This is a genomic window from Paenibacillus sp. P4_A9, from assembly GCF_056402415.1.
Genome location: NZ_JBFUHL010000022.1, coordinates 1 through 86713 on the forward strand (window position 1 = coordinate 1; position 86713 = coordinate 86713).

Genomic DNA, 86713 nt, shown 5'->3' on the forward strand with positions numbered 1-86713 from the left:
GAAAAAGGAAGGGTAGATCCTGATGCAAAAAAGCGGGAAATTTGCTTGGACATGGACGATACGTGAGGAAGTTCTGGAAGAGTATGTTGAGATGCACTTGGCTCCTTGGCCAGAGATTATGGAAGAACACAGTAAAGCTGGCATTCGAGATTACTCCATTTTTCAAAATGGCGCACAATTTTTCTATGTATTCTTATGTGATGATTTAGATGCTGCTTTCGCTTATCTGGCTGAGAGCGACGCTTGTAATCGATGGAATGCCATTACGTCCAAAATGGTCGTAGGTTCATTTGATTTCCGTGAAGCAGTACCGATCACTCCGATGCGCGAGGTTTTTTATCTGAAATAATAGTATTAAGGCTGAAAGGATGACTAGAGCCAATTCTAGCATCCTTTTTTCATTTCTCCGATTAATTTCCAGAGCTGGTAGACCGTGGCTCCAAGGGAATAGAAACTCACTTGAAGTACTAGTTAGATTGGGATAGTATGAGGTGCAGAGTATTATTGAAAGGAACGTGAATATGAATAACCTCAACCTAAAGCTATTGATGAAAGCAACACGATTCCGGGTTATTCCAGTCATGATCATTCCCATCCTATTAGGTGGATTGGGCGCCATTGTGTGGAAAGATACATTTCATCCAATGCTATTTGTGCTGACCTTCGTTGGATCTATAGCAGCGCATCTATTCTCAAATATGATTAATGATTTATGGGATTTTCGAAATGGAGTCGATACGGCAGCAAAGGAAACGGCCTCTACGATTTCAACGAATTCAGGATTTCTGGCCAATGGCATTATTGCAGAACGTACGTTTAGTTTGTTAACTTGGTCCGTGTTTGCTGTTGCCCTTATTTGTGGTCTTATTTTAAGTGTAATCAGTGGTTGGCTCGTACTCATTTTCGGAGGTTTAGGTGGCTTAATTGCCTATTTCTATGTGGCACCGCCTATTAAATTTGGTTACCGCGGCAAAGGATATAGCGAGATTGCTATTTTGTTATCCTTTGGTGTTTTACCTACGCTAGGCAGTTATTATGTGCAGACCATGCAGGTGGATTATCGCCCGATATTGCTATCATTACCTATCGGCTTACTAACGACATTGATTCTATTTAATCATCATTTTCTCCATTGGCAATCGGATCAAAGTGCTGGTAAACGTACGCTAGTTGTAGTTTGGGGCGAGAAGCGAGCACTGGTGTTCTCCAAGTTCTTATTCGTATTGTCTTACGCATCATTGATTGCTTGTGTCATCATTGGTGTGTTCCCTTACTATGCCCTTCTTGCGTTACTAACAGCCGTTCCATTTTATCGGGTGTATCGTAATTTGAAGTCAGAGAATCCTTCCCCGGCCTATCTGCCATTAATGGGTGCTTCCTTAAAAGCAACAATAAGAGGCGGCATCATTATGATGCTAGCGCTGGTGGTACAAGCTATCTTTCAATCTTAAAATTCACAGATGAAGTGAGGTCATATACATGAGCAGACAATTTACAATTGGTGATTTCCACACGATCTTATCGGAAGGCGAAGTTTGGAAAATAGGCGGTTTCCCGATGCCGGATGGCTCATTCTGGGAATTCAGAGAACCGAATGCGACGATTATTGTTCGAAACGGCATATTATATGCGCGTGCGCCGCTTAGCCGCAAAAATGATTATGTACAATTTCTAGATAATGCCAAGCATATGTATTATTCCGCTAAGGATGTTGAAGTGCCTGAAGAAGGAGAAATTTCATTCGAGCTACAAATCCGTGCTCGTACGCAAAACACGGCACCGAACGATTTATACGATGGTTTCGTTTCGTTGAATTTGCTTGATTTTACAACAGGCGCAGCGCTGGATTTCTTCGCTGGGAATGATAAATACGCAAGTGTTTACGCAGTACTACCCTTCCCAGGTGTGCAAGTGCCTGAAACAGATAAAACACGCTTTTTCTGTATTTTCAAAGAGGAAACGAATTTCCAACCACGTGAATTTAATACGTATAAAATTACGTACCACCGCGGTAATGATGAAGTCATTTTCTATGTGAACGGTGAGGAAGTACGCCGTGAAAAAAACGTGCCGATCAAATTMAATCGATTCACAGTTGCATTAGGCATGATGACGGAGAAGGATTTGACGCCTCAAGGAAGTGTCTCTCTACATGGACAAACGATTATTGGCGAATGGACGCCCGTCACTGTTACAGTAACGGAATAAAACGTACGATCGAAAGAGCTCGGACTTCATTCCTGAAGTCGGGCTCTTTTTTGCACGCTCCTGCCTATGGGTGAATACACTGGAGTACTTAGCGATTAGGCTTCATAGGAGGTACGGGTATGCGGAAATATACAGTCAAACAGGACCCTCGCGATTTTCGTGATTTCACATACAGGAGTGTCAATTATATTCGGGAATCCCAATTGCCGAAGAAATTCGATTTACGCAACAAACTCTCTCCTGTTGTAAACCAAGGCTCGTTAGGTTCATGTACTTCGAATGCGATTGTGAGCGGATTGCGAGAGTATTGGCTGCGATCCGAAGATGAGAACACAACGCGGTTATCCCGACTTTTTCACTATTGGCATGAACGTGAGCTAGAGCATACGGTTAATCGTGATGCAGGGGCTACGATCCGTGATGGGTTTAAAGTGCTGCAGAAAACGGGCGTATGTCCAGAGGAAGTATGGCCATATGAGATTGCAAATTTTCGCAATACGCCGAATCATGAAGCTGAAGCTCTTGCTAGGTACTATCGTATTGATGGCTATCATCGTATTCATGATCTAGCAGGTATAAAGGCTGCACTTGCCGATGGATCACCAGTTGTTTTCGGAATTTGGATCTATGATTCGTTTGAAAGTAAGACAGCTTCCAAAACTGGGAAAATTCCGTATCCAAATCGGAAAAAGGAAAAGCTTCTAGGCGGTCATGCCTTACTTGCTGTTGGTTATAAGGATAGTAAAGTGAAGGGGCAGGGTGTCATCATTGCTCGGAACTCATGGGGTACCGCTTGGGGTGACGCAGGCTATTGCTATATTCCTTATTCCTTTTTCAAAAATAGATCGCTAACCTTTGATTACTGGACGGGTAAATAATACGGGTAAATAAATCGAAACATCCAATGAATATCAACGAAACGAGGGGCGGCTTTATGCCAAAGGAAAAGCTTAGGTTACTTATTCTTATCCTATATGTTTTGCTAATCTTGTTTCTTAGTTTGTTTTTATGAAAAAGAGAAAAACAGCCGCTGCGATCCGTCGCAGCGGCTGTTCTGTGTTTAAAAACCTTTGTATTGCGGCTCTTCATTTTCTAATTGCTGTACACGAGAGGAGACTTGATCAACGATTTGCTGGGTAGATTGGGCAGCAGTCTCATATAATTGCTTGGCCTCTTGATTCTGTGTGCTAAGGGCAAAGGTTTCAAGACTGGCCTGGGCACTTTTTAAGGATGCTAGTGTGGTTTTAACTTGTGCTGCTACTGTCATGTTGTCGTAAACACTCCTCAAATTTGATAATGGATGAGAACAGATCGATTCAATGTGCGCTCTCCGGTTTGCGATTGTTAATATGCCCGCAGTGATTGCTGTATATTTTACCAAATAAATCCAATTTAGAGTGATGATAGTTAGTGCCCGATTGGCACATAATGTAGATATTGAAAGCTGGTGAAGGAGGAGGAATGATGTGCCTGAATGGCTACTTATTGCCATTAGAGCTCTAGGTACCTTAATGTTTCTGTTTGTTTTAACGCGGATTCTAGGTAAAAAACAAATATCTCAGCTCACTTTTTTTGAATATGTTATCGGCATAACGCTTGGGGATCTGGCTGGTAACATTTCGACCGATGTCGAGGCGAATTACTATCATGGTGTTATCGCAATTTTGGTATGGGTCCTTGTGCCATTAGTACTGGAAATATTGACTTTGAAGAGCAAGACACTTCGTGTCTGGTTTGAAGGGAATGGCAGAGTTCTCATTAAAGATGGCAAAATTCTTGAGGGGAATTTGAGAAAAGAACGCTATACAGGTGATGAACTACTTGAACAGTTACGTACCAAAGGTGTATTTCGGGTGGCTGATGTGGAATTTGCGATGCTGGAGACTAGTGGTGATTTGAGTATTCTGTTGAAGAGTGAGAACCAGCCATTAACGCCAAAGCATATTGGCATGAAGTTGACCATAGAGAAACCAACGCAAGCTGTCATGATGGATGGTGTCATTCAAAATGAGCCGCTGGCTGCCGCGGGAAAAAGTAGAGGATGGCTGCAAGCGGAACTTGATAAGCTGGGTATTGCTAAGGAAAATGTATTTCTCGGTCAGGTTAACACAAATGGTGAATTAACTGTTGATCTTTATGATGATAACTTACAAGTCCCTGCACCGACCGAACGTCCTGCTTTACTCGCGTGCTTAAAGAAATGTGAAGCAGACTTGGAGCTGTTCTCACTAACGACACAAAATATAGAAGCCAAACAAATGTATGAAGCTTGTTCCATTCAGTTAACTCAAATTATTCAGCAGGTACATACGATTCTCAGAGCTTAGGTTTTGAGGGAATAGGAGTAAGTCATGCCTAACAACAAGAAGAAAAACTTAACAATGACACAGCAAGAATACCAAAAATTAGCCAAGCAGCAAGAGCCCAAAAGACCTGTGCTTAAAAATTGCGGCAGAGCCTTTCTCGTAGGGGGGACGATCTGCCTGATTGGTGAATGCTTTATGCGTATGTTCATTAATTGTTTTGGATTTACGGAGAAAACAGCGGGCAATCCAACCGTAGCTGTGATGATTATTATTTCTGTTATTTTAACCAGTCTCGGCATCTACGATAAAATCGCGCAGTGGGCAGGAGGAGGAAGCTCAGTCCCCGTTACTGGCTTTGCGAATTCGCTTTGTTCGGCGGCTATTGAGCATCGTGCGGAAGGTCTAGTGCTTGGCGTTGGTGGGAATATGTTTAAATTAGCGGGTTCAGTTATCGTTTTCGGAACTGTTGCGGCCTTCTTTGTAGGGATTGCGCATCTTATCTTCACGGGGGGTTGACGATATGCTGAAGGGACACCAAAGCTGGCTGTTTGAAAATCGGCCCGTGATTCTTTCAACGGGTACTGTTGTAGGTCCTGATGAAGGAAAAGGACCGCTCAATGAGGATTTTGATATTGTTCATGGTGATTTGACACTCGGTCAAAAAACATGGGAAAAAGCAGAGAAAGCGCTGCTGGAGGAAGCTGCGCATCACGCGCTGGCGAAAGCCGGGCTAACCGACGGCCAGATCCAATTCTATGTTGGAGGCGATCTGATGAATCAGATCATCTCCAACACTTTCGCGGCTCGGACGCTGAATATACCTTATCTGGGTATATTCGGTGCTTGCTCCACGTCGATGGAAGGACTGGCGCTAGCCGCCCAACTGGTCGATTCTGGCGCAGCCAATTATGTTATGGCTGGCACCTGCAGCCATAACTGTACGGCGGAGAAGCAGTTCCGTTATCCAACGGAATATGGTTCTCAGAAGCCGCCGACAGCACAGTACACCGTCACGGGCGCAGGGGTCGCCGTGCTTGGTAAAACCGGTGACGGCCCTGTCGTCACCGCAGCTACGATCGGTCGGATCGTGGATATGGGGATCACGGATCCTTTCAATATGGGCGCAGCTATGGCGCCGGCCGCCGTCGATACGATACAAACCCATTGCCGCGAATTGAATCGCGACCCTTCCTATTACGATCTCATCGTGACGGGGGATCTAGCAGCAGTAGGGGTCAGCATTGCGCGTGAGCTGTTCCAAAAGCACCAGTTCCCAATCGAGCAAACAACCTACAGCGATTGCGGGTTAATGATCTTTGATCGTGAAACGCAATCGGTTCAGTCAGGAGGAAGCGGTTGCGGTTGCTCGGCTACTGTTACCTACGGGCACTTGCTGAAGCGCATAGCCAAAGGGGAGCTGAAAAGAATTCTCGTTGTTGCGACAGGAGCCTTGCTTTCGCCGCTTTCTTTCCAACAAGGAGAGAGTATTCCTTGTATCGCACATGCTGTTTCCATTGAGTCTGGAGGGTTATACGTATGAGCTTTTTTTGGGCTTTTGTTGTTGGAGGGGCCATCTGTGTGCTTGGGCAACTCATGATGGATGTTGGTAAACTAACGCCAGCCCATACCATGAGCACACTTGTTGTTCTTGGTGCCATTGCGGATGGCTGCAATTTATATGAACCATTGATTGCCTTTGCTGGCGCAGGTGCGACTGTGCCCATAACGAGCTTCGGGAATGCGCTTGTTCACGGTGCTTTAGAGGAACTCCATAAGGATGGCTACATAGGCATCATAACAGGTATTTTCAAGGTGACCAGCGCGGGGATATCCGCCGCGATTATTTTCTCATTCTTGGCTGCCTTGTTTGTGAAACCCAAAGGATGAAGCTAGTGTGAGATCGATGGATGGAATAGCAAGTGTAATGGACGCCGAGTGGCGTCTTTTTCTGTTTCACGTGGTTAATTTTAACAAATAACTTTAGAGGATTTACAAGTATACGGACGAAAAACTTTCCTGTAAACTAGATTTATGTACATTTTTGTTTATTTTCTGAACCAAACAGAAGATGGAAGCATGTTCGTACAAATTGCCTTGTTAACGCATACAAGTTTTCTACGAAAACTCTAAGGAGGACCAACAAATGGAAACTGCCACTCAGCATCATGTAGAAGTACTAGCTAGGCTGAAAGCAAATTTAGAATCATGTATTCTTGGCAAAAGCGCTGAAATTGAATTGTTGCTTACTGCGATGTTGGCCGGTGGTCATGTTCTGCTTGAGGATGTCCCAGGAACAGGTAAAACAGTGCTCATTAAAGCGCTAGCGAAATCTATTAACGGGCAATTCCGCCGTATTCAATGTAACCCGGACTTATTGCCAACAGATATAACTGGCGTTTCTATATATCACCCCAAAAAAGAAGAGTTCATTTTCCGTTCTGGGCCGATTATGACCAATATTTTGCTAGTGGATGAGATCAATCGGGCTACTACGAAAACGCAATCAGCTCTTCTGGAAGCGATGGAAGAGCAGCATATTACGGTAGACGGTGACTTGCATGAACTTCCATCTCCGTTCCTGATGCTAGCGACTCAGAATCCGATCGACTTTGAAGGCACATATACATTGCCAGAGGCACAATTAGATCGATTTATGATCAAGCTGAGCTTAGGCTATCCTAGTGAAGCAGCTGAGAAAATGATGATTGCATCTCAGAGCAAAGTTCATCCGATGGAAGCACTGCACGCCATTGTGGACACCAAGCAAGTGCTTGAGATTCAGGAGCAGGTTCGCCGTGTTCACTTGGATGAAGCTGTGGCTGATTACTTAGTCACCATTTCGCGTAAAACACGGGAACATCACGCTGTTTTCCTCGGAGCGAGTCCGAGGGCTACACTTTCGTTAGTTTTAGCATCCAAAGCGTATGCTTTCATACATGGACGCGATTATGTCATCCCGGATGATATTAAATATTTAGCTCCTTTTGTACTGGGTCACCGTATGATCCTTCAAATGGAAGCACGTATGGATGGCGTCAGTATCGCTTCTGTGCTCGCGACGATTTTTGAGCAAGTACGGGTCCCGGTCAGATTGGAGAAGTGAGCCTATGAAACGACCGGTATTTAAACGATTCGGGGAGCGTCCCCGGTTTCCGGCAGCATTATGGCTACTTTTAACTTGTTTGCTGGCTAGCTTGTTCTTCATGCTATTTCAAGGTGGGAAGCTGGCCTCCATGTTATTCATTACGATGACGGTTTTAACGGTGTATTTGCTTTCAGGGAACTGGAGTGGCATTAAACGCGCGCAGGGGACTCGCAAGCTAACGAACGCAGGCTTAGAGGCTAAACTTGAGGCAGGACAATCGTTACAAATTAAGATCGGGGTACAATTGCCAGGGTATTGGCCAGTTCCTTACCTGATGATTAAAGATCAGCTTATTCGGCAGAATGGTGATGAATCTGTATTTGAAGGGTCGATCGTGCCTGATTGGAAACGTCGGGGTGAGTTCACTTACAGTACGCCGCCACTCCGCAGAGGCTATTATCGTTTCGGGGAGACAGAGTGCTTAACGGAAGATATTTTCGGCTTTTTTCAGCATAAGGGCCGAGTGGATCTGCAGCAGCCGATTACTGTGTATCCGCAAACTGTCACCATACGCGAATGGGCGCAATTTCATCAAATGCTCAAAGGGATGCAGCATCACTCTACGACGACTAGCGCACACCGTGAAACGACGCAAATTAATGGCGTTCGCGAATACATTTACGGCGATCGGCTTTCACGGATTCACTGGAATGCGACGGCTAAGACAGGCACTTGGAAGTCGAAGGAGTTCGAGCGGGAATCTTTGCCGAAAACCATTATTTTACTAGACCGAACCGCACGAGCGTACCGAGATGGCGCTGAATTTGAATTAGCTGTGTCGGTTGCAGCTTCCTTGTTCCGATACGGAACAGGGCGTGAAATGTCGCTGGGCCTCCTGTCGATCGGCAAGGAATTTACTTATTTTGAACCGAAGCACAGCCAGCATCATTACAAGGAAATTGTTAAACATCTAGTAGGTGTAGATGCGGATGGCTATCAATCGCTGAGTCAAATATTGAAGGAACGCTCACAGGATTGGCCTGCAGGCAGCTTAATTGTACTCATATCTCCGCAAAAAGGCAGCGCCATGCTGCAAATGTTTCAGCAAATGGCGCTTCTTCAAATGAAGCCCTGCCATATCTGGATTCATGGTCATACTGATCCAGCTTTTGGACCTCAGGGAGTGGAGCAAATCACTACGAATGAGGATTATATTAAAGCCATTCGCTCACAAGGCTATATGGGGTATGAGGTTAGTCAATTAACGGACTTGCCWAACCTTCTGGGAGGGGCGAAACGGTATGCCTAACACATGGTGGAGCAGACTCCTTCTAAAGGATTGGGCGTTACGAGTATCTGCAATTTTAATTGCTATCTTTCTTTATCAATTTGTGATTTGGATTATGAAAGAAGATGGTCTTTGGCTTGCTGAGACGGTCTCTTTCGTGACATGGACCTTAGTCCTTATTACGGCGACGTATTGTATACCCAAAATCACGAATGGATGGCGCGCATGTATCCAGTTCCTACTCATTATCTGGCTCCATGGCTGGGGTATGGGATATCATTGGGTAGCAGTTCATATAACAACCTGGAAAGAAGCTTTGCGCTTTATTGGCCTTAATGCGGGGCAACTAGAACCTTATATTTGGTTTAGTTTAAGCGCGTGGATCGTTTATTTGTTCGCGATGTGGTCCATTACTTCGAAATTTCGTATTGTCGTCCTTATTTTTGTTAGCATTTTATTTTTTGCCGTACGTGATTCTTTCAGTATGATTTTTCTTTGGCCTCAAGTGGCGATGATCCTGCTCTGCGGATTTCTCCTCTTAATTGTGAAACATTTTTCACAGTTGAAGAAAAAAGCGCCAGACGTATGGGAGACGATTTCCGATTATCCGTCTTCTTTCGTTGTTCCTATCCTCATTTTGGTTGGCGTGATTACTTTGGCTGGTGTTTTTGCACCAACGGTAAATCCCATTTTGACGGATCCTTATACAGCTTGGAAAGTGAGTCGYGGGGAAACGGTGCCGTTACTTGGCAAAGGGGTTAGCGTTGCTACTTCGACGGCTGACACTTCATCTGGTTATAGCCGTGATGATAGCCGACTCGGTGGTGGCTTTCGATTTGATTACACGCCGGTGATGACGATTGAATCTAGTAAACGAACCTATTTCCGCGGTGAAACGAGATCGATGTATAACGGGAAAGGTTGGGAGCTGGGGCCCACGGAAAAGAGACTGCCGATGTTTCGGGTGAATTTGAATCCGTTACCGTTGGATGCACGTTTTAATATATCGCAATTGAAAACGCAGGAAGTCACACAAAGTGTTGTGATGGATCGTGAAGAGGTGTTCCCAGTATTATTCGGGGGATTCGCCATTCAGAAAATTGTGGAGATTAATAAGGGTGAAAACCCATTCGTGCGTATCATTTGGTCACCGCGACAATCTGAGTTGCGCTTCACAGGACGAAGTAATTATCCTAAAGACTACTCGGTTGTGGTACAAGAGCCGATTCTTGAGGAAGATCTACTGCGGAAAACGACAGGTGATTACGTAAACAAACCGGAATGGGCAGAGTACTTACAAGTTCCTGCTGATTTGCCTGAGCGTGTGAAGCAACTAGCTCTTGACCTTACGAAGACAGCAACGAATCCCTATGATAAAGCGAAGCTTATCGAGAAGTATTTGTCTGAGAATTTCCCTTATACCAATACACCGGACGAAACGAAGGGGAAAAGCAAGGATTTTGTGGACCGTTTCCTATTCGAAGTCAAGCAAGGGTATTGTGATTACTACTCGACGGCAATGGCTGTACTCACGCGTTCGATTGGTTTGCCCACTCGCTGGGTGAAAGGATATTCCTCTGGATCCTCTTCGATCACCGATGAAATTCGGGAACAGGGAATATTAGGCGCGTTAGGAGCCACATTTGACACRGATGGTGCTGGTACGTATACGATTCGCAACTCCGATGCACATTCTTGGGTAGAAGTTTATTTTGATGGCTTTGGTTGGATATCCTTTGAACCTACCTCGGGCTTCACACTGCCCAATGTATTCCCAGAGGCAGCACCAGTCCCAGAAGAACCAGCAACGGATACGGAAACGAGCACATTGCCAGAAGAAACGACAGAAGCACCTAGTTTCACATGGCTTTGGTTGACACTCAGCAGTGTAGTAGTTGTAGTACTTCTTTCAGTCGCTGTATTTTTCCTAATGAGAACTGAAGCTTGGCATAACTGGCGAGCTCGCAGGAAACAGCTGCAAGTCGTGAATTTTAACCAGAAAATAATCGTTGAATTTGAAAGAATGCTCCGTGCCTGCCGTCGTAAAGGGTACACGCGACACGAGTATGAAACGGTTCGAGAAGCAACAACCAGATGGTCATCGCAGAGTAAATGGTTGAAGAAAGAGCTGGATGCGTTGATTGAATTATTTGAACGTGCGAAATATAGTCAATTAGCGGTATCTGAAGTTGAATATCAACAAGCGAACCAATTAATTCTTCGTGTCAAAGAACAAATCAAATGAACAAACGAAGCCACTCTCCAATTAAGGAGGGTGGCTTCAATATGAGAGGAGATATAATCAAATGGCGTTTATCGATTGTCATTTTCATTCAGAATCCCTTGGTGTTGCAGCTTCCATGCATGTAATATTACCTCAAGTTGCCAAAGGCCAAATCGGACTAGCTTCACATGCTTATGGGGGCAAGCACCCAACCTTGTTTTTGCTTCATGGCTTGTCTGATGATCATACAATTTGGATGCGGAGAACCTCGATTGAGCGATATGCTTCCCARCTCGGTATTGCCGTCGTTATGCCTGCGGTGAATCGGAGTTTCTATGCTGATATGGCTGCAGGGCCGAAATATTGGGAGTTTATTAGTGATGAATTACCAGCGATAGCGAGATCCTTCTTCCCATTAGCAGAGGAACGAGAGTTAAACTACGTTGCAGGTCTTTCTATGGGAGGATATGGAGCTATGAAGCTAGCGCTCTCGCAGCCGGATCGATTTGCAGCGGGCGCGAGCTTATCTGGTGCGGTAGATATTGTAGAGAGAGCGACTGCGTTTCCCAATGATTTTCAATTGATTTTTGGCGACGTATCGACGATGAAAGACAGCCCGAATGATTTGTTTTATCTTGCTGACCAGCTCGTTGCTAGTAAACAAGATAGACCGCAGCTCTATCAATGCTGTGGCACGGAAGATTTTCTGTATGAGGATAACATTCGGTTCCGGAATTATTGCCGAGCGCAAGGTTTGCAAATTACCTATGAAGAAGAGTCTGCCACACATGAATGGGGCTACTGGGATCGCAAAATTCAAAGCGTTTTAGACTGGTTGCCATTGCCATCAAGAGTCTAGTGGGAAAATATGTTCTTTTCTTTTTGCAACAAACGAGGCACTATGGTATAGTTTCACGTATATGTCAAGGAAGCAGTTGGAGGGAATTCGTTTGCTGAAAAAGCTTGTACCCAGACAGTCTGTTCATACAATTTATGATATTGATGCCAATCACCTGTGGGGATTCGGTATTCGCGGAATTATAACGGATCTAGATAATACACTTGTCGGTGCACGCGATCCACATGCGACGCCTGAGTTAATAGAATGGCTGAAACAGATGCATCAGATCGGGTTCAAAATCGTTATCGTCTCGAACAATCATCGTTTGCGAGTCGCGACTTTTGCAGATCCACTGGGCATTCCGTTTATTCACCGTGCCAAAAAACCGACGAATGCTTCCTTCCATAAAGCGATGAAGCTGCTTGGAACGAGTGCGCGACAAACCACTGTTATCGGGGATCAAATGCTGACAGATGTGCTTGGCGGCAATCGAATGGGGCTATACACGATCCTAGTTCAACCGATCTCAAGAAAAGATGAAGGTTTCTTTACCAGAATTAATCGCTTGATTGAGAGATGGGCAGTAGCAAGGATGAAGAAATAGGAGGTTTCATGAGTACAGAAACAATACAACATTGTGCGGGTTGCGGCATTGGGCTGCAAACAGAAGACAAAAGTAAGCTTGGCTTTATTCCAGAGGCTGCCTTGCAGAAGGAACCTTTGATTTGCCAACGCTGTTACCGGATTAAGCATTATAATGAATCTTCGAGCATTACCCTTCAACAGGACGACTTCCTGAAGTTATTAGGACATGTTGGTCAAACGAAGGCGTTAGTCGTGAAAATAGTGGATATTTTTGATTTTGAAGGCAGTATGATCAGCTCACTTGCCCGATTTATCGGCAATAATCCCGTTTTACTCGTTGTTAACAAAATTGATTTGCTTCCGAAAGTGACGAATGCCAACAAGATCATCAACTGGGTGCAGCGCAGAGTCAAGGAAGAGAACCTCAAGGTTGTTGATATCGTCCTTTGCAGCGCGAAGAAAAACATCGGCTTCGACCGAGTTATTTCGGCTGTACAAGAATACCGCGGCAACATGGATGTGTATGTAGTTGGCGCTACGAACGTAGGGAAATCGACGTTAATTAATCGCCTTATCAGTGATTACAGTGATTTGGAAGCCGAATTGACGACATCGCAATATCCGGGAACTACGCTCGATCTGGTCAAAATTCCGCTTGATGACGGCAAATTCATTATTGATACGCCTGGGATTGTGTACAAGCATCGACTGACTGAGGTCGTGAAGAAGCGTGATCTAACGCCGCTTATGCCAGATAAACCGCTTAAGCCGATGGTATTTCAACTTAATGAGGCACAGACGTTATTTTTTGGCGCTCTCGTTCGATTTGATTTTATCCAAGGTGAGCATCAATCCTTTACTTGTTACACGTCGAATGCGATTCAAATTCATCGCACGAAGCTGGAACGGGCGGATGATTTGTATGAAGAACACAAAGGTGTCATGCTGACACCGCCACAATTAGCTGATCTTGAAGAGCTTCCGAAGCTGGTTAAGCATCCGCTGCACATTCCGAAGGGGAAACAGATGGATGTGCTGATCTCGGGTTTAGGCTGGATTAAGGTGAATAGTCTAGCTGGTGCACAGCTCGCTGTTCATGCACCGAAGGGTATTAAAGTGATTACACGTGAGTCGTTGATTTAGGGGGCATTGGGGGATCATGGAGAAGACTCGGACGATCGACAGTCATACGGTACTATACGGAGTATTCGGGGATCCGATCAGGCATTCCCGTTCTCCGATCATGCTGAATCGCGCTTTTCAGGAAGCGGGGATTAATGGCGTTTATGCAGCTTTTCACGTTAGGCCTGAAGAACTTGGGGAAGCTGTTCGTGGAATTCGGGCGCTCGGATACCGCGGTGTGAATGTTACCATTCCACATAAAGTAGATGTGATGAATTACCTCGATGAGATCGATGAAGGGGCTATGATCGTTGGCGCAGTCAATACCATCGTGAATGAAGAGGGCAAGCTCAAAGGCTTCAACACGGATGGGATTGGTTATGTACGTTCTTTGAAGGAAGAGACGGGAATCGAGCTCAAAGGGAAACGTGTTCTACTTCTTGGTGCAGGCGGAGCAGCACGCGGTGTGGCTTATGCCTTGGCCAAAGAAGGCGTGAGCTGTATTTATATTGCGAATCGTACCAAAGCGCGTGCTATCGAGCTTGCTGCTACTATAGGCGCATTCACCGAAACCGTTGGCTTAGGGATGGATGAGTTGGGGGATATTGTTGATAATGTTGAATTTGTTCTCAACACGACGTCAGCTGGCATGCACCCTAATGTAGACGAGCTTCCTATGCCGCTTCATCTACTTCGACCGCATCACCTAGTTAGTGATCTTATTTATAATCCGCGCATCACAAGATTTCTTCGTGAAGCGGAAGCCATTGGAGCTCGCATTCATGGCGGGCTTGGCATGTTTATTTATCAAGGCGCTTATGCCTTCGAGTATTGGACGAATACACCTGCGCCGGTTGAGGCGATGAGACAGGTGGTAGAACAGTCACTAACTGAATAAGAATGAATAGAGGGACATCCATGTTAACAGGCAAACAAAAACGTCATTTACGCTCACTCGCGCACCACATTGATCCAATCTTCCAAGTTGGTAAAGGTGGCGTGAATGACCATATCATTCGTCATATCCAAGAAGCAATTGAAGTACGTGAATTAATTAAGATTACCGTTCTTAACAACAGTGGTGAAGATCGTCAAGAAGTCGGAGCTGAATTATCCGAGAAATCTGGTGCTGAGCTTGTTCAGGTTATCGGGAAGATCGTCGTGCTTTACAAAGAATCGCGTGACAATAAGAAGATTGAACTGCCGCGCTAATGAGGTGGACGTATGCTTGTCGGAATTATGGGAGGCACATTCGATCCCATTCATACCGGTCATTTAATCGCAGCTGAACGTGCGAGGGTGGAAGGGGGCTTGGACGAGGTATGGCTGATGCCTGCCAATGTCCCGCCGCATAAGCCCAATGCCCCGAAGGGAACAAGCCAGCAGCGTTGGGAGATGGTTTGCCTTGCTGCAGAAGGCAATCCTTTTTTTCGTCCTGTCGATATCGAAATTAACAAAGGCGGCGTATCCTATAGTATCGATACGATCGAACTGTTGAAATCGCAGTATCCGGACATCGCGTTCACTTATATTATTGGTGCCGATATGGTCCAGTACTTGCCGCAGTGGCATCGCATCGATGACATCGTGCGGCATATTCATTTTATTGGATTAGCCAGACCTGGTTATGAGCTGGACCTGACGCAGCTTCCCGAGCGTATACGAAATCGCGTGAAGCTGGTACCGATGCCGCTCGTTGAGATTTCATCGACAGCTATTCGGGAGCTTAGGCAGCTTAAGGATCCCGTCAGGTATCTTGTGCCAGATAAGGTAAGGCAGTTCATGGAGGTGAATCGCTTATATGAATCGTGAAGACCTTATGGCGGCTGTGAAGGAGCAAATGCCTGAACGGCGCTGGCAGCACACTCTTGGTGTGATGGAGACTAGCGTTATGCTGGCTGAACGATTTGGCGGGGATGCGGTCAAAGCGGATGTCGCAGCGATTTTGCACGATTATTGCAAGTATTGGCCCATACAGGAGCAAGCTAAGATTATTCGTGAGAATGATTTACCTCAAGACTTGTTAGCATTCGATAAGGAACTGTGGCATTCGCACGCAGGTGCTTTTATTGCGAAGACACAATTCGGTATCGACGACGAGGAGATTTTGGATGCGATCAGGTACCATACATCCGGTCGCGAACAAATGACGCAGCTCGACAAAATCGTTTGCTTGGCGGATTATATGGAACCAGGCCGTGATTTCCCAGGTGTAGAGTTTATTCGTGAACTTGCTAAGTCGAGTCTCGAACGCGCGTTGATTGCCGGCTTTGACTCCACCATCAACTTTTTGATATCCAAAGGTAAGCGCATTTATCCACTAACAATTTTGACACGGAATGATTTATTGGAACAAATCCAAATACACACCTAATGACATGGAGGATGATTGCATGAGTAAAAACCCAGAAGAAATATTAGCATTCGTTGTTGAGGCAGCGGAAGACAAAAAAGCGGCAGATATCGTTAGCTTGAACTTGCAAGGCGTATCCCCAATTGCAGATTATTTCGTTATTTGTCACGGGAATTCGGAAACACAAGTACAAGCAATCGCAGGCGAAGCTCGTAAAAAGGCGCATGAGCATGGTGTTCATATTCGAAGTTATGAAGGCATTGACACAGCACGATGGGTACTTCTTGATCTAGGGGACGTTGTTCTCCACGTTTTCCATCGTGATGATCGTCAATATTATAATATCGAAAAACTTTGGTCCGATGCTAAAGTTGTGGAGCGCGTATGAGAATGGAAGCAGGATCCCTTGTTACCCTAGAGGTAGCAAGGGAAGTTCCACCTAATGGCTTTTTCCTGAGTGATGGTTATCAGGATTTTCTGCTGCCTTATGCAGAAATCGTAGGTAGTCGAATTAGTCCGGGAGACCAAGTGGAGGTGTTCTTATTCCACGATACGCAGGATCGAATTATGGCGACCATGAAGAAACCGCTGCTGACCATGGGTCATGTTGGGCTTCTAGAGGTTGTTGATATTCATCCGCGTTTTGGCTATTTCTTAGAAATGGGACTTGGTCGTCATTTGCTTTTACCTTACCGACATGTGCCAGAACTTGAAGAGCTTCGTCCTCAAGTAGGGGATAAAGTTTTCGCTACGCTTGCACACGATCGACAGGGCCGGTTAATTGCGAAGCTCGCGCTAGAAGAAGACTTGGCTCCGCTATGTGTACGAGCTCCGTCAAGTTGGGCAAACCAATGGGTCAAAGCTCGCGTTTATCGCCCACTTCAGATGGGTACATTCGTCATATGTGAGGCGGGTGTTCTAGGTTTTGGCGTCATCGGGCTTATCATCCCGCAAGAGCGGACACGCTTGCTTCGGGTGGGTGAGTTAGTTGATGTTAGGATCGCATTTGTGCGTGAAGAAGATGGACGAGTTAACCTATCGATGAGGCTTCCGAAGGAAAAAGGACGCGATGAGGATGCAGAATGTATTCTTGAAGTGCTCCGTGAACGACCAGGGCATGCCATGCCATTTTCGGATAAGACGCAAGCGGATGTCATCAAGGATAAATTCGGTCTAAGTAAGGCAGCCTTCAAACGTGCCTTAGGCAAGCTGATGAAAGATGGGCTCATCTATCAGGAAGCAGATTGGACGTATCTGAAACAAGAGGAGACGCAAGGCTGATATGAGTTACGAGAAATTCGCCTATACGTACGATAGATTAATGAACAGCATGCCCTATGCAGATTGGCTGAGGTTCGTTAAGGAAAGCTTTGAACGCTTCGATATAAAGCCAACAACGCTTGTGGATTTAGGTTGCGGTACAGGCAATTTGTCCATTCCATTAGCTGCTGAAGGATTACAGGTGACGGGCATCGATCTATCCGAGGATATGTTGGCCGTTGCTGAGCAGAAGCATAGCGAACAACCCAGTCAGCTTCGCTGCGGGGCTATTCGTTGGATTAGGCAGGATATACGTGAATGGGAGCTTGGCGAGGAAGTTGATGTTGCCATTTCATTTTGCGATAGTCTTAACTATTTGCTAGAGGAAGATGACATCGTGGATGCTTTCCGTCAGACATTGGCTGGGCTCAAGCCAGGTGGTTTATTCCTATTCGATGTACATACTCCAGAGCAATTGTTTGCCTATGCGGAGTCTCAGCCTTTTTTTCTAAATGAAGACGATGTTGCTTACATTTGGACAAGTGAGTTAGATGAAGAACGCGTTCAGATTGAACATGATTTAACGATTTTCGTCAAAGACAGCGGCTCAGGCGAAACCTTCCGGCGTATTGATGAAACGCATGAACAAAGAGCGTATCCCCTGCAGTGGCTGGAACAGATGCTAATCGAGGTAGGCTTTCGTGAGGTACATCAAGCTTCTGACTTTACGTGGGAGCAGCCAACGGATAAGACAGAGCGAGCTTTCTTTATTGCGAAAAAATAATCCTAAAGGGATTCGCCCTCGGCTTGACAGTGCGGCATTATTTTACATATAATCAAAGCTAATCAGTTGTATGGAAAGCTTAGATGAGGAATAGTACCTTGTACAGCATCTTTCAGAGAGTCGGAGCTAGGGTGTGAGCCGGCAGATGTTAGTCTTGAGAACTCGCCTCGGAGCTAGAAGGTGAACCGCCGGAAGTGAGGGCGCTAGCTGGATCGTCTCACCCGCGTTAAGGGGCAGAGTGAACACAGGTGAAGAATACCTTGTGTTAACTAGGGTGGTACCACGGGAATTATACCTCTCGTCCCTAGCGATATCCGCTAGCGATGTGAGGTTTTTTTGTGCGTATTTGTATATATGAGCAGATAGCAACTTGAAGGAGGCATGGAGTAATGACAAAAGAACTGAAAGAAGCCAAAGAAACGAAAGAGCAACAAGGCTACAATCCGCAAGCGATCGAACCCAAATGGCAGGCTTACTGGGATGCAAAGAAAACATTTAAGGTACTGGAAAATTCGGATAAACCGAAATTTTATGCCTTGGATATGTTCCCTTATCCATCCGGAGCAGGCTTGCACGTAGGGCATCCTGAAGGCTATACGGCGACAGATATCGTTTCCCGTTTCAAACGGATGAGAGGCTTTAATGTCCTTCACCCAATGGGCTGGGACGCATTTGGACTTCCTGCAGAGCAGTATGCTTTAGATACAGGGAATGATCCGAGAGAGTTCACGAAGAAGAATATCGATACGTTCCGCCGTCAAATCAAATCACTCGGCTTCTCTTACGATTGGGATCGGGAGATTAGTACAACGGATCCGGAGTATTACAAATGGACGCAGTGGATTTTCATCCAACTGTACAATAAAGGACTTGCTTACGTTGATGAAGTGCCTGTTAACTGGTGTCCGGCTCTAGGTACTGTACTTGCGAATGAGGAAGTTATTGACGGATTAAGTGAGCGCGGTAACCATCCGGTTATTCGGAAACCGATGCGTCAGTGGATTTTGAGAATTACGGAGTATGCGGAGCGTTTGCTTGAAGATCTTGAAGAATTGGATTGGTCTGAAAGCATTAAGGATATGCAGCGCAATTGGATTGGGAAATCAACGGGAGCTGAGGTTCAGTTCGCGATTGAAGGTCATGCTGAGAAAAGCCTAACGGTTTTCACAACTCGTCCAGATACATTATTCGGAGCAACTTATTGTGTATTGGCGCCTGAGCATGAGCTTGTTCAGCAGATTACCACAGAGGCGCAAGCCGCTGAGATCAAAGAATATCAAGAGAAAGCTTCACGCAAGAGTGACTTGGAGCGTACAGATTTGGCGAAAGACAAATCCGGTGTGTTCACAGGGGCTTATGCGATCAATCCGGTTAATGACACGAAAGTGCCAATTTGGATCGCGGATTATGTGCTTGGCGGTTATGGTACGGGCGCGATTATGGCTGTTCCAGGTCACGATCAACGCGACTGGGAATTTGCCAAACAATTCGATTTGCCGATTATCGAGGTAGTTCAAGGCGGAGATGTGGAGAAAGAAGCATACGCTGGCGATGGCAAGCATGTGAATTCTGGTCCAATCGATGGTTTGAACATTGAGCAAGGGATCAGCCATATGATCGCTTGGTTGGAGCAAAATAGCAAGGGCCGCGGCAAAGTGACGTATCGCTTGAGAGATTGGCTGTTCAGCCGTCAACGTTACTGGGGTGAGCCGATTCCGATTCTTCACTTGGAAGATGGCACGATGAAGCCAGTTCCTGTGGATCAGCTGCCGTTATTGCTTCCACAAGTAGATGAAATTAAGCCATCTGGTACAGGTGAGTCACCACTTGCTAACGTATCCGAATGGGTAAATACGATTGATCCAGAAACAGGCATGAAAGCTCGCCGTGAAACGAATACGATGCCACAATGGGCGGGAAGCTGCTGGTATTACTTGCGTTTTATCGATCCGAAGAATGATCAAGCCTTCTGTTCGGATGAGCTGCAAAAGCAGTGGTTGCCTGTTGATTTGTATATTGGCGGAGCGGAGCATGCGGTTCTTCACTTGCTATATGCGCGTTTCTGGCACAAAGTGCTTTACGATCTTGGTTTTGTTCATACCAAAGAGCCATTCCATAAGCTTGTTAACCAAGGGATGATTCTTGGCGAGAACATGGAGAAAATGAGCAAATCACGCGGCAATGTTGTGAATCCAGATGACATCGTTAGCGATCAAGGTGCAGATACATTGCGCATTTATGAAATGTTCATGGGGCCGTTGGAAGCGACTAAACCATGGAATACAACGGGCGTAGATGGGATCTCCCGTTTCTTGAATCGCGTATGGAGACTGTTCATTGATGACAACGGTCAGGTTCACACGAAAATTAGCGGGGATGAAACACTTGGCAGTGATTCATTTAAACGTACGTGGCACCGTTCGATTAAGAAAATTACCGAGGATTATGATGCACTTCGCATCAATACCGCGATTAGCCAAATGATGATTTTCGTCAATGAGGCTTACAAAACAGAGCGTCTTCCTCTGGAAGCGATGAAAAATTTCGTGCAAATGCTATCCCCGATTGCTCCTCATTTAGCGGAAGAGCTTTGGGAGAAATTGGGCGGCGTGGAATCCATCACATACGAAGCGTGGCCAGCTTATGATGAAGCGTGGACCGTGGATAATGAAATCGAAATCGTTGTGCAGATCAATGGTAAAATTGTTGACCGTGTTATGATTTCCAAGGATACCGATGAAGCTGCGATGGAGAAAATGGCTTTTGAACTCGACAAAGTCAAAGAAGCGACCGCCGGAAAGGCCGTTCGCAAATTGATTGTCGTGAAGGGTAAACTAGTCAACATCGTTGTAGGTTAATCACACAAAGTTATGCATTGAGAGGGCTACTGCTGTTGTTTCAAAGGAAAGAGCAGCTCGGCCTTCTCAATGTCTTCTTCATATTTGGCATGAGTAGCACGAATAACCTGAGAGAAAACCCCGCATAGTTCTTTTTCCAAAATACGCAAGCCTTCCGCAGTAATGCCGCCAGGGACAGATACTCGTTTCTGTAAGCTGACAGGATTGAAACCTCCCGTTGTGAGCAATTTACCTGTACCTAACGTCATTTCACTGGCCAGCAATGTGGCCTCCTCAGCAGAAATACCCGTTTCTTCCACAGCAGCATCGATAAAAGCTTGAATAAAGCTAGCAAGAAAAGCAGGACCACAGCTAGATAAATCGGAGGAAATCCTCGTGTAATTTTCAGACACACGTATCGGAGTAGAGATATGCGTGAAAATATTTTCAAGCCACTCCATATCCTCAGGCTGCATGCGATTCCCATGAATACATAACGTAGCACCGCTTAGTACGTAGTTCGTGATACTTGGAATGATTTTACTTATTTTGGCTGGTAAAAGGCCTTCTAGATGCTTAATCAGGATAGGACTCGTAATGGAAATTATAAATTGAGAGGAAAGCACGTCCTCTTTGATTTCATCAATAACCTTTTTGAATTCAGATGGTTTGACACATAAGAAAATCAAATCACTTCCGCGCACGACTTCACGATTCGTTTCCGCCACTTGCAGGCCAGGATAGTTCTCCGCAAGCAGTTCAACTTTACGTAATGTTCGATTGCTAGCGATAATTTGCTCGGGATTGAATGCCCCGGAATGAATGAATGCTTCAATCAGTATACTTCCCATACTCCCAGTACCGATGAATCCAGCTTTCATCAAGTAATCCCTCCCGAAAAAATCAGTCTTTATACGAAAACCAACCTATTTACGCGGTCGCACACAATTCGTGTAGTCATTGGGACGCTTTTTCATGTATATGGTTGCCTATTCACAAATATGCTAAGAAAGAAGGTAGTCCGTGGATTTTTTTGGAAATAAAATAAAGCGACTCTTGTTGATCCTTGGGGGCATCTCGCTTTTTATTTGGGTTGTGTGGCCATTTCTCCGCGGGGGACAACCAACGATTCAAACGGCATTCATGCCGATCAATACGCAGATGGAAGCTTTACTAGTGCAAGAAGCCAATGAGAAGAAAGAGGGGAAAACGACAGTTACGCCAAAGTCGAGTTCACCTGCAACCTCAACTTCAACCCCATCCCCAACCTCGACCTCAACCTCAAACTCAATCCAAAACTCATCTAAGGCGGATTTAAAGTCTGACCAAACTCCTAATTCCTCAGGTACTCCTACATCTTCTTCCGTTGCCGCTAGCCCCGCACCTTCATCCATAAGTTCAACTTCTTCCAAAGCTGCAACCTCATCGACCGAAGCACAAAATGGACTTTTAGATTTGAACACTGCTACGTTAGAGCAATTAGATAAGCTGCCAGGTATAGGTGAAAGTAAGGCCAAGGCCATAATCGAATACCGTACCAAAAAGGGACGATTCAAACGACTTGAAGAGCTCATGGAAGTGAAAGGCATTGGTGACAAAATGTTCGAGAAGCTAAAGGAGCTATTGTTTGTGGCTCCATCCTAGCTCATCTTTTCATTTCTAGTAAAATATGAGAAAATACTAGAAATAGTTTTGGTTTCGAGAATACTAAATGAAAAAACGAGTCATCAGGAGGGAGTCAATCATCATGAGCATCCGGAAAGATTGGGATACGTATTTCCTAGATATCGCTTATATGGCCTCCACACGCTCGCGGTGTAATCGTAGACATGTTGGAGCAGTCCTTGTGCAAGGGAAAAAGCTGCTCGGTACAGCTTATAACGGCGCTCCGATGGGCGTCCCGGATTGCACGGAAGAAGGTTGTATGCTTGTTGAAGAAATCGAGCTGAAGGTTGTTGCCGATGTAGAGGAAGTCGTGCGTAAGCACCGCTGTATACGCACGATTCATGCTGAGCAGAACCTGCTGTTGTTTACCGATCGCGAGGATCGCGAGGGTTCCACAGTTTATGTGACCGATCAACCATGCTGGACTTGCGCGAATATGTTAGCTAACAGTGGAGTGACCGAGATTGTGTTCCATAGGGGGTATCCGAAGGATCACGAGAAGGTTAGCCAGTTGATGGGAGCCAGAGGAATTTTATTCCGTCAGATGACAGTCTATGAACCACCATCAGGTACGGTTTCAGAGGTAGTGAACTAAATAGCGAGTGTTGAGGGGGAAGAACCTCTCTCTAGAAGCAGCCAATAGGGTGCGCTAGGGGGAGGTTTTTTGTTTGTTTATAATGGCTGGGGACGAGCTAAAGAAGGAGCGGCACGATTGTTATGCTCGGAAAACGAGCTTAAAGAGGAGCATTATCTCATTCTCATTAAGAAGGAGTGATCACGTATCATGAAAAGACCAGTTGTTCAAGGATGCTGTCTGTGGATAAGTGGCTATGTGCTCGCTATCTATACCGAGCTCCCGTGGCTGTCCTGGATGACGAGCGCGCTTTTGCTAGCCGCGCTCGTCATCCTCTACGCGCTGCGTCTGCCTGGTCGGCAGTCGCTAGGCGCCCTGCTGCTGGTCGTAATAGCCTACGGCTATTATCAAGGAACCGACCAGCGCAACATCACTGCCCTGCCGCTGGCGCAGCAGGGGCAGATCAGCCCCAGCGGCAGCGAGGTCACGCTGCTCGGCCGTTTTGCCAGCCCTGTCACCATTGACGGTGACAGGGCTAGCTTTACTGTGGAAGCGGAGTCCGTCCGCTTGGGCGAAACCACGGCTTTCCCGCTCGGCGGGGAAAGCGTGCAGGTCTCGCTGCGCCTGATGGAGCAGGCGCAGCAAGCCGTGGCGTCGGGCTGGCGCCGAGGCGACGCCCTGACGTTAACGGGGACGCTGCGCAGCCCGTCCCCGGCCCGCAACTTCGGCGGCTTCGACTACCGCCGATATCTGCGCCTTCACCACACCCATTGGCTGCTTTCAGCCAAAGGGGTGGATCAGGCGCAGGTGCAGCCTGCGGCTGTGCGCCTTAGCGTCGTCCAGCTGCTGCGCTGGAACGACGAACTGCGGGCTGCGCTCAGCAGGCGCATGGACGTGATCTTTCCCGCGTCGCAGGCGGGATTCATGAAGAGCATGCTGATCGGGCTCACCGACGATCTGGATCCAGACCGTTTCCAGCAATTTTCGGAGCTGGGACTGACCCATATTTTAGCCATTTCTGGATTAAATATTGCCGTGTTTCTAGCTGTGTGCATCTGGATCATGCGCCGCTTCAAAGTAACGAAAGAGAGGTATCTGCTCATCTGTATGTGCCTGCTTCCGTTCTACGTTCTCGTCACAGGGGCATCCCCGTCCATTGTAAGGGCTGGGCTTATGTCGATGATTGCTTTGTACGCAGCTAGGCGTGGAGGTATGAAGGAAGTGCTTCACATACTTGCTGTAGCCGCATGGGCGATGCTTCTATGGGACCCTTACTTTTTGCTCGATGTAAGCTTCCAACTATCGTTCCTAGTCACACTGGGACTCATTCTTGGTGTACAAAGAGTTACTGACTTGCTTTCACCTTACGTGACTTCCCCGACTCTCAAAAATACCCTCGCCATCACGCTAGTCTCTCAATCCGTCTCTTTTCCGGTCTCGATTTACTATTTCAATCAATTTTCTTTGTTGTCTTGGTTGGCGAATGCCGTATTGGTTCCTGTTATCAGCATGATTGTGTTTCCGGCAGGCTTGGTTGCACTAGCACTCGGTTTGCTATATATCCCTCTAGGTCAAAGATTAGGCTCGCTGATCGCTTGGCTGAATCAATTCATATTTTGGATAACAGATCAACTCCAGCAAATTCCTCATCTCAAAATGATTTGGCCATCCCCAAGTATACCGTGGATCTATTTTTATTACGGTTTCCTGGTTCTCATTTATGTGTTCTGGCATCGCAGCTACCTGACCGTAAAGGATGAGCTTCCCATTATGTTGGACTTCGACAGCAGCAAAAGCACCAAGCAAATAAGTGTGAAACTTACCTTACTCCTTGCAATTAGCGGTTTTCTTATGCTCTTGTGGATCGGTTATTCGCCGAATCGCTTTCAACGAACAGGTCTTGTGCAATTTATTGATGTCGGTCAGGGCGATGCCATTCTGATTCGTACACCTTACGGTCGCCATATGTTAATCGATGGAGGTGGGACACTCACGTTCCGTAAACCGGGTGATGATTGGAAAATCCGCAAGGACCCTTATGAGGTGGGGCAAAAGCTGCTAGTTCCTCTCCTCAAGAAACGAGGTATACAAAGCTTAGATCTTCTCGTGCTCACCCATGAGGATGCCGACCATAGTGGCGGGTTACAAGCTGTTATTGAACAAATACCAGTGAAGCAATTTCTATTTAATGGGACTTTTAAGGAGAGCAGCAGCATGACGACCCTATTTTCTACACTCGTGCAAAAGCAAGTTCCCTTATTACCCGCGCAAGTCGAAGATTGGATCGAGATTGACCCACAGACGAGATTGCAAGTGATTTATCCGCTTGAAACGAACCAGACAATGATCGAAATCGTCAAAGAGCAGAATGCTAGATCGGTTGTCTTTTTGCTCGAAATGCAAGGTACACGTTGGCTGTTTACAGGGGATATGGAGAAAGAATCCGAAGCGGTAGTGCTTGATTATTTGCTTGACCACCCTGACTTAATAGCGAGTGATAACAAGTCATTGCGTTCCTCCTCATCCTCATCAGATCATAAAATTGATGTTCTTAAAATAGCCCACCATGGCAGCAAAACCTCGACAACACCCGATTGGTTAACCTATTGGAAGCCAGCAGTAGCCGTCATTTCTGTTGGAGTTATGAATACATACGGACATCCTTCTCCAGAAATAATGGATCATTTAGTCAAGGCGAACGTGGGGATTTTCCGCACCGATCTTATGGGTGAAGTGCAAATGGAAGTTCGAGAAGACGGGATTTTCACCCGAAAGAAGTTAGGGAACTAGAGCCTAAATTTAAAGTTTGATGCTTATTTGTAGTGGCCTTAGCTGGAGCATTTCCTTGTGGAAGTGTTCTTCTAAGACTATTTCTATGTCAATCTGGAGTTAATTTGAAACTAATTAATCTTTATTACGTCTAAAAGGTGTTATATGGCTTATTATTTGTTATTCTGATAGATGCAAGATGTACTATATTTATTCTAATAATATTGCAACCTTATGAGATGCGATTGCGTCAGTAAGATTGCAAGGGGGAGGGATCCCAGTGATAGCACCCGAACTGGTAAAATCAGCACAAGCCGGTGACCGTGATGCGCTCATTACCCTATTGCGAGAGATTGAGTCTCACGTTTATCGGACGGCTTTTTATATTTTAAATAATGAACAGGATGCGCTTGATGCTTCGCAGGAAGCACTTCTTCGGATTTATACCAAAATTAATTCCTACGAAGAAAAAGCCTTGTTCAAAACGTGGGTGCAGCGGATTGTTACGAACATCTGCATCGATAAATTTCGCAGAGCGAAACCAACGGTTTCAATGGATGAGCATGAGATGACGTTTACAGCTGATACTAATGTAGAACACGAAATATTGACGGGCTACCTAGCTCAGGATATTAGAGAAGCAATTGAGAAACTTCCCGAACACCATCGCACTGTGGTTGTTCTTCGTTATTTGCAGGACTTTTCGTATCATGAAATTGCAGAATCACTCAATTTACCACTTAATACGGTGAAGTCTTACTTATTCCGAGCTAGACACACCTTACAGTCGCTACTCCAAGATTATCAGAAAGGAGGTGTTCGGGGATGAAATGTCAAGAGGTGATGTTGTACATGCAAAGACAGCTAGATGGAGATTTAGCTCCAAAAGAGGAAGATGAGCTGCATGCTCACCTTATGCATTGTTTGGACTGCGCCCAGATGTTTGAACGTCTGCAGGCATTGTCGAACGAATTGTCCCAGCTTCCTAAGGTTACGCCGCCTTTCAGCTTGGTTGATGCCATTATGCCACAGCTGCTTGAATTGGATAAACAAACAATAACGTCTAAGTCGGACAATATGGTTAGCTTACCATCAAGGGTTTCAAGGGTAGAATCTGATGAAGAGCCTAAACGCTCAGGTTCGAGCCGTTTTAAAGAACAGTTCTCCTGGAAATTCGCAAGCGGTGTTGTTGCCGCGGGATTGATTATTGGATTCTTTGCATTTAATATGCAGAATCCTATTCTCGACAATGCGGACGGATTGATTTCTCATAGAAGTTCTGAGTCCAAAAGCGCAACTGAAAAAAGTGCTGCCACTGCTTCAGACATGAACCAATTGCAAGGAAACGATGGCAAAGCTTTAAAACAAGAAAACGCACCGTCTAACGAAGGGTTACCGAACGCTCCAATGGCAGATACATTCGTAAATGGGACAGACCAATTAAATTCGTCAGTAGGCAGTGGGGTTTTGCCGCAGTCTACCTCCAAAGTGCAGCTTGAGAAGCCAGGTGCTTACAGCGCGCCGGCCGGTGGAAGTGACTCAGGGGCTAAACAAATATCGCCATCTACTTCTGCTCCAGAGCGGCTGAGGGATATGGACGCATCCGATACAAAGATAGATATCGGAGATCAGAATTCGGAGACAATTCCCCCTGTAGCAGGCTTGAGCGTACCGCAGTCATCGCTAGAACCGAAGGCGACGGAGTCGCCTGTGAGGAAATCAGCTCCGGTTCCTACTGTAGATCCTACGAGTACAGACCGTACAAATGCGAGTCAAGGTATCCTTTCCTTATCTTCTACCTTTGATGATACGTTGCTGAAGTCTACAACAGGTGTATATGAGGCTACTGTAGAAGATGCTCATGTTGTCATTCGAAATAGCCTTACGCATGAGATTATCTATGCTTCCAAGCATGTATGGCAGGCAGATGATCAAATCAAGCTGCTGGAGTGGTCGAAGGACGACAAGTTGTTCTATGAGGTTACGAGTAAGGGAACCCTCCAAACTATTCTTATCGATGTGATTGAGAAAACGGAAGCCAATAAATAAAAGTAAGAATCGTTGCACCAAACTGGCTTTGATTGCGTAAACTATCTTAGGAAACAAGGGACAGTTCATTCATCCACACGTGCTAAGGTTTCTAGAGCCTTAAATCGGTGTTTAAATAGACTGGCAAAGGGATTGCTTCAAGGTCTTCGGACTTTGACGTAATCCCTTTGTTGTTGGTAAAATGAACGGGAGGGGTGAATGTCAGTTATGGACGCGAAAAGAGCATTAAAAGATATACAAGCAGGCCGCCCGGCACCCGTTTATTTGTGCTACGGTCCTGAGAAATATAAAATGCGCGAATTTATTCAAATTCTAACGGATTCGTTAATGGGTCCGGAAGATCGGGAATTTGCCGTGAGTAAGTTCGATTTGAGTGAAATGCCGCTTTCATCGGCACTAGATGATGCTGAAACATTACCATTTATGGTGCCAAAGAAACTGGTCATTGCTAAAAATGCATTATTTTTTACGGGTGCAAAGGAGAATACGAAGCTTGAGCACAATATGGATCGCTTGACTGCTTATTTGAAATCTCCAGCGGAGCATACGGTTGTGGTGTTCACGGTGGATGCCGATAAATTGGACGAGCGTAAGAAAATAGTAAAAGCGTTAAAGGACATGGAGGCCGCGGTGCCGTTCCTATCTTTGAGTCCTGAAGAATTGACGCAATGGGTAGCTAAACAAGCAAGTCAGCTTGGCTTTACATTCTTAGGCGGGGCTGCAGAACAGTTGATTCTGTATACGGGTGGTAATTTGCAATCGTTATCGGCAGAATTAGAGAAGATTTCCTTGTATGTGGGAGCCGGTGGTGAAGCGACGTCAGACGTCATAGATCAATTGGTCACTCGGAGCACGGAGCAGAATGTGTTTATTCTCATCGAAGATATTGTCAATGTCCGGTTGGAGCGGGCTTTTGTGATCTTGGAGGAGCTTCTTAAGCAGCGTGAAGAGCCGATCAAAATCGCTTCGCTCATTGCGAGGCAATTCCGCATCATGCTGCAGGTCAAAGAGCTTGGTAAACAAGGCTACTCCCAGCAGCAGATGGCATCTCAGATTGGTTTACATCCTTTTGCGGTCAAAGTCGCGGAGGGGCAGGCCCGGAAGTATGATGGGGAGAAGCTGAGCCGGATTATGGGCGAGCTAGCTGATCTCGATTTGCAGATGAAAACGGGGAAAATCGATAAGGTTTTAGGGTTGGAATTGTTCCTTCTTAGGCTGGCTGCCTAAGATGGGGAATGAAAAAAGACTAATTCTCCTAGGAGGATTAGTCTTTTGCTTTATGTCCGTGTATTACGCTTGAGCCGAAAGAGCGTTTAGCTTTTTAGCTAGACGGGACTTCTTGCGGTTAGCGGCATTTTTATGGATTAAACCTTTAGAAGCAGCTTTATCTAATTTCTTGGAAGCAGAAACTAGAGCTTCAGGGGTTAAAGCTGTTTCGAAAGCTTTCACAGCAGTACGCAAAGCGGACTTGTGGGAAGCGTTGCGAAGACGACGCTTTTCGCTAACTTTTACTCGTTTAATAGCGGATTTAATGTTTGGCATGAAATTCACCTCCTACTTACAAAACACGTTCAACGTTACATTTGTATGTTTGCTGACAACTTTAAGTATTCTACCACGCAATATTTCAAAATGCAAGAGCTGTCAATAGGTTTTCAGTGGTCATCATTGGGTGTTCATAAGCAGTTCATACCAACTGTGGTTCGCTTCAGCTCTCGCTCAAACCTGTTTTAGTCCGATATATCCGAACTAAACGGACGATTCCTTTCTCCAATGAACCAATAGTCAGATTCTACCGAACTATTTAGCCGTTTTTCTTGTGTGATGGTTGTTTAGGTTGATTTAGTCATGTGTTTTAGGACTATTCAAGAAATGTTTGCGCGGACAGTGAGTTTAGTTCGATAATTTCGTACTAATGGGGGATCGGGAGCAGTAACAGTAGCAGGAGTGGGATCGGGGAACTGGATCGGGCGCTGAAGTACAAGCTCATTGTTACAACAATGGCGGCGTGCGAGTCGTATCAACAAGCCAAGAATGAACCCTCGCCACGCCTTTGATTTCAGGGCGAAGCCACTTTTTCTCTTCTAAAAGCCGAATTTGTTTTCTCGCTGTATCATATCCGCATTGGAGCCCTTCCCTGACGTCTGCGAGCTTAATCGGCCTCTCCAATCGTAAGGCTAACCGCAGAATATCTCTTTCCCGGGTGCTTAAATGACTTGTAGCGGAATCGTGATCTCCGAATAAGCTTCCTATAAGCTGTTGGAGCAGCGCTTGCCAAAGACGAGGACGTTCCTGGATGTCATCCAAGCTGATCCGAACAATGATCCATCCATCGTTCACCAAGTGCATGTGGCGCACCAATTGGTTCGAGTATTGTCTTCGGTCCATCTAGTCGTAGTGAGTTCCGTATGGGTCGATTTCAAAGGCGATGCGAATGCCAGAACGGATGTATACAAAGTCGATATATCTCTTTCCGTCTGCAAAGTCAACAACCTCATATTCCGGATGCAAATAATTAAAATGCCCAAATGCGCGCCACCAAAGCTCGCGGAGAAACTCTTTCTCGGCATAGGCATGACCAGTCTTCAATTTCCTCAGAGCTTCGCCTTTCCTTTTCCTTAAATGCTTATCCAGCCAAAATGAATAGCGCCTCCCCACGTCTCAAATGAGAAGTGTGAAGGCGCATGCTTTCGCGTACTTGATATTAGATTCAGACAATATAAGACTATCATAACATCCCCAGGTCGACAAGCAGTACCCATTTTGACATTCCGTGGTATGAGTTTTCAGTGGTCTGCCATCGCTGTTCACAACGACTGATTCTCGCGCAAGCTCAGGTCTGAACCAACTTTAGTTCGATATATTCGAACTAAATGGACCATTCCTAGCTCAAAATGACAATTAGTCGGATTCCGCCGAATTAATTACCCATTTTTCTTAACTGCTGGTTGATATGGTCGATTTAGTTTGGCATTTTAGGACTATTCAAGAAAAGATGACGCGGCCAGTGAAATTAATTCAATAATTTCGGACTAATGKGGGTGCGGGAGAATGATGTGAGATGGAACGGTAAAGACTGCCCGGTCTGCAATTTCCTCAAAGCTTCCCCTTTGCATAAGGGCAGGGCTTCTGTCACACAATAAGCAAAGTCATTTCTATATTTGGAGAAAGGGGACTGTCAATGGACTTAGGCGCATTTAATACACAAACCGATCTTGCACTTGATGCAAGGGATATGGTCCACGCAGCCAATCAAGGACAGCCGATTCCTGGGATTGAACAGGAGTTTACACGGGAGAACGGCATCCGCGTTACCAAAATTAACGTCCTAAACGAAGAAGGATCCAAGGCGCTCGGCAAGATGCTTGGTCATTATATAACCATTGAAGTACCTGCATTACGAGAGAAAGACAGTCAACTCCAAGATCGTGTTGCGACAAAGCTGGCTCAGGAGTTCGAGCAGTTTTTGCGGCAAGTCGGTATTCCCAAAAATGCGAAAGCCCTTATTATTGGTCTGGGTAACGGCAATGTAACTCCCGATGCATTAGGTCCGCTTGTTGTTGAAAATATTATGGTCACCCGACATTATTTTGAGTTAGTTCCTGAAGATGTGAGCCCAGGATATCGTGCTGTGAGCGCCGTTGCTCCAGGTGTTCTAGGTACCACGGGGATTGAAAGCAGCGATATCGTGCAAGGGATTGTGGATAAGTCTAAACCCGACTTCATCATCGCCATCGATGCGCTCGCCTCCAGATCCTTGGACCGTGTGAACACGACGATTCAAATAGCGGATACGGGCATCCACCCGGGATCAGGTATTGGCAACAAACGCAAAGGCTTAACGAAGGAGCAGTTGGGTATTCCTGTTATTGCAATTGGTGTCCCGACAGTTGTATATGCCTCAACGATAGTGAATAATGCCTTTGATTTGATGCAGAAGCATTTCAGCGGTCAAACGAGCAATACGGGACAGATTTTCGGACTTCTGGACAATATCAACGAAGACGAGCGGTTGCAGCTAGTTAAAGAGGTGCTAAACCCCGTCGGACATGATCTGCTTGTCACACCGAAGGAGATTGACCAGTTTATTGAAGACATTGCTAATATCATTGCAAGCGGCTTGAATGCAGCTTTACATGACGCAGTGGATGTCGATAACGTAGCTGCTTATACGCACTAATTGCATGGAAAAGAACTGGTCCGCTTTTAAGTGGTCAGTTCTTTTTGGCGTTTGTTTTAGCATCCCGCATAATTCCGTCTCACGCTTTCCATGATTTACAGCACATACTACTTAATCCTTCTCTATGATAAAAACTTCTATCGAAGCCCTTCGTGGTTGTTTTTATCGCCAATAAGAATTTGTTCTTCCGAATCTCGGAAACTAGTGAATTCTTATGTGGTCAAAAAAATCTAGTGAAACTAGTTCTATCGTTCGGGCTCGTTTCATAGATTGAATTAAGATAGTTTAGGAGGAATCAAACTATGAAATGGACATCAGCCACATGGAATTTCAGCCAAGTTCGCAAAACCTTTCAGAGCGCCAGTTCCGTCGGGAAAACATTTATGGTACTCAGCACCTCGACCTTAGCTCTTTTCGTTCTAATTGGGCTGGGTGGTGTCCTGCAAAGCAGATTAATGACCACATCACCGGTTTCTTCTATGAAAGGTCTCGCCGCATCTGTCACGAATCAGTTTTTCATCGATATGTTGGGTATGGAAGTCCCTCATTTAAATAAGGATCAGAAGAAGTTCACTTTCTCCCAACACAATGTGTTTCACTTCGCTTTTCAAATGATGACGGATATTAATCCGAGTGATCCCAAAAGCTTAGTCGCAAGCGAAGTGCCCGGTATGGATTTGACTAAATCGACGGTATTGGTAAGAGGCAGCGACTCGAATCCGAGTGCCCCCTCTGATTTAAATCCGGGATCTAATAATTTGGAGGCAGAAGCTAGATTTCCACTTCCATCGCCATCTATAGAACCAACGCCTGCCAGCAGCACAACCCCAGCACCAAGTGCTATTGGTCAACCACCTAAGACCGCAGGAGATAATGTCGCTTTTATTTATCAAACACATAGTAATGAGTCATTTCTACCAGAACTGAAAGGCATAACAGACCCAGATAAAGCCTACAGCGATAAAGTGAATATCATCTCCGTAGGTCAGCGGCTAGCTCAGAACCTCGAGAAAGACGGCATTGGTGCTGTTCATTCCTCAACCGTGTATCCAAGCACAGTCAAAAATTTTGAATATCCGTACTCCTACAAATATTCATTAAAAACATTACAGGAAGCAATGACATCGCATCAGGATTTACAGTACTTCTTCGATATTCATCGTGATTCTGCTGTGCGCAATAAAACAACAGCAACCGTTGACGGCAAGGATGTCGCGCAGGTGTATTTTATCATCGGTGGAAAAAATCCGAACTGGAAAAAGAATGAGGAATTTGCAAGCAAAATTCATCAAGTGCTGGAAGAGAAGCACCCTGGTGTGTCAAAGGGAATTCATGCGAAAGAAGCAAGCGAGGGCAACGGATTATATAACCAAAACATTTCACCAAATAGTATTTTGATCGAAGTGGGCGGTCCTTACAATACCCTCGAGGAATGTTATCGTACGACCGATTGGCTGGCGGAAGCGATCTCGGAAGTGATTTTAAATGCGAAAAAAGTGGATGCACCGGCGGTTACGCCCAAAAAATCGTAAGAATAACGCTTAGGAGGCAATGCGATGAGGCTGAGGCACTTTTATATCAAGGTAGGCTTGTTTGGACTCCTGCTGCTGTTCTGTATTTTGTTCGGCGTCAGTCTAGCATCTAGCGGCATGGAACGCATTGAAGGTCCTCAGCCTTCCTCCAAAGCAGCGCCGCAAGCGGCACCTACCAAAGCGCCTGGCAAAGTAACCACAACTGTCGCTAAAGCAACGCCTACACCATCTGTAAAAGATGTTAAAGATACAGCTGTTAAAGCCAAACAACCTACTGAGCCCAAGACTGATCCTGCAGCCATTCATGATAATTCATTAAACCGTGTAGGGAATAAATTGGGTGAGGTATTACAGATTACAGCGCACCACGGCATTAAATTGTTTATCTCTTTGTTTGATGCTGTTTTAGGCAAAGGCTAGCTGTGCATTGCTCCGACTTCCCACAACTGCTATAATGAAAATTATTTGCATGTAGTGGGGGTTAGTCTTTAGCATGACGGACATTCGAGAAAGACAACAAAGAATTCGCAACTTTTCAATTATCGCTCATATCGATCACGGTAAATCAACACTAGCTGATCGCATACTGGAATATACAGGTGCATTGTCTTCACGTGAGATGCAAGAGCAAGTTCTCGACCAGATGGATCTGGAGCGTGAACGGGGGATAACCATCAAGCTTCAAGCGGTGAGATTAGGTTACCGCGCTGACAATGGTGTCGATTATATCCTTAATTTGATCGATACACCAGGACACGTAGACTTTACCTATGAGGTATCACGAAGCCTTGCTGCTTGTGAAGGCGCACTGTTGGTTGTAGATGCGGCTCAAGGGATTGAAGCTCAAACACTAGCGAACGTATATCTAGCACTGGAAAATAATTTAGAAATATTACCTGTTATTAATAAAATTGATTTACCAAGCGCAGACCCAGATAAAGTTAAGCAAGAGATCGAAGATGTGATCGGACTTGACGCTAGTGACGCTGTGCATGCTTCAGCTAAAGCGGGTATCGGTATTAAAGAGATCATCGAGCAGATTTGCTTGAAGGTACCAGCTCCACAAGGTAATCCTGACGCACCATTGAAGGCCTTGATTTTCGACTCCCATTACGATAGCTACAAAGGTGTAATTGTGTATGTGCGTGTCGTCGATGGTGCAATCAAAGCAGGCTCTAAGATTAAAATGATGGCGACAGGCAAAGTGTTTGAAGTCATTGAAGTGGGAGCGTTCAAACCAAGAATGTCATCTGTTCCTTCCCTTGAGGTCGGAGATGTTGGTTTTATCGTTGCCGGTATTAAAAATGTCGGAGACACCCGTGTCGGTGACACAGTAACAGAAGCGGAACGTCCTTCACCTGAAGCGTTGCCGGGTTACCGTCGGATTAATCCAATGGTATTCTGCGGATTGTATCCAATCGAAACGACTGACTACAACGATCTTCGTGAAGCGCTGCAAAAGCTTGAGCTCAATGATGCTTCCTTGCGTTTCGAGCCTGAAACCTCAACAGCGCTAGGCTTCGGCTTCCGTTGCGGATTCTTAGGACTCTTGCACATGGAAATCATTCAGGAGCGGATTGAACGTGAGTTCAACATTCCGTTAATCACAACAGCACCTAGCGTTATCTATCGGATTACATTGACCAATGGCGATGTGATCGACATCGATAATCCATCCAACTATCCGGATCCACAGCGAATTGACTACGTTGAAGAGCCTTACGTGAAAGCTTCTGTTATCGTACCCAATGATTATGTAGGTACAATCATGGAGCTGTGCCAAGGCAAACGCGGCGAATATTTGAATATGGAATACTTAGATACGAATCGCGTTACGTTGACGTACGAAATTCCGTTATCTGAGATCGTCTACGATTTCTTTGATATGTTGAAATCTCGGACAAAGGGCTATGCTTCCTTTGATTATGAAGTCAGCGGGTACAAGAAATCGAACTTGGTGAAAATGGACATCCTGCTCAACGCTGAGCAAGTCGATGCACTTTCCTTCATCGTTCACCGTGATACCGCGTATCACCGCGGCAAAATCATTTGTGATAAGCTAAAGGAGCTCATCCCGCGGCAAATGTTTGAGGTGCCGATTCAAGCGGCAATTGGACAGAAGATCGTGGCGCGTGAGACCGTTAAAGCAATGCGTAAAAACGTACTTGCCAAATGTTACGGCGGTGACATTTCGCGTAAGCGTAAATTGTTAGACAAGCAAAAAGAAGGTAAGAAACGCATGAAGCAGGTCGGCAGCGTAGAAGTGCCGCAAGAAGCGTTCATGGCTGTTCTGAAAATCGACGAATAGATGCATGGAATGAAAAGCTGGGGTGGCAGCGTACGCTGTCCCTTGGCTTTTTCTCAATTGTGACCATGGAAAGGAATACCCCTAATGTTAGTTACTTATACAACGCCTACAGCGGTGTACATTCATATCCCCTTTTGCACAAATAAATGTCATTATTGCGATTTCAACTCGTACGTGCTCAAAGGTCAGCCCGTTATGGAATATCTAGACGCGCTAGAGCGCGAAATGGAGCTTACTGTACGGAACCATCCACCACAGAAAGTGGAGACGATATTCGTCGGAGGCGGTACGCCAACTGTGTTGCTTCCAGATCAAATGGAACGCTTCTTGCGTATCGTGCGCACTTATTTCCCAGCTGACAGTGCGGAAGTCGAGTTTTCGATGGAAGCGAACCCGGGAACAACGGACGAAGATAAGCTGGCTGTAATGAAGGCTGGCGGCGTAAATCGCATAAGCTTTGGCGTGCAATCTTTTAACAATGACATCTTGGCAGCGATTGGCCGTATTCACAATACAGATGATGTGCACAGAAGCATCGCCAATGCAAAGAAGCTAGGCTTCGATAACTTATCCATCGATCTGATGTTTGGGCTTCCAAAGCAAACGGTGGATATTATGCAGGCTACTTTAGATGAGGCGCTCTCACTCGATTTACAACATTACTCCATTTACAGCTTAAAAGTAGAAGAAAACACATTGTTCCACACCTTATTTAATAAAAATCAGCTGCCGCTCCCAAGTGAAGATGAGGAAGTCGATATGTACGAGCTCATCATGAAACGATTAGAGGGAGCAGGGTATAAGCAATATGAAATCAGTAACTTTGCCAAACCTGGCCGCGAGAGCCGACATAATACGATGTATTGGCGCAATCGGTCCTATTACGGATTAGGCGCTGGTGCACATGGGTATATGAACGGACAACGTCATGTGAACGTGAAGGGCATTCAACCTTACATTGACGCAACGAAGCTTGGATTACCAATATTGGAACAATCCGAAGTCACGCCTCAGGAAGCTATGGAAGACTTTATGATGGTAGGCTTGCGACTGCTTGAGGGTGTCCGCAACAAGGATTTCATGGATCAATTTGGCATCACCATTGAATTTCAATTCGGATCTACGCTTCAGGGATGGTTGTCAAAAGGGCTGCTTGAACAAACTTCCGAAGGGTACCGATTGTCCAAACATGGCATTCTACTTGGTAATGAAGTGTTCGCTTCTTTCCTAACTTAAGACGGAACCTTTGAGCAAAAAACGCTTGTGCATTTATACGTATTGTTGTATATTTATACATGAATCCACAAGCGAAACAGCGGAAAGCCGCAGATCGCTAGCGTGGCTTTTATGCATTTTTTGCGATTGGTGGGTGGGGAAAGCGTGAATACATCAACTACAGTGTCCGTAAGAAAAGCTTCGGTGGATGATATCGATAAGCTTTATGAAATTATACAGGGGTATGCGGGGCAAGGCATCATGCTGCCGCGGAGCATGGAAATGCTTCAAGATCAAATTGATACTTTTGTTGTAGCTGAGCTTGACGGCTTATTGATTGGCTGCGGTTCGTTGACAAGGTTAGGGCCAGATCTAGTTGAGATTCGCTCACTGGGAATGACGCCTGGCTACAAAGGACAAGGAATCGGCGGTAAGCTCGTAAATTTCTTAGTTGAAGAGGCAAGAAGCCAAGGAATTATTAAAGTCATGGCACTTACTTACGAAGTTGCTTTCTTCCAAAAAAACGGCTTTACACTTGTTCCGAAGGAGATTTTTCCGGAGAAGGTTTGGAGAGACTGCATGCATTGCAAAAAACAGTATTGTTGCGACGAAATCGCCGTACTTAAACGATTGGATTGACTTGACAACAGACCTTAGGGTCTGTTATTTTTGTATTAGGATTTAGCACTCACTAAATACGAGTGCTAACGAAGGTGACGAATAGTGAGAAGTGAGGAGGAGGGGTACTCATGTTGACAGAGCGCCAACGTATGATTTTAAGTGCAATCATTGATGATTACGTTCGTTCAGCAGAGCCGGTTGGTTCGCGAAGTATTTCGAAGCGCGGGAATGTTGGGTTTAGTCCAGCAACCATACGTAACGAAATGTCTGATCTCGAAGAAATGGGCTATCTTGAGCAGCCTCATACGTCCGCAGGTCGTATTCCTTCACACAAAGGTTATCGCTATTATGTCGATCATTTGTTGAAGCACGGCTCCTTACACAGTCATGATTTGGACTCCATGAAGGGTGCCTTCGCAGAACGTATTCAAGAGATGGAAGGTGTTATTCAGCACGTTGCTGGCATGCTCTCCAGTCTTACGAATTACACGTCTATTGTGCTCGGTCCTGAGGTTTTTAGCACGACATTGAAGCATATCCAGATCATCCCGATCTCGGATACAACTGCTGTTGCGATCCTGGTGATGAATACGGGTCATGTTGAAAATAAAACGGTAACGATACCTGAAGGAATTCCGATGTCGGAAATCGAGAAGGTCGTTAATATATTGAATACAAGGCTTAAGAATGTGCCATTGGTTCAGTTTAAATCCAAGCTTTACAACGAAATTTCGAATGAATTAAGCAAATATGTGAATGGGTATCAAGAGCTTCTTGGTATGGTGGAAAGCGTACTTCAAAGTGATGAGAAGGATCGCGTTTTTCTTAGCGGGATGACGAATATGCTCACACAGCCTGAGTTTAAGGATGTGGAGAAGGTGAAGAGCATCTTTGATCTGCTGGAAGAAGCACCAACCCTGATCAAGTTATTTACTCCGTCAAATGAAGGCATTGAGATTAAAATTGGTGCTGAAAATAGTATTGAAGCGATATCGAATTGCAGTTTAATTACAGCCTCTTATTCCATAGGGGGTACGCCGCTTGGTACAATTGGTATTTTGGGACCTACCAGGATGGAATACGGTAGAGTTATCGGCTTGATGGAACACCTATCGAAGCATATGGAATTGGTCTTAGGACGTTGGTATGGCAAATGACAGGAGTCAAACCGATGCACGGTGAAGGTGAAGAACGCTACTCAACACTTGTTAATAATGCGGCCGCTGTAAGAGCGATCTGCTCAGCAGTCGAAGGAACTCTAGGACCAAAAGGGCTAGATACGATGCTTGTCGGCGGCCAAGGTGATGTCATTATTACGAATGATGGCGTCACTATTTTGGAAAAGATGGATGTTACCCATCCTGCTGCTAGGCTAATGATTCAAGTCGCTCGCAGCCAACAACGCCAGATTGGTGATGGCACTACGACGGCGACTGTACTTGCTGGTGCGATGGTGCAAGAAGGCGTCGCGCAAGTGACACGTGGCGTTCCTGTTGCGAAAGTAGTCACAGGCATGCTGCAGGGGATAGAATTAGCTGTAGCCAGCTTGCAAAGCCGAAGCCGGTCGATTGTGAGTTTGGCAGATCGCGCGTTGCAGCGTATCGCCTATACAGCTGGTCGTGAGCAGACTGACATTGCGAAGCTCATCATTCAAGCGGCCGAAGCCGTCGGTGAGGCGAAGCTGCGCGAAGAAGGCTATCGCTTCGCGGACAGCGTGCTCGCGCATGAAGAAGCGAGCAGTGAGGTTTGGACCGGCATTCTGCTAAACCAGAAGCCAATGAACCTGCATATCGAGCAGGAGCGTCGAGATGCTCGCATCCTCGTGCTGCATGATGCGTTAGAGCCTGAGGCGGTCAGCGAGGAATCGCTGGTCACCGAGGCAGGCTTCCAGCGCTACATGCAGCTGAGGGAGCTCTTCCGCAGCAGCCTCGGCTCGCTGCTGGAGCTTGGAGTCGGTCTGATCGCCTCAGACCGCGGGGTTGACCCTGAGGCGGAGCAGTTCTGCTCCGACCATGGTATTCTCGTGCTGCAGCGGCTGTCCCGCAGGGACCTGCTGCTGTTGAGCGAGCATACCGGCGCTAGGCCGGTGCGGCGCACGGCGCTGCGCAAGAGCGTGCCGGAGCTGAGCGCTGCGCTCGGTCACGCGGGCTATGCCGCGTATGACGAGCGGCTGGAGCGCGTGCGCGTGGCGCAGGGTCACGGTGAGCAACACGTGACCGTGATTGTTGGCGCCGCGACGCGCGAAGCGGCGCATGAGCGCTCGCGCATCGCGAAGGACGCTGCGTCAGCCGTTCAAGCCGCCGTTCGCGGCGGGTACTTGCCCGGCGGCGGCGCAGCGGAGATGGCCGTCGCGCATGATCTGGAGCGTGTGCGCGAGACGATGAAGGGCATGGAGGGCTTTGGTGTGGCCGCTGTCGCGGGTGCACTGCGCAAGCCATTGTCACAAATCGTAGTGAACGCAGGCTACAATCCGCTCGAGAAGGTTGAAGAGCTGAAAGCGGCCCAGCTTGCACAAGATACGGACAGCCTAGGCATCGATTGCGATACGGGGCTGATTACGGATTTCGTGGAGGCGGGGATCATGGATCCGACAGATGTGAAAATTCACGCGCTGCAAGCGGCTGGTGAAGTGGCTGCCGCGGTGCTACGTATCCATACAGTGATTAAGATGAAGCAGCCTTTTGAAGAAAACTAAAGATGGGCAAACTAAACCCAAATAAGTCGTGTATTACGTTTAGGAGGTGAAGGACAATTGAGTACTGGAGATAACAAAACAACTGCAGAACAAGACATGAATACTACATACGCAGCCGACAACGAACCAACTACAGAGCAAGCTGAGGTAGTAGAGGACGTGGAAGTTTCCGAGGACGCGAGTGCAAATAGCGAATTGGAACAGGCGCGTGTGCAAGCCGAAGAAAACTATCAGCGTTTATTACGCGTTCAAGCGGACTTCGACAACTTCCGTCGCCGTGCAAGAGCGGAGAAGGAAGATTTCGCGAAATACGCTTCGCTAAAATTGATTGAACAGCTATTACCGATTGTGGATAACTTTGATCGCGCGCTGTCTTCAAGCAAAGAGACGAAGGATTTCGATGCATTGGTAAAGGGCTTGGATATGACTTACCGCGGTATGGATCAACTATTAACTGCTGAAGGGCTTAAGCCTATCGAGGCAGTTGGTCAACCATTCAATCCTGAATTCCATCAAGCTGTTATGCAAGTGGAATCTGAGGAGCATGAAGAAGGTATCGTTGTAGAAGAATTGCAAAAAGGCTATATCCTTAAAGACAAGGTCATCCGACCTGCAATGGTTAAAGTTAGCGTATAAAGGATCTTATCTTTTTTAAATAAACTAATGACGTTCCTATGGAACATAAGGAGGATCTTTACATGAGTAAAGTTATTGGTATTGACTTAGGTACTACAAATTCTTGCGTTGCCGTTATGGAAGGCGGAGAAGCTGTTGTAATTCCAAACCCAGAGGGCAATCGCACAACCCCATCTGTTGTAGGCTTCAAAAAGGATGGCGAGCGTGTTGTTGGTGAAACAGCAAAGCGTCAAGCGATCACAAACCCAGATAAAACAATCAGCTCCATCAAGCGTCACATTGGTACGAACCACAAAGAGAACATTGATGGCAAAGACTACACGCCACAAGAAATCTCTGCAATTATCCTGCAAAAGCTGAAAGCTGATGCGGAAGCTTACCTTGGCCAAACGGTTACACAAGCCGTAATCACAGTTCCTGCTTACTTTAACGACAGCCAACGCCAAGCGACGAAGGATGCTGGTAAAATTGCTGGTCTTGAAGTTCTTCGTATCGTCAACGAGCCAACGGCTGCTGCACTTGCTTACGGTTTGGAAAAAACAGAAGACCAAACGATTCTCGTTTATGACCTTGGTGGCGGTACATTCGACGTATCCATCCTTGAGCTTGGCGACGGATTCTTTGAAGTTAAAGCAACAAGCGGCGACAACAAATTGGGTGGCGATGACTTTGACCAAGTTGTTATGGATTACCTCGTTGCCGAATTCAAAAAAGAGCAAGGCATTGACCTTTCCAAAGATAAAGCGGCAGTTCAACGTTTGAAAGATGCTGCTGAAAAAGCGAAAAAAGAACTTTCCGGTGTTTTGACAACGACAGTTTCCCTTCCGTTCATCACGGTAGCAGACGGCGTGCCTCAGCATTTGGAGTTGAACATGACTCGTGCGAAGTTCGATGAGCTTACTTCTGGACTTGTTGAAAGAACACTTGGACCAACTCGTCAAGCACTACAGGATTCCGGTTTGTCCACAAGCCAAATTGACAAAGTAGTTCTTGTTGGTGGATCCACACGTATTCCAGCGGTTGTTGAAGCAATCAAGAAATTGACTGGTAAAGATCCACACAAAGGCGTTAACCCGGATGAAGTTGTTGCTCTTGGCGCAGCTGTTCAAGCTGGTGTTTTGACTGGTGAAGTGAAAGACGTTGTTCTTCTTGACGTAACACCACTTTCCCTTGGTATCGAAACAGCAGGCGGCGTATTCACGAAAATGATCGACCGCAACACAACGATTCCAACTACGAAATCACAAGTGTACTCCACTTATGCAGATAGCCAAACTAGCGTTGAGATTCACGTTCTTCAAGGTGAGCGCTCCATGGCTAACGGCAACAAAACACTTGGCCGCTTCATGCTAGGCGACATTCCTCCAGCTCCGCGCGGCGTTCCGCAAATCGAAGTTAGCTTCGATATCGATGCGAACGGTATCGTTAACGTGTCTGCTTTGGATAAAGGAACAGGCAAAAGCCAAAAAATCACAATCACTTCCTCCAGCGGCTTGAGCGATGCGGAAGTTGAACAAATGGTTAAAGATGCGGAAGCACATGCTGAGGAAGACCGCGCACGTAAAGAGCTTGTAGAAGCTCGTAACGAAGCGGATCAATTGGTATACTCCGTTGACAAAACGATCAAAGATCTTGGCGACAAAGTTGACCAAGGCGAAATCGACAAAGCGAATGCAGCGAAAGAGAAAGTAACAGCTGCTCTAGCTGGCAACGATCTTGAAACAATCAAGAAAGCTACTGAAGAATTGACAGAAGTGATTCAACAGCTTTCTGTTAAATTATATGAGCAAGCTTCGCAAGATCAAGGTCCTGATGCGAGTAGCGGCGCAGGCGAAGCTCCAAAAGGTAGAGAAAATGTTGTTGACGCTGACTACGAAGTGGTTGACGAACCTAAAAAATAAACATATTCTAACTAAATAGAAGTTTAAAGATTTTTTTTAAACACTGTTTGTTACGCATGGAACGTAAGAGTCAAAGCCAAGAGGAGGTTCTCCGTGGCTTTGACTTTCCGTTTGTAGTCTTGAACATGGGAGTGGAACAAGTGAGTAAACGTGATTATTACGAGGTGCTAGGCCTCGGCAAGAATGCTTCACAGGATGAGATCAAGAAGGCTTACCGTAAAATGGCACGTCAATATCACCCTGACGTGAATAAAGCGGCTGACGCAGAAAATAAGTTCAAAGAAGCGAAAGACGCGTACGATGTTCTAGGTGATGATCAAAAACGTGCTCAGTATGATCAGTTCGGTCATGTAGATCCAAATCAAGGTATGGGCGGCCAAGATTTCAACGGTGGCTTCGGGGATATCTTTGATATGTTCTTTGGTGGCGGCGGCGGTGGAAATCGTCGTAATCCGAACGCACCGCAGCGCGGTAACGATCTGCAATACACGATGACAGTGGAATTCAAAGAAGCTATTTTCGGCAAAGAATTGGATATCAACATCCCGCGTACCGAAAACTGTGACGCGTGTAGTGGATCAGGTGCTAAGGCAGGTACAAAACCAGAAACATGTGGCGGCTGTCACGGCAGCGGACAACAGGAGGTTGTACAGAATACAGCGTTTGGCCGTATTGTGAACCGCCGTGTTTGTACGTCTTGTAATGGTTCAGGTAAAATCATCAAAGAAAAATGCGGAACGTGTCATGGCGCCGGAAAAGTGAAGAAAACGCGCACGATTCACATCAAGATTCCAGCAGGTGTGGATGATGGCGCTCAGCTTCGTGTTTCAGGTGAAGGAGAAGGCGGAACACGTGGAGGCCCATCTGGTGACCTTTATGTTGTGATTCGCGTGAAATCTCATGAGTTTTTCCAACGTGAAGGCAATGATGTGTACTGTGAAGTACCGTTGACTTTCATGCAGGCAGCGCTTGGTGATGAAATTGAGATTCCAACGCTTACTGAGAAAGTGAAGCTCAAAATTCCAGCTGGTACGCAAACGGATACGTACTTCCGTCTCAAAGGCAAAGGCGTTCCGCATCTCCGTGGCTTCGGTCAAGGTGATCAGCATGTGAAGGTCATCGTGATGACACCGACCAATTTGTCGGAAGATCAGAAGGATTTGCTGCGTCAGTTCGGCAAGCAAAGCGGCGAGCATACGCATGAGCAGAGTCAGTCTATTTTCGAACGTATGAAAAGAGCCTTCTTAGGCGATTAGATCTTTATCATAGCACCTCGTTTAGATGGTTGTTCGGAGACATTCCGAATACCATGTAAGCGAGGTTTTTTATTTTGACCCCTTTACACCTACTTAACAATACCTACCAAATTTACAAAAAATACATATGAAATTGACGCTCTCCAAATCTAGGACCCTTATGCTAGTAAGGTGAAATACTATTTTTGGAGGGAATACATTTGAAAAAAGCGTTAAAGCAAATGATGGGTTCAGGAATGGCAGTCTCCTTATTAGCTCTAAGTCTAACAGGTACAGTATCCGCGGCAGATTCAGTAACACCGTCAGCAGAACCGGCAGCTCCTAGCAAAAATTTGATCGTTCTCATTGGCGATGGGATGGGGCCGGCTGAAGTAACAGCTGCTCGTTATTATGCAAAGAAATTCCTCAATAAAGATCATTTGGAGCTTGATGGCGGTTATTACGTAGGCAAAGCAAGTACATATTCCCAAGCAAGTCCTTACACAACGGAGTCAGGTGCTGTAACGGATTCAGCAGCAGCAGCGACCGCTTTTTCGACAGGAAATAAAACGTACAACAACGCGATCAGTGTATCTAACGGTGATGTAGCTAAGCCTTTCGCTTCAATTATTGAAGCTGCGATGAAGCAAGGTAAAGCAACAGGTTTAGTAACAACAGACAACATTACAGGAGCAACTCCAGCGGTATGGGCAGCCCATGTTCGTCAACGCAGCAACCAGAACGCGATTGCTTCGCAATATTTGAACAGTGGCGTCAATGTTTTCTTTGGAGGCGGTAAGGTCAATTTCACAACGAAAGAAGACAAAGGGAAGCGTACCGACAAAAATATCATTCCTGATTTTCAAGCAAAAGGGTACCTAACGGCTTTTGATAAGAAAGGCTTAGATGCAATCCCTGTAACAGCAGGTAAGGCGCTTGGACTATTCGCAGATGCCGAAATTCCTTACGTACTTGACCGTACGGATACGGTTCCTAGCTTACCGCAATTATCACAAAAAGCACTCGATATTTTATCCCAAAATAAAAATGGCTTCGTCTTAATGGTAGAACAAGGCCGTATTGACCACGCTGGTCATGCCAACGATCTTCCTGCGAACATTCAAGAAATGCTAGAGCTGGATGCTACGTTCAAAACACTCGTGGATTTTGCTAAAAAAGACGGGAATACCTCCGTTGTCGTTACGGCGGATCATGAGACAGGCGGGTTGTCACTTGCAAGAGACAATGTCTATGAACTGAATGTTGATTTGTTTAACAAAGAAAAGCATTCTTATGAGTATTTGGATGGTATGTTGAAAAAGGCGCAAACGTCTAGTGACATTCGTAAAATTGTTGCTGACAACATGGGCATCACGGATCTGTCCGATGACGAAGTACAATTGATTTTGAATGGCGATGGGTCGTCCTACGGTCGTGGCGGCGGTTATAACGCGGTCGTGTCGAAGCGTCTTGCGGTTGGCTGGACGGGGCACGGTCATACGGGTGTTGACGTCGGTGTTTGGGCTTACGGTCCGATTGCTGCACTTGTAAAAGGCGATGTAGACAACACGGATATTGCTAAAAGTGGTGCAAAAGTGATTGGCGCTGATTTGACGGCGGCAACGAAAGAGTTACAAGACAAATATAGTTATCCGCTCTTTAAAGTGACACGAGATAACAAAACGTTATTCACAGCAAGATCCTTTGCGGAGTCATTGGGCATACAAGTAGCTTGGGATGAAGCCGCTCGTACAGTTACGCTTACGAAAGAAAGTCAAAAAGTTTCCATTCTTGTCTCAACTGGAGCGGTTACAGTGAATGGTGCAGTAAGCGCATGGGTTGGCAACATCGATAACGGTAAACTGTATTTGCCGCTTGAAGCCTTTAACCAACTGACCGGAAAAAGTTTCACGTGGGATGCCTTTAACGAGCGTATCGTAAAAAATTAATGATAGGAGCAGGCGGACATGGGGATCTCCTTCCCTGTGTCCTCTTTTCTTTTGGAATCGAATGGAAGCGAGGGGGGTTCGCATGATCAAACTGCAGGGAATATCGAAATCTTTCCGACTGCATGGCCAAAGCTTGCCTATCTTACAGGTAGCGGAGTGGCAGATTCAAAAAGGCGAAAGAATTGCGCTGATGGGAGCGAGCGGCTGTGGGAAAAGCACGTTATTACATCTGCTTAGCGGTGTTATAACGGCAGATACGGGCGAGATATGGGTGTCTGGTCACCCCGTTCATCTTCTCACCGAAAGTAAACGAGATCGCTTCCGTGCGGAGAATATCGGTTATATTTTTCAGGACTTCCATCTCATATCTTCGCAAACCGTTAGGCAAAACGTCGAATTGATCTTGCCTCGCACCTGGACGAAGCGGGAGAGAGCGAAGAAGCTCGATGATTGGTTCGAACGTGTAGGCTTGCAGGATCGTGGGCAGCATCTTCCTTCTCAATTATCTCGAGGTCAACAGCAAAGAGCCGCTATCGTTCGGGCGTTAATTACAAAGCCTCCACTTCTCTTAGCGGATGAGCCGACAGGCAGCTTGGATTGGGAGACGGCGAGTGAACTGATGTCATTGCTGCTTGAAATTTGCAGGGAAGAGCAATTGACCTTGCTGACGGTCACACATGATCGACATATCGCTGAGATGTTTCCAAAACGCGTATATTTGCAAGAACTGAATGATTTACTTAGGAGTGTACCGATATGAAAGTAATTTCCTTGCTCTGGAGCCAAATATGGCATCGCAAAACCTTGTCACTGTTGACAGTCTGCTCTGTGGCAATAACAGCAGCACTCGTTGTTTTCCTTCTGTTATGTAGTCAAAGTGTCGAGCAAGGAGCTCAAAAAGGCTACGGTCCCTTCGAAGTCACCATAGGTGCTAAAGGCAGCGCTTCACAGCTTGCACTTAATACCTACTACCATATTGGTGCGCCTACAGGCAATATCCCTCTTACGATTTTAGAAGATGTACATAAAAATGAGTTTATGGAGTCGGCTTACGCCATGACCACGGGAGATAATTACAATGGTTTTCCGATTATCGGTATGGAACCCGGATATTTCTTAACACGCTATGGCGCAGACAAACAAATGGCTCATGGGAAGTTGTACGGAAATTTAGGGGAGACCATCGTTGGCTCCTATGTGGCGAGCTCACTTGGTCTACATGTAGGAGACACTTTTGTTGGTGCACACGGGCTTATTAAAGGTGTGGACGAGGAGAAGGAAACTGACGACGGTAAGGGCTCAGAGGAAGCGGAACACCACCATGCCTTAACCTATACGGTAGTGGGGATATTGCCGCCATTACACACTTCGGATGATCGCGCAGTTTTTTCAACCTTAGACTATGCGTGGGCTGTTCATGCAAGTCAGCAAGATGGAGCACGAGATATTACAGCGATTGTCGTTAAACCGAAATCACTCTTGGGCGCACAGGCGATCAAAACGACGTTCGCACAATACAACAATGTGCAGGCGGTCTATACGAGCAAAGCCATTGCTGATGTGTTAAATGTCGTTGATCAAGGAACACAGGCGGTGAAGTTCGTTACCGTAATATGCATTTTGCTCGCTGCGGGATCGATTCTATTATCGCTGATTGCAGCGGTACATGAACGCAAACGCGATGTAGCATTGCTTCGTCTAATAGGGAAATCGAAGCAGTTCATTTGGTTTTCACTGATCGGGGAAGGCGTCATATTAACCTTGATTGGCTTAGTGTTGGGGCTTGTTCTCGGACATGTTGGAGGTTATGCTAGCCGAGATGCGGTTTTTGCAAATACAGGTCTACAAATACAGGCAGGGTCTTTCATACCAGGAGAGTTGCTACTTGTCGTCGTTACTTTGCTGATCGCCGTTGTGGCGTCCATTGGACCTGCGATTCAAGCATACCGAGTTGATCCCCTGCAATTATTCCGCTCTTGAGGTGACATTAGGATGACAAATAGATATAAAATATCAGGTCTGAGCTTGTTTGCCATGTTCGTTATCATTTCGGGTTGTGGTCAAAAGGAGATTGAGATGACGGGTCAGTCTTTCGGAAGTATCGAATCGAATGTGGAAGCTGTCGTATCTTCAACACCGAGCAGCAGTGGGTCCCCCATGGAGACGCCTTACCAAGCACCTATTGCAACTCCAAGCCCAAGTGTTGCTGTTCAAGAAATTGCTTCATCGTCTACTTTTGTGCCGTCACCTCCACCAGTGCCTTCCCCAGCGAAAATCGAATCCAAACCGACGGAGCCTGCCGCAACCGCAACCGCAACCGCAACCGCAACCGCAACCGCAACACCTAAATCGAAACAAACCCAACTGTCCTCTGAGATTAAATGGGCTGAGTTTTTCGATACGGTTAAGCAAGACACACCTTCCAACAAGTTTTGGGACATGAACGGGAAGACTGTCCAGATCAAAGGCTTTATGGGGGAAGTTCTCTCCTTTGATAAACATTGGTTTCTACTGATTCCGCAGCCTGGTGCAGAGTGTCCTTTCGATAATGGCGATGAGACGTACTGGAATAAGATCATGATTGTTTACGTACCTGATGCTATCAAACTGCGATACACCTCTGGTCCACTATTGATCACAGGGAAGCTAGATGTAGGGATAAAGCTTGATGAATCAGGCTATAAAACGATGTTTCGTTTATATGAGGCTTCATTTGAAAAAATAAAGGAATAAACCTAATTGAGCTATTGCATAAAATAGTGTCGGTCCGCAAATGATAAACGGGGCTTTCATTTAAGAATTCACGGTTACAGGAGGCATGGGTACATGAATCAGAAGCAAAATAACCAAAATCAGAGCAACCTGCCAGTTGCTAAGCAAGAAGACGTTGAATTTTCAGCCGAAATAGCGGATAAGGATGACTTCGAAGCTGCGCAGCGCGCGCAAGCGGCGGATGACCGACAGGAAGATCAGTAATGGGTGAAAGAGGGATTCTTGCCTATTTTCATTCCCCCGAACAAGCTGAAGGCGTTGCTTCCAAGTTGAAAGCCTTGCGAGCAGTGGATGTGCAGGTTGACCGCTTTACGAATGATATCGGCAGTGGTTTTGAGAGTGCAATGGCCGATAGTATGATAAGTCAAGATCATGAGATCGATGCGGTTGGACTAGATATTGTACTAGCAGCTGTGATCGATGAGGGGATCTATGAGCAAGCCGTCCGTGTGATTGAAACTGCAGGTGGCATGATGTAACGAAGAAGCACCTGTTCCAATGGACCTCTTGTGTAGGGTCGATGGGACAGGTGCTTTTAACTATAAAACACTTATTCAACGCTCATCAATTTGACGAGCTTATCAGGTTGGTTTGTTATGATGCTCGAAACACCAAGGGCAAGCATTCGCCTCATCGTCCTCGTGTCATTGACAGTCCAGACATACACCTCTTTATGGTGATCTTCGGCTAACCGCATGAAGTCTTCATTAACAAGCGGGTGCGCTGCAGATATAACTTCATAGTCAGAGCTTTTCATAAGCTCATCAAGTCCATCGGTCTTTTGGCCAACGATTAGGCCAGTTTTAATCGAGGAATTAAGCGCTTTCACCTCATGGAGCAGCTTGGCATCAAAGGAGGTTACGGTACACTCTTTAACAAAATCATGCGATTGAATGAGATCAACTGTTTTCTGAGCAAGTTGAACGGCGTGGCCGTTATTTTTCATTTCGATGTTCAGCTTGAGATGGCCTTTGGCGAGTGTAATCACTTCGTCTAAGGTTGGGACATGCTCATCTATGAAATCTTTGTGAAACCAACTTCCTGCACTTGCATTTTTAAGCTCATTCGAGGTGATTTCCCACATATTTTTGTTAATACCTGTCGTCCTATAGGCGTTGTCATCATGCATGAGCATAACGACACCATCTGCGGTTTCTTGAACATCCAGCTCGGCAAATCCTGCATGATCTTGGATGGCTCGATGAAAAGCAGCTAAGGTATTCTCAGGCGCGTCTTCAGAGCTTCCGCGATGTGCCGTAACCTGACTGTAGTTATCAGCAAGCATAGTAGAGGTTGTAAGGGGGGCGATCAGTGCCATTGCAAGGAAAACAGGTAGGACCATGAGTGTTTTGCGCATAAGATGTCTCCGTTCGTACAATAAATAATATGATGACTGTTTCAATGTAGCATGAACTTATTAGGAAGTTGTTAGGAATTAAAAAAATAGCGCTTACATTGATGACTTCATTTTACCCCAGAAGCGAAGTGTAGTACAATGTTCTTTGGTGAAAATAGACCAATTGGTTAGATTTACATAAGGAATAACCGACAGGAGGAGCCATACAGATGCTTTGGCAGGAATTAACTGTACATACAACAGAAGAAGCGATAGAAATGATAACCAATTTTGTTCATGAATTAGGTGCTGGGGGTGTTTCCATTGAGGAATCAGGTACCTTAAATAAAGAGAGAGATACTTCGTTTGGTCAATTATACGAAGAGCCATTTAACGATATCCCTGAGGGAAGAGCCGTGATCAAAGGTTACTTCTACCATGGTACAGACATGGAGCCTGTGCTGGCTAACTTGAAAGCATCGGTTGAACAATTGGCAGAATTTGATATTGATACGGGGAACCCAACCTTTGAAGTTGTCGAAGTCGATGATGAAGACTGGGCACATGCGTGGAAAACGTATTTCAAACCGATTCGTGTATCCGATCGCTTAACGATTAAACCGACATGGGAAGACTACACGGCATCTGAGGGTGAAATCATCCTGGAGTTAGATCCAGGCATGGCATTCGGAACGGGGACACATGCAACGACATCGCTTTGTTTGAAAACATTGGAGAAAGTAATGAAGCCTGGAGACGATGTCATTGATGTGGGAACCGGCTCAGGTATTCTTTCCATCGCAGCAGCTAAGCTTGGGGCGAAGCATGTACTTGCCGTAGATCTAGATCCCGTAGCTGTTACGAGTGCATTGGATAATACGAAGCAGAACCAACTCGAAGATAAAATTACAGTGAAACTTAGCGATCTTCTTGGCGTACTAAAAGAAAGCGAGTCCGAAGGGGACGCGGGGCTAGGTGTTACGATTCCCGTACAACTCGTAGTTGCGAATATTTTGGCTGAGGTCATTGTCATGTTCGTTGATGACGTGTACGAGGTGTTGCAGCAAGGCGGTTATTACATAACTTCAGGTATCATTACGAACAAAGAAGCGGATGTAGAAAAAGCACTGATTGCAGCTAAATTCACGATCGTAGAGAAAAACTATGATTCGAATTGGGTTGTGATCGTAGCTAGAAAGCTGTAGGTGTTGGCTCATGGGAGGCTTATTATTTTACGATTGGAGCACGCTGCCGTTTGTGATTTTGGTGCTTGTGCTCTCGTTTACGATTCACGAGTGGGCGCATGCGTATAGCGCCTATAAATTAGGAGATTCTACGGCATATCAGTTTGGCCGCGTTTCTTTGAACCCGATGGTCCATCTGGACCTATTCGGGACAATTATGCTATTGATTGCCGGCTTTGGTTGGGCGAAGCCAGTTCCAGTAAACCGTGGTAATTTCAAACGACCTCGCTTGTTTGGGATTATTGTGACCGCGGCGGGACCGCTTAGTAATTTGATTTTGGCCTTTATTACATTATTTATTTTTGCGCTATTCTCGAAATATGGATGGATAGATGGGATGTCCAAGGGCAGTGGAGATGCGATTGTTCTGTTCTTGAAGCTTATGTTGAACATTAATATTACACTATTTCTGTTTAACTTGATTCCAATTCCACCTCTTGACGGATATCGGATTATTCAAGATTTGGTAAACCTTAGATACACGGAGACGCTTCAAAAGTTTGAACAGTGGTCATCGGTGATATTCCTATTGGTCGTCTTTATCAGACCTTTGCGTCAAGTTACATTAGATCCGTATTTACGACTAGGCGATGACATAATCAACCAGTTTGCAATTGTGATAACTAGCATATTGGGCATGTAGCCTCTAACCAGACAGTTCCATATGGATTTTCAGGTTCAAACGAGGTATGATGATGTGTGGAAGTTACACGTCAGACGTAGAGTTATTTGAATGAAGTTCAAATGAACGTAGATAGAGAGGCTTTGACTATGCAACGTTATTTTTTACCGATTGAGCAGTTCCATGCTGCTACACAAACAGTCACCATTGAGGGAGACGACGCTCATCATCTGGGTCGTGTCATGCGTGCAGAGGTAGGCGATAAGGTCATCTGCAGCAATGGTGTGGACCGCGAGGTGCTCGTTCGAATCACGCAGTTAGACAAGGGATCCGTTACCGCAGAAATCGTGGAGGAGCTAGCCATGGACGCGGAAGCGGCTGTTGACGTGTGGATTGCGCAGAGCTTGCCCAAAGGCGATAAGATGGAGCTTATTATCCAAAAAGGGACCGAGATCGGGGCAGCCCGGTTTCTTCCTTTTTTATCGGAACGTACGATTGTGCAATATGATGCGAAAAAAGAAGCTAAGCGCACAGAGCGCTGGCAGAAAATCGCTAAGGAAGCAGCAGAGCAAGCCCATCGCAACCGTGTTCCGCAGATTGAAGCCGTCTACTCGTGGAAGCAACTGCTGCAACGAGCGAAGGAAGCGGATGTCGCTTGGATTTGTTATGAGAAGGAAGACGGTCAGCAGCTGAAGCCTGCCATTCAGGCAGCGTTAGCGACAGGCCAATTAGGAGCAGGTAAGAAAGTATTGATTGCGGTTGGCCCCGAAGGTGGATTCACAGAGCAAGAAATTAAGCAAGCTGAAGAGGCTGGCTTTCGCTCGGTTTCGCTGGGGAATCGCATTTTACGGACAGAGACGGCTGCAATGGTTGGTCTTACATGTCTGTTTTATGAAACCGGAGAAATGGGAGGATAAGCAAAATGGCAACGGTAGCGTTTCATACACTGGGATGTAAAGTAAACTTTTATGATACAGAGGCAATTTGGCAGCTATTCAAAAATGAGGGCTATGAACAGGTTGATTTCGAAAATACGGCTGATGTCTATGTGATTAATACATGTACGGTAACCAACACAGGGGATAAGAAAAGTCGCCAAATGATTCGTCGCGCGATTCGTCGTAATCCTGAAGCAATTGTTGCTGTAACAGGTTGTTATGCGCAAACGTCACCAGCTGAAATTATGGCAATTCCAGGTGTGGATATGGTCATTGGGACGCAGGATCGTGAGAAGATCATTCCGCTAGTAAAACAATTTGAGTCGGATCGTCAACCGATTAATGCGGTTAGAAACATCATGAAAACGCGCACTTTCGAAGAATTGGACGTGCCTGATTTTGCGGATCGTACGCGAGCATTTCTGAAAATTCAAGAAGGTTGTAACAACTTCTGTACCTTCTGCATTATTCCTTGGTCACGCGGGCTCATGCGCAGTCGTGAGCCGCTAAGTGTTATTGCGCAAGCAGAGCAGCTCGTTGCTGCTGGCTATCAGGAAATCGTACTCACAGGTATTCATACTGGTGGCTATGGTGAAGATATTGAGGACTACAGCTTAGCGAAGTTGTTGAAGGATTTGGATAAAGTCGAAGGCTTGAAGCGCATTCGGATTTCCTCCATTGAAGCTAGCCAAATTACGGATGAAGTGATTGAAGTTCTCAAATCCTCGGACAAAATGTGCCGTCATCTGCACATTCCGTTGCAAGCGGGCGATGATCAGGTGCTTGCGCGGATGCGCCGGAAATACACGACTGCTGAGTTCGCTCGTAAAATTGAGCGCCTTCACGAGATTATGCCAGATGTTGCGATCACGACGGATGTTATCGTTGGTTTCCCTGGCGAGACAGAAGAGATGTTCCGTGATGGATACAAGTTCATGGAGCAAATGAAGTTCTCCGAAATGCACGTTTTCCCTTATTCTAAGCGGACAGGTACACCTGCTGCGCGGATGGAGGATCAAGTGGATGAAGAAATCAAAAATGTGCGTGTTCACGAACTCATTGATCTTTCCGAGAAAATGCAATTGGCATATGCTCAGAAATTTATTGGGCAGGTCTTGGAAGTCATACCAGAGCGCACATACAAAGGTGCTCCTGATAGCGGTTTGTATAGTGGTTATTCCGATAACTATGTTCAGTTAGTTTTTGAAGGCTCAGAAGAAATGATCGGTCAAGTGTGCCGTGTGAAAGTAACAGAAGCTGGTGTGAATGAAAGCAAGGGGCAGCTCGTGCGCATTCTTGAAGGCGTAGTGAATTTGTAAGTAAAGAGTTAAGACAATTACTCACCTCTACTCGTGGTCGTTCCTTTTGAATGACTGCGTTAGAGGTTTTCTCGATTACATAGGAGTCAGTACGAATGGATTGTAATTACTAAATTTAGATGAGGTGCTTCGAAAATGACATTAAACGCGAAAGAAATTGCTAGCTATATCGACCATACCTTACTGAAAGCAGATGCGAGCACAGCTGCGATTCACAAATTGTGTGAGGAAGCTGCTCAACATCAATTTTTCAGTGTATGTGTGAATTCACAATTTGTAGCAACAGCTGCCAAAGCTTTGGAAGGAACGGGTGTTAAGGTTGCTGCTGTGGTTGGTTTTCCGCTTGGTGCGAGCTTGAGTGAAGTGAAAGCCTTTGAAGCAGCTAAGGCTGTAGAGAACGGTGCAGCTGAAATTGATACGGTATTGCCTATTGGTTTGCTTTTGGAAGGACAATTGGATGCGGTTCGTTCAGATATTAAGCAAGTTGTGGATTCGGTAAAAGGTAAAGCCATCGTCAAAGTGATCATGGAAACGGGTTTCCTCAATGACGAACAAAAAGCGACAGCTTGCCGTCTTTCAGAAGAAGCTGGTGCTCATTTTGTGAAGACTTCGACAGGCTTTGGTCCTGGTGGAGCAACAGTTGAAGACGTTCGTTTGATGCGCCAAAACGTATCCAGCACAATCGGCGTGAAAGCATCTGGCGGCGTACGTGATGTTGAGACGGCAATTGCGATGATTGAAGCTGGCGCGACGAGATTAGGGACGAGCTCAGGCGTAGCTATTGTGAACGGAACTCAAGGCGCTTCCACATACTAAGATAGCAGAGTGGCAAGGCGACAAGGGACCCAACGATATTGAAAATAGTTTGAGAACGGGCAATCTGTGAAGCGGCGTCGTCCGCAAGTAGTGTTGAAAGACTAACGAGCACATGGATAAAAGGGTAAAAGAGGATCGCGCCTCCCACATTCAGCAGCACATGTGACCAGGCGACGTATCGCCCGGCGCGTGAGCTGCTCATGCCGGCGATCAACGCGGTGACACAGGTGCCGACATTGGCACCAATCGTAATCGCAACCCCGAGCTCGACAGGAATGCCTCCGCCAGCGGCGAGACCCATCGCCATCGCGATGACGGCGGCGCTGCTATGCACGAGCGCGGTCACCGCTGCACCTGCGATGATTCCCCAGAGCAGGCTCGATTGCGCCTGGTGAACGAACCAGGTGAACAGACCGCGGGACTGCAGCGCAGGCCCGATGGTTTGCATGACCTCGATGCCGAGCAGCACGAGCGAGAAGCCAGCCGCCGCGAGCGAGCCGTAGCGGACGCTGCGCACCCATTGACGACCGCCGTGTGGAGCGGCGGTCTGCGGTGGTGTTGCCGCCGCGGCCGGCTGCGCGGCGGTGAGAGCGCGTGGTCCGCTTGCCTGAGGCAGCGGCCCGGCTAACCAGCTCGCCAGCCAGACGCTGGCGCTGGCGATCAGGATCGGCACGCCGATGCCACCCAAGCTGAGCCCGATCAGCTCAGTGGTGAGGCACGTGCCGATGTTCGTTCCGAGAATCACGCCTAGTGTTCTCGGGAAGGACAGGACGCCGGCGCCGACGAGGCCGATGGCGATAACCGTGATCGCGGTGCTGCTCTGGAGCGCCGCTGTTAGCACTGTGCCGGTGAGGAGACCGCGCAACGGTGTTCGGGTAAACCGCTCCAGCCACAGCTGGAGGCGGGGGCCAGCCCAGGTTTGAAGCGAGGTCTCCATGAGCTTCATCCCAAGCAGAAATAAGATAAAGCCTGTGACAACAGGCAGTATAATAGCATGAATCATGAAAGGATCTCCTTTTCGTGAGCGTACGACGTTTTCAACCAATATATGTGACCGTACAGACAAGCATGACAAGCCAGATGGTATAGGTGAACGGTTTCACGCAAAGGACGGCTAAAAAACATGGCAGTAGTATTTTTACATAAGAAACGCAAACCCCGCTTGGAGCAAGGACATCCATGGGTGTATAAGACTGAAATTGAGCGCACGGATAGTGACATTGTACCTGGACAGCTTGTTTCCGTTCAAAACCATCTCGGCAAGTATCTAGCAACGGGTTATTACAACGAAGCTTCTCAACTAACGGTACGTATTGTATCGTATAGCCCGATTGAGGCGATGACGACGGACTTTTTCGTAGAGCGTTTTACGCGTTGTTTCCTACATCGTCAGCGTTTTGTGAAAGGAGCTCAGTCATTTCGCTTGGTGTATGGGGAAGCCGATTTCTTGCCAGGATTGATTGTTGATAAATTCGAGAACACGCTTGTTGTTCAGCTTTTAACCTTGGGGATGGACCGCTGTAGAGACAATATCGTGGAAGCTCTGGTACAAGTCATGAAGCCGGCAGGGATTTATGAGCGTAGTGACGTTCCCATTCGTGAGCTGGAAGGTCTGAAACAGACGAAAGGCCTTCTATATGGAGATTGTGCGAAGCATGTTGATATCTTAGAAAATGGACTTCGTATCCGTGTTGATATTGAGGAAGGTCAGAAGACGGGTTATTTCTTCGACCAACGTGAGAATCGCGCTGCGATCGCGCCTCTGATGACAGGCTGGGGTCACCGCAGCGGCATTAATTTAACGGAAATTGAAGAGAATGGCGTAATGCAAATGCTTCCTGTAAACGCAAATGGGAAAGTAGTGACGTTCCCTCTATGGGACGGTGCCTCTGTGCTGGAATGCTTCTCTCATACAGGGAGCTTCACATTGAATGCTTGTCAATTCGGCGCGAAAAAAGTAACATGTCTCGATATTTCTGAGCATGCCATCGAAAGCGCACGTACGAATGTTGCTCTGAATGGATTCGAGGATCGTGTCGAATTCGTTGTCGCGGACGCCTTTGAGTACTTGCGTACGCAAGTGAAAGGCTTGGATGAGCGTAAGCTGCGCTCTTCGGCAGGCGCTGCAGGACAAGCTAAAGTAGACACCTCAAAGCCTGTTGGTACCGGTGGACGGACTTGGGATGTCGTTATTCTCGATCCTCCTGCCTTCGCTAAGACGAAAAGTGCAGTTGAAGGTGCTTGTCGCGGCTATAAGGATATCAATTTGCATGGTATGAAGCTAGTGAATGAAGGCGGCTATCTCGTCACAGCAAGCTGTTCCTATCATATGCATCCTGAATTGTTCCTTGAAACGATTCATGCGGCGGCTACAGATGCGGGTAAATTGCTGCGCTTGATTGAGTTCCGTGGAGCAGGGATGGACCACCCGCGCATTCTAGGCGTAGATGAAGGTCATTATTTGAAATTTGCGATTTTTGAAGTGCGAAGCAAATAAACCGTTAAAAAAGCAAAGCTAGTTAATCCGGCTTTGCTTTTTTTGTCGTGTATGAGGTTTACAAGTTGAGTTAGTCGATGAAATCAGATCCTACCTTTTCGTTTTTTGTTTTCCGTGTTATCATAATAGAATACATGTTCGTATTTTATCTTTGAAATGAATCCCTCAAAACCGCCCTCCATCATCTACCACACCGACTCATCACTAGAAATATGCTAGAATAGAAAGATAGAATACGAGAATTGCTTACGAAGCAAGCTTTCCGACGGAAAGTGTTAGGAGGCCCTGAATGTCCATTCGATTCATAATTGGTAGAGCCGGAAGCGGCAAGAGCGAACGCTGTCTGGCTGAAATGAAGCAGCAGCTTGCATCAGCGCCTGAAGGTGATCCGCTGATTTTACTCGTCCCTGAACAAGCTACTTTTCAAGCAGAACACGCGCTTGTATCGGATCCTAGTATTCGTGGGATGATCCGCGCGCAAGTACTAAGCTTTCACCGTTTAGCTTGGCGTGTGATGCAAGAAGAAGGCGGCACGGCGAGGCTTCCTATTGATGATACAGGTAAGAAACTGCTGTTAACGAGCATTTTACATAAATACAAAGATAAGCTTCGTCTATTCGGACACTCGGCTGAGCAAATGGGGTTTGTTGACCGACTTAATCAGCTTTTTACTGAAATGAAACGCTATTGTGTGACGGCTGATCAGCTTGAGACACATGAAAAAAAACGGGTTACTAACCTAGGAGAACACGGCTTACTCCGCGATAAAATGCACGATATTCAGCTGGTATATCGGCAGTTTGAGGCTGAGTTAGCAGGGCAGTATTTGGACGGCGAGGATTACTTAACGCTGCTTGCTGCGCAAGTGCCAAGCTCCGTTTATTTGCGTTCAGCTTCGGTATGGATTGATGGATTTCATGGCTTTACTCCACAAGAATTCAAGGTTCTTGGATCTCTATTTGCTGCATGTAAGCAAGTGACGATCACGTTATGTCTGGATCGCGAACTGCAGGCGGGGGATACACCGGATGAGTTGGATTTATTCCATCCCACGGCAATGACGATGGTTCGCTTGCAAGAAATGATTTGGCAGCTAGGCCTTGGTGCGGCTGAGGTTATTCAACTTGCACCAGATCGTTCGCCGCGATATGAAGATAGTCCTGCACTTGCTTATTTGGAGCAGAATTTTGATCGTCGAATTGGCGGGGGAGCGCCTAAATATAAGACTTCCTCAGGGGAAAAGATTGCCGACCAACTCGTTATTAGGGAAGCTGTTCATCGCCGTGCGGAGGTTGAAGGCGCAGTGCGTGACATGCTGCAGCTAGTTCGAGAGCATGGCGTACGGTGGCGCGAAATGGCCATTATGGTGCGGAATATGGAAGGCTATCAGGATCTGCTAAACATGGTGCTTACGGATTATGAGATTCCTCATTTTTTCGATCAGAAGCGGTCGGTACTTCATCATCCACTCGTGGAGTTCATTCGATCTGCGCTGGAGGTTATTCAGCATAATTGGCATTATGATGCGGTATTCCGTTGTATCAAAACGGATTTATTGCTGCCTCAAGATGCGACATCTCAAAGGACTGAGCTTGATAAATTAGAGAATTATGTGCTTGCATTCGGGATTCAAGGCTATAGATGGACAGATGGTAAGCCATGGACCTATCAATTTCGTGCCAATTTGGAGCAAGCGGAAGATCAGATGAATGAACAAACAGCGGAGCTTCTAGCGCTAAATACGAGCAAATCATGGGTCGTGGGCCCATTGCTTGCGCTATCTAATCGTCTTGCACAAGCGCGTACGGTTAAAGCTCAAGTTGAAGCGGTTTATGAGTTATTGGTCAGGGTTCAAGCGCCAGAGAAGCTAGAAGCATGGACACAGCAAGCAACGCTTGCTGGAAGGCCAGAAAAGGCTCGTGAACACGGTCAAATGTGGAACAGTGTGATGGATATGCTGGATCAATTGGTGGAAACCATGGGCGATGATGAACTTTCCTTGGAGCTGTTTAACGGCCTTATTGAAACAGGGATGGAAAGCATGAAGCTGGGCCTAGTGCCTCCTTCGATGGATCAATTGCTGATCGGAAGTATGGATCGAACTCGCTCAAGCGGGATTCGATATGCGTATATTTTAGGTGTAAATGACGGGGTTATACCAGCGCAGATGGCTGAAAAAGGTGTGCTGACCGAAGCGGAACGAAGTGTTCTGATGGATTCGGGATTGCCAATGGCTGATGGAAGCCGCCGGAAGCTGTTGGACGAGCAATTTATCGTCTATACCTCGTTGACTGTACCGGGCAAGCGGCTTTGGATGAGTTATCCTTTAGCTGATGAAGAAGGGAAATCGTTATTGCCTTCAGAGCTGATTAGACAGATGCGACAGCTTTTTCCAGGGACGGAAGACTCTCTACTTCTTGCAGAACCGTCAGTGGAATCGCCTGAAAGTGAGCAAGCAGCCTATCTCTCGCACCCGACACAAGCGATCTCCTATTTGGCTGTTCGCATGAAGCATTGGATGCTAGGTGGACGTATGTCAGAGCTATGGTGGGATGCGTACAATTGGTATGCGGAACAACCCGCTTGGCAGATGAAGCTGCAATCTCTCGTTCAGGCGTTGCAATATACGAACAAGGAGAAGGGGCTTACCTCCAAAACTAGCAAACTGCTATATGGTCAGCATTTACGTGCCAGTGTTTCGCGTATGGAGAAGTATGTGGCATGTCCGTTCTCTCACTTCGTTTCACATGGATTACGCTTAAAGGAGCGTCGTGTGTTTCGCTTGGATGCTCCGGATATCGGGCAATTGTTCCATGCAGCATTGAACCAATTCGTACAGAAGCTTCAGCAGGACCAGCTTGATTGGGGTTCTCTTTCGGCCGAGCAATGTATGGAAAGGTCTGCACAAGTTGTGGACGAGCTCGCACCGAGACTTCAAGGTGAAATTCTGCTGAGTTCAAGTCGCTATGCTTATATTGCTAGAAAGCTTAAGCAAGTGGTTGGCAGGGCGGCAGTCATACTCGGCGAGCATGCGAAGCATGGTCAATTTCAACCCCTGGGGCTGGAAATTGATTTTGGACCAGGCAAGGATTTGCCTTCATTAACATTTGAATTGGAAAACGGCTGTACAATGGAGATTATCGGCCGTATTGACCGAGTTGATCGCGCGGATGGAGAGCAGGGTGTGCTTCTGAGGGTTATTGACTATAAATCCAGTCAAACGGCCTTACAGCTTTCAGAGGTGTACTACGGACTTTCCCTGCAGATGCTAACGTATTTGGACGTTATTCTTACACATGCGCAGACGTGGTTAGGTGTTGAAGCAAAGCCAGCAGGCGTTCTTTATTTTCACGTGCATAACCCAATGCTCCAGCAAAAAAATGCACTGGATCCTGCCTCTGTCGAGAAAGAGCTTCGTAAACGTTATAAAATGAAGGGCTTAGTTACTGCGGATGCTGAGGTAGCCGGATTGATGGATGATGAGCTTATTCATAGCACTGGGCATTCACAGCTCATTCCTGTTGCTTTAAAAAAGGATGGAAGCTTTTACTCCACTTCATCGGTAGCGACGGACGAGCAGTGGGATACGCTCCGGAACTATGTACGTAAACAAGTGAAACAAATTGGTACGAACATTACAGATGGTCATGTTGATATTACTCCTTATCGTTTAGGTAAAAAGTCAGCTTGTCAACATTGTTCGTATACCTCGATTTGTCAAATAGATCCCTTATTTGAAGGGAATGAAATTCAAGTCTTTCGACCGCGTGCGAAGGATCAAGTATGGACTGAGCTGGCTGCGCAGGTTAGCGGGCCGTGAAGGTAGAAAGGAGCGTACAAGGTGACACAACAGCAAGAACCTAAACCTATCGGAAGTACATGGACGGATGATCAATGGGATGCTATCACCCTAAAGGGACAAAACATGTTGGTTGCCGCTGCTGCGGGCTCTGGTAAAACAGCCGTACTCGTGGAGCGGATCATTCGACGGATCTCCAATGAGTGGGAACCAATCGATGTAGACCGATTACTCGTTGCAACCTTTACGAAGGCGGCCGCTTCCGAAATGAAGCATCGGATCCGAGAGGCACTTGAGAAAGAACTGATGAAACAGCCTCACTCACAGCATTTGCGTAAGCAGCTAGCGTTAATGGGGAAAGCATCTATTACTACGCTGCATTCCTTTTGTTTAGAGGTTGTACAACGGTATTTTAGTATCATTAAATTAGACCCAGGCTTCCGCATAGCAAATGAAACGGAAGCTGATTTGCTCCGTCAAGACCTTCTTGGCGAGATGCTAGAAGAGTATTATGCTGCTAGTGATGAGAACAGCGCCTTTTGGCGCTTGGTGGACTCATTTAGCGGTGAACGTAATGATAACGCGATTATGCTGCTCATTCAGAAGCTGTATGATGTTTCCCGCAGTCATCCCTGGCCAGAGCATTGGCTAAGAGGGACGGCATCCATGTTCGGACCGCCATCTGTGCAAGTCGACCAAGTAATTGCGAATAAGGAAACGGCAATAGTTGAAGAGGCGTTGCCATATGTTGCCGCGACATCTGCGCCTGTGGATTATTCACTTTGGGAGCAAAGTCTAGTACGTGATCTTTCCCTTGAACTAGAGGGAGCACTGGATTTGCTAGGACAAGCCATCAACATCGCCGAATCACCGGGCGGACCTGCTCCGTATCTAGATAATTTACGCGATAATTTACTACTCGTTCAGAATTTATTGGAAACAACGACATATCCTTGGTCCGTATTGTATCTTGGATTCCAAACGGTTGATTTCGGTAAGCTCAAGGCCTGTAAAGGCGATGATTACGATAAAGAGATGCAAGATGAAGTCAAAGAGTTGCGAAACAAGGCTAAAGATCAGATTAACAAGTTAAAAGAAGAATTGTTCGGACGAACGCCAGAGCAGTTTCATCAAGAAATTGCCGAAATGGCTCCATTACTGCACGTCCTCGTTGATCTTATCGTTGATTTTGGAGGACGGTATCAAGCAGCTAAAGCTGCGAAGGGTTTGATTGACTTTGCCGATTTGGAGCATTACTGTTTACAAATTCTAAGTGCCCCTGGTTCCATGCCAGGTGAACTGTATCCTTCTGAAGCGGCGCAAGCGTATCGGAAACAATTTGCTGAAGTACTGCTGGATGAATATCAGGATACGAATCGCGTCCAAGAAGCGATTGTTGAGTTGATTTCAACTTCTAAGCCAGGGAATCGGTTTATGGTTGGCGACGTGAAACAAAGTATTTATCGGTTTCGACTGGCAGAGCCAGGTTTATTCTTAGAAAAATACAAAGCGTATCGATCGAACAAAGAAGTTGCATCAGATCGTGAAATGAATGGTGGAAGAATTGACTTAGCGAGAAATTTCCGCAGTCGTCTTCAAGTTGTCGACGCAGTTAACTTTATTTTCAAACAAATGATGAATGAAACTGTCGGTGAAATTGCCTACGATGATCGCGCTGAACTGGTATATGGGGCGGGTTATCCCCCTTCTGCATCTGATTGTTCTGTGGAGATGCTGCTGATTGACCGTGGTAAGGACGGGGCTGACAAAAGTGAAGCGTTCACGGAAGAATCCGATGACATTGCGGACGAAATGAACGCCGAGGGTGCTGAAAGCGGGATTGATCCCGCTTTAGAAGCAGAAGAGCTGGAAACCGCACAACTGGAAGCGCGCACGATAGCTAGTCAAATTAGGGGATTGTTAGGTGCAGGGGGTCAGGTACCGTTTCAGGTTTTTGATAAAAGAACGGGCGGTGATCGCCCAGCAACCTACAGGGATATCGTGATTTTATTACGAGCAACCCAAGCGTGGTCGCCTATTTTGATTGATGAGCTTAAAAAGCAAGGAATTCCTGCCTATGCAGAGCTCAGTACAGGATACTTCTCGGCAACAGAAGTCGAGACGATGCTTTCCTTATTGAAGGTTATTGATAATCCATATCAGGATGTACCTTTAGCAGCTGTTTTAAGATCTCCTATGGTGGGGCTGACAGCTGAAAATTTAGCGCTAATTCGAGTTGCGGATAAATCCGTACCTTTCTATGAGTCTGTGTTGCGCATGGTTCAACAACGTACACACAATGAGAACGACGAGCTCTTAATTAAATTGACGAAGTTTCTTGAACAATTGGAGCAATGGCGTAATGATGCAAGACAAGGCTCTCTTGCGGACTTAATATGGGGCATTTTTAGACAAACGGGCTACTATGATTTCGCGGGCGGTTTGCCCGGAGGTATGCAAAGGCAAGCCAATTTAAGAGCGCTATATGATAGAGCTAGACAATACGAGAGTACATCTCTACGTGGATTATTCCGCTTTTTACGCTTTATTGAGCGGATGAAAGAAAGCGGAGGCGATCTTGGAACGGCTCGTGCGCTTGGTGAACAGGAAGATGTCGTGCGTATTATGTCCATTCACAAGAGCAAGGGTTTGGAGTTTCCCGTTGTTTTTGTTGCTGGAATGGCGAAGATGTTTAATCAAAGAGATTTGAATGATGCGTTCTTATTGCATAAAGAGCTTGGCTTTGGACCACGATTTGTAGATACGACGCTGCGCGTAAGTTACCCGACTTTACCTTCACTTGCGATTAAAAAGAGGCTGAAGCTAGAGCTTCTGGCGGAAGAAATGCGCGTCCTTTATGTAGCACTCACGAGAGCACGTGAGAAATTGTACTTACTTGGTACTGTGAAGTCGTTAGACAAGCTTCTGCGTGGTTGGGGACGTCATTTATCAAGAGAGGCGTGGTATTTGCCTGATTTTGAGTTAGCTAAAGCGAAGAGCTATCTAGACTGGGTAGGACCTGCTTTGCTTCGTCATCCCGATGCTGCCTTGTGGCGTGAACGACTAGGGATTAGTGATAGTTCTTCGGATGTACGATTACTGCGTGATGCGTCTCAATGGAAACTATCGGTCATTACACCAGAAAGCTTGCAGATGCTGGATGTACTAGAAGATGCGGATGCAGCGCCAGATCACGACCGTTTCACGGCGATTCAACAACGTGAAACGGTTGCTACGTCAGGGAAATGGAAAGATGAGTTAGAGGAGCGACTGTCTTGGCAATATGATTTCCCAGATGCACCGAAGCACTTTGCTAAAACGACGGTTTCGGAATTGAAACGGTTATCTGAGGTCAACCGCATCGTAGATGAGTTCGAGTCGCCTATTCCGCTGGAGTCCAGACCAGTAACTTCGATTTGGCGTAGACCGAGATTTATGGAAGAGAAGAAGCTAACGGCAGCAGAGAAAGGGACAGTTGTTCATGCTGTTATGCAAAATATGTCTTTAGCGGGATTGCCGACGGAGGCAAGTATTCAGTCAACTCTCCAAGAGATGTTGGACAAACAAACGATGACACAAGAACAGCGCGATGTGGTTGATATTCCTGTTATTTTGAAATTCTTCGAGACGCCGGTTGGTAAACGAATGATCCAAGCTCGTAATGTGCAGCGGGAGGTTCCATTTAGTTATGGACTGCTTGCTAGTGAGGTTTATTCCGAGGCAGATCCATCCACGCTAGGCGAGACTGTGCTCATACAAGGAGTTATTGACTGTCTTTTTGAAGATGAACTGGGGCTTGTTCTCGTAGATTTTAAGACAGATGCTGTAAGAGGAAGTACGGATTCAGAGCTGCAGCTTCGCTATGAGAAGCAAATAAGTTTGTATGCTCGGGCTGTGGAACACATTTGGAAACGTCCAGTAGACGGGAAATTCCTCTATTTCTTTGATGGTGCCAAACTCGTAGAAATGTAAGATAGTTTCATAGTACAGATAGAAACCGTGCGGTGTTCAGAAAGGAGATGAGACATGCGAATTTTACACACAGCTGATTGGCATTTTGGACGAGCCTTGGAGGGACGAAGCCGGATGGAGGAGCAGATTGCTTTCATGGATGAGCTCGTGCGTATTGTGGAGGATCAAGCTATCGATCTGGTGCTGATCGCGGGAGATATTTATGACAGTGTAAACCCTCCTGCGGCTGCAGAGCAACTATTCTACGAAGGTATAGCCAGACTCGCTGATGGCGGTAAAAGGCAAGTGGCGATTATTTCAGGCAATCACGATCATCCGGATCGGCTTGCAGCTTCGGGTCCATTGGCAGCAACGCAAGGTATCACCCTAATTGGTCTACCTATTCAGGATATTCAATCCATCGGGATAGCGCGAACGGGTGAGCTTGCTCGACTCATCGCTTTGCCGTATCCTTCGGAATCTCGCTTAAAGGAACTGCTATCCGAAGTTGCTGAGGAAGAAGTGCTGCGCAGTAAATATTCGGAGCGGGTCGGAGCACTCATTCGTAAGCAGGCAGCTTCCTTCGAGCCTGGCACCGTGAATTTGATCATGAGCCATTTATATGTACTAGGCGGTCATGAAACGGAATCCGAACGGCCCATTCAAGTTGGCGGTGCGTATACCGTTGACACATCGGCTTTGACTGCAGGTGCGCAATATGTCGCGCTAGGTCACTTGCACCGTCCGCAAAATGTAAAAGCTGCTTCACCTATTCGATATAGCGGATCACCAATCGCGTATAGCTTCTCGGAAGCGGGTCAAGCCAAATCCGTCACGATACTTGATCTTGCACCAGGGCAGGTGGCTGAACCACAAGAGATATTCTTGACCTCAGGTCGTCCGCTGGTCAGCTGGAAGGCGAAGGAAGGCATTGGACAGGTGCATCAATGGTTGGATGAACAAAGGGATAGTACGGCATGGATCGATTTGGAGATCACAATGACGTCCGCTATGTCGATTGAACAAATACAATCGTTACGAAAAGCTTTCGAAGGTTTCATTCATATTCGTCCGATCTATCCGGAAATGGAAGTAGTACGTGCGGCGATGCCGAAAGCTGCTTTTTCGATGGAAGAGCATTTTACGCGCTTCTATGCGCGTCAAACAGGAGGCGCACAACCAGAGCCTGCGTTAGTTCAATTATTTATGGAGCTGCTGCAGGAGAAGGATCTAGGCGATAACGATGGTGGCGAGTAAGAGAGCGAGAATAGTAGTGCTATGTGACAGCGCGATAAGGAATTCATATTTTTCCCCAATTAGTGCTTGTGGATAACTTAGTGATGTGTATGAAAGGAGGAAAGTACAATGCGTCCAATCCAGTTACAGATGTCGGGCCTGCAAAGCTATCGGGAGCTGCAAACGATCGATTTTAGCCAGCTCGTAGATGCGGGTGTGTTTGGTATATTTGGGCCAACGGGAAGTGGGAAATCATCGATCTTAGATGCGATAACCCTCTCCTTATATGGCAAAGTAGAAAGAGCTAGCGGCGGCACGCAAGCGATTATGAATCATGCGGAGCAAACGCTGTTCGTTTCTTTTACATTTGAACTGAGCAATGCGACGAGCACAGAGCGTTATCGGGTAGAGCGGCAATTCAAGCGTGGAGCAGAGATGTCTATCAACGGTACCATTTCGCGTCTCTTACATATTCGTGATAACGAAACGATCGTGCTGGCGGATAAGGCAGGCGAAGTCAATCAACAGGTCCAGAACATTCTGGGTCTGTCGATGCAGGACTTTACGAGGGCGGTGGTACTTCCGCAAGGGAAGTTTGCTGAGTTTCTGACCCTAACAGGTAAGGATCGTAGACAAATGCTACAGCGTCTTTTCCATCTTGAAACCTACGGTGACCAATTAAGCGCAAAGGTCAGCTCTAAAGTAAAGGAAACGGACAGCGCTGTTAAACAGCTTGCTGCCGAGCAGCAAGGGTTAGGCGATGCGACTTCATCCGCATTGGAGGAAGCGAACAATAGGCTTCTTGAAACGGAACAAGAAGCGGTTCGAAGTCGACTTCATTTGGAGCAGCAGGAGAAGGTTTATGAGGTACACAAGCAGGTCTACCAATGGATAAAGGAATCGGAAGGTCTTGAGATTGAGCAGCAAAAGCATCAGGAGCAGGATGGACTTATTGCTGAAAAAGAACAGCTACTGAAGCTAGCGGAACAAGCGGAGCGGGTTATTCCGTACTTGGAGCAGCATAAGTTAGCTGCTAGAGATGTGCTATCGAGTAAAGAGCTGCTTACAACGGCAACGTCTTCTCAGGCGCTCGCGGAAACGGATTACCAGCAAGCCACACTAGCGTTTGACAAAGCTCAGCAGGAACTTGTCTCACAGGAAGGGCCGTTATTACTACGTTTGGATCAGTTAGAGCAAGCGCTTGTGATTCAAAAGGAGCTTGAACAGGTACAGTCGCAAATTCAAACGGCACAAACACAAGAACTTGAGGTAAAGTCAGCGTTATCAAGTTTGCAAGTGGAGATTTCTAAATCGAATGACACGAAGCAAAAAGCAGTGGCTAAACAAACGGAGCTGAAAGTACAATTAAAGCTGTTAGAGACGGATGCCACAAAGAGACAACTCTTGCAAAACGCTGTGCAAGATAAGAAGGGGATACTTCTTCTTCAGACACAACAGCTGGAATTGATGAAAAATAAAGATGACAAAGCAAATGTATGTAAGACTGTGGAACATGCGAGAGGTCTAATTGTGGACAAACAGGTAGTTCTCCTTGCTAAGCTAAAGGGTTGGTTTACTGCTTATGCTGCGTATAATGGGGAATTACTGAGACAAGATGGTTTGTTTACAGCTTTCTTTACAGGTGTACAAGGATGGTTGGAGGAGCAACGAAAGCTATTAAAGCATCAAGAGCGTCATGCCTTGGCTGCCTTGTTAGCTGCTGACCTGGGATTAGGTGAACAGTGTCCCGTATGTGGTGCGACGGAGCATCCAGCGCTACAAAAGAACGAAGATACCTCAATGGATACAGGTGGAACAATCAACTCTGAAGGTTTGTTACATCAAGCCGAACAGTTGTTGCAACAAGCGAAAGAACGGCAGTATGAAGGTTTACAAGTCATTCGAAGAATGGCGGATCTGCATAAGCGGGCTGCGGAATTGGCTATCCCAGATGAGGTTATGGGTAAGCAGCAGGATGATAATACGGATATACTACTCTCTCTACAAGAGGCGGCTGCAGGTCAAGAAGCAGGTAATCTTGTAGAGGTAAATAGCTTTCATGCGGATATGAGCTTGGCGGATTGGCAAAAGGAATGGAAGATGATGGAATTGACGTTCCATGTGAGTGTTTCTCAAGCAGAAGAATGCGGTAAGGTCTTTCATGATCTGCACAAAGAACATGCCCAGCTTGCCCAACAAGCTCTTATTTTAAGTACACAAGAGCAAGCGGCTGCTAGTTTGTTAGTGGAAGCGGAAGATCGATTAACTGCGTTATCGGAGGGTATTCAAAATCAAGTTGCTCAGTGGCATGTACATTATGCAGGCCTTTCATGGGATGTCGTTGACGATCAACTTCATAAGCACCTTGAGAATGAGCGGCAAGCTGATGAGCTACGCGGACGCATCGAGAAAAGTATTCCGTTTCTCGAGGAGCTGATCGTCAACATAGAGAGCCTTCAGCATGCTGCGCAAGAGCGTGATCGTACAGCCTTGCAGCTCCATGAACGGCTACAAGGACTCGCGCAGCTCGCCGCCGACAAGTCGCGGCAGCTCGCTCTGCGCGCGCCTGGCGCGGCGGTGCCGCAACTGATCGCGGAGGCGACCTCCGCGCTAGCGCTGCTGCGGCAGCTCGCGCAGCAGACCAAGCTCGCGCACGCGGCTGCGCAGCGCGAGCAGTCCCTGGCGGCGCAGCGCTACAGCGCCGCCGCCGAATCCGCTGCCGCCGCCGCGCGGCAGCTGGCGCAAACCGAGCGCGCGCTAGCCGGCGCGCTCGAGACGGGCGGCTTCGCGTCGCGCGAAGCCGCAGAGGCAGCGGCGCTGGCGCCTGAGCAGCGCCGCCAGTGGGCGCAGCTCGCGGCGGCGCACCGCGAGCGCGAGCAGGCGCTGCGCGCCCAGCTGGCGCAGCTGGCAGCGAAGCTGCAGGGCCGCGTGCTGAGCGCGGCCGAGTGGGCGCAGTCGCAGGCGCAGCTGAGCGACGCGAAGGCCGGCGCCGAGGCCGCGCTGGAGGCGCGAGCCAAGGCGGCGCTGGGCGCAAGCGAGCTCGCTGCGCGGCACTTGCGCTGGTGCGAGCTCGAGGCGCAGCGGGCTGAGCAGGCGACGCAGCTGGAGCGGCTTGGCAAGCTGCAAGCTGTGCTCAAGGCCAACGCCTTCGTCGAGTATCTCGCCGAAGAGCAGTTAATGCAGGTAAGCCGCGCGGCATCCGAGCGACTAGGTGAGTTGACACGTCGACGTTATGGCATTGAAGTCGACTCTGGTGGTGGTTTCGTCATTCGTGATGACGCGAATGGTGGGGTGAAGCGTCCGGTTGGAACCCTTTCTGGTGGGGAAACCTTCCTAACCTCGTTAGCATTAGCTTTAGCATTGTCCGCACAGATTCAGCTGAAAGGCGAATATCCGTTGGAGTTTTTCTTCCTCGATGAAGGCTTCGGTACGCTGGACCAAGAGCTGCTGGACATGGTAATTGGTGCGCTAGAAAAGCTTCACACAGATCGTCTAGCTGTAGGCGTCATCTCTCACGTACCTGAGCTTCGTGCTCGACTTGTTCGTAAATTAATTGTCCATCCCGCAGAACCGTCAGGTCGCGGGAGTCGCATTTCACTTGAAGAGCTTTGAGAATCAGGCTAATGACTTCACTCGTCATTAGCCTTTTTTTATGCCAAGTCTTAATTATAGGTAAAGGGATTAAACCGATTCGTACAAGTTGGCATAAACTGCTCCAACATGATGAAAAGGGGAATGTGCATGTCAACATTTCATGAGGCACTGAAACACAAGAATCGAATTTCGCCCGTTTTATTGAAAAGAGCGGAAGTGATGGCTGTAGGGGTCGGATATGCAGATCCTAAGAAACCGACTTTAGGCGCTAGTGTCATTGTGTACACCCATCAAAAAATTGTGCCCTCCGGGTTAAACAACCTCAAAAGTGTGGCTGCCAAATTAGGTGCATCCGTACCCGTGCGCTTTGTATCGACGAATTCCTTCAAATCGCATGTACTAACGGCTCCCAAACCAAAGGTTTATAAGGTAACGTCGTTTATAAGCAGGAATCGGCCGGTACCAGGCGGCGTAAGTATTGGTAAAACGAGTCCATTTTCCACAGGGACAGCAGGTCTCATTGTAATCAAAAATAAACAACCTTACATTTTAAGTAATAATCATGTGTTGATCAAAAACAACTCGTCTGCTTTCTCGGAAACCGTGCAGCCAGGTCCGGCAGATGGCGGAATATCGGGGACGGATCGCGTTGGAAGGGCCTTTCAATTTGTACCTTTACGCAAGGGCTCAGTTAATTTCCAAGATTCGTCAATCGCTCTCCCAACAAGGAACAGCTTGTTGAATCCTCGTTATTTACGAAGCGCTTCTGGCGTGTTGGTTACAGTACCAGGACATCTTTTAAGCTTTCCAGTCGGACTTAAAGTGTTTAAATCAGGTCGTACAACAGGGTTTGTTAGAGGAACCGTGGAGTCCAATAATGTGGATGTTCGTGTTTCTTATGGAGGCAGTCTCGGTACTTTACTGTTTCGTAATCAAACGGTGATCGTTGGAGATACGGGCCCTGTCTCACTTCCGGGTGATTCTGGTTCAGTCTGGCTCCGTTCCAGTGATCGCTATGCGGCTGCGCTTAACTTTGCTGGTCCAGAGGATGGGTTACGTTCCATTAGCAATCCTATTGGTGTAGTCATGGCCGCTTATGGTGTGCGAACTGCGGTTCCAGCGGCAGGCGGTACATTCACGGGAGGTAAGGTGAAAGGTACGGCGCCTAGCGGTAATTCTTCCTATGTTCAACCGTTGACTGAGCAGCAAAGGAAGCGTAATCGAGCGATTTTAGTGAAATCACATAAGTAATCTTAATTGGAACTACTTTACGATTTGATCAACAATTCGAGGTCATTCCCTCGTATAACGGGTCAATCGTAGCGTAGTTCCTTTAATTATGGATTCTTTGCCTTATTCCCTTCGGTTTCCTTTACTATTGTCTTCCATGCCTTAATCAACGACTAGCAATTCCCTCATTTGCCCGAATGGTCTGACCGTCGAGCGCTACCCCATATGAAATAGATGCCAGATAAGCCATCTGCTTATCCACATAGGCTGCACCTTTGGATACGATTTGATTTTTCTCAATGTAGAAGGGTTGAAATGACATTTCAATCTGCTTGTCAGCTAGCGTCAAATGGAGTAACCCTGTATCTGCTTTTGGACCTGTTACATAGTCAGGAAAGAGGAAATTGCCGATCGAATAAGCGATGGGCTTTCCTTTGTAATACTCAAAACCTTGCAACACATGCACATGACTGCCGATGATGGCATCTGCGCCTGCGTCAATCATTTGTCGAGCAAATTCTCGTTGCCATGGCTCTGGGCGATTATTCATTTCAACTCCCCAATGCAGGTAGACGAGGACATAATCTGCTCCTTCGCGTTCCCTAGCAATCGCATCGAGAACGGGCTTTCTATCATAAGCTTGAGCTATTCCAGGTTTATTCTGCCCTGCAAACCAGTCTCCCGTAGGGATAAATCGAGAGAAGGCGAGGAATTTCAATTTTTTTCCCTTAATGGTAACGCTCTTCGCTCGGTAGGCTTCTTGCGCATTTAAGCCACCACCCACATAAAGTAAGCCAGCTTTATCTAAATGGGTAAGTGTATCCAGAAATCCTTTCTGCAAGAAATCCATCGAATGATTGTTTGCAACGGAAACCATATCAAAACCAGCATGTTTAAGCCCCATTAGGGATTCTGGATTTGATTTGAAATTATAAATCTGGTTGGTATCCTTATCATTTTCCTGGGTTACTGCCGTTTCGAGATTGACGAATGAGAAATCAGCCCGTTCAATTTCGGACTGAATATGTACGAAAGGATAGTCAGGGCCGTAACGGTTGATGGCTTCTTTGACAGACCAATCAAACATAGCATCGCCGGCATATAGAATATGTAACGGCTCTTGTACTTCTTGTTTGGATAGGGTTGGTTGTACATATACGACAGACGAAGATGCTCCTGAAGTATTTATCACAAGGTTAGGATCGCTGCTAGTTGCATCAGTTGATTCTGTAACCAATTTCGTTGGAAGTGGCTGCGATCCTTGCGAAATGTTTGAGGGCTGAGTCGGTAGAGGTGCTTCTGTTTCGACAGAGACTGTTGCATTCTCAGTGCTTGGTAGTATGGCAGTCTCACAACCTGCGACTAAGAAACTAAGACAAGCAGCCATTAGGAGACCTGCTCTTGCATGATTCATAATTAAGAACCCTCTCACACTTTTTTCTATATTTTAACAATTAAAATTTGCAGAAGGCATCGAATTGTCGTGTTGAATTCATGAATTTTTGTATTATTTTGTAATAATTTCAAGGTTTTTTTTATAATTTTTTTGAATTTTTTGCTACTTTTTCATTCCCCATTACGTATCTAGTACAGGCGCAAATATTTTACTACACCATGAAGGGGAGTCTTTTTTCTTGAAAATGAATAGACGAATAGGAATTTTATCACTGGCAGTTGGTATTCTTGCAGCTGGTATCGCACAATCACCGGCACCTGCGCGTGCGGATGTCGTGTGGGATCATTGGACRCAAGCAGAGTCGCTGCAAGCATCAGGAAATTCCAAAGCAGCTGTTCCACATTGGCAATATCTGACGAATTACTACGCTGGCACTGGGGATTGGGAGAATGCGGCCCTTTTCAGTGGGAAATTAGATGCATATTTTGATGCTATCGGTGATTATGACCAAGCGATTCATTATTATGAGCAGGAAAATGAGTACTGGGTGAATGCGGGGAAGGATTGGGGCGCTGTCAAATTGCAGCGTGCTGATCAGATAAGGACGACTGTTGAATTGTATCGGGAAGAAAATAACGAGCGTATTGTCCAGCAGCTTACACAGCCTGGTGGCTCTCGCCTTGCTAAATTTGAGCCCGCATATGGTACGTATTTAGGGGTTTATTCCGAGCTGGATTCTAAGGTAGGTAATATTTTCACGAAAATGCAATCCGTATACGGTAAAAAGCATGCCATTTACTTAGCTTATTCCACTTGGGGAAAAGACTTTCCGTCATCGTACGCAAAGCGAGCGAAAGATGCAGGCGGAGCTTTACAAATTGCTTGGGAACCGCATGATGGGCTAGATCCAGTAACGGATAGCGCTTATTTGCGAAAATGGGCTAAGGAAGCGAAAGCTTCAGGAATACCAATCTTCTTACGTTTTGCAGGCGAAATGAACGGTGCTTGGGTGAAATGGCACGGGAATCCTGCGCAGTATATCGCGAAATTTAGAATGCTTCATGATGTATTTGCTGCAGAAGCGCCAAACGTGGCCATGGTGTGGAGTCCAGGGGATGTGCCGGCGAACGATATCGAGCCTTACTACCCAGGTGATGCGTATGTAGACTGGGTTGGTGTTAGCTTGTACATTGAACCTTACGAAAATGGCGATACATCCCTGCCATCTATGATTGCGACAAGCAACGTAGAAAGACTTACGAGATTGTACAACACCTACGCAGACCGTAAACCTTTGATGCTTAGTGAGACAGGCGTTCCGCATTATTCTCATTCCGCAGGTGAAGATTATACGGAGTGGGCTAAACTGAATCTACAACGATTGTATGAAATCATGCCTTACAAATACCCGAGATTGAAAGCTATTACGTATTTTAACGTGGATCAGCAAATGGATAACGCGAAGAATGATTATTCACTGTCGACTTCTTCTGAAATTCAAAGCTACTACAGACAGTTGATTGAAAATCCGTACTTGCTTTCTGAGGTAAAGGATGTAGCTAAACCGTCAGATCATGTAGGTTATGTGCCAATTGATGCAGATCATCAAGCTTTCACGAAACAAACTAGAGTCATTCCTTTTATCAAAATACCTGAGGTTTACATCGGTAAGGTAGAGTATTTATTAAATGGCAGGGTAATTGCTTCCCAAACGAGCTTGCCTTACGGGCTAGATCTCAAAGCTGGCGATGTGCCAGAAGGCTCGGTGCTACAGCTTCGCATCTCGAACAAATCCGGAGAACAGGTTGCTTTGCGAACTTTCGGTATTTCATCCCAAGTTTCTGTGAGTATCGACGGGAGCGAACAGGAATTTGAGCAAGCCCCTGTCATTGTAAATGGATCGACATTTACGCCGCTACGGGCCATTTTCGAAGCTATGGGTGCTAAAGTTGATTATGAAGCGGCTACTAGATCCGTCACTGCAACCAAAGGCAGCAAAACTGTAAAGTTGACACTTGACCAAAGCACCGTTTATGTAAACGGCAAGGCAATTCAACTGGAAGAGCCAGCCAGACTAGTGAATGGTTATACACTTGCACCTGCCAGATTCGTTGGAGAGACTTTCGGCGGCATCGTCAATTGGGATGGAGCGAGCAGAACGGTAACCATTACAACGAAATAAAATGACAAAGAAAAAGCTGTCTCCATTTCTGACCAAAAGTCAGAGAAGGGAGGCAGCTTATTCATTTTACCACATAAGAAAGTATAAGTTTTCGGATTCCGAAAACTGCTTGCTTATTGGCGATAAAACCTACCTTTAAACGCGGTCGCTCATCCTGGATGGCCTCGATAATGGTTTTCTCACATGAGCTTCATTTCCATCTGATCGATTTTCCAAACACCGTCTATTTTCTTCCATGTATAAGTGAAATGGGCATCATTGGTGCCGGACAGGATATAAACACCTGTATACCGAAGTGTGTTTGAACCTTCCATTTGTATGGCTTGATGCTGGATATCTTTCACTTCACTAAAGGGTCTGATTGGTAACAAACTGCCTCCAACGATGTGATGAATGCCGGATTGCTGGAGATTGGAGGCAGCAATTTCTTTAGCTTTATTTTCAGTAAATGCCTGCTGCAACCACTTTTGAATCTGTTCTTTTTGATCTGGACTAATCCGTTTGAGCGTAAAAGGACTTAATCCATTTCTGAATTGCTGGCTCAGTTGTTGAAACCATTCCTGCAGAAGCCCATAGTTGGATGGCGCTGTAATGTCATTCGTACTCAACTTAATTGGAACCAAAGGGTTGGCGTTAAGAGCTTGCGTCAATTCAGTTTGAGTGACTTCCGTCAGCGGCGGTGGTGTAGTCTCGATTTGGCTGATTTGCGTGACTATAGCTGTATCCGAGACACCTTCCAAAATGTCAGCATAAACGGTTTGGTACCGATGAATGGTCACGGTAACATATCCTTTAGATCCTGGCGCACCTAATTGCTTGCGAACATCTGGATTGCTAATTTGTAGAATCAGGCGTGAAGGTCTTCCTTTGAACGCGAGTGGCTGCGGCAATTGATTAGAAGATGCTTCGTCCGCTAACAAAATGATCTGGTTGCTATTATAGGTGTCCTCTTCGTAGTTAATGCTAAAAGTACCTGAGATTTGCGCCTCTCCCTCCATGATGAAGATCTTAGAGCCTTTCCCATACGTTTCCAGATGAAGATCAAGTACTTTCCACCCGCCAACCACGTCACCGATTTTGAGAAGTGCAGGGTCATACCACCGTGATGAGTTTGGTAATTTGGTCGCATTTGGTTGAATAGTTTGGTCAGGTTGCACCGTTAGACTTGGTTGTACAGTTGCTTCAGGCTGTATCGTCATTTCAGGTTGCTTAGTAACCTCTACATCTGTAGCGAGTGGGGGTGCTGGGGCAATGATCTTCACAAGAATGCTCAGAAATACAATGGCAAGCACGGTCCCTATAACTATCAGTAATTTTCTTTCTTTCGTCATACCAAAGCCCCCTACATAGTGTTCATTGTCTATAGACGATTTACGTAGGATGAAGTTGCAGGACCCGAAATATTAATTTCAATCATTTAGACAGAATAAAGAACAGCCAGCACCCCCGATTCGGAAGTGCTGGCTGTTTATAGTGATTACGTTAGTTAACGCAATACGTTATGCGTTTTGTAAAGCTTGCTGTACCTCTTGCACAATAGATAGCGCCGCGCTGCGTGCACTCGAAAATGCGCGTTCAGCAAGCTCGCCTTTACCTGTGCAACCGTCTCCGCAGAAATAGAATGGAATATTTTCAACACGAGTTGGTAAAAGTCGATTGGTCGAAATGTTTTTCACACTGGAAACCATGGCTTTCTTCGATACGCGCTTAACAGCAGTAACATCGCGCCAGCCTGGATAATGCCGATCGAAAAGGGCTTCCATTTGAGAGGTTTTATTGTCCAAATAAGCTTTACGTTCCTCATCGTTATCGAATTTATCGCTAAGGTAGGCGATACCTTGCAGCAGTTGTCCGCCTTCGGGTACTAACGTATGGTCTGTTGCGGAAACATCGCTAATGAACAGCTTATTATCCATATCGCTGATGTAACTAAAAGGTCTAGCGACGACGCGGCTCAACCCAATGTCGTAAACCATAACCTCAGTTGCCGTGTTGGACTCATACGGTGCGAGGAATGGTTCCCATGCTGTACCTTTCAGCAGTTTCACAACTTGTTGAACTGGCATAGCGAAGATCACTTTATCAAACGCCATTTCACGTGTTTTCGTTTTTAATACAAATTTACGATCCTCATAACGAAGTCCGTCCACACCTTCTTGAAGGGCGATTTCCCATTTACCGGATGTGGTCATTTTCTGTTTCAACTGATTCGTGATAACAGCCCAGCTGCCTAAGACATAGTTGACAGGTTTACTGGATAGGAACAAGTTATGGTAATACTCGCTAATGACAGCGCCAGATACGTTGCGAGCATCCTCAGGTGTAATGAAAAAGTTGGAGCAAACAAGATGCTCCCAAAGCTCTTTAACATCCTCATCGGCGTTAGATTCAGCCAAATAGTCAGCTAAGGTAGCGTAGTTTTTAATATTGTGAATATTAGCAATAATAGCAGCAATTTCCCCGACAAAGCGGACTTTTTGAATTGTGTTTAGTAAATCTGTTTTTAAAAGGTTGATGGCATCAAGAGGCGCTGTTGTTAGTTGATTATGCTTCGCGTAGACGACTTTACGTTTATCCACTTGCTTGGAGGAGAAGGAAAGTCCCAGCTCGCGTTCCATCGTAGTCAACGTATGGCGATCGATCCCATAGATTGCGTGAGCGCCGTAATTAAGCGTGAAACCAGCTTTTTCATACGTAAAAGCTCGGCCGCCGAGCTGCGGACTACGTTCAAAAAGAATACCTTCTACATGTGGGTTTTCAGATAAATAGGCGGCTGCTGTTAATCCAGCAAGGCCTCCACCGATAATAGCTATTTTCATACGTTTTTCCTCCTTGGGGACTGGTTCTACCTGCAATGATGCGTAAGATACTTCAGAACGAAGTCCTACCCAAAGCCAGGCTAAGTTGTTTTTCATCATGGAGAGTAGGTCGGCATCATCTTGATTGCACCATGTAAGAATCGTTCCGGCATACATACATACGAGCAGTTCGATCTTTTTGGGCTCCGGGAGCCAGTGCATCAAGCTTTCAGTCAGGACGTTCAATTGCTGTTGCTCTTCTAGTTTTACTGTCACATTTTGCAAGGAAAGAGCCTGCAAACTGCGAATTAGTCTAGGTGAGAACTGGATGTTCGACGCTAAGTCTAAAAATAGACGATTAATATGTCCCTCAAGTGACTGCACCTTCGAAGGTGGCTGTTTCACCCAGTCCTGAATCAATTGAATTTGTTTGCTGTATAATGCTGAAATAATGGCATCCTTACTTTTGAAATAATGATAAAAGGTTCCCTTGGATGTGCTGGTTGCTGCGATAATATCATCGACTGAGACATTCTCGTAACCTTTCTCCATGAACATGGCTAAGGCGACTTCCATCATCACATCACGCTTTTTGCGGGTCGAGGCTCTCATGAATTGACTCATCCGCTCACTCCATTCAAACGATCAGTTTACACCTATTATATGCAAAAGTAGACTTACAGTCTACAAATGAATTGACCATTGTCAATATGGACTTCAGGATTAAATAATCTAAATTATTCTTTCCCGTGTGAGTCCTATAAGTTCGGTATATACTTCACATTAGAACACCTTGAGAGGATGAATCTTGACTTGAATAAAGCTGATTTAGGATGGCATGTATTTTTTGAAAAAGCATTTGAACCGTTTCTTAACGAAGAAGGATTTGTCGCAGGCCGCGTCTCCTTAGAACATAAGCATATGTATCGCGTTCAGACGGAAGCTGGCGAAATGCTGGCTGAGGTATCTGGCAAAATGCGTCACCAAGCTCTGCGCCGAGAGGATTACCCTGCCGTAGGTGATTGGGTGGTGTTATCCCTGCGGGAAGGGGAACAGCGTGCTGTGATCCATGCTGTTCTTCCGCGTCGAAGTAAGTTTTCCCGTAAAGTGGCTGGACAAGTCACCGAAGAGCAAATAGTTGCAACCAATGTAGATACGGTATTTCTGGTAAATGCCTTGAATCAAGATTTCAATGTTCGCCGAATCGAGCGATATTTGGTTTTGGCATGGGAAAGCGGAGCTAATCCAGTTATCGTCTTAAGCAAATCCGACTTATGTGAGAATCCCCAGGAGTTAGCTGACGAAGTAGCGGCTGTTGCAATAGGCGTTCCTATTCACATTATTAGTTCGGCAGAGAATCGTGGTTTAGATGAACTTGCTGGCTATATGACTCGCGGACAAACCGTTGCGTTGCTTGGGTCTTCAGGAGTTGGGAAATCGACGATAGTGAATCGTATTTACGGCAGAGATATTTTGAATACGGGGGATATCCGATCTGGTGACGATAAAGGAAAGCATACTACAACGCACCGTGAACTGATTCTGCTGCCCGATGGCGGCATTCTAATCGATACACCAGGCATGAGAGAGCTACAACTTTGGAGTGCCTCAGAGGGGCTGAGTACGTCCTTCCAGGATATTGAGGAATTCGCCGAACAATGCTTCTTCCAAGATTGTAAGCACGAGAATGAACCGAAATGTGCGGTGAAAGCCGCGTTAGATTCAGGAGCCTTGGCCGCGGAGCGCTTCCACAATTATGTGAAATTGCAGAAGGAACTAGCGTATTTAGCTCGTAAAGAGGATAAAGGACTTCAGGCTGCTGAGAAAGCAAAATGGAAGAAGATCCATCAATCGCTCAAAAGCCAACCTCATCGCTAATTCCGATATTATTTGGATTGGATTTTTTGAAGGCTTTCCGATAAACTTATAGGCATGGATGAATTTCTAATCGGGAGGACGAATGGATCGATGAGTGATTGTATTTTTTGTAAAATCATTGCAGGGGAGCTTCCCTCTAAGAAAGTTTATGAAGATGATCAGATTCTAGCTTTTCATGATATTCAACCTGCCGCGCCGATTCATGTCCTTATTATTCCTAAGAAACACTTTGCCTCTTTAGCTGCGGGACAGACGGAAGATTGGGCTGTCGTTGGGCAAATGCAGCGCGTTGCTGCGCAAATTGCTAGAGAGCTAGAGGTAGAAGAATCCGGTTATCGTGTGATTACGAATATTGGAGCAAACGCAGGTCAAATTGTTCACCATTTGCATTATCATTTGATGGCAGGTGCTAGATTGGCACCCCTTGGTGTCCATAACTAATCTTTCCTATTAGGAAAGATTAGTTTTACGATTGACACCCTAATTACTATCACCTATAATGAGATTTGATGAACCGTTTTGTCTTAGATGGTCTGTTCGGAGGGAGGGAAAACTGTTGTCAGAAACTCGAGTTCGTAAGAACGAAACTATAGATGCTGCACTTCGTCGCTTTAAGCGTTCCATCGCTAAGGATGGCGTTCTTGCAGAAGTTAAGAAACGTAAGCATTATGACAAGCCAAGCGTTAAGCGTAAGCTTAAATCTGAGGCTGCTCGTAAAAGAAAGTTCTAGGAGGCAACATGAGCTTAAGCGATCGATTGAACGAAGATATGAAACAAGCGATGAAGAGTCAGGACAAGTTTAAGCTCTCTGTAATTCGAATGGTACGTTCTACGATTAAGAATTCTGAGATTGATCTGAAAAGACCCTTAGACGACAATGAAGTGCTTGATGTTCTAACTCGTGAGATCAAACAGCGTAAGGATTCCCTCCAAGAATTTTCCAAGGCAGGTCGTGAAGATCTAGCCGACAACCTGAGTGCGGAACTTGTTATTTTAGCTGAGTACATGCCGCAACAGCTTTCTGAGGAAGAAGTGAAAGCCATTGTACAGCAGACCATCCAGCAAATTGGTGCTTCTTCCAAAGCGGATATGGGCAAAGTGATGACGGCATTGATGCCTCAGGTTAAAGGACGCGCTGATGGTAAGATTATCAATCAGTTAGTTCAACAACTATTAGGTTAATACCAAATATGTTTTGTGAAGACCAAGTGGAGCATTCCGCTTGGTCTTTTTTCTATTTTAGGACAATTTCTCGATTTTTTAATTAATTTCCGAAACAGTTCATAAAATAATACGTACATACCTTATGATAAGGAAGTTTTTGGGGGAAGGAGTGAACGACGATGTTTCTTGATAACTTATCCGCGTTTCTGACTCATCCTGTAACAGCTACGGTTTTATTGATGGTTGGCATTATAGGCATCGTGCTTGAACTGCTTTTTTTCAGTAGTGGATTGTTGGCCTTGGCAGGGGTTGCTGGCTTTGGTTTATATTATCTTGGCTTCTATTTGGCAGGCTTTGCGAGTTTTGGTGATTTGGTTGTCTTAGGACTAGGCTTGGTTCTTCTGATTTTAGAATTAGTTGTTCCAAGCTTTGGCATTCTTAGTGTGCTAGGTGCCATTTGTCTATTTGGCGGTGTGATGATGGCGTCTTCGGATCCCAAGGAAGCCGTGTACATGTTAGTCATTGCCTTACTTGTTGCCATTGTGGTTGTCATTGCAGCGATTAGGACGTTTAAGCATCGAGGTGTATGGAACCGTTTCATTCTGAAGGAGCAGCTAACGACAAGTAAAGGCTTTACATCGAATCCTGATCGATCTTACCTAATTGGCATGTCGGGTGAAGCGATATCGCCCTTACGGCCTGCAGGTACGGCCATGATTCAAGGTGAACGTGTCGATGTTGTAACGAAAGGCAGTTTTATTTCCGCAAACCAATCCATAGTCGTTGTGGAGGTAGAAGGGGTTCGAGTCGTTGTAAAAGAAGTGGATAACCAACATAACATTTAGGAGGAAACAAAAAAATGACGATTGAACCAGGCTTATACTTGGTGCTGCTGGCAGCTATCATTATTATCGTGTTATCGATTTTACTGAGTGTCGTTCCTGTTATGCTATGGATATCGGCGTTGGCTTCCGGTGTAAGAATTAGCATCATTACCTTGATCGCGATGAGACTCCGTCGGGTTACGCCAAGTCGCATTGTGAACCCTATGATTAAGGCTACGAAAGCGGGAATAGATCTTAGTGTGAATCAACTAGAAAGTCACTATCTGGCAGGCGGTAATGTTGACCGCGTAGTAAACGCATTAATTGCTGCGCATCGTGCTAAGATACATTTGGAGTTTGAGCGCGCGGCGGCCATTGATTTGGCGGGGCGTGATGTATTGTTAGCCGTTCAAATGAGTGTAAATCCACGCGTAATCGAAACGCCTAATGTTTCGGCTGTTGCGAAGAACGGTATTGAAGTGAAAGTTATCGCTAGGGTTACGGTGCGTGCCAACATCGATCGACTCGTTGGTGGTGCCGGTGAAGAAACGATTATTGCTCGCGTCGGAGAAGGAATCGTTACAACCGTAGGTTCTAGCGAATCTCATAAGGACGTCTTAGAAAATCCGGATATGATCTCTCGGACCGTACTAGGTAAAGGCTTGGATGCTGGGACGGCATTTGAAATTCTGTCCATTGATATTGCGGATGTAGACGTAGGTAAAAATATTGGCGCACATTTGCAAACGGAGCAAGCTGAAGCTGACAAACGAATCGCGCAAGCAAAAGCCGAAGAGCGCCGCGCGATGGCCGTTGCAGCTGAGCAGGAGATGAAAGCGAGAGTTGTTGAAATGCGGGCTAAGGTTGTTGAGTCGGAATCACAGGTCCCGCTTGCCATGGCTGAAGCGCTTCGGAATGGTCAATTGGGTGTTATGGATTATATGAATCTCAAAAATATCGAATCCGATACACAAATGCGTTCTTCACTAGGTAAAATCAACGACGGAAAAACGGAGAAAGAATAAGAATATGAGGTGATCAGATGGAACAGCTTATCGTATTCTTATTTAAGAACTGGTATCTGGTCATTATCGCGTTGGCCTTCTTTTATAAATTGCAAGGCAGGCGTAAGCGAGCTGAGCAAGGCACGCCAAGATCAGGCATGCCGACCTTTGGGAATGGTCCAGGCGACGCTAGGAGGCCTGCAGAAGCGAAGAAAGTTCAGTCAGGTCATAATGCTCCCGCGGGTCGTCCGGAGCGCGTACGAGACGAATTTAACCAGTCTGGTCTAGGGAAATCAACGGCTGCTGCTCCAAAGCAGAAGGCTTCACCTTTCACTTCACAGACGCCGAAAAGTGGATCAACGGTGAGTTCAACAATATATTCTGAAGAGGTATCATCTTCAAATATATTTCCAGACCAACTGAACCGTGAACAAGTACTGCAAGGCGTTGTGTGGTCAGAGATACTAGGCCCGCCGCGCGCCAGAAAGCCGTACCGCAGATGACTAATTTTGGAACGCCCTTTTGCAAATGCGAGAGGGCTTTTTTTTATGTTCAGTTTTTCTCATAAAAACGGCTTCTGTCGCATAATTTGGTAGAAAGTCTATGCGCCTTTTCTGCATTCTTGATCTTCTAGTTAGAGGGGGTACTGCCCAGCTATGCGTCGCTTGACCCGCAAATGGAACCAATTCACGGCCAAGATCCTTGATCTTCCCCAAGATGTTGTACAGGATTTGCCGCGAATCACGATGATCGGCAACGTACAGCTATATGTAGAGAATCACCGGGGCGTACTGCATTTTTCCAGTGAAATTCTGAAGCTGGAGTTAGCGAAAGGAACGCTGGAGGTTTGCGGCCAGCAGTTGGTCATTCGGGCCATTCTTTCAGAAGAAGTGTTCATTGAAGGCATCATTGATCATGTAAAATATATGCCTTAATTTAGTAGTGCGAATTAGAACTGGAGGCTGAGTCATGAAACAATCCCTATTCATTGCCCGATTGCGTGGTTATGTACGCATACAAATTCGAGGCAAGGACTGCGAAAGGTTGATTCATCCCATGGTGGAGGGTGGCTTCTCCATTTGGGATATTCAAGCTGGCAAAGATGGGAAGCTGGAGCTGTGTATCCTCATCAAGGATTTCTTTCGACTTCGGCCGCTATTGAAGAGGACAGGCTGCAGAATGCATGTAGTGGAGCGATTCGGACTGCCTTTTTTCATGGATAAAATTGGACGAAGAAAAGTGTTGTTTGGTGGCTTGGCGGCTTTTATCATCAGTCTGTATGTGCTAACCTCTCTGGTTTGGCAAGTAACGGTGGATGGTAATGATCGCATTGAGACATCGGAGATTTTGGAGGCAGCCTCCAAGCAAGGCATTCATAAGTTCCAGTGGAAATTTAAGTTGGACAAGACGGAGGAGCTTTCTCGTGCCATTCAGCAACAGCTGCCGAGTGCAGCGTGGGTTGGGGTAGAAATCCGAGGAACACACATCACGATTAAGGTCGTTGAAGCGACGATACCAGATAGAAAACAATTAGAGGATCCTCGAAATATTGTAGCTTCCAAAAGTGCTTTAGTGACCGAAATACAATCGAAAAAAGGGCGGCCGATGGTCAAACCGAATACGTATGTACGCAAAGGGACTGTCTTGATCTCAGGCACGATTGGTGATGAGCAAAATAGTCAACTTGTTGTGGCAGATGGTAAGATTAGGGGAGTTGTCTGGTATACCTCCCGAATTGAAGCTCCGCTTACGAAACAATATAAGGCATATACAGGTGAAACTGTTCATCGAAGCTACCTCGTATTTGGGACAAGAGCGTTGCAGCTTACCGGTTACGGCAAGACTGGGTTTGAACATTCGGAGACGATACCTGATCGTAAAACACTTGCTTGGCGGTCGTTTTCACTTCCGCTTGGGTGGCTTCATGAGAAAGTGATGGAGGTTCATCTGGTGGAGGAGCCGGTGGAAGCGGCGAATGCGAAAAAGGTGGGAATTGAGCAGGCTAAAGCTAAATTATTAGCTGCTGCAGGTGAGGATGCGAGGATTGTCGGAGAAAAAATTTTGCATGAAAAAACAGAGAATGGTAAAATTTATATAGACGTTCATTTTGAGGTCGAAGAAAATATTGCCGAAGTACAACCAATTGTGACACAAGGAGAATGAGGCCTGTTGATAGAAAATGCGCAATCTGTAAAAATTACATTGAAAAATCCCGCTGAGGGATTAGCTTTATTTGGGCCGCAGGATAAATTCTTGCATGTCATTGAACGGGAAATTGATGCTCAAATCTTTACGCGCGAAGCCGAAATAACGATACAAGGCAGGGCTGCGGAAGTGAACTCACTTCAGCAGCTCTTTGAAGTTCTTTTACAGCTAATCCGCAATAATTACACGGTAACAGAACGTGATGTTCTGTATGCGGTTGAATTGGCGAAACAGATGAAGGCTGAGCAATTGCTGGATCTGTTTAAAGGCGAAATCACATCCACGCATAAAGGGAAGCCGATACGTGTCAAAACGATCGGACAGAAGAAATATGTGGATACGATCAAGAAGAAGGATATTGTCTTTGGAATTGGTCCTGCAGGGACAGGGAAGACGTATTTAGCTGTTGTTCTTGCCGTAACCCGATTGAAAGAAGGGGCTGTAAAACGGATCGTTTTGACACGACCAGCCGTAGAAGCAGGGGAAAGCCTAGGATTCCTTCCGGGGGACTTACAGGAAAAAGTTGACCCTTATTTACGCCCATTGTATGATGCTCTTAATGATGTCCTAGGGCCTGAACAAGTTGCGAAGTCACTAGAACGCGGACTCATCGAAATTGCACCATTAGCTTATATGAGAGGCCGTACGTTGGACGATTCATTTATCATCTTGGATGAAGCGCAGAACACGACTCCTGAGCAGATGAAGATGTTTCTAACGAGACTTGGCTTCGGCTCCAAAATGGTCATCACAGGCGATGTCACGCAAATTGATTTACCGCGAGGCAAGTCTTCCGGTCTGGTAGAAGCTTCACGAATTCTGAGTGGAATTGAAGAACTGGGCTTTATTCATTTTGATGAGGGAGACGTTGTACGTCATTCTCTTGTTCAGAAAATCATTGTTGCCTACAACGAAGAGTCGAATAAGTAACGAAGCTAGGTTGGATAGATAGAGAGGAATGACCTCCGTAATGAAAAATGAAGTGCAAATGAAAGGCAAATTTCATTACCGGCTGAGTGGATGGAAATACAATAAAGGCTTAAGAATACTCTTGTTTCTCATATTGGGGTTGATATTCTATGCCTCACTGTATGCAAAACTTGTACCACAAGTTTTTGATATCACACTAGGTATGAAGAGTGAGAAAACCATTTATGCGCCAGAACAGATTGAGAACGCTGTCGCGACGGAGCAAGCCAAAGAAGATGCCGCGAAGCGTGTCCAGCCTGTCTATCTGATCGTTAACCTCAAGAATGAAGTTATTAGTGATGCTATTTTTGATAAATTATCTCAGATCAATGCAGATGAAGAAGTAAAGTTTGATGATAAGGTGAGCATTTACCGACGAGTCATCCCGCAGTTGATTAGTGACATGACGAATGAGGCCATCAAAACACTGCGCAATAGTGGGCAATACAACGATTTGTTACTGGAACAAATCCAACTCGGTCTATCGGATCAGAAATATCCGCTTCCTGAGGAAGTTTATTTTAAACTGCCTCGGTTGACCAAGGAAGACCTCGCGGAGATGCGTCCTGTGACGAAAGAGATCGTTACTAAGCTCATGAATGATCAAATTATGGATGCACAGACAGCGCGAGCGAAGGTAGCAGAAGTCGTGAATACGTCTAACTTAGCGAAGAACACCTCTCGTGAGATGGTAACTGAAATTGCAAGAGCGCTGAT

Annotated in this window: 78 protein-coding genes, 1 pseudogene and 1 other annotated feature; of the genes and pseudogenes, 68 read left to right on the plus strand and 11 right to left on the minus strand. The window is 46.2% G+C overall.

Translation table 11 applies throughout. From position 1 onward, the window contains the following. Positions 1-22: 22 nt before the first annotated feature. The 4 genes from AC1DVJ_RS15745 to AC1DVJ_RS15760 all read left to right on the plus strand — a co-directional run bounded on the left by AC1DVJ_RS15745 (position 23) and on the right by AC1DVJ_RS15760 (position 3086). A complete protein-coding gene (locus AC1DVJ_RS15745) occupies positions 23-349 on the plus strand; it encodes an L-rhamnose mutarotase (RefSeq protein WP_477592185.1) in 327 nt (108 codons plus the stop codon). 199 nt (positions 350-548) lie between these two features. Next, positions 549-1451, plus strand: coding sequence for a UbiA family prenyltransferase (locus AC1DVJ_RS15750; protein WP_477592186.1), 903 nt, complete (start codon positions 549-551; stop codon positions 1449-1451). A gap of 28 nt (positions 1452-1479) precedes the next feature. Then, positions 1480-2208, plus strand: coding sequence for a DUF6081 family protein (locus tag AC1DVJ_RS15755; RefSeq protein ID WP_477592187.1), 729 nt, complete (start codon positions 1480-1482; stop codon positions 2206-2208). 119 nt (positions 2209-2327) lie between these two features. After that, positions 2328-3086, plus strand: coding sequence for a C1 family peptidase (locus AC1DVJ_RS15760; protein ID WP_477592188.1), 759 nt, complete (start codon positions 2328-2330; stop codon positions 3084-3086). Between the two features lie 182 nt (positions 3087-3268). Here AC1DVJ_RS15760 and AC1DVJ_RS15765 read toward each other — a convergent pair whose 3' ends face one another. Continuing rightward, complete coding sequence (locus AC1DVJ_RS15765; protein ID WP_310226800.1) at positions 3269-3475, minus strand: DUF1657 domain-containing protein; 207 nt, start codon at positions 3473-3475, stop codon at positions 3269-3271. A gap of 199 nt (positions 3476-3674) precedes the next feature. On the opposite strand from AC1DVJ_RS15765, the gene AC1DVJ_RS15770 reads away from it, so the two are divergent. From AC1DVJ_RS15770 to leuS, 18 genes are all read left to right on the plus strand, one after another. Further along, positions 3675-4535, plus strand: coding sequence for a DUF421 domain-containing protein (locus tag AC1DVJ_RS15770; protein WP_477592189.1), 861 nt, complete (start codon positions 3675-3677; stop codon positions 4533-4535). Between the two features lie 24 nt (positions 4536-4559). Further along, positions 4560-5030: a stage V sporulation protein AC gene (spoVAC, locus tag AC1DVJ_RS15775; protein ID WP_477592190.1), complete on the plus strand. Its 471-nt coding sequence runs from the start codon at positions 4560-4562 to the stop codon at positions 5028-5030. A 4-nt stretch (positions 5031-5034) separates the two neighbouring features. Beyond that, positions 5035-6054 (plus strand): stage V sporulation protein AD, encoded by a 1020-nt coding sequence (spoVAD, locus tag AC1DVJ_RS15780; protein ID WP_477592191.1) that lies wholly within the window; start codon positions 5035-5037, stop codon positions 6052-6054. After that, positions 6051-6401: a stage V sporulation protein AE gene (gene spoVAE / locus AC1DVJ_RS15785; protein WP_068670930.1), complete on the plus strand. Its 351-nt coding sequence runs from the start codon at positions 6051-6053 to the stop codon at positions 6399-6401. Before spoVAD ends, spoVAE begins: the two co-directional genes overlap by 4 nt. Before the next feature lie 256 nt (positions 6402-6657). Continuing rightward, positions 6658-7617, plus strand: coding sequence for an AAA family ATPase (locus tag AC1DVJ_RS15790; protein WP_477592192.1), 960 nt, complete (start codon positions 6658-6660; stop codon positions 7615-7617). 4 nt (positions 7618-7621) lie between these two features. Next, positions 7622-8908: a DUF58 domain-containing protein gene (locus AC1DVJ_RS15795; protein WP_477592193.1), complete on the plus strand. Its 1287-nt coding sequence runs from the start codon at positions 7622-7624 to the stop codon at positions 8906-8908. After that, entirely contained in the window at positions 8901-11132 is a 2232-nt protein-coding gene (locus tag AC1DVJ_RS15800) for a DUF4129 domain-containing transglutaminase family protein (RefSeq protein WP_477592194.1), read from the plus strand. Before AC1DVJ_RS15795 ends, AC1DVJ_RS15800 begins: the two co-directional genes overlap by 8 nt. Positions 11133-11193: 61 nt before the next feature. Then, the gene (locus AC1DVJ_RS15805; RefSeq protein ID WP_477592195.1) at positions 11194-11970 is read left to right on the plus strand and encodes an alpha/beta hydrolase; all 777 of its coding nucleotides are present in this window, start codon (positions 11194-11196) and stop codon (positions 11968-11970) included. A gap of 91 nt (positions 11971-12061) precedes the next feature. Beyond that, a complete protein-coding gene (locus AC1DVJ_RS15810) occupies positions 12062-12556 on the plus strand; it encodes a YqeG family HAD IIIA-type phosphatase (RefSeq protein WP_477592196.1) in 495 nt (164 codons plus the stop codon). A gap of 8 nt (positions 12557-12564) precedes the next feature. Further along, positions 12565-13680, plus strand: coding sequence for a ribosome biogenesis GTPase YqeH (yqeH, locus tag AC1DVJ_RS15815; protein ID WP_477592197.1), 1116 nt, complete (start codon positions 12565-12567; stop codon positions 13678-13680). A gap of 16 nt (positions 13681-13696) precedes the next feature. Continuing rightward, complete coding sequence (locus AC1DVJ_RS15820) at positions 13697-14557, plus strand: shikimate dehydrogenase (protein WP_477592198.1); 861 nt, start codon at positions 13697-13699, stop codon at positions 14555-14557. 20 nt (positions 14558-14577) lie between these two features. Further along, a complete protein-coding gene (gene yhbY / locus AC1DVJ_RS15825; RefSeq protein WP_477592199.1) occupies positions 14578-14871 on the plus strand; it encodes a ribosome assembly RNA-binding protein YhbY in 294 nt (97 codons plus the stop codon). A 12-nt stretch (positions 14872-14883) separates the two neighbouring features. Then, positions 14884-15471: a nicotinate-nucleotide adenylyltransferase gene (locus tag AC1DVJ_RS15830; RefSeq protein ID WP_477592200.1), complete on the plus strand. Its 588-nt coding sequence runs from the start codon at positions 14884-14886 to the stop codon at positions 15469-15471. Continuing rightward, the gene (gene yqeK, locus AC1DVJ_RS15835) at positions 15461-16033 is read left to right on the plus strand and encodes a bis(5'-nucleosyl)-tetraphosphatase (symmetrical) YqeK (RefSeq protein WP_477592201.1); all 573 of its coding nucleotides are present in this window, start codon (positions 15461-15463) and stop codon (positions 16031-16033) included. The genes AC1DVJ_RS15830 and yqeK overlap by 11 nt, the downstream gene beginning before the upstream one ends. A 19-nt stretch (positions 16034-16052) precedes the next feature. After that, the gene (gene rsfS / locus AC1DVJ_RS15840) at positions 16053-16400 is read left to right on the plus strand and encodes a ribosome silencing factor (RefSeq protein ID WP_477592202.1); all 348 of its coding nucleotides are present in this window, start codon (positions 16053-16055) and stop codon (positions 16398-16400) included. Next, positions 16397-17293: a CvfB family protein gene (locus AC1DVJ_RS15845; protein WP_477592203.1), complete on the plus strand. Its 897-nt coding sequence runs from the start codon at positions 16397-16399 to the stop codon at positions 17291-17293. The genes rsfS and AC1DVJ_RS15845 overlap by 4 nt, the downstream gene beginning before the upstream one ends. A 1-nt stretch (position 17294) precedes the next feature. Next, a complete protein-coding gene (locus tag AC1DVJ_RS15850) occupies positions 17295-18056 on the plus strand; it encodes a class I SAM-dependent DNA methyltransferase (protein WP_477592204.1) in 762 nt (253 codons plus the stop codon). Between the two features lie 71 nt (positions 18057-18127). Continuing rightward, positions 18128-18365 (plus strand) — a binding site (T-box leader). Positions 18366-18445: 80 nt separating this feature from the next. Then, positions 18446-20914 carry a leucine--tRNA ligase gene (gene leuS / locus AC1DVJ_RS15855; protein ID WP_477592205.1) on the plus strand — a complete coding sequence of 823 codons (2469 nt, stop codon included), beginning with the start codon at positions 18446-18448 and terminating at the stop codon, positions 20912-20914. A 26-nt stretch (positions 20915-20940) separates the two neighbouring features. Here the strand turns inward: leuS and comER are convergent, their stop codons facing one another. Together comER and AC1DVJ_RS15865 are read right to left on the minus strand one after the other, a co-directional pair. Beyond that, entirely contained in the window at positions 20941-21774 is an 834-nt protein-coding gene (gene comER / locus AC1DVJ_RS15860; RefSeq protein WP_477592206.1) for a late competence protein ComER, read from the minus strand. Between the two features lie 249 nt (positions 21775-22023). Then, on the minus strand, positions 22024-22305 hold the full coding sequence (locus tag AC1DVJ_RS15865) for a hypothetical protein (RefSeq protein WP_477592207.1): 282 nt from the start codon (positions 22303-22305) through the stop codon (positions 22024-22026). A 43-nt stretch (positions 22306-22348) separates the two neighbouring features. Between AC1DVJ_RS15865 and AC1DVJ_RS15870 the strand changes: the two genes are divergently transcribed. The 6 genes from AC1DVJ_RS15870 to holA all read left to right on the plus strand — a co-directional run bounded on the left by AC1DVJ_RS15870 (position 22349) and on the right by holA (position 29177). Then, positions 22349-22537 (plus strand): ComEA family DNA-binding protein, encoded by a 189-nt coding sequence (locus tag AC1DVJ_RS15870; RefSeq protein WP_477592208.1) that lies wholly within the window; start codon positions 22349-22351, stop codon positions 22535-22537. A gap of 103 nt (positions 22538-22640) precedes the next feature. Continuing rightward, positions 22641-23153, plus strand: coding sequence for a deoxycytidylate deaminase (locus AC1DVJ_RS15875; RefSeq protein ID WP_477592209.1), 513 nt, complete (start codon positions 22641-22643; stop codon positions 23151-23153). A 189-nt stretch (positions 23154-23342) separates the two neighbouring features. Then, on the plus strand, positions 23343-25922 hold the full coding sequence (locus AC1DVJ_RS15880) for a DNA internalization-related competence protein ComEC/Rec2 (RefSeq protein WP_477592210.1): 2580 nt from the start codon (positions 23343-23345) through the stop codon (positions 25920-25922). A gap of 259 nt (positions 25923-26181) precedes the next feature. Continuing rightward, positions 26182-26730: an RNA polymerase sigma factor gene (locus AC1DVJ_RS15885; protein ID WP_477592211.1), complete on the plus strand. Its 549-nt coding sequence runs from the start codon at positions 26182-26184 to the stop codon at positions 26728-26730. Next, entirely contained in the window at positions 26727-27950 is a 1224-nt protein-coding gene (locus AC1DVJ_RS15890; RefSeq protein WP_477592212.1) for an anti-sigma factor family protein, read from the plus strand. Before AC1DVJ_RS15885 ends, AC1DVJ_RS15890 begins: the two co-directional genes overlap by 4 nt. A 207-nt stretch (positions 27951-28157) precedes the next feature. Continuing rightward, complete coding sequence (gene holA / locus AC1DVJ_RS15895; RefSeq protein ID WP_477592252.1) at positions 28158-29177, plus strand: DNA polymerase III subunit delta; 1020 nt, start codon at positions 28158-28160, stop codon at positions 29175-29177. A gap of 63 nt (positions 29178-29240) precedes the next feature. Here holA and rpsT read toward each other — a convergent pair whose 3' ends face one another. The 3 genes from rpsT to AC1DVJ_RS15910 all read right to left on the minus strand — a co-directional run bounded on the left by rpsT (position 29241) and on the right by AC1DVJ_RS15910 (position 30539). After that, positions 29241-29492, minus strand: a complete 252-nt coding sequence (gene rpsT, locus AC1DVJ_RS15900; RefSeq protein WP_056609803.1) for a 30S ribosomal protein S20 — start codon at positions 29490-29492, stop codon at positions 29241-29243. 450 nt (positions 29493-29942) lie between these two features. Further along, positions 29943-30338: a hypothetical protein gene (locus AC1DVJ_RS15905; RefSeq protein ID WP_477592213.1), complete on the minus strand. Its 396-nt coding sequence runs from the start codon at positions 30336-30338 to the stop codon at positions 29943-29945. Next, on the minus strand, positions 30339-30539 hold the full coding sequence (locus tag AC1DVJ_RS15910; protein WP_477592214.1) for a hypothetical protein: 201 nt from the start codon (positions 30537-30539) through the stop codon (positions 30339-30341). It abuts the gene before it with no gap. A gap of 586 nt (positions 30540-31125) precedes the next feature. Here AC1DVJ_RS15910 and gpr point away from each other — a divergent pair. From gpr to AC1DVJ_RS15995, 17 genes are all read left to right on the plus strand, one after another. Beyond that, positions 31126-32130, plus strand: coding sequence for a GPR endopeptidase (gene gpr / locus AC1DVJ_RS15915; RefSeq protein ID WP_477592253.1), 1005 nt, complete (start codon positions 31126-31128; stop codon positions 32128-32130). Positions 32131-32432: 302 nt separating this feature from the next. After that, the gene (gene spoIIP, locus AC1DVJ_RS15920; protein ID WP_477592215.1) at positions 32433-33662 is read left to right on the plus strand and encodes a stage II sporulation protein P; all 1230 of its coding nucleotides are present in this window, start codon (positions 32433-32435) and stop codon (positions 33660-33662) included. A 24-nt stretch (positions 33663-33686) separates the two neighbouring features. Continuing rightward, positions 33687-34082 (plus strand): DUF3679 domain-containing protein, encoded by a 396-nt coding sequence (locus AC1DVJ_RS15925; protein ID WP_477592216.1) that lies wholly within the window; start codon positions 33687-33689, stop codon positions 34080-34082. A gap of 73 nt (positions 34083-34155) precedes the next feature. Then, on the plus strand, positions 34156-35970 hold the full coding sequence (gene lepA / locus AC1DVJ_RS15930; protein WP_477592217.1) for a translation elongation factor 4: 1815 nt from the start codon (positions 34156-34158) through the stop codon (positions 35968-35970). Between the two features lie 84 nt (positions 35971-36054). Next, entirely contained in the window at positions 36055-37206 is a 1152-nt protein-coding gene (gene hemW, locus AC1DVJ_RS15935) for a radical SAM family heme chaperone HemW (protein WP_477592218.1), read from the plus strand. A 111-nt stretch (positions 37207-37317) separates the two neighbouring features. Next, positions 37318-37824 carry an N-acetyltransferase gene (locus AC1DVJ_RS15940; RefSeq protein ID WP_477592219.1) on the plus strand — a complete coding sequence of 169 codons (507 nt, stop codon included), beginning with the start codon at positions 37318-37320 and terminating at the stop codon, positions 37822-37824. Between the two features lie 110 nt (positions 37825-37934). Beyond that, positions 37935-38963 carry a heat-inducible transcriptional repressor HrcA gene (gene hrcA, locus AC1DVJ_RS15945; RefSeq protein WP_477592220.1) on the plus strand — a complete coding sequence of 343 codons (1029 nt, stop codon included), beginning with the start codon at positions 37935-37937 and terminating at the stop codon, positions 38961-38963. A gap of 14 nt (positions 38964-38977) precedes the next feature. Further along, a complete protein-coding gene (locus AC1DVJ_RS15950) occupies positions 38978-40501 on the plus strand; it encodes a TCP-1/cpn60 chaperonin family protein (RefSeq protein ID WP_477592221.1) in 1524 nt (507 codons plus the stop codon). Positions 40502-40558: 57 nt separating this feature from the next. Further along, positions 40559-41137, plus strand: a complete 579-nt coding sequence (gene grpE / locus AC1DVJ_RS15955; protein WP_477592222.1) for a nucleotide exchange factor GrpE — start codon at positions 40559-40561, stop codon at positions 41135-41137. A 62-nt stretch (positions 41138-41199) separates the two neighbouring features. Continuing rightward, complete coding sequence (gene dnaK / locus AC1DVJ_RS15960; protein WP_477592223.1) at positions 41200-43038, plus strand: molecular chaperone DnaK; 1839 nt, start codon at positions 41200-41202, stop codon at positions 43036-43038. Positions 43039-43163: 125 nt separating this feature from the next. Continuing rightward, complete coding sequence (gene dnaJ, locus AC1DVJ_RS15965) at positions 43164-44294, plus strand: molecular chaperone DnaJ (RefSeq protein WP_477592254.1); 1131 nt, start codon at positions 43164-43166, stop codon at positions 44292-44294. Between the two features lie 200 nt (positions 44295-44494). Next, positions 44495-46222: an alkaline phosphatase gene (locus AC1DVJ_RS15970; RefSeq protein WP_477592224.1), complete on the plus strand. Its 1728-nt coding sequence runs from the start codon at positions 44495-44497 to the stop codon at positions 46220-46222. 82 nt (positions 46223-46304) lie between these two features. Then, positions 46305-46982 (plus strand): ABC transporter ATP-binding protein, encoded by a 678-nt coding sequence (locus AC1DVJ_RS15975; RefSeq protein WP_477592225.1) that lies wholly within the window; start codon positions 46305-46307, stop codon positions 46980-46982. Continuing rightward, entirely contained in the window at positions 46979-48202 is a 1224-nt protein-coding gene (locus AC1DVJ_RS15980) for an ABC transporter permease (protein ID WP_477592226.1), read from the plus strand. Before AC1DVJ_RS15975 ends, AC1DVJ_RS15980 begins: the two co-directional genes overlap by 4 nt. A gap of 12 nt (positions 48203-48214) precedes the next feature. Beyond that, positions 48215-48955, plus strand: coding sequence for a hypothetical protein (locus AC1DVJ_RS15985; RefSeq protein ID WP_477592227.1), 741 nt, complete (start codon positions 48215-48217; stop codon positions 48953-48955). Positions 48956-49021: 66 nt separating this feature from the next. Further along, complete coding sequence (locus AC1DVJ_RS15990; RefSeq protein WP_477592255.1) at positions 49022-49198, plus strand: YfhD family protein; 177 nt, start codon at positions 49022-49024, stop codon at positions 49196-49198. After that, the gene (locus tag AC1DVJ_RS15995; protein ID WP_477592228.1) at positions 49198-49473 is read left to right on the plus strand and encodes a hypothetical protein; all 276 of its coding nucleotides are present in this window, start codon (positions 49198-49200) and stop codon (positions 49471-49473) included. Before AC1DVJ_RS15990 ends, AC1DVJ_RS15995 begins: the two co-directional genes overlap by 1 nt. A gap of 71 nt (positions 49474-49544) precedes the next feature. On the opposite strand, the gene AC1DVJ_RS16000 is transcribed toward AC1DVJ_RS15995, so the two are convergent. After that, a complete protein-coding gene (locus AC1DVJ_RS16000; protein WP_477592229.1) occupies positions 49545-50351 on the minus strand; it encodes a glycerophosphodiester phosphodiesterase in 807 nt (268 codons plus the stop codon). Positions 50352-50560: 209 nt separating this feature from the next. Between AC1DVJ_RS16000 and prmA the strand changes: the two genes are divergently transcribed. From prmA to deoC, 5 genes are all read left to right on the plus strand, one after another. After that, on the plus strand, positions 50561-51535 hold the full coding sequence (gene prmA, locus AC1DVJ_RS16005) for a 50S ribosomal protein L11 methyltransferase (protein ID WP_477592230.1): 975 nt from the start codon (positions 50561-50563) through the stop codon (positions 51533-51535). A gap of 10 nt (positions 51536-51545) precedes the next feature. Further along, complete coding sequence (locus tag AC1DVJ_RS16010; protein WP_477592231.1) at positions 51546-52217, plus strand: site-2 protease family protein; 672 nt, start codon at positions 51546-51548, stop codon at positions 52215-52217. A 128-nt stretch (positions 52218-52345) separates the two neighbouring features. Next, entirely contained in the window at positions 52346-53113 is a 768-nt protein-coding gene (locus tag AC1DVJ_RS16015) for a 16S rRNA (uracil(1498)-N(3))-methyltransferase (protein WP_477592232.1), read from the plus strand. Positions 53114-53118: 5 nt separating this feature from the next. Then, a complete protein-coding gene (gene mtaB / locus AC1DVJ_RS16020) occupies positions 53119-54453 on the plus strand; it encodes a tRNA (N(6)-L-threonylcarbamoyladenosine(37)-C(2))-methylthiotransferase MtaB (protein WP_477592233.1) in 1335 nt (444 codons plus the stop codon). Between the two features lie 135 nt (positions 54454-54588). Continuing rightward, positions 54589-55269 carry a deoxyribose-phosphate aldolase gene (gene deoC, locus AC1DVJ_RS16025; RefSeq protein ID WP_477592234.1) on the plus strand — a complete coding sequence of 227 codons (681 nt, stop codon included), beginning with the start codon at positions 54589-54591 and terminating at the stop codon, positions 55267-55269. Here the strand turns inward: deoC and AC1DVJ_RS16030 are convergent. After that, complete coding sequence (locus tag AC1DVJ_RS16030) at positions 55232-56272, minus strand: Na/Pi cotransporter family protein (protein ID WP_477592235.1); 1041 nt, start codon at positions 56270-56272, stop codon at positions 55232-55234. The two genes, deoC and AC1DVJ_RS16030, sit on opposite strands and share 38 nt — an antisense overlap. A 120-nt stretch (positions 56273-56392) precedes the next feature. Between AC1DVJ_RS16030 and AC1DVJ_RS16035 the strand changes: the two genes are divergently transcribed. From AC1DVJ_RS16035 to AC1DVJ_RS16060, 6 genes are all read left to right on the plus strand, one after another. After that, positions 56393-57766, plus strand: coding sequence for a class I SAM-dependent rRNA methyltransferase (locus tag AC1DVJ_RS16035; protein ID WP_477592236.1), 1374 nt, complete (start codon positions 56393-56395; stop codon positions 57764-57766). 289 nt (positions 57767-58055) lie between these two features. Continuing rightward, positions 58056-61586: a helicase-exonuclease AddAB subunit AddB gene (addB, locus tag AC1DVJ_RS16040; RefSeq protein WP_477592237.1), complete on the plus strand. Its 3531-nt coding sequence runs from the start codon at positions 58056-58058 to the stop codon at positions 61584-61586. Positions 61587-61607: 21 nt separating this feature from the next. Then, positions 61608-65537, plus strand: coding sequence for a helicase-exonuclease AddAB subunit AddA (addA, locus tag AC1DVJ_RS16045; RefSeq protein ID WP_477592238.1), 3930 nt, complete (start codon positions 61608-61610; stop codon positions 65535-65537). A gap of 54 nt (positions 65538-65591) precedes the next feature. Next, the gene (locus AC1DVJ_RS16050) at positions 65592-66773 is read left to right on the plus strand and encodes an exonuclease SbcCD subunit D (RefSeq protein ID WP_477592239.1); all 1182 of its coding nucleotides are present in this window, start codon (positions 65592-65594) and stop codon (positions 66771-66773) included. Between the two features lie 108 nt (positions 66774-66881). After that, the gene (locus tag AC1DVJ_RS16055; protein ID WP_477592240.1) at positions 66882-70364 is read left to right on the plus strand and encodes an AAA family ATPase; all 3483 of its coding nucleotides are present in this window, start codon (positions 66882-66884) and stop codon (positions 70362-70364) included. Between the two features lie 129 nt (positions 70365-70493). Beyond that, positions 70494-71597 (plus strand): chymotrypsin family serine protease, encoded by a 1104-nt coding sequence (locus AC1DVJ_RS16060; RefSeq protein ID WP_477592241.1) that lies wholly within the window; start codon positions 70494-70496, stop codon positions 71595-71597. A 145-nt stretch (positions 71598-71742) separates the two neighbouring features. On the opposite strand, the gene AC1DVJ_RS16065 is transcribed toward AC1DVJ_RS16060, so the two are convergent. Further along, positions 71743-72990, minus strand: a complete 1248-nt coding sequence (locus AC1DVJ_RS16065; protein WP_477592242.1) for a CapA family protein — start codon at positions 72988-72990, stop codon at positions 71743-71745. A gap of 226 nt (positions 72991-73216) precedes the next feature. Between AC1DVJ_RS16065 and AC1DVJ_RS16070 the strand changes: the two genes are divergently transcribed. Next, complete coding sequence (locus AC1DVJ_RS16070) at positions 73217-75154, plus strand: stalk domain-containing protein (protein ID WP_477592256.1); 1938 nt, start codon at positions 73217-73219, stop codon at positions 75152-75154. Positions 75155-75333: 179 nt separating this feature from the next. Here AC1DVJ_RS16070 and AC1DVJ_RS16075 read toward each other — a convergent pair whose 3' ends face one another. Both AC1DVJ_RS16075 and AC1DVJ_RS16080 read right to left on the minus strand, forming a co-directional pair. After that, positions 75334-76485: a hypothetical protein gene (locus AC1DVJ_RS16075; RefSeq protein ID WP_477592243.1), complete on the minus strand. Its 1152-nt coding sequence runs from the start codon at positions 76483-76485 to the stop codon at positions 75334-75336. A gap of 168 nt (positions 76486-76653) precedes the next feature. Beyond that, entirely contained in the window at positions 76654-78576 is a 1923-nt protein-coding gene (locus tag AC1DVJ_RS16080) for an FAD-dependent oxidoreductase (protein ID WP_477592244.1), read from the minus strand. A 189-nt stretch (positions 78577-78765) separates the two neighbouring features. Here AC1DVJ_RS16080 and rsgA point away from each other — a divergent pair, with 189 nt between their 5' ends. From rsgA to AC1DVJ_RS16135, 11 genes and pseudogenes are all read left to right on the plus strand, one after another. Beyond that, positions 78766-79830 (plus strand): ribosome small subunit-dependent GTPase A, encoded by a 1065-nt coding sequence (gene rsgA / locus AC1DVJ_RS16085; RefSeq protein WP_477592245.1) that lies wholly within the window; start codon positions 78766-78768, stop codon positions 79828-79830. 90 nt (positions 79831-79920) lie between these two features. Next, positions 79921-80271 carry a histidine triad nucleotide-binding protein gene (locus tag AC1DVJ_RS16090; protein ID WP_477592246.1) on the plus strand — a complete coding sequence of 117 codons (351 nt, stop codon included), beginning with the start codon at positions 79921-79923 and terminating at the stop codon, positions 80269-80271. A gap of 115 nt (positions 80272-80386) precedes the next feature. Beyond that, complete coding sequence (gene rpsU / locus AC1DVJ_RS16095) at positions 80387-80560, plus strand: 30S ribosomal protein S21 (RefSeq protein WP_028558020.1); 174 nt, start codon at positions 80387-80389, stop codon at positions 80558-80560. Between the two features lie 8 nt (positions 80561-80568). After that, the gene (locus tag AC1DVJ_RS16100) at positions 80569-81012 is read left to right on the plus strand and encodes a GatB/YqeY domain-containing protein (protein ID WP_477592247.1); all 444 of its coding nucleotides are present in this window, start codon (positions 80569-80571) and stop codon (positions 81010-81012) included. Between the two features lie 161 nt (positions 81013-81173). After that, positions 81174-81839 carry an NfeD family protein gene (locus tag AC1DVJ_RS16105; protein ID WP_477592248.1) on the plus strand — a complete coding sequence of 222 codons (666 nt, stop codon included), beginning with the start codon at positions 81174-81176 and terminating at the stop codon, positions 81837-81839. A gap of 14 nt (positions 81840-81853) precedes the next feature. Next, entirely contained in the window at positions 81854-82843 is a 990-nt protein-coding gene (gene floA / locus AC1DVJ_RS16110; RefSeq protein WP_321166537.1) for a flotillin-like protein FloA, read from the plus strand. A 17-nt stretch (positions 82844-82860) separates the two neighbouring features. Beyond that, entirely contained in the window at positions 82861-83325 is a 465-nt protein-coding gene (locus AC1DVJ_RS16115) for a hypothetical protein (RefSeq protein WP_477592249.1), read from the plus strand. A 153-nt stretch (positions 83326-83478) separates the two neighbouring features. Then, positions 83479-83757 (plus strand): sporulation protein YqfC, encoded by a 279-nt coding sequence (gene yqfC / locus AC1DVJ_RS16120; protein ID WP_056609736.1) that lies wholly within the window; start codon positions 83479-83481, stop codon positions 83755-83757. Positions 83758-83791: 34 nt separating this feature from the next. Next, entirely contained in the window at positions 83792-84985 is a 1194-nt protein-coding gene (gene yqfD, locus AC1DVJ_RS16125; protein WP_477592250.1) for a sporulation protein YqfD, read from the plus strand. A 6-nt stretch (positions 84986-84991) separates the two neighbouring features. Continuing rightward, the gene (locus AC1DVJ_RS16130) at positions 84992-85957 is read left to right on the plus strand and encodes a PhoH family protein (protein WP_477592251.1); all 966 of its coding nucleotides are present in this window, start codon (positions 84992-84994) and stop codon (positions 85955-85957) included. A 40-nt stretch (positions 85958-85997) separates the two neighbouring features. After that, a pseudogene (locus AC1DVJ_RS16135) lies at positions 85998-86713 on the plus strand (metal-dependent phosphohydrolase); the annotation flags it as partial.

Excerpts from the sequence above, each read along its gene's own strand:
- AC1DVJ_RS15745 (WP_477592185.1), top strand. The coding sequence starts at position 23 with ATGCAAAAAAGCGGGAAATTTGCTTGGACATGGACGATACGTGAGGAA.
- AC1DVJ_RS15750 (WP_477592186.1), top strand. The coding sequence starts at position 549 with ATGAAAGCAACACGATTCCGGGTTATTCCAGTCATGATCATTCCCATC.
- AC1DVJ_RS15760 (WP_477592188.1), top strand. The coding sequence starts at position 2,328 with ATGCGGAAATATACAGTCAAACAGGACCCTCGCGATTTTCGTGATTTC.
- AC1DVJ_RS15765 (WP_310226800.1), bottom strand. The coding sequence starts at position 3,475 with ATGACAGTAGCAGCACAAGTTAAAACCACACTAGCATCCTTAAAAAGT.
- spoVAC (WP_477592190.1), top strand. The coding sequence starts at position 4,560 with ATGCCTAACAACAAGAAGAAAAACTTAACAATGACACAGCAAGAATAC.
- spoVAD (WP_477592191.1), top strand. The coding sequence starts at position 5,035 with ATGCTGAAGGGACACCAAAGCTGGCTGTTTGAAAATCGGCCCGTGATT.
- spoVAE (WP_068670930.1), top strand. The coding sequence starts at position 6,051 with ATGAGCTTTTTTTGGGCTTTTGTTGTTGGAGGGGCCATCTGTGTGCTT.
- AC1DVJ_RS15790 (WP_477592192.1), top strand. The coding sequence starts at position 6,658 with ATGGAAACTGCCACTCAGCATCATGTAGAAGTACTAGCTAGGCTGAAA.
- yqeH (WP_477592197.1), top strand. The coding sequence starts at position 12,565 with ATGAGTACAGAAACAATACAACATTGTGCGGGTTGCGGCATTGGGCTG.
- AC1DVJ_RS15820 (WP_477592198.1), top strand. The coding sequence starts at position 13,697 with ATGGAGAAGACTCGGACGATCGACAGTCATACGGTACTATACGGAGTA.
- yhbY (WP_477592199.1), top strand. The coding sequence starts at position 14,578 with ATGTTAACAGGCAAACAAAAACGTCATTTACGCTCACTCGCGCACCAC.
- AC1DVJ_RS15830 (WP_477592200.1), top strand. The coding sequence starts at position 14,884 with ATGCTTGTCGGAATTATGGGAGGCACATTCGATCCCATTCATACCGGT.
- yqeK (WP_477592201.1), top strand. The coding sequence starts at position 15,461 with ATGAATCGTGAAGACCTTATGGCGGCTGTGAAGGAGCAAATGCCTGAA.
- rsfS (WP_477592202.1), top strand. The coding sequence starts at position 16,053 with ATGAGTAAAAACCCAGAAGAAATATTAGCATTCGTTGTTGAGGCAGCG.
- AC1DVJ_RS15845 (WP_477592203.1), top strand. The coding sequence starts at position 16,397 with ATGAGAATGGAAGCAGGATCCCTTGTTACCCTAGAGGTAGCAAGGGAA.
- AC1DVJ_RS15850 (WP_477592204.1), top strand. The coding sequence starts at position 17,295 with ATGAGTTACGAGAAATTCGCCTATACGTACGATAGATTAATGAACAGC.
- leuS (WP_477592205.1), top strand. The coding sequence starts at position 18,446 with ATGACAAAAGAACTGAAAGAAGCCAAAGAAACGAAAGAGCAACAAGGC.
- comER (WP_477592206.1), bottom strand. The coding sequence starts at position 21,774 with ATGAAAGCTGGATTCATCGGTACTGGGAGTATGGGAAGTATACTGATT.
- AC1DVJ_RS15875 (WP_477592209.1), top strand. The coding sequence starts at position 22,641 with ATGAGCATCCGGAAAGATTGGGATACGTATTTCCTAGATATCGCTTAT.
- AC1DVJ_RS15880 (WP_477592210.1), top strand. The coding sequence starts at position 23,343 with ATGAAAAGACCAGTTGTTCAAGGATGCTGTCTGTGGATAAGTGGCTAT.
- AC1DVJ_RS15890 (WP_477592212.1), top strand. The coding sequence starts at position 26,727 with ATGAAATGTCAAGAGGTGATGTTGTACATGCAAAGACAGCTAGATGGA.
- holA (WP_477592252.1), top strand. The coding sequence starts at position 28,158 with ATGGACGCGAAAAGAGCATTAAAAGATATACAAGCAGGCCGCCCGGCA.
- rpsT (WP_056609803.1), bottom strand. The coding sequence starts at position 29,492 with ATGCCAAACATTAAATCCGCTATTAAACGAGTAAAAGTTAGCGAAAAG.
- AC1DVJ_RS15905 (WP_477592213.1), bottom strand. The coding sequence starts at position 30,338 with ATGGACCGAAGACAATACTCGAACCAATTGGTGCGCCACATGCACTTG.
- spoIIP (WP_477592215.1), top strand. The coding sequence starts at position 32,433 with ATGAAATGGACATCAGCCACATGGAATTTCAGCCAAGTTCGCAAAACC.
- AC1DVJ_RS15925 (WP_477592216.1), top strand. The coding sequence starts at position 33,687 with ATGAGGCTGAGGCACTTTTATATCAAGGTAGGCTTGTTTGGACTCCTG.
- lepA (WP_477592217.1), top strand. The coding sequence starts at position 34,156 with ATGACGGACATTCGAGAAAGACAACAAAGAATTCGCAACTTTTCAATT.
- hemW (WP_477592218.1), top strand. The coding sequence starts at position 36,055 with ATGTTAGTTACTTATACAACGCCTACAGCGGTGTACATTCATATCCCC.
- AC1DVJ_RS15940 (WP_477592219.1), top strand. The coding sequence starts at position 37,318 with ATGCATTTTTTGCGATTGGTGGGTGGGGAAAGCGTGAATACATCAACT.
- hrcA (WP_477592220.1), top strand. The coding sequence starts at position 37,935 with ATGTTGACAGAGCGCCAACGTATGATTTTAAGTGCAATCATTGATGAT.
- AC1DVJ_RS15950 (WP_477592221.1), top strand. The coding sequence starts at position 38,978 with ATGCACGGTGAAGGTGAAGAACGCTACTCAACACTTGTTAATAATGCG.
- dnaK (WP_477592223.1), top strand. The coding sequence starts at position 41,200 with ATGAGTAAAGTTATTGGTATTGACTTAGGTACTACAAATTCTTGCGTT.
- dnaJ (WP_477592254.1), top strand. The coding sequence starts at position 43,164 with ATGGGAGTGGAACAAGTGAGTAAACGTGATTATTACGAGGTGCTAGGC.
- AC1DVJ_RS15975 (WP_477592225.1), top strand. The coding sequence starts at position 46,305 with ATGATCAAACTGCAGGGAATATCGAAATCTTTCCGACTGCATGGCCAA.
- AC1DVJ_RS15980 (WP_477592226.1), top strand. The coding sequence starts at position 46,979 with ATGAAAGTAATTTCCTTGCTCTGGAGCCAAATATGGCATCGCAAAACC.
- AC1DVJ_RS15985 (WP_477592227.1), top strand. The coding sequence starts at position 48,215 with ATGACAAATAGATATAAAATATCAGGTCTGAGCTTGTTTGCCATGTTC.
- AC1DVJ_RS15995 (WP_477592228.1), top strand. The coding sequence starts at position 49,198 with ATGGGTGAAAGAGGGATTCTTGCCTATTTTCATTCCCCCGAACAAGCT.
- AC1DVJ_RS16000 (WP_477592229.1), bottom strand. The coding sequence starts at position 50,351 with ATGCGCAAAACACTCATGGTCCTACCTGTTTTCCTTGCAATGGCACTG.
- prmA (WP_477592230.1), top strand. The coding sequence starts at position 50,561 with ATGCTTTGGCAGGAATTAACTGTACATACAACAGAAGAAGCGATAGAA.
- AC1DVJ_RS16010 (WP_477592231.1), top strand. The coding sequence starts at position 51,546 with ATGGGAGGCTTATTATTTTACGATTGGAGCACGCTGCCGTTTGTGATT.
- AC1DVJ_RS16015 (WP_477592232.1), top strand. The coding sequence starts at position 52,346 with ATGCAACGTTATTTTTTACCGATTGAGCAGTTCCATGCTGCTACACAA.
- mtaB (WP_477592233.1), top strand. The coding sequence starts at position 53,119 with ATGGCAACGGTAGCGTTTCATACACTGGGATGTAAAGTAAACTTTTAT.
- deoC (WP_477592234.1), top strand. The coding sequence starts at position 54,589 with ATGACATTAAACGCGAAAGAAATTGCTAGCTATATCGACCATACCTTA.
- AC1DVJ_RS16030 (WP_477592235.1), bottom strand. The coding sequence starts at position 56,272 with ATGATTCATGCTATTATACTGCCTGTTGTCACAGGCTTTATCTTATTT.
- AC1DVJ_RS16035 (WP_477592236.1), top strand. The coding sequence starts at position 56,393 with ATGGCAGTAGTATTTTTACATAAGAAACGCAAACCCCGCTTGGAGCAA.
- addB (WP_477592237.1), top strand. The coding sequence starts at position 58,056 with ATGTCCATTCGATTCATAATTGGTAGAGCCGGAAGCGGCAAGAGCGAA.
- AC1DVJ_RS16050 (WP_477592239.1), top strand. The coding sequence starts at position 65,592 with ATGCGAATTTTACACACAGCTGATTGGCATTTTGGACGAGCCTTGGAG.
- AC1DVJ_RS16055 (WP_477592240.1), top strand. The coding sequence starts at position 66,882 with ATGCGTCCAATCCAGTTACAGATGTCGGGCCTGCAAAGCTATCGGGAG.
- AC1DVJ_RS16060 (WP_477592241.1), top strand. The coding sequence starts at position 70,494 with ATGTCAACATTTCATGAGGCACTGAAACACAAGAATCGAATTTCGCCC.
- AC1DVJ_RS16065 (WP_477592242.1), bottom strand. The coding sequence starts at position 72,990 with ATGAATCATGCAAGAGCAGGTCTCCTAATGGCTGCTTGTCTTAGTTTC.
- AC1DVJ_RS16075 (WP_477592243.1), bottom strand. The coding sequence starts at position 76,485 with ATGACGAAAGAAAGAAAATTACTGATAGTTATAGGGACCGTGCTTGCC.
- AC1DVJ_RS16080 (WP_477592244.1), bottom strand. The coding sequence starts at position 78,576 with ATGAGTCAATTCATGAGAGCCTCGACCCGCAAAAAGCGTGATGTGATG.
- AC1DVJ_RS16090 (WP_477592246.1), top strand. The coding sequence starts at position 79,921 with ATGAGTGATTGTATTTTTTGTAAAATCATTGCAGGGGAGCTTCCCTCT.
- AC1DVJ_RS16100 (WP_477592247.1), top strand. The coding sequence starts at position 80,569 with ATGAGCTTAAGCGATCGATTGAACGAAGATATGAAACAAGCGATGAAG.
- AC1DVJ_RS16105 (WP_477592248.1), top strand. The coding sequence starts at position 81,174 with ATGTTTCTTGATAACTTATCCGCGTTTCTGACTCATCCTGTAACAGCT.
- floA (WP_321166537.1), top strand. The coding sequence starts at position 81,854 with ATGACGATTGAACCAGGCTTATACTTGGTGCTGCTGGCAGCTATCATT.
- AC1DVJ_RS16115 (WP_477592249.1), top strand. The coding sequence starts at position 82,861 with ATGGAACAGCTTATCGTATTCTTATTTAAGAACTGGTATCTGGTCATT.
- yqfC (WP_056609736.1), top strand. The coding sequence starts at position 83,479 with ATGCGTCGCTTGACCCGCAAATGGAACCAATTCACGGCCAAGATCCTT.
- yqfD (WP_477592250.1), top strand. The coding sequence starts at position 83,792 with ATGAAACAATCCCTATTCATTGCCCGATTGCGTGGTTATGTACGCATA.